Origin of the sequence: Mycobacterium sp. MYCO198283, assembly GCF_021213805.1 — a bacterium.
Taxonomy (GTDB): domain Bacteria; phylum Actinomycetota; class Actinomycetes; order Mycobacteriales; family Mycobacteriaceae; genus Mycobacterium.
This window is the reverse complement of the sequence record NZ_JAJQJI010000007.1, coordinates 57672-172411: the sequence shown is the minus strand read 5'-3', so window position 1 is coordinate 172411 and position 114740 is coordinate 57672. Positions and strand designations below refer to the sequence as shown.

Sequence of the window (114740 nt, the reverse complement as noted above, 5' to 3'; positions counted from 1 at the left end):
CACCCGGAGCTGTTCAAGCAGTACTTCGGCACCGTGATCCCGGCCGGCGACAACAAGTTCTCGGCGCTCAACACCGCGGTGTGGTCGGGCGGGTCGTTCATCTACGTGCCCAAGGGCGTGCACGTCGACATCCCGCTGCAGGCCTACTTCCGCATCAACACCGAGAACATGGGCCAGTTCGAGCGGACGCTGATCATCGTCGACGAGGACGCCTACGTGCACTACGTCGAGGGCTGCACCGCGCCGATCTACCAGAGCGACTCGCTGCACTCGGCGGTGGTCGAGATCATCGTCAAGCCGGGTGGCCGCTGCCGCTACACGACCATCCAGAACTGGTCGAACAACGTCTACAACCTGGTGACCAAGCGGGCGCGCGCCGAAGCCGGCGCCACCATGGAGTGGGTCGACGGCAACATCGGGTCCAAGGTCACCATGAAGTACCCGGCCGTGTGGATGACCGGTGAGCACGCCAAGGGCGAAGTGCTGTCGGTGGCGTTCGCCGGCGAGGGCCAGCACCAGGACACCGGCGCCAAGATGTTGCACCTGGCGCCCCACACGTCGAGCAACATCGTGTCGAAGTCGGTGGCGCGCGGTGGCGGCCGGGCGTCGTACCGCGGGCTGGTGCAGGTCAACAAGGGCGCCCACGGGTCGCGCGCCAGCGTGAAGTGCGATGCGCTGCTGGTCGACACCATCAGCCGCTCCGACACCTACCCGTACGTCGACATCCGCGAGGACGACGTGACCATGGGCCACGAGGCCACCGTGTCCAAGGTCAGCGAGGACCAGCTGTTCTACCTGATGAGCCGCGGTCTCACCGAGGACGAGGCCATGGCGATGGTGGTGCGCGGCTTCGTCGAGCCCATCGCCAAGGAGCTCCCAATGGAGTACGCGCTGGAACTCAACCGGCTGATCGAGCTGCAGATGGAAGGCGCGGTCGGCTAGTGACCCAGCATCTGACCGAGGCCGCCGAGGGGATCGTCAAAAACAAGGGCGAGCTGTTCACGTCGTTCGACGTCAACGCGTTCGAGGTGCCGGGCGGCCGCGACGAGCTGTGGCGGTTCACGCCGCTGCGACGGCTGCGCGGCCTGCACGACGGGTCGGCCACCGCCAGCGGCCACGCGACCGTCGAGGTCACCGAGCGTCCCGGCGTCACCGTCGAGACCGTGGCGCGCGGCGACGAGCGGCTCGGCGAGGCCGGTGCGCCCGCTGATCGCGTTGCCGCGCAGGCGTTCTCGTCGTTCACCGAGGCGACCGTCGTCACGGTGGCGCGCGACACCGTGGTGGCCGAGCCCATCGAGATCATCGTCACCGGACCTGGTGAGGGCGCCGTCGGGTACGGGCATCTGCAGATCCGGGTGGAGGAGCTGGCCCGCGCCATCGTCGTGGTCGACCTGCGCGGCAGCGGCACCTACGCCGACAACGTCGAGATCATCGTCGGCGACGCGGCCGGCCTCGGGGTCATCTGGATCGCCGACTGGGCCGACGACACGGTGCACGTCAGCGCACACCACGCGCGGCTCGGCAAGGACGCGGTGCTCGGGCATGTCAACGTCACCCTCGGCGGCGACGTCGTGCGCACCACGGCGACGGTGCGCTTCGACGCGCCCGGCGGCGACGTGAAGCTGCTCGGCACCTACTTCGCCGACGACGGCCAGCACTTCGAGTCGCGGCTGCTCGTGGACCACTCGCAGCCGAACTGCAAGTCCGACGTGCTGTACAAGGGTGCGCTGCAGGGCGACCCGGGGTCGGACAAGCCGGACGCCCACACCGTGTGGATCGGTGACGTGCTGATCCGCGCCGCGGCCACCGGCACCGACACCTTCGAGGTGAACCGCAACCTGGTGCTCACCGACGGCGCCCGCGCCGACTCGGTGCCGAACCTCGAGATCGAGACCGGCGAGATCGTCGGCGCCGGGCACGCCAGCGCCACCGGGCGGTTCGACGACGAGCAGTTGTTCTACCTGCGGGCGCGCGGCATCCCCGAGGAGCAGGCCCGCCGCCTGGTGGTGCGCGGTTTCTTCAACGAGATCATCGCCAAGATCGCCGTGCCCGCGGTGCGCGAACGACTCACCGAAGCCATCGAACGAGAACTAGCGATAACCGAATCGAGAAGTAACTGACATGACCACCCTGGAAGTCAAAGACCTGCACGTCAGCGTCGTCTCCGCGGAGGACGGCGCCGACATCCCGATCCTCAAGGGCGTCAACCTCACGGTGCGCTCCGGCGAGACGCACGCCGTCATGGGACCCAACGGGTCCGGCAAGTCGACGCTGTCCTACGCCATCGCCGGGCACCCGAAGTACACCGTCACGTCGGGTTCGATCACGCTCGACGGCCAGGACGTGCTCGAGATGAGCATCGACGAGCGCGCCCGCGCGGGGCTGTTCCTGGCCATGCAGTACCCCGTCGAGGTGCCCGGCGTCTCCATGTCGAACTTCCTGCGCACGGCCGCGACCGCGGTGCGCGGCGAGGCGCCCAAGCTGCGGCACTGGGTCAAGGAGGTCAAGACCGCCATGGCCGACCTCGACATCGACCCCGCGTTCTCGGAACGCAGCGTCAACGAGGGGTTCTCCGGCGGTGAGAAGAAGCGCCACGAGATCCTGCAGCTCGGTCTGCTCAAGCCGAAGATCGCCATCCTCGATGAAACGGACTCCGGGCTGGACGTCGATGCGCTGCGGATCGTCAGCGAAGGCGTCAACCGCTACGCCGAGGCCGAAAACGGCGGGCTCCTGCTCATCACGCACTACACCCGGATCCTGCGCTACATCCGGCCGCAGTTCGTCCACGTGTTCTTCGACGGCCGCATCATCGAGTCCGGGGGACCGGAGCTCGCCGACGAGCTGGAAGAGAACGGGTACGAACGCTTCACGCACTCGGCCAGCGCCGGAGCCTGACGTGACCGTCTCGGTGCAGCGTTCACTCGACGTGGCGGCCGTCCGCACGGACTTCCCGATCCTGAACCGGGTGATGCGCGGCGGTAGCCGGTTGGCGTACCTGGATTCCGGTGCGACATCGCAGAAGCCGCTGCAGGTGCTCGACGCCGAGCGGAACTTCCTGCTCACTTCGAACGGCGCGGTGCACCGCGGCGCGCACCAGCTGATGGAGGAGTCGACCGACGCCTACGAGCAGGGCCGCGCGGACATCGCGACGTTCGTGGGTGCGGCCGACGACGAGCTGGTGTTCACGAAGAACGCCACCGAGGCGTTGAACCTGGTGTCGTATGCGGTGGGGGACAGGCGGTTCGAGCGCGCGATCGGCCCGGGCGACGTCATCGTCACCACCGAGCTGGAGCACCACGCCAACCTGGTGCCCTGGCAGGAGCTCGCCCGGCGCACCGGCGCGGAGCTGCGCTGGTACGGCGTCACCGAGGACGGCCGCATCGACCTCGACTCGCTGCAGCTCGACGAACGCGTGAAACTCGTGGCGTTCAGCCACCATTCCAACGTCACCGGGGCCATCGCGCCCGTCGCCGAGCTGGTGGCGCGCGCCAAGGCGGTCGGTGCGATCACCGTGCTCGACGCCTGCCAGTCCGTGCCGCACCAGCCGGTCGACTTCCCGGCGCTCGGCGTCGACTTCGCGGCGTTCTCTGGGCACAAGATGTTGGGGCCCACCGGGATCGGCGTGCTCTACGGACGCCGCGAGCTGCTCGGCGCGCTGCCCCCGTTCCTGACGGGCGGCTCGATGATCGAGACCGTGACGATGGCGGCGACCACCTACGCGCCGGCGCCGCAGCGGTTCGAGGCCGGTACGCCGATGACTTCGCAGGTCGTCGGATTGGCCGCGGCCGCACGCTATCTCGGCGCCATCGGCATGGACGTGGTCGAAGCGCACGAGCAGCAGCTGGTGGCCGCCGCGCTCGACGGGCTGAGCGCCATCCCCGGTGTCCGGATCATCGGACCCACGGGTACCGACGGCCGCGGCTCGCCGGTGTCGTTCGTCGTCGACGGTGTGCACGCCCACGACGTCGGGCAGGTGCTCGACGACGACGGCGTGGCCGTGCGGGTCGGACACCACTGCACCTGGCCGCTGCACCGCCGCTTCGGCATTGCTGCGACCGCGCGGGCGTCGTTCGCCGTGTACAACACGCTCGACGAGGTGGACCGGCTGGTTGCGGGCGTGCGGCGGGCCATCGAGTTCTTCGGCGGGGACTAGGCGTGCGGCTGCAGCAGATGTACCAGGAAGTGATCCTGGACCACTACAAGCACCCGCACCACCGCGGCCTGCGCGAGCCGTTCGGCGCCGAGGTGCACCACGTCAACCCGACCTGCGGCGACGAGGTGACGCTGCGGGTCGCGTTGAGCGACGACGGCGAGCAGGTCCGTGACGTCTCCTACGACGGGCAGGGCTGCTCGATCAGCCAGGCCGCGACGTCGGTGCTCGCCGACCAGGTCATCGGCCAGAGCGTCGGGGATGCGCTGAAGACGGTCGCGGCGTTCACCGAGATGGTGTCGTCGCGGGGCACCGTGGCCGGCGACGAGGACGTGATCGGCGACGGCGTCGCGTTCGCCGGCGTGGCGAAGTACCCGGCCCGGGTGAAGTGTGCGCTGCTGGGCTGGATGGCATTCAAGGACGCCCTCGCGCAGGCGTCACAGCGACAGCACTCCGAAGGAAGCAACCATGGGTGAGACCCTCTCCGACGACCAGTTGCTGGCCGAGCTCGACGAGGCGATGCACGACGTCGTCGACCCCGAGCTCGGCATCAACGTCGTCGACCTCGGGCTCGTCTACGGCATGAACGTCGAGGCCGGTGAGAGCGGCGGCAAGGTCGCACTGATCGACATGACGCTGACGTCGGCCGCCTGCCCCCTCACCGACGTCATCGAGGACCAATCGCGCACGGCGCTCGTCGGGGCCGGGCTCGTCGACGAAATCCGCATCAACTGGGTGTGGAACCCGCCGTGGGGTCCGGACAAGATCACCGAGGACGGCCGCGACCAGTTGCGGGCGCTCGGCTTCACGGTCTAGGCACCGCGGCGGCCGACGATCCGGCTGGCCACGGCACGCTAGCGGTGTTGGCCGCGTGGCGGGCGGCGCAGCCGGAAGCCGACGTTGTGGCCGCTATCGCCGGCTGCGCGCAAGGCGGCGATGCGGCGATGCGGCATCAAAGCTGGCTGGCGAACCGGCGGTAGGAGACCGTCAGTACTCGTCGACGACGGCGTCGATCACCAGCCGAATGCGATCCGTGTCGGACGTCGAGTCATCGACGGTCACGACGGGGACCAGCGCGTTGCCGTCCAGCTGGAACTGCGGCCCGACGACGACGTCGAACGACCCGCGGCTGGCATCGCCGGCCACCTGATGGCCGTCGACGTCGAAGCGATCCGTCGAGTACTGCAGCAGCGACGGATCCTGATAGGACAATGACGTCGTCAGCGTCGGGCTGCCGTCGACGGTGAAGGCGCACGTGTCGATCGTCGATCCGGACGCATCGACCTCCACCCGGTGGCCTGCGCGCAATCGCTCGAGCGCGGCACACGGATCCGCTCCGGTCAGGACGGTGGTGGGGAAGCGGTTCGGCGTTCTCGCGGGCCGGCTCGCATATGCCCGTATGGCGGTCCGCACCGCGGCGTCCGCGACAGCGCAGGTGTCCTCCTCCGAGGACGACCTCGCCATGACCATCAGCACCACCTCGTTCGGCAGGGCCGCCACGTACTGGCAACTACCCTGCTCGATCCGCTCGCCGGACGACGCCTCGGGCGCATCCCACGCCGACACCGACCTCACGTCGACGCCGTCGATGATGTGGTGCTTGACCCGGTCCTCGTGCTGCTGCACGCCCGAGCTCCCGACGTTCAGCGCGACCGTCACCTTGACGTCACCCGCCGGCGCCGCGACATGGCCGTCACACGAGTGGACGGAGGTGGGGCCGACGACGGTCAGGCGGTGGCCGGCAATCGTGTCAGCGCCGCCGTACAGCGCGCACACGTCGATCGCGCGGAGATCTGCGAGCACACTCGTTCGGTCCCGCGGTGCCTCGGGTGCCGCACGGACGTCTGAACTCGCGGGCACAGCAGTGCCGTCGACGGTGCACCCCGCCAGCGCCGCGAGGACAACCAGTGCTCCTCCGAAGGCGGCCGATCTCATGCGGAAAGCGTAGGGACAGTGCAACGGTGCCGTCAGCAGCAATTCTGGCGAGAACCGTTTGGCCTCGTTCGTCACTTCCGTCCCTCGGTTGGGCGATTTGTCGGACCTTCGAACTAGTGTTCGAGTTATGTCGGTGGATGAGGTGTTCGCCCGGATCGCGGCGATGCAAGCCGAGCAGGACAAACTGCTCGACACCTCCCTGCACGCGTTGACCCACGCCGAGCTGCTCGAGGTGCTGGAGCGGTGGGAACGGCTGCGCCGCCAAACGCCGGCCCTCGACCATGCGGCGCTGGCCCGGCTCGCCGCCGAAGCGGAACCCGCCGAGCTCGGCGCGAAAACGCTCGGGCACGCGTTGGCGGCGCGGCTGCGGATCGACCTTCCCGACGCGCGGCGCCGGCTCGCCGACGCCGCCGACCTGGGCCCCCGCACCTCGTTCACCGGCGAACCGTTACCACCGGTGCTGGCCGCCACGGCGGCCGGGCAGCGCCGCGGCGACCTGGGCGCCGCCCACGTGAAGGTGATCCGCGACTTCTTGCGCGACCTGCCCGGCTGGATCGACGCGACGACCCGCGAACAGGCTCAAGAAACGCTGGCCGACGTCGGGACCCGGCTCTGCCCCGCTCAGCTCAAGCGGGCCGCCGGCACGCTCGCGCTGCTGCTCAACGAAGACGGCACCTTCACCGACACCGACCGCGCGCGTCGCCGCGGCATCAGCATCGGCCGACAACAAACCGACGGGATGAGCGAGATCCGCGGCTGGCTCGATCCCCAGGCCCGCGCGGTGCTCGACGCGGTGCTGGCGAAGTTGGCCGCACCCGGCATGTGTAACCCCGACCAACCCGACCCCTGCGTCGACGGCGACCCCACGCCCGACCAGCTCGACCGGGACACCCGCACCCAAGCCCAACGCAACCACGATGCGCTCACCGCGATGGGCCGCGCCGTGCTCGCCGCCGGCACACTCGGCGACCACCACGGCTTGCCCGTCACCGTCGTCGTCACCACCACCCTGCAGGACCTCGAGTCCGGGGTGGGGTTGGCCCGCACCGCCACCGGCACCCACCTGCCGATGGCCGATGTGATCCGCATGGCCGCCCGGGCCCACCACTATCTCGCGGTGTTCGACGAACACCTGCAGGTGCCGCTGTACCTGGGGCGGGCGAAACGGTTCGCCACTCCCGGTCAGCGACTGGTGCTCTACGCCCACGACGGCGGCTGCACCTTCCCCGGCTGCACCACCCCCGCCGCCTGGTGCCAAGTCCACCACGCCAACGGCGACTGGGCCGATGGCGGCCGCACCGACATCACCGACCTCACCCTGGCCTGCGGCGGCGACCACGGCCTCGCCAACCCCACCGGCTACACCACCCGAAAGAGCAACGGCCGCACCGAATGGATCCCCCCACCCGAACTTGACCACGGCCAACCCCGCACCAACGACTACCACCACCCACGGCGCTACCTGGTCCGAGAGAACCGGGAAGACGATGAGGAGCCCGGCTGACCGGGTACCCGACGGGGAACATCAACCTGGAAAGGGGTGTTGACACCACCATGGCCACCCGTGACATCACCGCCTCCGAGTTCAACGACCTGATCAACGAGAACGAGATCGTGCTGGTCGACTTCTGGGCGTCGTGGTGCGGCCCGTGCAAACAGTTCGCACCGACCTACGAGGCGTCCTCGGAGAAGCACGGCGACATCGTCTACGCGAAGGTCGACACCGAAGCCGAGCAGGAGCTGGCCGGCGCGGCCGGGATCCGCTCGATCCCGACGCTGATGGCGTTCAAGAAGGGCACGTTGGTGTTCAACCAGGCGGGCGCGCTGCCGGCGCCGATGCTCGAAGACCTGGTGCAACAGGTCAAGGACCTCGACGTCGACGCCGCGATCGCCGAGGCGCAGGCTCAGCAGGACGGCCGCCAGGCCTGACCGCTCCCGCGCGCTAGCGTGCAGGACGTGTCGGACACTGATTTCGTCCTCGTCAGCCGCCCTCGCCCGGCCGTCGCGCTGGTCACCCTCAACCGCCCGGAGCGGATGAACTCCATGGCGTTCGACGTCATGGTCCCGCTGAAGCGGGCGCTTGACGAGTTGACCTACGACAACGACGTTCGGGCGGTGGTGCTGACCGGCGCGGGCCGGGGATTCTCGTCGGGGGCCGATCACAAGTCAGCCGGCTCGGTGCCGAACGTCGAGGGGCTCACCCGACCCACGTATGCGCTGCGCTCGATGGAACTGCTCGACGACGTCATTCTCGCGCTGCGGCGACTGCACCAACCGGTCATCGCCGCGGTCAACGGCGCCGCAATCGGCGGCGGACTCTGTCTGGCGCTGGCCTGCGACATCCGGGTGGCGGCGGACACCGCCTACTTCCGGGCGGCGGGCATCAACAACGGCCTGACCGCCAGCGAACTCGGCCTGAGCTACCTGCTGCCGCGCGCCATCGGCACATCGCGGGCCTTCGAGGTCATGTTGACGGGCCGCGACATCGACTCCGCAGAGGCGGAGCGCATCGGCCTGGTGTCGCGCAGTGTCAGCCCGGACGAGCTGCTCGACACCTCCTTCGACATGGCCGCGCGCATCGCCGGCTTCAGCCGCCCGGGAATCGAGCTGACCAAGCGCACGCTGTGGAGCGGCCTGGACGCCGCCAGCCTCGAGGGGCACATGCAGGCCGAGGGCCTCGGTCAGCTCTACGTGCGCCTGCTCACCGCCAACTTCGAGGAAGCGGTCGCCGCGCGGGCCGAGAAACGACCCGCGCAGTTCACGGACGACAGATAGCCGGGCGTCAGCCGGCGGGCCGGGGCGACTGCGTCATGAGAGGCGGTCGCTGCACCCAGTCGTCGCGGAGGCTGCCGGGGAAGCACGGAGACACACCGGTCAGCGACGGTGCCTGGCGGGTATCGGCCCGAGCCACGATCTGCAGGCTGTAGCCGTCGGCGGCATAACCGAATCGGTTGGGTTTCGGGAAACCGTCCCGTTCGACGACGTCCCATCCCCATTGCTGCCATATCTCACCGGTTCGCGCGACGATCGTCGGCGTGTCGGTGTCCGGCGGTAGCGTCATGTCGCGCAGATCCTGGACGAGCACCGGCGCGTTCTCGTCGGCCGGGTCGTCCTCGCAGTAGGTGACCTGGACGTTGGTGCCGTAGCGACGTCCGTCGAGACCGGTCCCCGGAGGCAGCGCGTCGATCGTGCGCTGCAGGTACCTCGTGACGGTGTCGGCGGCCTCCTGCTGGCTGGCCGGAACCACGGGCGCGGAAGGCCTGGGCAGTCGTTCCATCGAGCCTCCTGGGATCTCGGTGGCGCCGGTCGGGCCCGCCGGCTCGACAGCGCTTCCGGCGTGGTCCGGCGACGAGCACGCGGCCGCGACGAGCACCAGCACCGCCACGAGGAACCACGTCGACCAGTGACGGGTCATGGCGTGAAGGTCGGAGGCGTGACGTTGGATTGTCCGGCGATGATGCGGCCCATGTTAACGAGCGCCGCATTGCCCGGGGTCCAGTAGCTGCTGTGGGCGTCGGTCGTCGGGGCGCCGAACGGCCCGGCCGGCCCGGGAGCCGCCTCGAACGGGATCCCGCCGAACCCGGCGGCCATCGGATCCGGTCCCAGGCTGGCGTAGGTGGCCACGCCGATGATGTCGTTGTAGGCCCGCGTGGCGTAGACGTGCGCCCCGGGGTCGAGGTTCAGATCGCCGGCGTGCTCAGCCAGTACGCCCGGGCTGCCCACCGCGACGACGTTGTCGGCGTCGAGGTGGTGCCCGTCCAGCGCGGCTGCGCCGACGAGCGTCGAGCCGTAGCTGTGCCCGATCACCGTGTTGATCGACTCGCCGCCCGCGAGTGCGTCGTTGTGCGACGCCCGCAGCCCGGCTTGGAAATCGTCGAGCGCTTGCGCGCCGTTGTGCGCATAGCTGGTGGCCGGGGCTTCGGTGACGACGTTCATCGGGCGGTCGTACCCCATCCACGTGGTCACCGAGACGTCGCTCGCCGACAGCGTCGGATCGGCGGTCAACGCAGCCTCCAGCATCCGCTGGGACTTGTCGGTGCTGAACTGCAGGCGCGTGAGGTCCTGGCCGGTTCCCGGCACGAAGGTGGCGTTGCGCTTGGCGGTGTCGGGGTTGTTGATCGACACGGCGGCATGGCCGCGATCGTCGAGTGTGCCGAGGAAGCGGGGCATGCCATTCGGCGACTGCAGCGCCTGTTCCACCTCCTGGTAGCCCTGCTGGGCCGTGATGGCGGAATCCCACTGGCTCTTCCAGGTCCGCCACTCCTGCGAGTCCATGAACGGGTTGTCGCCCGCCGCCCAGTCGGGGTGTTGCGCCCGTAGTCGGGCGAGTTCGTCGGCGGTGGCCTGCTGCAAGTCGTCCAGGTGCAGCCGGTTGTAGGTGTCGCGGTCCTCGAAGGGCATGCCGCCGTGGTTGCCGATGGAGTGGTCCTGGGCGTAAAGCCAGTCCTTTTCCTCGTCCGTCAACTGCTCCCACAGATCCTCGAACTGCTCAGGATCCTGAGGCAGCGGACGCGACAGCGCCTGCTGGATCTCCGGGCGGTTGTCGTGCGGCATGTCGGGGATCTCCGACGCACCGGTCGCCATGTTGATCGCCTGCGCCAACTCCTGGTCGACCGCCGACGCCCTGGTCAGTAGCCCGTCGAGCCGCGACTGCAGGTCGCCCATCTCGGCGATGGCGACGATCATCGGCGCGCTGGGCGGCCGAGGCCCCGGGACGACCCGGCTGGTGGCCGGGTCGATCTGGTAGCCCTTGGTGACCGCTTCCGCCTGCAGTGTGGCGAGGTCGTTCTTGACCTGCTGCATGTCGTCCGCGGCCCGCTGCGCAGCCTTCGCCACCGTCAGCGATTCGTTGCCGTGCGCATCGAGATCTTTCCGCAGGGCCTCGTTGGCGTGCTTCGCCGCCGCGGCGGCGTCACCGCCCCAGGTGCCGAAAGCGGGCAGCGACGCGATGCCGTCGGCGGCTTCGAACGCGGCTTCGGCGCGGTTGCGGGTGGCGTGGAAGACCTCGCGGACGTCGCCGGGTTGCCACCGCTCGATGTCGGCGACGGAAACCGTCACGCCGAGCTACCGCTCGACAGCGGTGTCGCCGGCGCGTCCCGCCACGCGCTGGACAGCACCGGCGTTGGACGTCTCGCGGTGCCCGAAGGTGGTGGCGGCGTCGCCGAGGGCCTGCGCGTGCGCGGCCAGCCGGGTGTCGAGGGCGGTGGTGTCCCGCTGCCACTTGGCGAGGGCCGTGGACAGCGCGGTGGCAGCGATCGTGGGCACACCGGTGTGGGCTTCGGCGATTCGCCCGGTGCTGGCGGCGAGCCGGGCCGCCAACTCCTCGGCGTGATCCGTCACCCGGCGGGCGGAGGCTTGCAACTCCGGTGGGACGACCCGAATCGTGTTCACCGCGTTCCCTTCGGCGAGTGGGGAGTTGATTCGGCCTCGAGCCTAGAACCGCAGCGTGGGTTCGGCGTGCACGACTTCAGCTGCTCACCTCGGGTGGCGGGTTTGACCAAACGCACATCGTGGGATGGACTGAACGCCGCTAGCCTGGGAGGCGGGACAGCACGCCGCGGGCAGCTCGTCGTCGACCACATCCCGCGGGCGCCCACTTTCACCCTTCGACACCCAGCGAGCAGGAGCGTGCGTCGTGATCACCGCAACGGACCTGGAGGTCCGCGCCGGCGCGCGCACATTGCTGTCCGCCGAGGGCTCGGCGCTGCGCGTACAGCCCGGTGACCGCATCGGCCTGGTCGGCCGAAACGGCGCCGGCAAGACCACGACGATGCGCATCCTCGCGGGCGTGGGCGAGCCGTACGCGGGGGAGATCGTCCGCACCGGCGAGGTCGGCTATCTTCCCCAGGACCCCCGCGAGGGCGACCTCGACGTGCTGGCGCGCGATCGGGTGCTGTCGGCACGCGGGCTCGACACCCTGCTGTCCGATCTGGAGAAGCAGCAGGCGCGGATGGCCGAGGTCGCCGACGACGCCGAGCGCGACAAAGCGGTCCGGCGCTACGGGCAGTTGGAGGAGCGATTCGCCGCGCTCGGGGGATACGCCGCCGAGAGCGAGGCCGGCCGGATCTGCGCGAGCCTCGGGTTGCCGGAGCGGGTGCTGACGCAGCAGCTGCGCACGCTGTCAGGAGGTCAGCGGCGCCGGGTCGAGCTGGCGCGCATCCTGTTCGCCGCATCCGACAGCGGCTCGGGTTCGGCGACAACACTGTTACTCGACGAGCCCACCAACCACCTCGACGCCGACTCGATCAGCTGGCTGCGCGACTTCCTCAAATCGCACACCGGTGGCTTGGTGATCATCAGCCACGACGTCGGACTGCTCGCGGACGTGGTCAACCGGGTGTGGTTCCTCGACGCCGTGCGCGGCGAGGTCGACATCTACAACATGACCTGGCAGAAGTACCTCGACGCCCGCGCCACCGACGAGCAGCGCCGCCGCCGCGAGCGGGCCAACGCCGAACGCAAGGCCACCGCCCTGCGCACGCAGGCCGCGAAGATGGGCGCCAAGGCGACGAAGGCGGTCGCGGCGCAGAACATGCTGCGGCGGGCCGACCGGATGATGGCCGGCCTCGACGAAGAGCGGGTTGCCGACAAGGTGGCGCGGATCAAGTTCCCGACGCCGGCGCCGTGCGGGCGCACGCCGCTGGTCGCCAAGGGCCTCACGAAGACCTACGGCTCGCTGGAGGTGTTCACCGGCGTCGACCTGGCGATCGACCGCGGCTCCCGCGTCGTCATCCTCGGCCTCAACGGCGCGGGCAAGACCACGCTGCTGCGCATCCTGGCGGGCGCCGAATCCGCCGACGCCGGGGTCATCGAACCGGGACACGGGCTCAAGCTCGGCTACTTCGCGCAGGAACACGACACGATCGACGGCGGCGCCACCGTGTGGGAGAACATCCGCCACGCCGCGCCCGACACCGGCGAGCAGGACCTGCGCGGACTGCTGGGCGCGTTCATGTTCAGCGGCCCGCAGCTCGACCAGCCCGCCGGCACGCTGTCCGGCGGTGAGAAGACCCGGCTTGCGCTGGCCGGACTGGTGGCGTCAACTGCCAACGTGTTGCTGCTCGACGAGCCGACCAACAACCTCGACCCGGCGTCGCGAGAGCAGGTGCTCGATGCGCTCCGCAGCTACCAGGGTGCCGTGGTGCTGGTGACGCACGACCCCGGCGCGGCCGAGGCGCTCGACCCGCAGCGCGTCGTGCTGCTTCCCGACGGCACCGAGGACTTCTGGTCGCAGGACTACCGCGATCTCATCGAACTCGCCTGACCCGCCGGAATTCTCGGCGAAAGCGGCGTGTCGGCGAGCACCGCTCCCTACCCTGCCAACCACGGGGGAACCGACGATTCGGTAGGGGAGGAACTCGATGCGGAAGACCGATCCGGGGCGTAGGGAACTACTGCAGGAGCTGCGCAGCCGATACGAGAGCGGTGCCAGCATCCGAAGCCTGATGGCGGCGACGGGGTGGTCCTACGGCTCGATCCACAGCATGTTGCGGGAATCGGGCACGCCGATGCGAAGCCGCGGCGGGCCTAACCACCGTCGTCGGCCGATGTCGGCTGTCTGACCGACGCTTCGACGAGGTCGAGGACGGCCGACAACCGGCCCGGGTCGTCGCCGGACGCCAGCCGCGCCACCAGGCCGTCGAGCACCAGATCGAGATAGGTCTGCAGCACCTCGCTCGGCACGTCGTCGCGGAGTCGGCCGGCTTGCTTCTGCCGGTGCAGCCGCGCCGAGGTGGCCGCGGACAGCTCCGCTGAGCGCTCCGACCAGCCGCGGTTGAACTCCGGATCGTTGCGGAGCTTGCGGGCGATCTCCAGCCGGGTCGCGAGCCAGTCGAACTGCTCGGGCGCCGCCAGCATCTCGCGCATCACCTGGATGAGTCCCTCGCGGGCGGCCACGTCGGCCATCCGCTCGGCGTCTTCGCGTGCCAGTTCGAAGAACAGCGTGTCCTTGTCGCGGAAGTGGTGAAAGATCGCGCCCCGGGACAGCCCGACCGACTGCTCGAGCCGGCGCACCGTCGCCTTGTCGTAGCCGAATTCGGCGAAACAGCGACGTGCGCCGTCGAGTATCTGGCGGCGGCGTGCCGCCAGGTGGTCGTCACTGACCCGGGGCATGATCCGTCCGCTAGGTCGAGCGCAGCATGTTGCGCAGCACGTACTGCAGGATGCCGCCGTTGCGGTAGTAGTCGGCCTCGCCCGGCGTGTCGATGCGCACCACGGCGTCGAACTCCACCGGGTCGCCACCCTCCTTGGTGGCCTTCACGTGCACCGTCTTCGGACGCTCCCCCTGGCCGTTCAGCGCCTCGATGCCCGTGATGTCGAACGTCTCGGTGCCGTCCAGGCCGAGGCTCGACGCCGACTCGCCCTCGGGGAACTGCAGCGGGATGACGCCCATGCCGATGAGGTTCGACCGGTGGATGCGCTCGAACGACTCGGCGATCACCGCACGCACCCCCAGCAGCCGCGTGCCCTTGGCCGCCCAGTCGCGCGACGAACCGGAGCCGTACTCCTTGCCGCCGAGCACCACCAGCGGAATGCCCTGCTCGGCGTAGTGCTGCGCGGCGTCGTAGATGAACGCCTGCTCGCCGCCCTTGGTGAAGTCGCGGGTGTAGCCGCCCGACACGTCGTCCAGCAGCTGGTTCCGCAGCCGGATGTTGGCGAACGTGCCGCGGATCATCACCTCGTGGTTGCCGCGACGCGAGCCGTAGGAGTTGAAGTCCTTCTGCTCGACGCCGTGCTCCTCGAGGTACTGCGCGGCCGGCGTGCCGGGCTTGATGCTCCCCGCGGGGGAGATGTGGTCGGTGGTCACCGAATCACCGAGCAGCGCCAGCACGCGCGCCCCGGAGATGTCGGACACCGGCTCCGGATCGCGCGGCATGCCGTCGAAGTACGGCGGCTTGCGCACGTAGGTCGACTCCGGATCCCACTCGAACGTGTCGCCGCTGGGCGTCGGCAGGTTCTGCCACCGCTCGTCGCCCTTGAAGACGTCGGCGTAGTTCTTGGTGAACATCTCCTGGCTGATCGAGTTGGCGATGGTGTCGTTGATGTCCTGCTGCGACGGCCAGATGTCTTTCAGGTAGACGTCGTTGCCGTCGGAGTCGGTGCCCAGCGGGTCGCTGTCGAAGTCGAAGTCCATGGTGCCGGCCAGCGCGTAGGCGATGACCAGCGGCGGCGACGCCAGGTAGTTCATCTTGACGTCCGGGTTGATCCGGCCCTCGAAGTTGCGGTTGCCGCTCAGCACGGCCGTGACGGCCAGGTCGTTGTCGTTGACGGCTTTGCTGATCTCGTCGGGCAACGGACCCGAGTTGCCGATGCAGGTGGTGCAGCCGTAGCCGACCAGGTAGAAGCCGAGCTTCTCCAGATAGGGCCACAGGCCGGCCTGGTGGTAGTAGTCGGTGACCACCTGCGAGCCCGGCGCCATGGTGGTCTTCACCCACGGCTTGGTGTTCAGGCCCTTGTCGACGGCGTTCTTCGCCAGCAGCGCCGCGCCGAGCATCACCTCGGGGTTGGAGGTGTTGGTGCACGAGGTGATCGCCGCGATCACCACCGCCCCGTGGTCGATCTCGAACCTGCCGCGCTCGTCGGAGGTGACGGTGACCGGGTTCGAGGGGCGGCCGTCCGAGCCGCCGGCGCGCGCCGTGGTGCCCTTGTCCGGGTCGTCGCCCGAGCCGTCGTCGGCGAAGGAGATGGTCGCCGGATCGCTCCCGGGGAAGGTCTCGTCGACGGCCTCGTCGACGCGCGACTTGTCCTGCGGCTTCTCGTTCGCCTTCTCCTCCTGCTTTCCGCCGCCCACGTAGTTGAGGATGTCCTTGCGGAACTGGTCCTTCGCCGTGTCGAGCGGGATGCGGTCCTGCGGGCGCTTCGGGCCGGCGATCGACGGCACGACGTCGGACAGGTCGAGTTCGAGGTATTCGGAGAACTTCGGTTCGCGCTGCGGGTCGTGCCACAGCCCCTGTTCCTTGGCGTACGTCTCGACCAGCGCCAGCTGCTCGTCGCTGCGCCCGGTGAAGCGCAGGTAGCTGATGGTCTCGTCGTCGATCGGGAAGATCGCGGCGGTGGAGCCGAACTCGGGGCTCATGTTGCCCAGCGTCGCGCGGTTGGCCAGCGGGACCTCGGCCACGCCGTCGCCGTAGAACTCGACGAACTTCCCGACGACGCCGTGCTCGCGCAGCATCTCGGTCACGGTGAGTACCACGTCGGTGGCCGTGACGCCGGGGCGGCGCTCGCCGGTGAGCTTGAAGCCGACCACCCGGGGGATGAGCATCGACACCGGCTGCCCCAGCATGGCGGCCTCGGCCTCGATGCCGCCGACGCCCCATCCGAGCACGCCCAGGCCGTTCTCCATGGTGGTGTGGGAGTCGGTGCCCACACAGGTGTCCGGGTAGGCGATCCCGTCCCGGTTCATGACCACCGCCGCCAGGTACTCGATGTTCACCTGGTGAACGATGCCGGTGCCCGGCGGGACGACCTTGAAGTCGTCGAATGCGCCCTGCCCCCAGCGCAGAAATTGGTAGCGCTCGCCGTTGCGCTGGTATTCGATCTCGACGTTGCGCTCGAAGGCGTCCTCGCGGCCGAACAGGTCGGCGATCACCGAGTGGTCGATGACGAGGTCGGCCGGCGCCAGCGGGTTCACCTGCTGCGGATCGCCGCCGAGTTCACCGACCGCCTCGCGCATGGTCGCGAGGTCCACGATGCACGGGACGCCGGTGAAGTCCTGCATGATCACGCGCGCCGGGGTGAACTGGATCTCGACGCTCGGTTCGGCGTCGGCGTCCCACTGGGCGATGGCCTCGATGTGCTGCTTGGTGATGTTCGCGCCGTCCTCGTTGCGCAGCAGGTTCTCCGCCAGCACCTTGAGGCTGTAGGGCAGGTTCTCGGTGCCGGGCACCTTGTCCAGCCGGTAGATCTCGTACTCGGTTTCGCCGACCTTGAGCGTGTCGCGCGCATCGAACGAGTTAACAGAGGAATTCGCCGAAGCTTTACTGGCCACAATCAACTCCCGATCTCCACGGTTGCGCCGACGGGCTGTGTCGGCGACACTTCGAGCCTAACAGTACGTCCGTACTGTGAGCGTAGGGGCGGCGCCCGGTAGCGGGGTACCCGCTGGCGGGTCGGGAACACCCGGGGCTCGGGTGCAGCGGTACGGTTTTCGCCGTGACGACCATGCCGGCGCCGATGTTCATCCCCGCCGAACTGTGCACCACCGTCGGCCTCGATCCGGCGAACCCCGACGCGTGTGTCGACGCGGTGGTGGCCGACGTCGCCGACGACGCGGTGGCCGCGCCCGGCGCCGACGTCGGGGCGCTGCGGCAGGTGGTCGCCGACGCGGCCGCCCGGGGCGTGGACCTCAAGATCGTGGTGCTCGCCAGCAACCCGCCGCGTGACGAACCGTTGCGCGACATCGCGACCGAGGTCGGCAGCGCCTATCCGGATGCCACCGTGCTCGTGCTCAGCCCGTCGTATGTGGGCACCTACTCCTCGACGTTCGACCGGTCGACGCTCGAGGCGGGACAGGACGTCGCGAAAACCGGCAACCCGGTGCAGAGCGCGCAGAACTTCGTCGGCGAGATCACCTCTCCGCAGTTCCCGTGGACGGCGTGGACGATCGCGCTGGTGGTGCTGGTGGCGGGCGCCGTGGCGGGCACGCGCTGGCTGCAGCGGCGGGCGCGAGCGGTGGCCGCCGGGCGCCCCGACCCCGCGCCGGCCGACGCGGACTGACTCCTCGATCACCATCCGGTAACAGCTTTCGCAATTACAGATTTGTAGTTTGTTACCTAAGTGCTCTCAGTGAAATAAGTGACGTACGGTGCGATTGGCGCCGCTGGTAGCACCGTGTCTTCTGTGACTGCTGAGGCGTCTTGGCTCACGCCGATTGTCGGCACGGACGTCGTAGGAGACGAAGCCCATGGGGCTCAGCAGTTTCAGCCGCCGCGCGCGGGGTTGCGCGGCGGCGGTCAGCCTCACCCTCGTCCTCGGTACCCCGGGGCTGGCCGCCGCGGAACCGGCGCCGGCCGCGCCGCCCGGTGACGTCGCCTCGCTCATCGCCGCCGTCGCCGACGCCGATCAGCGGCTCGAAGACCTCGGCGCGCAGGTGCAGCAGAAGCAGGAGAGCGTCAATAAGGCGATCGCCGAGGTGCAGACGGCCCGCGACCGCGCGGACGCCGCCCGCGCCGAGGTGGCGGCGAGCCGGCGGGCCGTCGCCGACGCCGACACCGCGATCGCCGACGCCCAGCACCGCCTCGACGCGTTCGCCGGGGCGATGTACCGGGGCGGCCCCACCATGCCGCTGCTGGCCGGGGGCACGCCCGACGAGGTGCTGGCCTCGGCCAGCGCGGGCGAGGCGGCGGCGAGCGCGGGCCGGCAGGTGCTGGCCGACCTCAAGGCGGCCCGCACCGAGCAGGCCGACCGCGAGTCGCGGGCCCGCGCCGCGCAGCAGCAGGCCGACGAGGCCACCGCCGCCGCCCAGCACCGCATGGACGACGCGGTGGCCGCGCTGCGCGACGCTCAGCAGACCTTCGGCGCGCAGCGCACCGAACTCGACAAGCTCAGCGCCGAACGGGCCGACGCCCAGGCGCGCCTCGACGCCGCCCGCGCCAAGCCCGCCACCGTCACCGCGGCTGCGGCGGCCGCGACCACGGCGCCGGCCGCACCGAAAGCCCCGGCGCGCGGAGCCGACTGGGACGCCGCGCCGGCATCGGCAGGACGCGCGCAGAACTGGGACACGGCCTGGGATCCGACGCTGCCGCAGGTCCCGAGCGCGTTCGTCAGCGGCGATCCGATCGCGATCGTCAACGCGGTGCTCGGCATCTCCGCCACGTCCGCCCAGGTCACCTCCGACCTCGGCCGCAACTTCCTGCGCAGCGTGGGGCTCCTCAAGCCGGCCGACACCGGGATCACCAACGGCGGCCGGATCCCGCGCGTCTACGGCCGCCAGGCGGCGGAGTACGTGATCCGCCGCGGCATGTCGCAGATGGGCGTGCCGTACTCGTGGGGCGGTGGCAACGCAGCCGGCCCGAGCCGCGGCATCGACTCGGGCGCCGGCACGGTCGGATTCGACTGCTCCGGCCTGGTGCTGTACGCGTTCGCCGGCGTCGGCATCAAGCTGCCGCACTACTCGGGTTCGCAGTACGAGATGGGCCGCAAGATCCCGTCGTCGCAGATGCGCCGCGGCGACGTCATCTTCTACGGCCCCGGCGGCAGCCAGCACGTGACCATCTACCTCGGCAACGGCCAGATGCTGGAAGCCCCCTACACCGGGTCGACCGTCAAGGTGTCGCCGGTGCGGACCAGCGGCATGACGCCCTACGTCGTGCGCTACATCGAGTACTGACCGAAGGATCCATGACGCGCCGACTGCTCCTCGCCCTGCTCGCCCCCGCGCTGGTCGCGGTGGCGCTGGCCACCCCGGCGGCCGCCGAACCGGACGCCGGCTGGGATCCGACGCTGCCGAAGGTGGTCAGCGCCGGGGCGCCCGGCGATCCGCTGGCGATCGCCAACGCCTCGCTGGCGGCCAGCGCGCAGGCGACCCAGGCGACGATGGACCTCGGCCGCAAGTTCCTGGGCAGCCTCGGCCTCGGCGGCGACGCGGCGGCCCCGGCGAGCGTCGCGCCGGGCCGCGTGCGCGGGCCGCAGGCCATCGAGTACGTGATCCGCCGCGGCGGGACGCAGCTCGGCGTGCCGTACTCGTGGGGTGGCGGCAAACCGACCGGTCCCAGCCGCGGCATCGACTCCGGTGCCGACACCGTCGGGTTCGACTGCTCGGGCCTCACCCAGTTCGCGTTCGCCGGCGTCGGCGTGCTCATCCCCAAGTACTCCGGCGACCAGTACAACACCGGCCGCAAGGTGCCGCAGTCGCAGGCCAAGCGGGGCGACCTGCTGTTCTGGGGTCCCGGCGGCAGCCAGCACGTGGCGATCTACCTCGGCGGCGGCAAGATGCTGGAGGCGTCGGGCAGCGCCGGCAAGGTGACCGTGAGCCCGCTGCGCACGTCGGGCCTGCAGCCGTTCCTCGCGCGCATCATCGAGACCTGAGCGCCCGCGCCCGACGTGGGCGAACGGCAGCGCCGTCGACGGAACCCGGCGGGCCTGGAATAGTTGACGACGGGTGTGCTCCGGCCGCCCAGCGCGAACGCACATCAACGCCGCAAGCCGTGGGAGGACCTTCATGACGTCACCGAGTGGGCCGCCGCAGGGCGCCGGAGGGTATCCGGGTCCGGGCGGAGGCCAGGTGCCCGGCTATCCCGCGGCGGGAGCCGGTAGCCGCCCGGACGGCGAGGGCGGCGGCCTGGGCGGCGAGGTGCAGACGCTGGAACGGGCGATCTTCGAGGTCAAGCGGATCATCGTCGGCCAGGACCAGCTCATCGAGCGCATCCTCGTGGGGTTGCTCGCCAAGGGTCACGTGCTGCTCGAAGGCGTTCCCGGCGTCGCGAAGACACTGGCGGTCGAGACGTTCGCCCGCGTGGTCGGCGGCACGTTCTCCCGCATCCAGTTCACCCCCGACCTGGTGCCCACCGACATCATCGGCACCCGGATCTACCGGCAGGGCAAGGAGGAGTTCGACACCGAGCTCGGCCCGGTGGTGGCCAACTTCCTGCTCGCCGACGAGATCAACCGCGCACCGGCGAAGGTGCAGTCGGCGCTGCTCGAGGTGATGGCCGAGCGCAAGCTCTCCATCGGCGGCAGGACCTACCCGATGCCCAAGCCGTTCCTGGTCATGGCCACGCAGAACCCGATCGAGAACGAGGGCGTGTATCCGCTGCCCGAGGCGCAGCGCGACCGCTTCCTGTTCAAGATCAACGTCGACTACCCGACGCCGGAGGAGGAGCGCGAGATCATCTACCGGATGGGGGTCACCCCGCCGGAGCCCAAGCAGATCCTCGCCACGGGCGACCTGCTGCGACTGCAGGAACTGGCCGCGAACAACTTCGTGCACCACGCGCTCGTCGACTACGTCGTCCGCGTGATCACCGCGACGCGCCGGCCCGAGCAGTTCGGCATGCCCGACGTCAAGAACTGGATCGCCTACGGGGCGTCGCCGCGCGCCTCGCTGGGCACGATCGCGGCAGCGCGCGCGCTGGCGCTGGTGCGCGGCCGCGACTACGTGGTGCCGCAGGACGTGCTGGAGGTCATCCCGGACGTGCTGCGCCACCGGCTGGTGCTCACCTACGACGCGCTCGCCGACGACATCTCGCCGGACACCGTGGTGAACCGGGTGCTGCAGACCGTCGCCCTGCCGCAGGTGAACGCCGTGCCGCAGCAGGGTCAGCCGATGTCCTCGGCGGTGCCCGCCGGTGCCGCACCGGGCGGTCGGTGAGTACGGCGTCGGTGCCCAGTTCGGGAGCCGATCCGGCCGTGCCGAACGCCGGGCTGCCGTCGATGCAGCGCGGCCAGATCGGTGACCCGAAGCTCACGGCCGCGCTGCGGACGCTCGAGCTCACCATCCGCCGCCGGCTGGACGGCGTGCTGCACGGCAACCACCTGGGGCTGATCCCGGGTCCCGGGTCGGAGCCGGGCGAGTCGCGGGTCTACCAGCCCGGCGACGATGTGCGCCGCATGGATTGGTCGGTCACCGCCCGCACCACCACGCCGCACGTCCGCGAGATGATCGCCGACCGCGAACTCGAGACGTGGCTCGTCGTCGACATGTCGGCCAGCCTCGACTTCGGCACCACCAACTGCGAGAAGCGCGACCTCGCGGTGGCCGCCGCGGCGGCCATCACCTTCCTCAACAGCGGTGGTGGCAACCGCATCGGCGCCGTGATCGCCAACGGCGAGAACATCATCCGGGTGCCGGCGCGGTCGGGCCGCATGCACGAGCAGAGCATGCTGCGCGCCATCGCGACCAGCCCGCGGGCGCCGCTGGGCGTGCGCGGCGACCTCGCCGCCGCGATCGACGCGCTGCGCCGCCCGGAACGCCGCCGCGGCATGGCGGTGATCATCAGCGACTTCCTCGGACCCATCACCTGGATGCGACCGCTGCGGGCGGTGGCGGCCCGGCACGAGGTGCTGGGCATCGAGGTGCTCGACCCCCGCGACGTCGAACTGCCCGACGTGGGCGACGTGGTGCTGCAGGACGCCGAGACCGGCGTGACCCGCGAGTTCACCATCGACGCGCAGCTGCGCAACGACTTCGCCAAGGCCGCCGCGGCGCACCGCGACGAGGTGGCCCGCACGCTGCGGCGCTGCGGCGCCCCGCTGATGACGCTACGGACCGACCGGGACTGGATCGCCGACATCGTGCGGTTCGTCGCGTCGCGCCGCCGCGGCGCCCTGGCGGGCCGGTAGCCGTGCCTGCCGACCCCAGCACCCGACGTCCTTGCGAATCGAGCTCCTGATATGAACGTGCCGCTGCTCGGGCCGATGAGCCTGACGGGCTTCGAACACGCGTGGTTCCTGCTGTTCCTCGTCGTCGTCCTCGCGCTCGTCGCGCTCTACGTCGTCATGCAGCTCGCGCGAAAGCGCCGCGTGCTGCGGTTCGCGAACATGGAGCTCCTGGAAAGCGTTGCGCCGCAGCGGCCCAACCGGTGGCGGCACCTGCCGGCCGCGCTGCTGATCACCTCGCTGGTGGTGCTGACCGTCGCGATGGCCGGCCCCACCAACGACATCCGGATCCCGCGCAACCGCGCCGTGGTGATGCTCGTGATCGACGTGTCCCAGTCGATGCGGGCCACCGACGTGGCGCCCAACCGGCTCGACGCGGCGAAGGAGGCCGCCAAGCAGTTCGCCGATCAGCTCACGCCCGGCATCAACCTCGGCCTCATCTCCTACGCCGGCACCGCCACCGTGCTGGTGTCGCCGACCACCAACCGCGAAGCCAGCAAGGCGGCGATCGACCGCCTCGAGCTCGCCGACCGGACCGCCACCGGCGAGGGGATCTTCACGGCGCTGCAGGCCATCTCCACCGTCGGTGCGGTCATCGGCGGCGGCGACGAGCCGCCGCCGGCGCGCATCGTGCTGATGTCCGACGGCAAGGAGACGGTGCCGTCCAACCCGGACAATCCCAAGGGCGCCTACACCGCCGCCCGTACCGCGGCCGAGCAGAACGTGCCGATCTCCACGGTGTCGTTCGGTACGCCCTACGGCTACGTCGAGATCAACGACCAACGCCAGCCGGTGCCCGTCGACGACGAGATGCTCAAGCGGATCGCCGACCTGTCGGGCGGATCCGCGTTCACGGCCTCCAGTCTCGAACAACTCAAAGAGGTGTTCACCACGCTGCAGGAACAGATCGGTTACGAGACCATCCAGGGCGACGCCAGCCAGGGCTGGGTGCGGCTCGGGGCGTTCCTGCTGGCGCTCTCGGCGCTGGCCGCACTCCTGATCAACCGCCGGCTGCCGGGCTGACACCGGCGATTTCGGCCGCGTGGCGGTGACGGGTTAGGTTGCTTCCCATGACCGAAGCAGCGCTGGCCGAGACCATGGCGGCCCAGATCGACGCCGACGCGCAGCCCGGCGGCCGACCCGCCTTCGTGTCCCGGTCCGTGCTGGTGACCGGCGGCAACCGCGGCATCGGCCTGGCCATCGCCCGCCGGCTGGCCGCCGACGGCCACCGGGTGGCCGTCACCCATCGGGGGTCCGGCGCACCCGAGGGCCTCTTCGGCGTGGTCTGCGACGTCACCGACAACGAGTCCGTGCACCGTGCGTTCACCGAGGTCGAGGAGCACCAGGGGCCGGTGGAGGTGCTGGTGTCCAACGCCGGCATCTCCAAGGACGCCTTCCTCATGCGGATGACCGAGGAGCGGTTCACCGAGGTCATCGACGCGAACCTGACCGGCGCGTTCCGCGTCACCCAGCGCGCCTCGCGGAGCATGCAGCGCAAGCGGTTCGGGCGGATCATCTACGTGGGTTCGGTCTCCGGCATGTGGGGGATCGGCAACCAGGCCAACTATGCGGCGTCGAAGGCCGGCCTGATCGGCATGGCCCGGTCCATCTCCCGGGAGCTCTCCAAGGCCGGCGTCACCGCGAACGTGGTGGCGCCCGGCTACATCGACACCGAGATGACCCGCGCGCTCGACGAGCGGATCCAGGCCGGTGCGCTGGACTTCATCCCCGCAAAACGGGTCGGCACCGCCGAGGAGGTCGCGGGGGTGGTCAGCTTCCTGGCGTCGGAGGACGCGAGTTACATCGCCGGCGCGGTCATCCCCGTCGACGGCGGCATGGGCATGGGCCACTGAGGACCGAAGAGACAAGGACCTTCACTGTGACGCTTCTGGCAGGCAAGCGCATCCTCGTCACGGGGATCATCACCGACTCGTCGATCGCGTTCTACATCGCCAAGGTGGCCCAGGAGGCCGGGGCCGAGATCGTCTGTACGGGTTTCAACCGCATGCGGCTGATCGAGCGCATCCTCGACCGGCTGCCCGCCAAGCCGCCGCTGCTCGAGCTCGACGTGCAGAACGACGAGCACCTGGCCACGCTGGCCGACCGGGTCACCGAGGTGATCGGCGACGGCAACCGCCTCGACGGCGTCGTGCACTCCATCGGTTTCATGCCGCAGACCGGCATGGGCATCAACCCGTTCTTCGACGCGCCCTGGGAGGACGTCGCCAAGGGCATCCACATCTCGGCGTACTCTTACGCGTCGCTGGCCAAAGCGGTGCTGCCGATCATGAACCCCGGCGGCAGCATCGTCGGCATGGATTTCGACCCGACGCGCGCGATGCCGGCCTACAACTGGATGACGGTCGCCAAGAGTGCGCTGGAGTCGGTGAACAGGTTCGTCGCGCGGGAGGCCGGTCCGGCCGGAGTGCGGTCCAATCTCGTTGCGGCGGGCCCGATCCGGACGCTCGCAATGAGCGCGATCGTCGGCGGCGCGCTCGGTGACGAGGCCGGTGCGCAGATGCAGCTGCTGGAGCAGGGCTGGGATCAGCGCGCGCCGCTCGGCTGGAACATGAAGGATCCGACGCCGGTCGCGAAGACGGTCTGTGCGTTGCTGTCCGACTGGCTGCCGGCCACCACCGGCACCGTCGTGTACGCCGACGGCGGCGCGAGCACTCAGCTGCTCTAGTGGAGCACTTCGACGGGCTGCTGCTGCTGTCCTTCGGCGGGCCCGAGGGACCCGACGAGGTCATGCCGTTCCTGCAGAACGTCACCCGCGGCCGCGGCATCCCGCCCGAGCGCCTGGCCGCGGTGGCCGAGCACTACTACCACTTCGGCGGTGTGTCGCCGATCAACCGCATCAACCGCGAGCTCATCGCGCAGCTCCAGACCGAGCTCGCTGCCCGCGGCCGCGAGCTGCCGGTGTACTTCGGCAATCGCAACTGGGCGCCCTACGTCGAAGACACCGTCGCCGCCATGCGCGCCGACGGGGTGCGGCGGGCCGCGGTGTTCATTACCTCCGCGTGGGGCGGCTACTCGGGGTGCACGCAGTACGCCGAGGACGTCGCACGGGCGCGGGCCGCGGTCGGCGACGGCGCGCCGGAACTGGTGACGCTGCGGCACTATTTCGACCACCCGCTGCTGGTGGAGATGTTCGCCGACGGCATCCGGGCGGCGGTGCAGGAACTGCCCGCCGCGTTGCGCCCGGCGGCCCGGCTGGTGTTCACCGCGCACTCGGTGCCGGTGGCCGCCGACGACCGGCTGGGCCCGAAGCTCTACAGCCGCCAGGTCGGCTACGCGTCACGGCTGGTGGCGGCGGCCGCGGGCTACGCCGACTACGACCAGGTGTGGCAGTCCCGCTCCGGTCCGCCGCAGGTGCCGTGGCTGGAACCCGATGTCGCCGACCATGTCTCGGCGCTGGCCGCCCGCGGCGTGCCGGCGGTGGTGCTGTGCCCCGTCGGGTTCGTCGCCGACCACATCGAGGTGGTGTGGGACCTCGACAACGAAGCCCGCGAGGTCGCCGACGAGGCCGGCATCGTGCTCGTGCGGGCCACCACCCCCAACGCCGACCCCCGGTTCGCGCGGCTGGCACTCGACCTGGTCGACGAGCTCGAATCCGGGCGCGCGCCGGCGCGGGTGTCCGGTCCGGATCCGGTGCCGGGCTGCGGTGCCGGCGTCAACGGCGCGCGGTGTCAGGGGCCGCACTGCGTGGCGGTCAGCCCCGCCACGCCGAGTGCAGGATCTCGCTGACCGCGGCGAGCCGCGCCGAGCGCACCACCGCCGCGAGCGGCCGCAGCGCATCGCCGGCCAGCGCGGCGTCGAACGACGACGGCAGCCCGATCGGCATCAGCCCCGAACTCACCGTGACGATGGCGTCGACGCGGGCGGCGTTGTCGAGCACCCGCACCGCACGGTCGGGCGCGGTGTCGGGCGCGCGGTGGTGACGGCCTGACTCGAGCACCTGCTCGACCAGCCCGCGCGGATCGGCCACGTCCACCCCGCCCGACGACGCCCGCAGCGCCGCAAGCGTTTCCGCAGCCGAACGCACCGCGGTGCGCAGCCCGTACTCCGCGTCGCCGAGATCGTGGTGCACCGGCGGCGGGGTGACGGGAAGCGAATAGACGGTCCACGACAGCGCCGTCACCTCGGGCGGCTCCCCGGCGTCCTCGCCGTCGAAATCGTCCGGCTCGAAGTCGGAGTACTCGAACTCGGGCACCAGCCCGACGGCCTCACCGGACGCCGGATCGGCGACCAGCAGCGCCTCGCCCGCCGCCATTGCGTCGCGGGCGAACTGCGTGCCCGGCGGCAGCCCGCGCGCGTCGCCGGGCACCGGCAGCACCACGGCCAGCACCGGCGGCGTCGCGCTGCGGGGACCGACCGCGGTGCGGACGGTCTGCAGCAGTGCGATGGCACCGCCGTCGTGCACGTCCGGCCACGGCAGCCCGGTGCGCGCTGCCGCGGCGGCGTCGTAGGCGGTGACCGAATGCGCTGGTGCCCACAGGGATAAGGCATCGAGGACGTCGTCGGGCGCGGCCGTACCCGAGAGCCAGGAATTGGCCCAAACCGCTAGCGTCGCACTGGGGCACCACATCGTCCGCAGTCTAGATGTTCGGCCCGGCGCAGGCCGCCTGCGCGATACGCTTTCGGCTATGGCGCCGCTCGTCTGGCTCGTCGTCGCACTGGCGTTGATCGGTGCGGAGGTGCTGACCGGCGACCTGTTCTTGCTGATGCTCGGCGGCGGCGCGCTCGCGGCGGCCGGCAGCGGTTTCTTCTTCGACGGCCCGGTGTGGGTGGACGGCGTGGTGTTCGCCGTCGTGTCGGTGCTGCTGCTGGTGGGGATCCGGCCGGCGCTGCGGCGCAGGCTGACACCGGCCGGAGGCCACGTCAGCGGAGTCGCCGCGCTCGAGGGGAAGACCGCGCTGGTCCTCGACCGGGTGAGTCGCCACGAGGGCCAGGTGAAACTCGACGGCGAGACCTGGACCGCGCGGCCCTACGACGACAGCGAGGTCTACGAGGCCGGCGACAACGTCACCGTGCTGCACATCGACGGCGCCACGGCCGTCGTCTGGAAAGCTCCCTAGACAGGAGGACCCGCATGGAAGGCGCGCTCGCCGGGCTCATCGTGGTCGCGGTGCTGGTGGTCTTCGCCATCATCGTCGTCGCCAAGTCGGTGGCCCTGATCCCGCAGGCCGAGGCCGCGGTCATCGAACGCCTGGGCCGCTACAGCAAGACAGTGTCCGGACAGCTGACGCTGCTGGTGCCGTTCATCGACCGGATTCGGGCGCGGGTCGACCTGCGCGAGCGCGTGGTGTCGTTCCCGCCGCAGCCGGTGATCACCGAGGACAACCTGACCGTGCAGATCGACACGGTCGTGTACTTCCAGGTGACCAACCCGCAGGCCGCGGTCTACCAGATCAGCAACTACATCGTCGGCGTCGAACAGCTTGCCACCACCACGCTGCGCAACCTCGTCGGCGGGATGACGCTCGAGCAGACCCTCACCTCCCGCGACCAGATCAACACGGCGCTACGCGGGGTGCTCGACGAGGCGACCGGCCGGTGGGGGCTGCGGGTGGCGCGCGTCGAGCTGCGCAGCATCGACCCGCCGCCGTCCATCCAGGACTCGATGGAAAAGCAGATGCGCGCCGACCGCGAGAAGCGCGCGATGATCCTCACCGCCGAGGGCAGCCGGGAGGCCGCGATCAAGCAGGCCGAAGGCCAGAAGCAGGCGCAGATCCTGGCCGCCGAGGGCGCCAAGCAGGCGGCGATCCTGGCCGCGGAGGCCGACCGGCAATCGCGCATGCTGCGGGCTCAGGGCGAGCGGGCCGCGGCCTACCTGCAAGCCCAAGGGCAGGCGAAGGCCATCGAGAAGACGTTCGCCGCGATCAAGGCCGGCCGCCCGACGCCGGAGCTGCTGGCCTACCAGTACCTGCAGACGCTGCCGCAGCTCGCCAACGGCGAGGCGAACAAGGTGTGGCTGGTGCCCAGCGACTTCGGGTCGGCGCTGCAAGGCTTCACCAAGCTGCTCGGCGCGCCGGGGGAGGACGGCGTGTTCCGCTACCAGCCGTCGCCCGTCGAGGACACGCCGCCGGCCAGCGACGACGACGAGGTCGCCGACTGGTTCACCACGCAGACCGATCCGGCGATCGCCGAGGCCGTCGCCAAGGCCGAGGCCGACGCCCGCAAGCCGGTCGACACGCCGATCCACAGCAGCACCCCGCCGCCGTCGCTGGGTCAGTCGGCGGAGCACGCCGGTGAACCCCAGGGACGGCACGGCGGGAGCTGAGATGGCAGCGGTCCCACCGCGGGTGTACGTCGGATTGGCCGTCTTCCAGGCGGTCGATGCGGCGATCTGTGTGCGCCCGATCGCGCCGATCGCCGCGGCGCTGCGCGCCGTCGGTTTCCCGCTGCGGTACCGGTGGATCCTGGTGGCGGCCAAGGCGGCGTCGGCGGTGGGATTGCTGGCGGCGCCCCGATACCCGGCGCTCGGCCGGCTCACCACCGCGATGCTCGCGCTCTACTTCACGCTCGCGGTCGGCTTCCACCTGCGCGCCCGCGACATCAGTCCCGGGCTGGCCGCCGCGTCGTCGTTCCTGGCGCTCTACGGCGCGCTCACGGTCAGGGGGCCGGCCGCGCCCCGGTGACCGCCGGAGCTCCGGTCTGCGCGCGGCGCCGCCGCTGCGCCCGCACCTCGTGGGCAAGGATCGCGACCCCGACGCTGCCGATCGCGATCGAGACCGCGACCAGCAGCGGGTCCACATGCCCGGTGACGGCGTCGCCGAGCAGGACGAACGCCGCCGTTCCGGGGATCAGCCCCGCCACGGTGGCCAGCACGTAGGGCAGCAGGCGCACCGACGACGCGGCGGCCGCGTAGTTGATGACGGCGAACGGCACCGGGGCGATCAGCCGCAGCGACAGCACCGCCGACCAGCCCCGGCGGCTCATCCAACGGTCGAGCGAACCGAGCGACGGATGGTTCGCGACGCGGGAGAACTGCCAGCCGGCGAACCGGATCGCCAGCAGCGCAATGACCGCGCTGACCGTGCTGGCCGCCACGGCGATCGTCACGCCGAGCAGCGGGCCGAACAACAGCCCGCCCGCCAGGGTGAAGGCGGTGCGCGGCACCGGGAAGACGGTCACGGCCACGTGCACCAGGAAAAAGGCGACGGGGAACCACGGCCCCACCGAGGTCGCCCAGTCCCGCAGCTGCAGCGCGGTGGGCAGCGGTACGACGACGGCGACCGCGACGACGGCCACCACCGCGAGGGCGATCGCCGCGAGCCGTCGCGGCGGTGTCCCGCGCGCCACCGTGCGCAGGCCAGAACTGACGGCCCGCACCGCGGAGCTGACACTGCGCTTCACGTCTGCCAAGCCTACGGCGCGCCCGACCGTCGGGACCCCACCCGACACATCGCACTGTGACGCCGGTCATCTAGCCTGATGGGCGTGACCGTGGAGGTTTCCGCCGAGGTGGAGGAAGGTCGCGCGCGGTGGCGCTCGGCCGTGGCCGGTGTCCTGAGCAAGGGCAGGGGAGCGGTCGAGCTCCCGGACGAACCCGAACGCCTGCTCGACTCGCCCACCTACGAGGGCTTTCCGATCCGCCCGCTGTACACCGCCGCCGACGCGCTGCCCGAACCGGCGCTGCCGGGTCACTTCCCCTACGTCCGCGGCGGTGATCCCCACCGCGACCCGGCCGTGGGCTGGAAGGTCGCCGAGACGTTCCCGCTGCCCGGCCAGTCGGCCGCGGACGCGAACCAGACCCTGCTCGCCGCGCTGACCAACGGCGTGAGCGCGCTGATCGTCGAGGCGGGTGCCGACGGCGTCGCACCCGACGCGCTGCCCGTGCTGTTCGACGGCGTCTACCTGGACCTGGTGCCGGTCGTCGTGCGCGCGGACGCACAGTTCGGCGCGGCCGCCGATGCGATGCTGCGCCTGGTCGACGGGCTGGCCGAGGAGGCGCGGCAACGAGTGTCACTCGACCTGGGCGCCGACCCGCTGACCGCCGCCGTCAGCGGGCGTGGCGCGCCGTCACCGGAGGAGGTGACGGCCCGCGCGGTGGCCGTGGCCGGCCGCCCCGGCGTGCGCACCGTGACCGTCGACGCCGCGGCGATCCACGACCTCGGCGGCAACGCCACGCTCGAGCTGGCGGCGGGCCTGGCCGCCGGCGTCGGCTACCTGCGCTCCTTCACCGCGGCCGGGTTACCCGCCGCCGCCGCGCTGCGCCAACTGAGCTTCCGGTTCGCCGCCGACGACGACCAGTTCCTCACCATCGCCAAGCTGCGCGCCGCCCGCCGGCTCTGGGCCCGCGTCGCCGAGGTGGCCGGCGCTCCCGACGCCGGCGGCGCGGTGATCCACGCGGTCACCTCGTGGCCGATGATGACGCAGCGCGACCCGTGGGTGAACATGCTGCGCACCACCGTCGCCGCGTTCGCGGCCGGGGTGGGCGGCGCCGACACCGTCACCGTGCGCCCCTTCGACGCCGCGATCCCGGGTGGCTTCCCCGGCATCGGACCCGGTTTCTCCCGGCGGATCGCCCGCAACACCCAGCTGCTGCTGCTGGAGGAGTCGAACATCGGCCGCGTGCTGGACCCCGCCGGCGGCTCGTGGTTCGTCGAGGACCTGACCGACCAGCTGGCGCGGCAGGCGTGGGCGGTGTTCCAGGAGACCGAACGAGCCGGCTCCGGTTCGGCGCTCGACAGCATCGCCGATCAGGCGGCAGCCGTCCGCGACAAGCGCAGCGACGACATCCGGCACCGGCGCACCGCGGTGACCGGCGTCAACGAATTCCCGAACATCGACGAGCCGCCGCTGGCCGCCACCGCGGCGGAGCTGGCCGGCTACCGCTACGCCGCGGAGTTCGAGGCGTTGCGCGCCCGCTCCGACGCCTTCTTCGAGCGCACCGGCGGCCGGCCGACCGTGCTGCTCCTGCCGCTCGGCCCGCTGGCCGAGCACAACATCCGCACCACGTTCGCGGCGAACCTGCTGGCATCGGGCGGCATCGTCGCCGTCAACCCCGGGCCGGTGGACGCCGCCGGCGTGGCGGCCGCGGTGCGCGACGCGGGTTCCCCCACCGTGGCGGTGATCTGCGGCACCGACGCCCGGTACGCCGTCGAGGCCGCGGCCGTCGTCGAGGCGGCCCGCGCGGCGCTCGTCGAGCAGGTGCTGCTGGCCGGGCCGGAGCGGGCCGTCGGTGAGGCGGTGCACCGGCCGGACGACTATCTCACCGCCAGAATCGATGCACCGGCGACCCTGTCGGCGCTGCTGACGCGATTGGGAGCCTGACCATGACCGCCACCGAGGACCGCACCGCCACCCTCGGCAGCTTCGCCGACGTGCCGTTCGACACCGGGCAGGCGCCCGGGCCGGCAACCGGATCGACTGTCGCCGGGCAGGTTCCGTGGCAGACCCCGGAGGGCATCGGGGTCAAACCGGTGTTCACCGCGGCGGACCGCGACAGCGCTGCGGCGCAAGGCTATCCGCTGCACAGCTTCCCGGGGGAGCCGCCGTTCATCCGCGGGCCCTATCCGACGATGTACGTCAACCAGCCGTGGACCATCCGCCAGTACGCCGGCTTCTCCACCGCGGCCGAATCCAACGCGTTCTACCGACGCAACCTCGCCGCCGGGCAGAAGGGGCTGTCGGTGGCGTTCGACCTGGCCACCCACCGCGGCTACGACTCCGACCATCCGCGGGTGGCGGGCGACGTCGGGATGGCCGGCGTCGCCATCGATTCCATCCTCGACATGCGCCAGCTCTTCGACGGCATCGACCTCGGTGCGGTGAGCGTGTCGATGACGATGAACGGCGCGGTGCTGCCGATCCTGGCGCTGTACGTGGTGGCCGCCGAAGAACAGGGCGTGCCACCGGAGAAGCTCGCGGGGACCATCCAGAACGACATCCTCAAAGAGTTCATGGTCCGCAACACCTACATCTATCCGCCGAAGCCGTCGATGCGGATCATCTCCGACATCTTCGGCTACACCAGCGCGAAGATGCCCCGGTTCAACTCGATCTCGATCTCCGGCTACCACATCCAGGAGGCGGGGGCCTCCGCCGATCTGGAGCTCGCCTACACGCTCGCCGACGGCGTCGAGTACATCAAGGCCGGGCTCGACGCCGGGCTCGACATCGACTCGTTCGCGCCGCGGCTCAGCTTCTTCTGGGGCATCGGGATGAACTTCTTCATGGAAGTCGCGAAACTGCGCGCGGGCCGGCTGCTGTGGAGCGAGCTGGTGGCACAGTTCGGCGCGAAGAACCCGAAGTCGCGGTCGCTGCGCACCCACTCGCAGACATCCGGCTGGTCGCTGACGGCGCAGGACGCGTTCAACAACGTCGCCCGCACGTGCATCGAGGCGATGGCCGCCACCCAGGGGCACACGCAGTCGCTGCACACCAACGCCCTCGACGAGGCGCTGGCGCTGCCCACCGACTTCTCGGCGCGCATCGCGCGCAACACCCAGCTGCTGCTGGCGCAGGAGTCGGGCACCACGCGGCCGATCGACCCGTGGGGCGGCTCGTACTACGTCGAGTGGCTCACCCACCAGCTCGCCGAGCAGGCCCGCGCCCACCTCCGCGAGGTCAGCGAGCACGGCGGCATGGCGCAGGCCATCGACGACGGCATCCCGAAGCTGCGCATCGAGGAGGCGGCGGCGCGCACGCAGGCCCGCATCGACTCCGGGCAGCAGCCGGTGATCGGCGTGAACAAGTACCAGGTCAGCGAGGACCAGGAGATCGAGGTCCTGAAGGTCGAGAACAGCCGGGTGCGCGCCGAGCAGCTCGCTAAGCTGCAGCAGCTGCGGTCCAGCCGCGACGAACGAGCGACGCAGGCCGCGCTGGCGGAGCTGACCCGCGCCGCCGCGGCGACGGGCCGGGCAGGGCACGACGGGCTCGGCAACAACCTCTTGGCGCTGGCGATCGACGCGGCGCGCGCCAACGCCACGGTCGGGGAGATCTCGGACGCGCTGGAGCGGGTCTACGGCCGGCACGTCGCCGAGATCCGCACCATCGCCGGCGTGTACCGGGACGAGGTGGGGGGGAGCGGGAACATCACCCAGATCGAGACGGCCACCCAACTCATCGAGCGGTTCGCCGACGCCGACGGCCGCCGCCCCCGCATCCTGGTCGCCAAGATGGGCCAGGACGGGCACGACCGCGGCCAGAAGGTCATCGCGACGGCGTTCGCCGACATCGGCTTCGACGTCGACGTCGGCTCGCTGTTCTCGACGCCCGACGAGGTGGCCCGCCAGGCCGCCGACAACGACGTCCACGTCGTGGGGGTGTCGTCGCTGGCCGCCGGGCACCTGACCCTGGTGCCCGCGCTGCGCGACGCGCTCGCCGAGGTGGGCCGCCCCGACATCATGATCGTCGTCGGCGGCGTCATCCCGCCCGGCGACTTCGACGAGCTGTACGCCGCCGGTGCGGCGGCCATCTTCCCGCCGGGCACGGTGATCGCCGACGCGGCCATCGGACTGCTGCGCCAGCTGGCCGAACGGCTGGGCTACGACCTCTGAAGCGCCGGCCATCTCCGACATGCCGCCCCGCATCGAGCCCGGTGAGCTGGCCCGTGCCATCCGGGCCGGCGACCGGACCGCGCTGGCGCGGGCGATCACCCTGGTGGAGTCCCGGCGGCCCGACCACCGGGACCGGGCGCAAGAGCTGCTGCTGGAGCTGACGAGCGAGGCCGGCCGCGCCATGCACGTCGGCATCACCGGCGTACCCGGGGTGGGGAAGTCGACCAGCATCGAGGCGCTGGGCATGCTGCTCATCCAGCGCGGCCACCGCGTCGCCGTGTTGGCGGTCGACCCGTCGTCGACCCGGACGGGCGGCTCGATCCTGGGGGACAAGACGCGGATGGCCCGGCTCGCCGTGCACCCCGACGCCTACATCCGGCCGTCGCCCACCGCGGGCACCCTGGGCGGCGTCGCCAAGGCCACCCGCGAGACCATCGTGCTGCTCGAAGCGGCCGGCTACGACGTGATCCTGGTCGAGACGGTCGGCGTCGGGCAGTCCGAGGTGGCCGTCGCCAACATGGTGGACACCTTCGTGTTCCTGACCCTCGCCCGCACCGGCGACCAACTGCAGGGCATCAAGAAAGGCGTGCTGGAGCTCGCCGACATCGTGGTGGTGAACAAGGCCGACGGTGAGCACGCGCTGGAGGCGAAGAAGGCCGCGCGCGAACTCACCGCGGCGCTGCGGCTGATCTACCCGACCGAAACGCTGTGGCGGCCACCGGTTCTCACCATGAGCGCACTGACCGGCGCCGGGCTCGGCGAGCTGTGGGACACCGTCTGCCGCCACCGCCAAGTGCTCACCGACGCCGGGGAGTTCGACGCGAGGCGGCGGGCGCAGCAGGTCGACTGGACCTGGACGATGGTCCGCGACAGCGTGCTCGACCGGGTGCTGACGCATCCGGAGGTCAAGCGGATCCGCGCGGATGTGGAGCGGCAGGTCCGCGACGGCGAGCTCACACCGGCGCTCGCCGCGCAACGGATCATCGACGCGGCCGCCCTGAGCGGATAGTTAGATCTGCTCCGGGGTAAATTTGTGACTGTGACCACAGCAACGACGCGTGAGCGCTCCCGGCGACTGCCGCAGGGTGTGCACGGCGCGGCCGATCCCAACTTCTCCTGCGCCGTGCGCGCTTTCGCCGCGCAGTTCCCCGCCCGCCGCTTCGGCGGCGGTGCCCTGGCGGTCTATCTGGACGGTCAGCCGGTGGTCGACGTCTGGACCGGCTACTCGGATCGCCGCGGGTACACGCCGTGGAGCCCCGACACCGGCGCCATGGTGTTCTCGGCGACCAAGGGCGTCGCGTCGACGGTCATCCACCGCCTCGCCGACCGCGGGCTCATCGACTACGACGCGCCCGTCGCGGAGTACTGGCGCGCCTTCGGCGCCAACGGCAAAGCCGACATCACCGTGCGGGACCTGATGCGTCACCGTGCCGGGCTCTCCCATCTGGGCGGCGTCACCAAGGCCGACCTGTGGGACCACCTGAAGATGGAGGAGCGGATGGCCGCCGCGCCCGCGAGCGCGCTGCGCGGCAAGCCGGCCTACCACGCGATGACCTACGGCTGGTTGGTGTCGGGGCTCGCCCGGGCCGTCACCGGCAAGGGCATGAAGGAGCTGTTCCGCACCGAGGTGGCCGAGCCGCTCGACGACGACGGCATCCACCTGGGCCGCCCGCCCGCCGACGCGCCCACCTATCCGGCGCAGATCATCGGCCCGCAGACCACAATGCAGAACCCGATCTTCAACGCGATCGCCCCGCGGGTCGCGGCGCTGAGCCTGTCGGCGATCTTCGGCGCCATCTACTTCCCCGGCGTCAAAGCCGTGGTGCAGGGCGACATCCCGATGCTCGACGCCGAAATACCGGCCGCCAACGCGGTGGCGACGGCCCGGGCGCTGGCCCGCATGTACGGCGCGATCGCCAACGGCGGGGAGCTCGACGGCCGCCGCTACCTGTCCCGTGAGATCGTGCGTCAGCTGACGGGCCGGCCCAGCCTACGACCGGACCGCTCCGTCGGCATGCCGCTGTCGTTTCACCTGGGGTATCACGCGCTGCCGATCCCCGGCGTGCTGCCGGGCTTCGGGCACGTCGGGCTCGGCGGATCGCTGGGCTGGGCGGATCCGGCCAGCGGGCTGGCGTTCTCGTTCGTGCACAACCGGCTGCTCACGCCGTTCGTCGTGAGCGACCAGGCCGGCTTCCCGGCCATCGCGGCGCTGATCCGGCGCGGGGTTCGGCTGGCCCGCGACAACGGCTATCGCCCCGTGCCGCGCTTCGGGTCGCCCTACACGCCGACCTCGCCGCAGGCCGTCCCCGGTCAGTCCTCGTCCGCCTAGCGGCGCCCGGCGCGCGTCCCCCGGTTACGATGGCCGCAACGGCACCGATCCGGCCATCACCGGGGAGCCTTCGGAAGAACAGCTGCCGAGCAGCTCAGTAGAACCGAACGGGCGGGCCCGTCACAGCCTGCATTCGAGCGGCCACCTCGGTGGCAAGCGGGGTGGTACCGCGGCGCTCGCGCACCGGCGCGTCGTCGTCCCCGTGCCTGACGTTGCCGGCACAGGAGACCCACGTTGACCGCCTACCCGAAGCCGTCCAGCGGCGCGCCGAACTTCCCGGAGCTGGAACTCGAGGTGCTCGACTCCTGGGCCGCCGACGACACCTTCCGCGCCTCGATCGCCCGGCGCGACGGCGCGCCGGAGTACGTGTTCTACGACGGTCCGCCGTTCGCCAACGGCCTGCCGCACTACGGGCACCTGCTCACCGGCTACGTCAAGGACATCGTGCCGCGGTACCGGACGATGCGCGGCTACCGGGTGGAGCGCCGGTTCGGCTGGGACACCCACGGCCTGCCCGCCGAACTGGAAGCCGAACGCCAACTCGGCATCACCGACAAGTCGCAGATCGACGCGATGGGCATCGCCGAGTTCAACGAGGCCTGCCGGGCGTCGGTGCTGCGCTACACCGACGAGTGGCGGGCCTACGTCACCCGCCAGGCCCGCTGGGTGGACTTCGACAACGACTACAAGACGCTCGACCTGTCGTTCATGGAATCGGTGATCTGGGCGTTCAAAGAGCTGTGGGACAAGGGCCTGACCTACGAGGGCTACCGCGTGCTGCCCTACTGCTGGCGCGACGAGACGCCGCTGTCCAACCACGAGCTGCGCATGGACGACGACGTCTACCAGCAGCGTCAGGACCCGGCGGTGACCGTGGGCTTCGCCGTCACCACGCCCGGGGAACTGGCCGGCGCGCACCTGCTCATCTGGACCACCACGCCGTGGACGCTGCCGTCCAACCAGGCCGTCGCGGTCAACCCGGAGGTGACCTACGTCCTGGTCGCCGGCTCCGACGGCCGGCGCTACCTGCTGGCGCGGGACCGGGTGGCGGCCTATGCCCGCGAGCTCGGCGACGAGCCGGAGATCCTCGGCAGCTATGCCGGCGCGGACCTGCTGGGCCTGCGATACCGGCCGCCGTTCCCGTATTTCACGAAAAGCCACAACGCTTTTCAAGTGCTGCGCGCGGACTTCGTCACCACCGACGACGGCACCGGCATCGTGCACATGGCCCCGGCCTACGGCGAGGACGACAAAGCGACCACCGACACCGTCGGCATCGTGCCGGTCACCCCGGTCGACTCCAAGGGCCGCTTCGACGCCACCGTCCCCGATTACCAGGGCCAGCACGTGTTCGACGCCAACCCGAACATCATCCGGGACCTGAAGAACGGCACGGGATCCGCGGCCGCCGGCGGCGCCGTGCTGCTCCGGCACGAGACCTACGACCACTCCTATCCGCACTGCTGGCGCTGCCGCAACCCGCTGATCTACCGGGCGGTGTCGTCGTGGTTCGTCGAGGTGACGGCGTTCAAGGACCGGATGGTCGAACTCAACCGGCAGATCACCTGGTATCCCGAGCACGTCCGCGACGGCCAGTTCGGTCGCTGGCTGGAGAACGCCCGCGACTGGTCGATCTCCCGGAACCGCTACTGGGGCACCCCGATCCCGGTGTGGAAGTCCGATGACCCGGCGTATCCGCGGATCGACGTCTACGGCAGCCTCGACGAGCTGGAACGCGATTTCGGGGTGCGGCCGGACAACCTGCACCGGCCGTTCATCGACCAGCTGACCCGGCCGAACCCCGACGACCCGACCGGCAGGTCGACGATGCGGCGCATCCCCGACATCTTCGACGTGTGGTTCGACTCCGGCTCGATGCCCTACGGGCAGGTGCACTACCCGTTCGAGAATTCCGAGTGGTTCGCGGGTGGGGCGGCGGGAGAACCCGAGCCGCACTTCCCGGGCGACTTCATCGTCGAATACATCGGGCAGACCCGCGGCTGGTTCTACACGCTGCACGTGTTGTCGACGGCGCTGTTCGACCGGCCGGCGTTCAAGACCTGTGTGGCGCACGGGATCGTGCTGGGCAGCGACGGCGCCAAGATGAGCAAGTCGCTGCGCAACTACCCCGACGTCTCGGAGGTGTTCGACCGCGACGGCTCCGACGCGATGCGGTGGTTCCTCATGGCCTCGCCGATCTTGCGCGGCGGCAACCTGGTGGTCACCGAGCAGGGCATCCGCGACGGCGTGCGGCAGGTGCTGCTGCCGCTGTGGAACACCTACTCCTTCTTGGCGCTCTACGCGCCGCAGAAGGGCACCTGGCGGACCGACTCCCCGCACGTGCTCGACCGCTACGTGCTGGCCAAGCTCGCGGTGCTGCGCGACGAGCTGACCGCGTCGCTGGACGGGTGCGACATCTCCGGCGCCTGCGAACAGCTGCGCCACTTCACCGATGCGCTCACGAATTGGTATGTGCGACGGTCGCGTTCGCGGTTCTGGACCGAGGACCGCGACGCGATCGACACCCTGCACACCGTGCTGGAGATCACCACCCGGCTGGCCGCGCCGCTGCTGCCGCTGATCAGTGAGGTGATCTGGCGGGGCGTCACCGACGGCCGATCGGTGCACCTGACCGACTGGCCGGAAGCCGGTGAGCTGCCGCGGGAAGCAGCGCTGGTGGCGGCGATGGACCAGGTCCGGGAGGTGTGCTCGACCGGGTCGTCGCTGCGCAAGGCCAAGAAGCTGCGGGTGCGGCTGCCGCTGCCGAAATTGACGGTGGCCGTGGCGGATTCGCAGCGGCTGGCGCCGTTCGCGGACCTGATCGCCGACGAGCTCAACGTCAAGGCCGTCGAGTTGACCGACGACATCGACCGCTACGGCCGCTTCGAGCTCGCCGTCAACGCCCGGGTCGCCGGCCCGCGGCTGGGCCGCGACGTGCAGGCGGCCATCAAGGCGGTCAAGGCGGGGGAGGGCGTCGTCAACCCCGACGGCACGCTGACCGCCGGCCCGGCCACGCTGCAGCCCGGGGAGTACACGTCGAAACTCGTTGCGGCGGACCCGGAGTGGACGGCGGCCCTGCCCGACGGCGCCGGGCTGGTGGTGCTCGACGGCGCGGTCACCGAGGAGCTGGAGGCGGAGGGCTGGGCGAAGGACCGCATCCGTGAGCTGCAGGACCTGCGCAAGTCCAGCGGCCTGGACGTCTCCGACCGCATCCGCGTCAGGATCGCGGTGCCCGCCGAGCGCGCGGAGTGGGCGCGGCGGCACCGCGACCTGATCGCCGGTGAGATCCTGGCGGTGGCGTTCGACTTCGCCGACGTCGCCGACGGTGCGGAGATCGGCGACGGCGTGCGCGTTTCGCTCGCCAAGGCCTGAGTCAGCGCCGGGCGGCCACCCGCGCGGCCCGGCCGGCCGCCACGCCGGCGGCCCTAGCATCGACAACCGTGGACCGCTGGGTGCTGCACTTCGACATGGACGCGTTCTTCGCGTCGGTCGAGCAGCTCACCCGGCCGACGCTGCGGGGCCGCCCGGTGCTGGTGGGCGGCACCGGCGGGCGCGGGGTGGTCGCGGGCGCCAGCTACCAGGCGCGGGTCTACGGGGCGCGGTCGGCGATGCCGATGCACCAGGCCCGCCGGCTGGTCGGCAACGCGGCGGTGGTGCTGCCGCCGCGCGGCGTCGTCTACGGCGTCGCCAGCCGGCGGGTGTTCGAGACCGTCCGCGCGAGGGTGCCGGTGCTGGAGACGCTGTCGTTCGACGAGGCGTTCGCCGAGCCCGCCGAGCTCGCCGGCGCCACGCCCGCGCAGGTCGAGGCGTTCTGTGAGCGGTTGCGGGCCGACGTGCTGGCGCAGACCGGGCTGGTCACCTCGGTGGGTGCCGGTTCGGGCAAACAGCTGGCCAAGATCGCGTCCGGGCTGGCGAAACCGGACGGGCTGCGGGTGATCCGGCGCGACGAGGAACGCGCGCTGTTGGCCGGCCTGCCGGTGCGCCGGCTGTGGGGCATCGGGCCGGTCGCCGAGGAGAAACTGCACCGCATCGGGGTGACGACCATCGGCGGGCTGGCGGCGCTCACCGAGGCCGAGGCCACCGACGTGCTGGGCGCCGCGGTGGGCACGGCGCTGCACCGGCTCGCGCGCGGCATCGACGACCGGCCGGTGGCCGAACGCGCGGAGGCCAAACAGATCAGCGCCGAATCGACCTTCGCCGCGGACCTGACGACGCTGCGCCAGCTGCAGGACGCGGTGGTGCCGATCGGCGAGCACGCGCACCGGCGGCTGCAGCGCGACGGCCGCGGCGCCCGGACGGTCACCGTGAAGCTGCGCAAAGCCGACATGAGCATCCTGACCCGCTCGACGACGCTGCCCTACGCCACCCTCGACGGGCCGACGCTGCTGGCGGCGGCGCACCGGCTGCTGCTCGACCCGCTGGAGATCGGGCCGATCCGGCTGGTCGGCGTCGGCTTCTCCGGGCTGACCGAGGTGCTGCAGGAACCGCTGTTCGCCGACCTCGACACAGTCGCCGAGGTGTCCGCCGCGGCGCTGCCGCCGACGGTCAGCGAGCAGGCCGAGACGCCGCCGGCCTGGCGGCTCGGCGACGACGTCCGCCACCCGGACTTCGGGCACGGCTGGATCCAGGGCGCCGGTCACGGCGTCATGACCGTGCGGTTCGAGACGCGCAGCAGCGGTCCCGGCCCGGCGCGGACGTTCGCGATCGACGACCCGCAGGTGACGCGCGCCAACCCCGTCGACTCGCTGGACTGGCCGGAATACGTGGCCGCGCTCGACGCGTCAGCCCCAGCGGTCGAAGACGTCGTCGACGGCTGACCCCGCGCTCAGCGCCGCCATCAGCAGCACCCGGGCCTGCGGTGGCCGCAGCCGCGCCGCGACGACGGCGCCGGCGTCCACCAGCGCCCGGCCCGGGCCGTAGGCCGGCGCCACCCGGGCCTGCGGCACCCGGGTCGACACGACGATCGCGACCCCGGCCGCGCAGTGGCGGGCCACCGCCGCGATCACCGCGTCGCCGGCGTTGCCCGAGCCCACCGCCTCGAGCACCAGCCCGCGCGCCCCGGCCGCGACGTAGGCGTCGATGCCGGTGCCGTCGGCGCCCGGATAGACCACCACGGTGTCCACCCGCACCGCCGCGGCCGTAGCCACCGGCAGCGACGGCCGCCGCTTGCCCGCCGTCGGGACGAAGCGGCCGCCGGTGACGCCGCCGACGTCGTCGCCGGCGAACCCGGTGGCGCCGCCGACCTTGTGCAGGCCCAGCGGCGCCAGCACCCGGCCGCCCAGGCACACCAGCACACCGAGCCCGGCGGCGCGCGGATCGGCGGCCACCCGCTGGGCGTCGCGCAGGTTGGCGGGGCCGTCGGCGTCAGGTGCGTCGGCGCTGCGGAAGGCGCCGGTCAACACCACGGGCGCGGCGCCGCGATGGGCGAGCTCCAGCCACAGGGCGGTCTCCTCCAGCGTGTCGGTGCCGTGGGTGACGACGACGCCCGTCGCACCGGCCGTCGCCGCCCGCACCGCCGCGGTGATCGCATCCCAGTCCGCCGGCGTCAGCTGCGAGCTGTCCTTCGCCGGCAGGTCGACCACCCGGCCGCCGCCGTGCAGCAGATCCGCGCCCCGAAGCGCCGGCCGCAGCACGCCCGCCGCGTCCGCCGCGGAGGCGATGGTTCCGCCGGTGGTGATCACCACGGTGCCGGATCTGTCGTCGCTGCTCATCTCGCACTCCTGCCGTGACCGGCTGCCCGACTCCGATGATGGTGGATTTGGAATAGTGGGCACGGTGAGTGACGAACCTATCGACCCGGCGCAGCCCCGGCGCCGGATCCGGCTCCTGCTCACCGTCGCGATCGTCGTGCTCGTCCTCGACATCGTCACCAAGGTGCTTGCGGTGCGGCTTCTCACGCCCGGTCAGCCGGTGCCGATCATCGGGAACACGGTCACCTGGACGCTGGTGCGCAACTCCGGCGCGGCGTTCTCGATGGCTACCGGCTACACCTGGGTGCTGACGCTGGTCGCGACCGGCGTGGTGCTCGGCATCATCTGGATGGGGCGCCGGCTGGTCAACCCGTGGTGGGCGCTGGGGCTGGGCATGATCCTGGGCGGCGCGACCGGCAACCTCGTCGACCGGTTCTTCCGGTCGCCCGGACCGCTGCGCGGCCACGTCGTCGACTTCCTGTCGATCGGCTGGTGGCCGGTGTTCAACGTCGCCGACCCGTCGGTGGTGGGCGGTGCGGCGCTGCTGGTGGCGCTGTCGCTGTTCGGATACGAATTCGACAGCCCGGTGCGCCGCCGGCCGGACCCCGCCGCCGCGAGCGGGGACGGCGACCGCGAGGCCACCGAGGAGCCGTCAGCGCCCGCCGCCGACGACGGCGAGGCCGAAGAGGCCGGCCACCCCGAGACCCGATGACCGCGCGGTCGATGCCCGTTCCCGAGGGCCTGGCCGGCATGCGCGTCGACGCGGGCCTGGCGCGGTTGCTCGGCCTGTCGCGCACCGCCGCCGCCGCGCTGGCCGAGGACGGCGGCGTGGACCTCGACGGCGTGCCGGCCGGCAAGTCCGACCGGCTGACCGCCGGCGCCTGGCTCGAGGTGCGGCTGCCCGAACCGCCCGCCCCGGTCGAGAACCCCGTCGCGGAGGTGGCGGGGATGACGATCCTGTACGCCGACGACGACATCGTCGCGGTCGACAAGCCGCCGGGGGTCGCGGCGCACGCCGGGGTCGGCTGGCGCGGCCCGACCGTGCTGGGCGGGCTCGCGGCCGCGGGCTACCGCATCAGCACGTCCGGGATCCACGAGCGGCAGGGCATCGTGCACCGCCTCGACGTCGGCACGTCCGGCGTCATGGTCGTGGCGCTGTCGGAGCGGGCGTACACGGTGCTCAAGCGGGCGTTCAAGGCCCGCACGGTCGAGAAGCGCTACCACGCCCTGGTGCAGGGGCATCCCGATCCGTCGAGCGGCACCATCGACGCGCCGATCGGCCGGCACCGCGGCGGCGAGTGGAAATTCGCCGTCACCGAGAACGGCCGCCACAGCGTCACCCACTACGACACGATCGAGGCGTTCGTCGCGGCGAGCCTGCTCGACGTCCACCTCGAAACGGGCCGCACCCACCAGATCCGGGTGCACTTCGCCGCGCTGCACCACCCGTGCTGCGGCGACCTCACCTACGGCGCCGACCCCACGCTGGCGGCCCGGCTCGGGTTGGCGCGCCAGTGGCTGCACGCCCGCGCGCTCGCCTTCGCCCATCCGGCCGACGGCCGGTGGTTCGAGGTCACCAGCCCGTACCCGGCGGATCTGCAGCACGCCCTCGACGTGCTGCGCCGTCAGCAATGACGGCGGACAACCGCGCCGGGTGGCTGTTCGGCACCGGCGCCTACGTGTGGTGGGGACTGTGCCCGGGTTTCTTCCCGCTGCTGCTGCCGGCGAGCTCGCCGGAGGTGCTCGCCCACCGCATCGTGTGGAGCGCGGTGTTCCTCGTCGCCGTCCTCGCGGCGGCCCGGCGGTTGGGCGATCTGCGCCGGCTGACGGCGCGCACCTGGTGGCAGCTCGCGGCCGCCTCGGTGCTGATCTCGATCAACTGGGGCACCTACATCTTCGCGGTCACCCACGGCCACGTCGTCGACGCCGCCCTCGGGTACTTCATCAACCCGCTGATCAGCGTCGTCCTGGGGATACTGGTCTTCCGCGAGCGGGTGAGCCGCTGGCAGCTCGGCGCGCTCGGCGTGGCGACCGGCGCGGTGGTGCTGCTCACCGCGGAGGTCGGCGAGCCGCCGTACATCGCGATCGTGCTGGGGCTGTCGTTCGCCGTCTACGGCGTGGTGAAGAAGGTCGTCGACGCCGACCCGCGGGTCAGCGTGGCCGTGGAAACGCTGCTGGCGTTGCCGTTCGCCGGCGGCTTCCTGGTGGCCCTGGAGATCGGCGGCACCGGGCACTTCCTCGGCGAGGGGACCGGCCACACGCTGCTGCTCCTGCTCGCCGGGCCGGTGACCGCGATCCCGCTGCTGCTGTTCGGGGCAGCGGCGCAACGGCTGCCGCTGGTCAGCCTGGGCCTGCTCTTCTACCTCAATCCCGGCCTGCAGCTCGCCTGGGGGGTGTTCGTCGTGCACGAGCCGATGCCGCCGGCGCGCTGGGCCGGGTTCGCGCTGATCTGGCTCTCGCTGGTGGTCCTGGCGGTCGGCGGCCTGCGCGACAGGTCCGCGCGGGCGGGCGTCACGCCGCCGGCGGCGACGGACGGGCCCGCCGATGCCGTGCCGGATTCGCCGACGAGTCGAGGAGCCGGTGGCGGTGGCTGACCGCGAGGTGACCGAACGCCGGCAGCGCCGCAGCAACCGGATGCGCAAGCTGCTCGCCGGCGTCGCGCTGCTCGCCGCGTTCGGGGTGCTCGCGACGATGGTCGGCGCGGTGCTCATGCAGTTCTTCGGCGGCAACACCGCGTCCGCCCCGGCGCCGACGTCGGCCCGGCCCACGCTCACCACGCCGGCCGGACCGCCCATCAAACCGTTGCAGATCCGCCCGGTGCTGTCGCCGCCGCTGCAGGTGACGCCGCAGCATCCGTGCCCGCCGCCGGCGCCGCCACCGCCCCCCACCGCGCCGCTGACCGCGTGCGACCTGGTCAAGGCCGGCGTCTACCAGCTCGGCCCGGAGGGCGCCACGCTCACGCCGACCGCGGTCGACGTGGTGCCCGGCACCGGCGGCTTCTTCGCGATCCGCCTCACCATGGACCAGTCCTCGGCCGACACGCTCGCGGTGTACAGCAGCGCCCACGTCAACGCCCAGCTGGCGTTCGTCCGCGACACCATCGTGGTGTCGGCGCCGATGATCACCCAGCCGATCAGGTCGCGGGCCATCGAGCTGTCCGGCAACCTCACCCGCGCGCAGGCCGACGAGATGGCCGCGATGCTGCGCCAACCCGCCTAGCGCGACACGTCGTCGCGACACGCCCTGCCGTGTCGGGATACGGCTCTAGACTGGCAGGCCTATGGGTATCAGTGGTTCTTCGGCGGGGTCATTCGTCCACCTGCACAACCACACCGAGTACTCGATGCTCGACGGTGCCGCCAAGGTCAAGCCCATGCTCGCCGAGGCGCAGCGCCTCGAGATGCCCGCCATCGGCATGACCGACCACGGCAACATGTTCGGCGCCAGCGAGTTCTACAACGCGGCCACCGAGGCCGGCATCAAGCCCATCATCGGCGTCGAGGCCTACATCGCTCCCGGTTCCCGATTCGATACCAAGCGCGTGCTGTGGGGCGACCCCAGCCAGAAGAGCGACGACGTCTCGGGGTCCGGCTCCTACACGCACATGACGATGGTCGCCGAGAACGCCACCGGGCTGCGGAACCTGTTCACCCTGTCGTCGCTGGCGTCCTTCGAAGGACAACTCGGCAAGTGGTCGCGCATGGACGCCGAGATCATCGCCGAGCACGCCGAAGGGATCATCGCCACCACCGGCTGCCCGTCCGGCGAGGTGCAGACGCGGTTGCGGCTCGGCCACCACCGGGAGGCGCTGGAGGCCGCCGCGAAGTGGCGGGAGATCTTCGGGCCGGACAACTTCTTCCTCGAGGTGATGGATCACGGCCTGGAGATCGAGCGCCGCGTGCGCGACGGGCTGCTGGAGATCGGCCGGGTGCTGGGCATCCCGCCGCTGGCCACCAACGACTGCCACTACGTCACCCGCGACGCCGCCCGCAACCACGAGGCGCTGCTGTGCGTGCAGACCGGCAAGACGCTGTCGGACCCGACGCGCTTCAAGTTCGACGGGGACGGCTACTACCTGAAGTCCGCCGCCGAGATGCGCGCGCTGTGGGACGACGCCCTGCCGGGCGCCTGCGACTCCACGCTGCTGATCGCCGAGCGCGTGCAGTCCTACGCCGACGTGTGGACCCCGCGCGACCGCATGCCCGTCTTCCCGGTGCCCGCGGGCCACACGCAGGAGACCTGGCTGCGCCACGAGGTGAGCGCCGGGCTGGCGCGCCGCTTCCCGGCCGGCGTGCCGCAGGAGTACGTCGACCGCGCCGACTACGAGATCACCGTCATCTGCGACAAGGGCTACCCGTCGTACTTCCTCATCGTCGCCGACCTCATCAACTACGCCCGCAGCGTCGACATCCGCGTCGGGCCGGGCCGCGGCTCGGCCGCCGGGTCGCTGGTGGCGTACGCGCTGGGCATCACCAACATCGACCCCATCCCGTACGGGCTGCTGTTCGAGCGGTTCCTCAACCCCGAGCGGGTGTCGATGCCCGACATCGACATCGACTTCGACGACCGCCGCCGCGGCGAGATGCTGCGCTACGCCGCGAACAAGTGGGGCAGCGACCGCGTCGCGCAGGTCATCACGTTCGGCACCATCAAGACCAAGGCGGCGCTGAAGGATTCGGCGCGGGTCAACTACGGCCAGCCCGGCTTCGCGATCGCCGACCGCATCACCAAGGCGCTGCCGCCGCCGGTGATGGCCAAGGACATCCCGCTGTCGGGCATCACCGACCCGGAGCACCCGCGGTACAAGGAGGCCGCGGAGATCCGCGGACTGATCGACACCGACCCCGACGTGCGCACCATCTACGAGACGGCCCGCGGCTTGGAGGGCCTGGTCCGCAACGCCGGCGTCCACGCCTGCGCGGTCATCATGAGTTCCGAGCCGCTGATCGAGGCCATCCCGCTGTGGCGGCGCCCGCAGGACGGCGCGGTGATCACCGGCTGGGACTATCCGTCGTGCGAGGCCATCGGCCTGCTGAAGATGGACTTCCTCGGGCTGCGGAACCTGACGATCATCGGCGACGCGATCGCCAACATCAAGGCCAACCGCGGGATCGACCTCGACCTCGACACCGTGCCGCTCGACGACCCGGCGACCTACGACTTGCTCGGCCGCGGCGACACGCTCGGGGTGTTCCAGCTCGACGGCGGCCCGATGCGGGACCTGCTGCGGCGCATGCAGCCCACCGAGTTCGAGGACGTCGTCGCCGTCATCGCGCTGTACCGACCCGGCCCGATGGGCGTCAACGCGCACAACGACTACGCCGACCGCAAGAACAACCGGCAGGCGATCAAACCGATCCACCCCGAGCTCGAGGAGCCGCTCAAGGAGATCCTGTCGGAGACCTACGGCCTGATCGTCTACCAGGAACAGATCATGCGCATCGCGCAGAAGGTCGCCGGCTACTCGCTCGCCCGAGCCGACATCCTGCGCAAGGCGATGGGCAAGAAGAAGCGCGAGGTGCTCGACAAGGAGTACGCGGGCTTCTCCGAGGGCATGAAGGCCAACGGCTTCTCGGCCGCGGCGATCAAGGCGCTGTGGGACACCGTGCTGCCGTTCGCGGACTACGCGTTCAACAAGTCGCACGCCGCGGGCTACGGGCTGGTGTCCTACTGGACGGCGTACCTGAAGGCCAATTACCCGGCCGAGTACATGGCGGGGCTGCTCACCTCGGTCGGCGACGACAAGGACAAGGCGGCCGTCTACCTGTCGGACTGCCGCCGCCTCGGCATCACCGTGCTGCCGCCCGACGTCAACGAGTCCGAGCAGAACTTCGCCTCGGTGGGCACCGACATCCGCTTCGGCCTGGGTGCGGTGCGCAACGTCGGCGCCAACGTCGTCAGCTCGATCATCCGCGCGCGCACCGAGAAGGGCCGGTTCACCGACTTCTCCGACTACCTCAACAAGATCGACGTCGTGGCCTGCAACAAGAAGGTCACCGAGTCGCTGATCAAGGCCGGGGCGTTCGATTCGCTCAAGCACGCCCGCAAGGGCCTGTTCCTGGTGCACACCGACGCCGTCGACAGCGTGCTGGGCACCAAGAAGGCCGCGGCGATGGGCCAGTTCGACCTGTTCGGCGGCAGTGACGGCGGCGACTCCGATGGCATCGACTCGGTCTTCACGATCAAGGTGCCCGACGAGGAGTGGGACGACAAGCACAAGCTGGCGCTCGAGCGGGAGATGTTGGGCCTCTACGTGTCGGGGCATCCGCTCAACGGTGTCGCGCACATGCTCGCCGCCATGATCGACACGCCGATCCCGAACATCCTCGACGGCGAGGTCCCGAACGACACCCAGGTGAAGGTCGGCGGGATCCTCGCCGGGGTCAACCGCCGGGTGAACAAGAACGGCCTGCCGTGGGCGTCGGCGCAGCTGGAGGACCTGACCGGCGGCATCGAGGTGATGTTCTTCCCGCAGACCTACTCGACGTTCGGGGCCGACATCGCCGACGACGCGGTGGTGCTGGTCGGGGCGAAGGTGCGGGTGCAGGACGACCGGATCGCCCTGATCGCCAACGAGCTGGTGGTGCCGGACTTCAGCACCGCGGTGGTCAACCGGCCGCTGGCGGTCAGTCTCCCCACCCGGCAGTGCACGGTCGACAAGGTCGGCGAGCTCAAGCGGGTGCTGGCGCGGCATCCGGGTCCGTCGCAGGTGCAGCTGCGGCTCATCAGCGGCGACCGCATCACCACCCTGGAGCTGGACCAGTCGCTGCGGGTCACCGCGTCGTCGGCGCTGATGGGCGATCTCAAGGCGCTGCTGGGGCCGGGCTGCCTCGGGGGCTGAGCCCGCGGGCGACTAGCGGCGCGACGCGCAGTACAGGTGCAGGCCCGCCCCGGTGACGACGGCCGCCGCCGTACCGGTGAGCACCGCTGTGGCAGCGGTGCCGGCGACCACGCCGACAATCGCCGCCACCACGAATCCGACCACCAGCGCCATCACCTTGTAGGCGGGCCACGGGACGCCCGCAACGGTCACATCGCACGTCAACCGGGTGACATGCGAGCGGAGTTGCTCGACGGTGGTCATAGCTTTGAGGGTACTCCTCACGACAAATTTCGGGTAGCCGAAACACGGGTTGCGATGCCACTGGCATACCCCCGCAGGGACGCTTCAACCCCGGTTTTCGGTCCGTGCACGTGCTCACCCCGCCCAGCGCACCGGCCGGCCGACGGTTTGAGATCATGGACCGGTGTCCGCTGAACTGAGCCAGGTGCCGTCGGAGCTGTCGCCGCTGTCGGCGACGGACATCGACGCCGCCGCTCAGCGCATCGACGACGTGGTGATCCGCACCCCGCTGCAGTACTGCGAACGGCTCTCGGAGGCGACCGGCGCGACGGTCTACCTCAAGCGCGAGGACCTGCAGCCCGTGCGCTCCTACAAGATCCGCGGGGCCTACAACCTGCTGGTGCAGCTGACCGACGCCGAGCTGGCGGCCGGTGTGGTGTGCTCGTCGGCCGGCAACCACGCCCAGGGGTTCGCGCTCGCCTGCCGGTCGCTGGGCGTCCAGGGCCGGGTGTACGTGCCGTCGAAGACCCCGAAGCAGAAGCGGGACCGCATCCGCTACCACGGCCGCGAGTTCATCGAGCTCATCGCCGTCGGCGCCACCTACGACCAGGCCGCCGCCGCCGCGCTCGACGACGTCGCCCGCACCGGCGCGACGCTCGTGCCGCCCTACGACGACCTGCGCACCATGGCCGGTCAGGGCACCATCGCCGCCGAGATCCTCGAGCAGCTCGACGAAGAACCGGACCTGGTCGTCGTGCCCGTCGGTGGTGGCGGCTGCATCTCGGGGATCACCACCTATCTCGCGCAGCGCACCACCGGCACCGCGGTCCTCGGGGTGGAACCGGCCGGCGCGGCCGCGATGATCGCCGCGCTGGCCGCGGGCGCGCCGGTGACGCTCGACCACGTCGACCAGTTCGTGGACGGCGCGGCGGTCGCCCGCGCGGGTGCGCTGCCGTTCGCGGCGTTGAGCGCCGCCGGGGACATGGTGTCGCTCACCACGGTCGACGAGGGCGCGGTGTGCACCGCCATGCTCGACCTGTACCAGCACGAGGGCATCATCGCCGAGCCCGCCGGGGCGCTGTCGGTGGCCGGTCTGCTGGAGACGGCGGTGGAGCCGGGGTCGACGGTGGTGTGCCTGATCTCCGGCGGTAACAACGACGTGTCGCGCTACGGCGAGATCCTCGAGCGTTCGCTGGTCCACCTGGGCCTCAAGCACTACTTCCTGGTCGACTTTCCGCAGGAGCCGGGCGCGCTGCGCCGCTTCCTCGACCAGGTCCTCGGCCCCAACGACGACGTCACGCTGTTCGAATACGTCAAGCGCAACAACCGGGAGACCGGTGAGGCGCTGGTGGGCATCGAGCTGAGCTCGGCGGCCGACTACGACGGGCTGCTCGCCCGGATGCGGAACTCCGACGTCCACGTGGAGTCGCTGGAGCCGGGGTCGCCGGCGTACCGCTACCTGCTGTAGCGCGCCGGCCTCAGGCGCTGCGCAGCACCGCGAACGACTGCCCCGGCAGCACCGTCGCGTCGGCGCCGACCTCGGGATCACCCCAGGCGAGGACGACGTCGCCGGTGACCGGAACACTCACCGCGTCGGTGCCGATGGTGCACGCGATCGCCAGCGCGCCGCGGTGCAGCACGATCCAGCGCTGGTCTTCGTCGAAGTCGACGCGCAGGTGCGACAGCCATGGGTCGGCGAGGTCGGGCTCGTTTCGCCGCAGGGCGATCAGCGACCGGTAGAGCTCCAGCATGTGGGCGTGGTCGCCGTCGGCGAGTTCGTCCCAGTCGAGTTTGGAGCGCTCAAACGTCGCCGGGTCCTGGGGATCGGGGATCTCGTCGGCGTCCCAGCCGTGCTCGGCGAACTCCCGCTTGCGGCCCTCGGCCGTCGCCCGGGCCAGCTCCGGCTCCGGGTGGCTGCTGAAGAACTGGAACGGCGACGACGACGCCCACTCCTCACCCATGAACAGCATGGCGGTGAAGGGCGACAGCAGCGCCAGCGCGGCCTTCACCGCCAGCTGGCCGGCGGTCAGGTTCTGCGACGGCCGGTCACCGACCGCGCGATTGCCCACCTGGTCGTGGGTGGTGGTGTAGGCCAGGAGGCGGGTGCCGGGGATCAGCGACGTGTCGAGCGGCCGGCCGTGCCGGCGGTCCCGGAAGGTCGAGAACGTGCCGGCGTGGTAGTAGCCACCGGTCAGGGTCTTCGCCAGCGTCTCCAGCGAGCCGAAGTCGCGGTAGTAGCCCTGTCGCTCTCCGGAGACGGCCGCATGGATGGCGTGATGGATGTCGTCGTCCCACTGCGCCGTCATCCCGAGGCCGCCCAGCTCGCGCGGCGTGATCAGCCGCGGGTCGTTCATGTCGCTCTCGGCGATCAGCGACAGCGGCCGGCCCAGCTCGTCGGCCAGGGCGTCGGTCGCGGCGGACAGCTCCTCCAGGATGTGGATGGCGGTGGTGTCCACCAGCGCGTGCACCGCGTCGAGCCGCAGGCCGTCGGCGTGGAAGTCGCGCATCCAGCGCAGCGCGCAGTCGATGATGTACCGGCGCACCTCGTCGGCGCCGGCGTCGGCGATGTTGATGCCCTCACCCCACGGATTGCTGCCCGACGACAGGTAGGGACCGAACCTGGGCAAGTAGTTGCCGGACGGTCCGAGGTGGTTGAACACCGCGTCGATCAGGACGCCGAGCCCGCGGGCGTGGCAGGCGTCGACCAGCCGGATCAGGGCGTCGGGGCCGCCGTACGGCTCGTGCACGGCGTACCACAGCACGCCGTCGTAGCCCCAGCCGTGGGTGCCGCCAAAGGCGTTGACCGGCATGAGCTCGACGAAGTCGACGCCGAGCTCCACCAGGTGGTCGAGCTTCTCGATCACCGCGTCGAGGGTGCCGGCGGGGGTGAAGGTGCCGACGTGAAGCTCGTAGATCACCCGACCGCGCTCGGCGCCCTCGATGGAGCGGCCGGCCCAGCCGTGGTCGGTCCACGCGTCGGGTGCCGGCTGCCAGAGCTGCGAGCGCTCGTGCACGCCGTCGGGCTGGCGCGGCGACCGCGGGTCCGGCAGCACCGTCGGGTCGTCGTCGAGGACGAAGCCGTACCGCGCGTCGGGGGAGACGTCCACGGTGGCGCGCCACCACGCGTCGTCCCCGCGGGTCATCGGGTGCAGTGCGCCGTCGACGTCGAGCTGCACCCGCTTCGGACGCGGCGCCCAGACGGCGAACTCGTGCTCAGGCATCCTGGCTCCGTTCCAGCAGCGCCACCGGCAGCGCGCCGAACAGCTCGGCGATCGGCACGGTACCGCCCCACTGTGCGCCGCTGATCCGGTCGGTCCAGGTGCCCGCGGGAAGTGTCAGCGACGTGTCGCCCCAGCCGGTTTCGGTGAGGCGGGTGGTCCAGCGGCCCGCCGCCACCACCACGTCGCCGCCGCGCCCGAACGCCACCACATGGGCGGCGGCGGCGCCGTCGGCGAGCATCGGCGTGTAGTCCCCGGCGAGGAAGGTGTCCGGCCGGTCGCGCCGCAGCCGCAGCGCGGCGGCGCTCACCCGCAGCTTCGGGTGGTCCAGGGCGGCCAGCGCCGCGCGCCGGGCGTCGTAGTCGACCGGGCGGCGGTTGTCGGGATCGACGAGGCTGTCCTCCCACAGCTCGGTGCCCTGGTAGACGTCCGGGATACCGGGCGCCGTCAGCGCGATCAGCTTCTGGCCCAGCGCGTCGTTGCGGGCGTGCGGATCCAGCTGCGCCACCAGGCGGGTGAGCTCGGCGCCCACCGGCCCGTCCATCACGGTGTCGAGCCAGCCATGGACGGCGTCCTCGAACCCCGCGGCCGGCTCGTTCCACGTGGTGTGCAGCGCCGCCTCACGGATCGCCTTCTCGGCGTAGGCGTGCACCCGCGACCGCAGCTCCTCGGTGACGACGCCGTCGGCCGGCCACACCCCGAACAGGTTCTGCAGCAGGAACATCGCGGTGCCCGCGTCGGGGGCGGGCGCCCGCTGCAGCCACGCGCCGACGTACTCCGCCCACAGCGACGGCACCTGCGACAGCACCCCGATGCGGGCGCGGACGTCCTCGCCGCGCTTGGTGTCGTGCGTGGTCAGCGTGGTCATCGCGTGCGGCCACAGCCGCGCCCGCACCGCGGCGCGCTGGTGGAACTCCGCGAGGCCGACCCCGAACCGGTCCGGCTCGCCGCCGACCTCGTTCAGCGACACCAGCCGCGGGTCGCGGTAGAACAGGCAGTCCTCCATCGACTTCGCGGTCGCCGCGCCACACAACTGCTGCAGCCGCACGGCGGCCTCGGCGTCGTGCGACAGCGCACTGGACACCACGGCCAGCGCGTCGGCCAGGTCCGGTGACTCGCCGACCGTCGCGGCGAGCGCGCTGGGCAGCACCGACGACAGCGTCCGGTAGTCGGACCGGTAGACCCCGATGTGGCTGATCAGCGCGGCGATCGCCGCGGGCAGCCGCGGATGGTCCCGGCCCGTGGTGCCGACCACGGTGCGATGCAGCCGCGCCAGCTCGCTGGCCAGTGTGTGGGTGACGGCCGCGGCCTTGAGGTCGCGGGCGGACGCGGTGAGCGCGTCGTAGTCGACGCCGGCGGAGCCGACCAGGTCGGTCAGCGCCCGCTCGCCCGTCGGGTCGACGAACACCCCGCCGGCCTCCCGCAGCGCGTCGTAACCGGTGGTGCCGGCGACCGGCAGCGTCGGATCGAGGGGTTCGTCGACCGCGAGGATCTTCTCGATGACGATCCAGGTGTCGTCACCCACCGTCTCGCGCAGCCACTGCAGATATCCCGCGGGCCGCGACAGGCCGTCGGGGTGGTCGATGCGCAAACCGTCGACCAGGCCCTCGGCGCACCAGCGGGCCACCTCGGTGTGGGTGGCGTCGAACACCGCCCGGTCCTCCTGCCGCAGCCCCGCCAGCGAGGTGATCGAGAAGAACCGGCGGTAGCCGCACACGCCGGACAACTCTTCCGTCGCCTCGGATCCCTTCCAGCCGATCAGCCGGTAGTGCTGTCGCTCGTGCACCTCGCGGCCGGTGCCCTCACCGGTGCCGGGCGCGATCGGGTACTCCAGGTCGCCCAGGCGCAGCACGTCACCGTGCACTTCGAGCGCGTCGACGTCGTCACCGGAACCCAGCACCGGGATGAGGATCTTGCCGTCCGGGTCGACGTCCCAGTCGATGTCGAAGAAGGCGGCGTAGCGGGACGCCTTGCCGTGCGTCAGCACGTCCCACCACCAGGCGTTCTGCCGGGGCGTCTCGACGCCCAGGTGGTTGGGCACGATGTCGACGACGAGGCCGAGCCCGCGGGCGTGGGCGGCGTCGGCCAGCCGCGCCAGCCCGTCGGCACCGCCCAGCGCGGCGGACACGGTCGTCGGATCGGTGACGTCGTAGCCGTGGGTCGATCCCTCGGCGGCGGTGAGGATCGGCGAGAGATACAGGTGGGACACCCCGAGCTCGGCGAGATAGTCCACCAGGCGTTCGGCGTCGGCGAACCGGAAGCAGTCGCCGCGCAGCTGCAGCCGATAGGTGGAGATCACGGGCAGTGCCATGTCAGGCCGACTTCCGCAGCACCAGCACCGAGCGGGGCGCCAGCGTCACCTTGTCGCCCGCGGCGACCACCAGGTCGGTGGCGCCCGTGGGTGTGGCGGTATCCAGTTCGGCCGTCCACTGGTGGCCGTAGAACGTTTCGGGCGTCACGAAATCCACCTCGTCGTCGTGGGCGTTGAAGCACAGCAGGAACGAGTCGTCGACGACCCGCTCACCGCGCGCGTCCGGGGCGGGGATCGCCTCGCCGTTGAGGAACACGGCCACACATCGGCCGAACCCGCTACCCCAGTCCTGCGGCGTCATCTCCTGGCCGGCCGGCGTCAGCCAGGCGATGTCGCGGACCTGGCCACCGGTGCGGATCGGCTTGCCCGCGAAGAACCGCCGCCGCCGGAACACCGGGTGCCGGCGGCGCAGCCCGGTCACGGCGCGGGTGAAGGCCAACAGGTCGGCGTGGTCGGCCGCCAGCGACCAGTCCATCCAGCTGAGCTCGGAGTCCTGGCAGTACACGTTGTTGTTGCCGCGCTGGGTGCGGCCGATCTCGTCGCCGTGGGCGATCATCGGCGTGCCCTGGCTGACCATCAGCGTCGCGAGGATGTTGCGCATCTGCTGGGCGCGCAGCGCCAAGATCTCCGGGTCGTCGCTTGCGCCTTCGACACCGCAGTTCCACGACCGGTTGTGGCTCTCGCCGTCGCGGTTGTCCTCGCCGTTGGCCTCGTTGTGTTTGTCGTTGTAGGACACGAGGTCTGCCAGCGTGAACCCGTCATGGCAGGTGACGAAGTTGATGCTGGCGCTCGGGCGGCGGCCGGTGGCTTCGTAGAGATCGGAGGAGCCGGTGAGGCGGGAGGCGAATTCACCCAGGGTCGCGGGTTCGCCCCGCCAGTAGTCGCGCACAGTGTCGCGGTACTTCCCATTCCATTCCGTCCACAAACCTGGGAAGTTGCCCACCTGGTAGCCGCCCTCGCCGACGTCCCACGGCTCGGCGATCAGCTTCACCTGGCTGACCACCGGGTCCTGCTGCACCAGGTCGAAGAACGCCGAGAGCCGGTCGACGTCGTAGAACTCGCGCGCCAGCGTCGACGCGAGGTCGAACCGGAACCCGTCGACGTGCATCTCGGTCACCCAGTACCGCAGCGAGTCCATGATCAGCTGCAGGGTGTGCGGGTGGCGGGCGTTGAGGCTGTTGCCGGTGCCCGTGAAGTCCTTGTAGTAGCGGCGGTCGCCGTCGAGCAGCCGGTAGTAGGCGGCGTTGTCGATGCCGCGGAAGTTGATCGTGGGCCCGAGGTGGTTGCCCTCGGCGGTGTGGTTGTAGACCACGTCGAGGATCACCTCGATGCCCGCCTCGTGGAACGCCCGCACCATCGACTTGAACTCCGCGACCGCGCCGCCGGCATGCCGGTTCGCCGCGTACTGATAGTGCGGGGCGAAGAAGCCGACGGTGTTGTAGCCCCAGTAGTTGCGCAGCCCCAGCTGCACGAGCCGGTGGTCGTGCATGAACTGGTGCACCGGCATCAGCTCGATGGCGGTGATGTTCAGCGAGCGCAGGTGGTCGATCACCGCCGGATGGCACAGCCCGGCGTAGGTGCCCCGCAGCGCTTCCGGAACGGCCGGGTGGCGCTGCGTCATGCCCTTGACGTGCGCCTCGTAGATGATCGTCTCGTGGTAGGGGGTGCGCGGCGCGTGGTCTGCCGCCCACTGGAAGTAGGGGCTGATCACGACGCTGGTCATGGTGTGGCCCAGGGAATCGACCCGCGGCGGGACGCCGCCGGCGGCCGGGTCCTCGGCGTCGAGGTCGTAGGAGTACAGCGCCTGGGAGAAGTCGAAGTCGCCGTGGAAGGACTTGCCGTAGGGGTCGAGCAGCAGCTTGCTGGCGTCACAGCGCTGACCGGCGGCCGGGTTCCACGGGCCGTGCACCCGGAACCCGTAGCGCTGGCCGGCCGTCACGGTCGGCAGGTAGGCGTGCCATACGAAGCCGTCGACCTCGTCGAGGTCAATGCGCTCCTCGCGGCCGTCCTTGCCGATGAGGCACAGTTCGACGCGCTCGGCGACCTCGGAGAACAGCGAGAAATTGGTGCCCGCACCGTCGTAGGTCGCCCCGAGCGGATAGGGCGTTCCCGGCCACACGGTCGGGACAGCGGGGGTCGGGGCCATCGGACGACCCTATCGAGGAGGTGGCCGCGGCGCGCCCCCGGCGACGTCACCACCAACCGGTGGCGGGCCCCATCTGGCGTCCGAGCTCGGCGGTGAGGGTGCGCACGTACGTCGCCGAGAGATGGTGAGAGTCGTGGTACACCAACACATTTCCCTCGATGGCGCGACAGTAGTCCGGGCGGCAGATCGCGTCGGACAGGTCGAGCGGGTGCAGCACCGGATACCGGGAGAGGTAGTCGAGCGTCGGGTTGCGGTCGGACAGCACGTCGGACCGCTTCATGCCGCAGGTCGTGGCGTCCCCGCCGTCGGCGAGACAGTCCGCAGGCTCGAACGGCTCGCCGTTGCGGTAGTTCCACGGCGTGTCGCGAATGCCGAGGATGCCGATCCCGTTGCGCTGCAGAATGTCCCAAATACCGGTGTAGCTGGCGGGAATGGTGTCGCCGTCGGCGTTGAACTTCGGCCGCGTCGTGTTGGTGAAGACGAAATCCGGGTGGTCGGCGACGAGGGCGTCCATCACGTGCTCGACCCAGTCGTGGCAGGCGGGGTAGGGGATGTTGTCGCCGACGATTCGCGGGAGCACCTCGGTGGACAGCGGGCAGCCCATCTTCAGGTAGGTGACCACCTTGAAGTGGTGCGCTTTGCCGAGCGTGTCGAGCGCGGTGATCCAGTGCTCGGCGTGCGAGCCCCCCGCGAGCGCGACGGTGCGGCCGGCCGTCGGGTCGCCGTACACACAGTTCTTGATGTCGCCGTTGTTGAAGTCGCTGATACAGCCGGCGTCGGTGGACTCCGGCAGATCCTTTTTCGCCTCGAGCACCGACGGCCGCATCGGCAGCTTCGGTACCCGCGCCCCCTCGGTCAGCGCCCGCGCGCCGGGGTAGTCGCGCGGCGAGAGCCCGGACAGCTCCTTGCCCTTGGCGCGCTCGATGGTGACGTGCTCCCGCCAGGTGAACGACGTGGCCGTCAGCGCTACCCCGAGCAGCACCACGATCGAGCCGAGCACGATCGTGGGACGCCGGAAGCGCACCCGCAGCGGAACCGTGGCCCGCGTCGGCGCGGAACTCTGGCGGCGGTAACGCAGCGGGGTCTCGACGTACCGGGTGGTCGCCCACGCGATCACCACCGACACCGCCAGCACGCCCGCGCCGGCGACGAAGCCGACCGAACTCTCGCCGGTGTGGGCGAGCCAGAAGATCAGCAGCGGCCAGTGCCACAGGTACAGCGAATAGGCGATGCCGCCGAGCCACACCAGCGGCGCGCTCGCCAGCATCCGGTTGATCAGCGGCGGCTTGCCGCGGGTGCGCGAGCTGCCCGCCAGGTTGGCCCCGGCGAGGATCAGCAGCAGCGCCGAGCCCACCGGGTACAGCGCCCACGGACCGGGGAACTCGTTGACGCCGTCGAGCACCATGCCGCAGCTGAGCACACCGGCCAGTCCGACCAGCGCCATCGCGTTGCGCAGCCAGTTCGGGAACCGGACGTACGGCACGGCCGCGCCGACGAGCGCGCCGATCAACAGCTCCCAGGCGCGCGCGAAGCTGTCGTAGTAGGCGTGGGTCTGGTTCTCCTGGTGGACGACGATCGCGTAGCCGAACGACGCGACGGTGAGCGCGGCGATCAGCACCACGAAGGCCGGGCGCAGGAGCCGGCCGAGGCGGCGGCGGGCGAGGAACGCGAACCCGAACACCACGACCAGCAGCGCGACGTAGAACTGCCCCTGCACCGACATCGACCAGATGTGCTGCAGCGGGCTGACCGCCTCGCCCGCGCGCAGATAGTCGTTGGTGTCGTGCGCGAGCTCCCAGTTCTGGAAGTAGCCCAGGCTTGCCAGGCTCTGGTCGGCGAAGGTCTCCCAGCGCGTCTCGGGCTGGATCAGGATCGTCAGCACCGCGGCCGCCGCGAGCACCACCACCAGCGCGGGCAGCAGCCGCCGCACCAGCCGCGTCAGTTCGGGCAGCGGGGACAGCGAGGACCCCGGCGCCAGCGCCGTGCGCAACAGCGAGCCGCCGAAGAAGAAGCCCGACAGCGTGAGGAAGACGTCGACGCCGCCGGACACCTTGCCGAACCACACGTGGAACACCGCCACGAGCCCGATCGCGATGCCCCGCAGCCCGTCGAGGTCGTGACGGTAGAACGGCCGGTTCCTGCCCCGGTTCGCCGGTGCCGCGGACGTGCGGGCGGCGGCCTTGGGGGGCGAGGTCAGGGTCGTCATGATCGCCAACAATCTACTTCAGGTTCACCGAATGGCCGCCCGCTCGGCGGGACGGTTTCCCAGCAGCGCAAAGGAGTCGCGGGTGCTGCGTTAGGCTCGCTTTCCGTGCCAGCGCTGACCCCGGAGGAGATCCGTGCGGTCGACGCGGCGCACATCTGGCATCCCTACAGCACCGTCGGCGCCGACGCGGTCGTCGCGGTCGGCGCCGCCGGTCCGTACCTCACGGTGGTGCACGACGGCAGGCGTGTCGAGGTGCTCGACGCGATGGCGTCGTGGTGGACGGCGGTGCACGGCCACGGCCACCCCGTCCTGGACGCGGCGATCACACGACAGCTCGGCGTGCTCAACCACGTGATGTTCGGTGGGCTCACCCACGAGCCGGCCGCCCGGCTGGCGCAGCTGCTCGTGGAGATCACCCCCGCCGGCCTCGACAGCGTGTTCTTCAGCGACTCCGGGTCGGTGTCGGTGGAGGTGGCGGTCAAGATGGCGCTGCAGTACCAGCGCAGCCGCGGGCGGCCCGGGCGGCACCGGCTGCTGACGTGGCGCGGCGGGTACCACGGCGACACCTTCACCCCGATGAGCGTGTGCGACCCCGACGGCGGCATGCACGCGCTGTGGACCGACGTGCTGGCCCGGCAGCTGTTCGCGCCGGCGGTCCCCGCCGCGTACGACGCCGCCTACGTCGCCGAATTCGAGCGGCTGCTCGCCGCGCACGCCGACGAGGTGGCGGCGGTGATCGTCGAGCCGGTGGTGCAGGGCGCGGGCGGCATGCGCTTCCACGACCCGCGATACCTCACCGACCTGCGCGCCCTGTGCGACCGGTACGGCGCGCTGCTGATCTTCGACGAGATCGCCACCGGCTTCGGCCGCACCGGTGAGCTCTTCGCCGCCGACCACGCCGGTGTGACGCCCGACATCATGTGCGTCGGCAAGGCGCTCACCGGCGGCTACCTGACGCTGGCGGCGACGCTGTGCACCGCCGAGGTCGCCGCGGTCATCAGCGCCGGCGAGCCGGGCGCGCTGATGCACGGGCCGACCTTCATGGCCAATGCGCTGGCGTGCGCGGTGTCGGTGGCATCGGTCGAGTTGCTGCTCAGCCAGGACTGGCGCGCGGCGGTGAGCGGGATCGAGGCGCAGCTGCGCTCGGGGCTGGCGGCGGCGCGCGCGCTGCCCGGCGTCGCCGACGTGCGGGTGCTCGGCGCGATCGGGGTCATCGAGCTGACGCGACCGGTCGACCTGGCGGTGGCGACCCCGGCGGCGCTCGACCACGGGGTGTGGCTGCGCCCCTTCCGCAACCTGATCTACGTCATGCCGCCGTATGTCTGCACGGCCGAGCAGGTCGACACCATCACCTCGGCCATGGTCGAGGTGGCGCGGCTCGTAGGCTGACGACGATGTCCGACACCGATACCGTCCGCGCCGCCGACGCGCTGGCGTGGCTCGACGACGTCGAAGCCCGCCGCCGCGCCGCGGGCCTGCGCCGCGCGCTGCGGGTGCGGCCGCCGGTGGCCGTCGAGCTCGACCTGGCGAGCAACGACTACCTCGGGCTCTCGGCGCACTCCGACGTCATCGACGGCGGCGTGGCGGCGCTGCGTACCTGGGGTGCGGGTGCGACGGGCTCCCGGCTGGTGACCGGTAACACCGAGCTGCACGAGGCGTTCGAGGCCGAGCTCGCCGACTTCATGGGCGCCGAGTCGGCGTTGGTGTTCTCGTCGGGCTACACCGCGAACCTCGGGGCGGTGGCCGCGCTGTCGGGACCCGGATCGCTGCTGGTGTCCGACGCCTACACGCACGCCTCGATCGTCGACGGCTGCCGGCTGTCGCGCGCGCGTGTGGCGGTGACACCGCACAACGACGTGGCGGCCGTCGCGGCCGTGCTGGCTGCCCGCAGCGAGGAGCGCGCCGTCGTCGTCACCGACTCGGTGTTCTCCACCGACGGGGCGCTCGCGCCGCTGCGCGCGCTGCACGACGTCTGCCGCCGCCACCGCGCCCTGCTGGTCGTCGACGAGGCGCACGGCCTCGGGGTGCGCGGCGACGGCGGCCGCGGGCTGGTGCACGAGACCGGCCTGGCCGGCGAGCCGGACGTGGTGGTGACGGCGACGCTGTCGAAGTCGCTCGGCAGCCAGGGCGGGGTGGTGCTGGGTCCGACCGCGGTGCGCGACCACCTGATCGACGCCGCCCGGTCCTTCATCTTCGACACCGGGCTGGCGCCCGCGGCGCTCGGTGCGGCGCAGGCGGGGCTGCGGGTGCTGCGCGCCGAGCCGTGGCGGGCCGCCGCGGTGCTCGACCACGCCGCCCGGCTCGCCGGCGCCTGCGGGGTGACCGCACGGCCGGAGTCGGCGGTCGTGTCGGTGATCCTCGGTGAGCCCGAGGTGGCGCTGGCGGCGGCGACGGCCTGCCTCGACCGCGGGCTGCGGGTCGGCTGCTTCCGGCCACCCACCGTGCCGCCCGGCACGTCGCGGCTGCGGCTCACGGCCCGCGCCTCCCTCACCGGCGAGGAGCTCACCCTGGCCGCGCAGGTGCTGGGCGACGTGCTGGCGACCGCCCCGCGATGACGGTCCTGGTGGTCACCGGCACCGGCACCGGCGTCGGGAAGACGGTCGCGACCGCCGCGCTGGCCTGCCGGGCCGCGCGCGCCGGGCTCGACGTCGCCGTGTGCAAGCCGCTGCAGACCGGGACCGCCGACGGCGACGACGATCTCGCCGAGGTCGGCAGGCTGGCCGGGATCACGGCGCTGCACGGGCTGGCGCGCTACCCCGAGCCGCTCGCGCCGAAGGCCGCCGCACAGCGCGTGGGTGCCCGACTGCCCACCGACGCCGAGCTCGTCGACTTCGTCGCCGCGGTCGACCGGCCGGGCCGGCTGACGCTCGTCGAGGGTGCGGGCGGGCTGCTCGTCACGCTGAGCGCGGGCGGCGGCACGCTGCGGGACCTGGCCGCAGCCACCGGGGCGGCCGTGCTGGTGGTGGCGGCGGCCGGCCTGGGCACGCTCAACCACACGACGCTGACGCTCGAGGCGCTCGACGGCGCCGGGCTCGCCTGCGCCGGGTTGGTCATCGGCTCGTGGCCCGCCGTTCCCGGCCCCGCCGAGCTGACCAACCGCGACGAGCTGGCCGCGCTGGCGCCGGTGCGGGCGGTGCTGCCCGCCGGCGCCGGAGCATCAGACGCCGGGTCCTTCGCGGCGCTGTGCGACGACGTGGTCGACGGTGATTGGCTCGGCACGCTGGTGCGTTGATGGTGCACTCGATCGAGCTGATCCCCGACGCGGACATCGAGGCGCAGCTGTGGCGGGACTGGCGGCTGCTCGCCGAGGCCGGGCTGCCCAGCCAGCTGAGCGTGCGCTCGGAGAGCAACCGGCCGCACGTCACCGTGACGGTCGCGAGCTCGTTCGGCGCGGGCGTCGACGCGGCGCTGAGCGAGGTGTTCGACCTGCTGCCGCTGCCGTGTGTCGTCGGCGCGCCGCTGCTGTTCGGGACGTCCCGGTTCACCGTCGCGAACCTGGTGGTCCCGTCGCCGCAGCTGCTGGCCTTCCACGCCGCGGTGAACCGGTGCTGCCGGCCGCACGCGCCCGACGGGCTGCTCGACCACGCCGAGCCGGGGCGGTGGACGCCGCATCTCACGCTGGCCCGCCGCGTGGAGCCGGCGCAGCTGGCGCAGGTCGCGCCGCTGATCGCGCGCCGGACCGAGCTGGCCGGTCAGTTCACGGGGCTGCGGCACTGGAACGGGAACCAGCGGGTGGAGCACTGGCTCGTTGCGCCCTGATCCCGTCGACGAGGATCCGCAGGCCGAACCCGAACGCCGCGTCGGCCGTCCCGACGGCCACCCCGGCCGCCGGCTCGAGGGCCGCGCCGGCCGCGTCCCACTGCAGCCGGGACTGCTCGTCGCCGGTGAACCCGAGCACGTAGTGGGTGACGGTGCGGGCCGCCCGCGCCGCGTGGGGTGCGGCGAGGCCGGCCTCGGTGATGTCGTCGACCAGCCCGGCGACGATCGTCCGCATCGCCGCGCAGTGGCCCGCGGCGAAGGTCGCGGACACCAGTTCGGCGCCGTCGGTGTGCGACAGCAGCGCGTCGCGCAGCCGTGCGCAGCGGCTGCGCAGCCGGTCGCTCCAGTCGGCCGGCTCCGGTGCGGCGAGCGCGGCAGCGAGCACCCGGTCCGACACCGCGCCGAGCAGCTGCTGTTTGTTCGCGAAGTGCCAGTACAGCGCGCCGGGGGTGACGTCGAGGTCGCGCGCGAGGCGGCGCATCGTGAGGTCGGCGATGCCGTGGGCGTCCAGGATGCGGGTGGCGGCGTCGACCACGTCGCGGCGGTGCAACTGCACCCGGCTACCCTAGCGGCGGACTTGAACGCCGTTCAGGTCGGTATCGCCGAGGAGGATCACCTATGACGCAGGCTGCGACGGACGTCTTGGGCCTAGCCCGCGAGCAGGTGCTGGAGCGCGGCGAGGGCCTGACCGCCGAGCAGGTGCTGGCCGTGCTGCAGCTGCCCGACGACCGGCTGGCGGACCTGCTCGCGCTCGCCCACGAGGTGCGGATGCGCTGGTGCGGCCCGGAGGTCGAGGTCGAAGGCATCATCAGCCTGAAGACCGGCGGCTGCCCCGAGGACTGCCATTTCTGCAGCCAGTCCGGCCTGTTCGCCTCGCCGGTGCGCAGCGCGTGGCTCGACATCCCCAGCCTGGTCGAGGCGGCCAAGCAGACCGCGAAGTCCGGCGCCACCGAGTTCTGCATCGTCGCCGCGGTGCGCGGCCCCGACGAGCGGCTGCTCGCCCAGGTGGCGGCCGGCATCGAGGCCATCCGCAACGAGGTCGACATCCAGATCGCCTGCTCGCTGGGCATGCTCAGCCAGGAGCAGGTCGACCGGCTCGCCGCCATGGGCGTGCACCGCTACAACCACAACCTGGAGACGGCGCGGTCGTTCTTCCCCCACGTCGTGACCACCCACACCTGGGAGGAGCGCTGGGGCACGCTGCAGATGGTGCGCGAGGCCGGCATGGAGGTGTGCTGCGGCGGCATCCTCGGCATGGGGGAGACCCTCGAGCAGCGCGCGGAGTTCGCCGCCGACCTGGCCGCGCTCGACCCGCACGAGGTGCCGCTGAACTTCCTCAATCCGCGCCCGGGCACGCCGTTCGGCGACCTCGACGTGCTGCCGGCCGCCGACGCGCTGCGGGCGGTCGCCGCGTTCCGGCTGGCGCTGCCGCGCACGATGCTGCGGTTCGCCGGCGGGCGCGAGATCACCCTCGGCGACCTCGGCGCCAAGCAGGGCATCCTCGGCGGCATCAACGCCGTCATCGTCGGCAACTACCTCACCACGCTGGGCCGCCCGGCCGAGGCGGACCTGGAGCTGCTCGACGACCTCCAGATGCCGATCAAGGCGCTCAACGCCAGCCTGTAGAAACGGGTGATGGCCGAACACCTGCCGGCGCCCGTCGGGGCCGGTGTCTACAACGTCTACACCGGCGCGGCGGTCGACTCCGCGGGCGGCCGCGTCGTCCCGACGACCGCGCAGCTGGGTTTGGAACCGCCGCGGTTCTGCGGCGAGTGCGGCCGCCGGATGGTCGTGCAGGTGCGGCCCGACGGCTGGTGGGCGAAGTGCTCACGCCACGGCCTGGTCGACTCGCGCGACCTGGACCTGCGGCGGTGAGCGGCGCGGACACCCGGCGGCTGGCGGACCGGGCGCCGTGGCCGCTGATCGTGGGCGGCATGGCCGTCGCCGGCGTGCTGCTGGGCGCGCTGTGGGCGCTGCTGGCGCCGCCGCTGCGCCGGGCCTACGGCCTGACCACCCGCGGGGACCGCGTCATGGTGTTCCTCGGCGAGGAGTCCGAGCACTACTTCGACTCGGCGGCCCTGCTGGTGTGCCTGCTGACCGGCCTCGCGGTGGTCGCGACCGTCGCTATCTGGCAGTGGCGGCGCCACCGCGGACCGCGCATGGTCGCGTTCGTCACCGTCGGCGCCGCGGTGGCCAGCGGCGCGGCGGCCGCGGTCGGCGCCGGACTGGTCCGGCTGCGGTACGGCGCACCGGATCTCGCGTCGGCGCCGCTGTCCCCGGACGACCGGATCGTCGAGTTCACCCAGGCGCCGGCGGTGTTCTTCGGCACCGCACCACTGCAGGCGCTGGTGACGGCGGCCCTGCCGGTGCTGGCCGCGGCACTCACGCTCGCGGTGTGCGTCGCGCTCACCGCCCGCGACGACCTCGGGGTCGCCGGCGGCCAACCCGCGCCGGAGCCCCCGGCGCCGCCGATGCCCGTCCTAGAGGGGCCGGCGCTCGACCCGACGCCCGGTGGCGACCTTCGCGGCGATCCGCACTAGCCGCGCCATGCCCCGGTAGGTCACGGGGTTGAGCAGGGTGGGCCACTTGGTGCGGATGAGGTGGTCGGTCAGCGGCCGGTCGGCGAACCGGTCGGTGAGCCAGCGCAGCGCCATCGGCGCCGACATCGGATGCAGCAGCATGTGCTCGCTGAACATGTCGCGGTGGTAGGTGACGTTCGAGCCGCCGGCGCTGTAGACGTCGGCGAGGGTGTCGATGTCGTCGACGCCGACGATCTTGTCGTGCACGGCCTGCACCAGCAGCACCGGCACCGACGGCGCCGCGGTGCCCAGCCGGATCTTGTCGAACACCTGCCGGATCGCGGGGAGCTCGAGGATCTCGTCGAGTGGCAGGTTGACGTAGCTGTCCATGTCGCGGTTGACCATCCGCACGACGGCGGGCACGGTCGTCATCCGCTTGAGCGAATCGAGCAGCGCCCGGCCGTCCTCGGTCGCGTACTCCTTGATGACCTTGTCGAGCTCGGGGTAGACGGTGGTCAGCGCGGACACCACCATCGCCGGGAGTCCGGAGAAGATCGAGCCGTTGAGTCGGGTGAAGGCGTGCCCGAGGTCGCCCACCGGCGACCCGAGCACCGCGCCGACGATGTTGAGCTCCGGCGCGTACTCGTCGTACACCTCGGCCGCCCAGGCGCTGGCGAGCCCGCCGCCGCTGTAACCCCACAGCCCGATCGGCGCCTCGCGGGAGAGGTTCAGCCGATCGCAGTTCAGTGCCGCTCGCAGCCCGTCGAGGATCCGGTAGCCCGGTTCGGCGGGCGTGCCCCACAGGCCGCGCAGCCCCTCGTGGTCGGGCACCGACACCGCCCAGCCCTCGGCCAGCGCCGCGGCGATGAGCAGGAACTCGAATTGCGCCAGGGCGCCCAGCGCGTGCGCGCCGCGCTGCAGGGCATAGGACGGGAAACAGCGGGAGCTGACGGCGTCGATGGCGCACTGGTAGGACAGCACCGGGCACGGCCGCTGCGGGCTGCGCTGCGCCGGCACCAGCACGGTCGTGACGTTCGCCTCCGGCTCGCCGTTCAGATCGGTCGTCCGGTACAGCAGCTGCGTGGCGCGAAACCGCTGCGGGATGAGCCCGAGGAAGGCCAGGTCGACGCTGCGGGACCGGAGCACGGTGCCGGGGCGGGCGTGCTCGAACCCGACGGGCGGGGCGTAGAACGGGTCTTTCTCCGGCAGGATCGGCCGGCGACGGCGCACGTCCTCGTGAGGGACGGCGCCGATCCACTCGGGTTCGTTCGCTTCCGCCAGCACTGCTGCGTCCATCCCACTCCTTCACATGGCCTCCGGCATTCTTACTTAAGAAGCCGTTAAGAAGCCAGTCGACATGCCTCAGCCGGGCGGTCGCAGCGCCGCGAACTCGTCGGTCACGATCAGCCGGGCGGCCGTGAACCGGTAGAGCGACGCGGGCCGCCCGCCGCTGCGGCCGGATTGCGCGGTGGTGCCGGTCCGGGTGATCACCCCGCGGCGGGCGAGTACCCGCTGCAGGTTGGTGGCGTCCACCTGGTAGCCCAGGGCGGCGCTGTAGACGTCGCGCAGCGTCGACAGCGCGAACTGCGTGGGCGCGAGCGCGAAGGCGATGTTGGTGTAGGAGAGCTTGGCGGCCAGGCGCGCGCGGGCGTGGTCCACCATCGGGCCGTGGTCGAACGCCATCGGCGGCAGGTCGGCCACCGGGTGCCAGCGGGTATCGGGCGGCAGCTCGGGGGCGGCGGGGGAGGGCACCAGGCCGAGGAACGTGGAGGCGATGGTGCGGGGACCGGGCACCCGCGCGGGGTCGGAGAACACCGCGAGCTGCTCCAGGTGGGCGACCTCCCGCAGGTCCACCTTCTCGGCGAGTTGCCGCCGCACCGAGCTCGTCATGTCCTCGTCGGCGCGCAGCCGCCCACCCGGCAGCGCCCACGCGCCGCGTTGCGGGTCCTGACCGCGTTGCCAGAGCAGCACGCAGAGCTGCGGGCGGGTGTCGAGTTCGCGCACCTGGAACACGACGGCGAGCACCTCGTGCTCAGTGCTACGATGGGACACGTTTTCGATTATAAGTCGAAAACTCGGCACGACGACAGGAGCCCGGCGATGACGATTCTCGACCAGGTCCACACGCCCACCCAACCGACCGCCATCACCGACGGGCCCGACGGCTACGGCGGCGTCGTCGCCGACGAGGCGTGGGCCGCGGAGGTGCGGCGGCTCGCGACGCTGCGCGGCGCCACGCTGCTCGCGCACAACTACCAGGTGCCGGCGATCCAGGACGTCGCCGACCACGTGGGGGACTCACTGGCGCTGTCGCGGATCGCCGCCGACGCGCCGGAGGACACCATCGTGTTCTGCGGGGTCCACTTCATGGCCGAGACGGCGAAGATCCTCAGCCCGGACAAGACCGTGCTGATCCCCGACCAGCGGGCCGGCTGCTCGCTGGCCGACTCGATCACCGCCGACGAGCTGCGCGCCTGGAAGGCCGAGTACCCGGACGCGGTCGTGGTGTCCTATGTGAACACCACCGCGGCGGTCAAGGCCGAGACCGACATCTGCTGCACCTCGTCCAACGCCGTCGACGTCGTGGCGTCCATCCCCGCCGACCGCGACGTGCTGTTCTGCCCCGACCAGTTCCTCGGCGCCCACGTCCGCCGCGTCACCGGCCGCGAGAACCTGCACATCTGGGCCGGCGAGTGCCACGTCCACGCCGGGATCAACGGCGACGAGCTGGCACAGCAGGCCCGCAACCATCCCGACGCCGAGCTGTTCGTCCACCCCGAGTGCGGTTGCGCCACCTCGGCGCTCTACCTCGCCGGCGAGGGCGCGGTCCCGGCCGACCGGGTCAAGATCCTGTCGACCGGCGGCATGCTCGACGCGGCCCGGCGAAGCAGCGCCCGCGAGGTGCTGGTCGCCACGGAGATCGGGATGCTGCACCAGCTGCGCCGCGCCGCGCCGGACATCGACTTCCGGGCGGTCAACGACCGCGCGTCGTGCCGGTACATGAAGATGATCACGCCCGCGGCGCTGCTGCGGTGCCTGGTCGAAGGCGCCGACGAGGTGCACGTCGACCCCGAGACCGCCACGCGGGCCCGCCGCAGCGTCACCGCGATGATCGAGATCGGGCAACCCGGCGGCGGCGAATGACCACCCGCCCGGTGTGGCGGCACGCCTGCGACGTGGTCGTCGTCGGCACCGGGGTCGCCGGGCTGGCCGCGGCGCTGGCCGCCCACCGGTCCGGCCGGTCGGTGGTGGTCCTCGACAAGGCCGATCGCCGGGGTGAGACCGCCACCCGGTACGCCCAGGGCGGCATCGCGGTGGTGCTGCCGGACGGCGACGACTCCGTTGAGGCGCACGTCCGCGACACCGTCGCCGCGGGCGGCGGCCTGTGCGACGTCGACGCCGTCCGGTCGATCGTGGCCGACGGCTACCGCGCGGTCGCCGACCTGATCGCCGCCGGCGCCCGCTTCGACACCACCGCCGGCCGCTGGTCGGTGACGCGCGAGGGCGGGCACTCGACGCGCCGGGTCATCCACGCGGGCGGCGATGCGACGGGCGCCGAGGTGCAGCGCGCGCTGGACGCGGCCGCGGCGCTGCTGGACATCCGCACCGGGCACGTCGCGCTGGAGGTGCTGCGCGACGACGACGGCGTCACCGGCCTGGTGGTCGCGGGCCCCGACGGCATCGGCGTGTTCGAGGCGCCGGCCGTGGTGCTCGCGACCGGCGGTCTGGGCCACCTGTACCAGGCGACGACCAACCCCGACGGCGCCACCGGCGACGGGATCGCGCTGGCGCTGGCGGCCGGGGTCAGCGTCAGCGACGTCGAGTTCGTCCAGTTCCACCCGACGATGCTCTACACCGGGACCGCGGGTGGGCGCCGGCCGCTGGTCACCGAGGCGCTGCGGGGGGAGGGGGCGGTGCTCGTCGATCGCCGGGGCCGGTCGGTGACCGCCGGGGTGCACCCGTCCGGTGACCTCGCGCCGCGCGACGTGGTCGCGGCCGCGATCGACGCCCGGCTGCGGGAGACCGGCGACCGCTGCGTCTACCTCGACGCCCGCGCGGTCCCCGACCTGGTGCTCCGATTCCCGACGGTGACCGCCGCCTGCCGCGGCGCGGGCATCGACCCGGTGCGCCGGCCGATCCCCGTCGCGCCCGGCGCGCACTACAGCTGCGGCGGCGTCGACACCGACGTCTCCGGGCGCACCGCGCTCCCCGGGTTGTTCGCGGCGGGGGAGGTGGCCCGGACCGGCATGCACGGCGCGAACCGGCTGGCGTCCAACAGCCTGCTCGAGGGCCTCGTCGTCGGGTCGCGCGCCGGCCGCGCCGCCGCAGCGCACGCGCTGGCCGCGCCGCGGGTGCGCCCCGGTGTCGCCGGACCGGTGGTGCGGGACACGTTGTCACGCAGCATGATCCAGCACGCCATGTCGGGCTGCGCCGGCGTGGTCCGCACCGGCGACGGCCTGCGGGCGTTGCAGGACGCGCTCGCGACCGCAACCCCGCGCGTCCTCCGCACCCGCGTCGGCGCGGAGGACGCTGCGCTCACCGTCACCGCCCGGGCCGTCGCCGCCGCGGCGCTGGCGCGCACCGAGAGCCGCGGCTGCCACCAGCGCGCCGATCATCCGGACACCGATCCGGCCGCCGCCCGGCCGATTCGGGTGCGGCTCGCCGACGGCCGCGCGGTCGCCGACGCTCCGGTGGCCTGCTGATGGCGCTCTCCGACGCCGAGCGGGCCGTGGCCCGCGCCGTCGTCCGCCGTGGCCTCGACGAGGACCTGCGGTACGGGCCCGACGTGACGACGGCGGCGACGGTGCCGGCGGGCACGGTCGTGACCGCAGCGATGGTCACCCGTGAACCGGGGGTGGCCGCCGGGGTCGACGTCGCGCTGCTGGTGCTCGACGAGGTGCTCGGGGCCGGCGGCTACGAGGTGCTCGACCGGGTCGCCGACGGCGCCGCCCTCGACGCCGGGGCCGCCCTGCTGCGGGTGCGCGGCGACACCCGGGGCCTGCTCACCGCCGAACGCACGATGCTCAACCTGGTGTGCCATCTGTCGGGCATCGCCACGGCCACCGCGCAGTGGGTGGCCGCCGTGCAGGGCACGAAGGCGCGCATCCGCGACACCCGCAAGACGCTGCCCGGCCTGCGGGCACTGCAGAAGTACGCGGTGCGCGTCGGCGGCGGTGTCAACCACCGGCTCGGCCTGGGCGATGCCGCGCTGATCAAGGACAACCACGTCGCGGCGGCCGGTTCGGTGGTGGCGGCGCTGCGGGCGGTGCGCGCGGCGGCCCCGGAGCTGCCGTGCGAGGTCGAGGTCGATGCGCTCGAGCAGCTCGACGAGGTGCTCGCCGAGGGCCTGGCGGACGGCGCGCTCATCCTGCTCGACAACTTCCCGGTATGGCAGACCCAGATCGCGGTGCAGCGCCGCGACGCGCGGGCGCCGGGCGTACTGCTCGAGTCGTCGGGCGGGCTGACGCTCGACTCGGCCGCGGAGTATGCCGGAACCGGGGTCGACTACCTCGCGATCGGGGCGCTGACCCACTCGGTGCGCGCGCTCGACGTCGGCCTGGACCTCTGAGCGCGCAAAATCGTTTCGGTGTCAACCACCATTGATTGCGGGCGCAAATTCACCGCTGCAGCAAATCGCTGAAACGGTTCGAATCCGCCGCTGCGCTCGATAAACTCCCCGCACGCCTGTGCACCAGCCAGGCACATCTTTTCCTAGTTCGGAAAAACTCGTGGGTAAACACAGCAGGAATCGCAAAGCGCTCGCGCCCGTGGTGACGACCGGGCTGGCCCTGGAGGTGGCGGCGCTGTTCGCGTTCGCCTACGCCACGGACACCCACGTCTCGCCTCCCGGGCTGACGGCCACCACGACGGTCTTCGTCGATGGGACGAAATCGCTCACCGGGAACGAATCGGGCGGCCCGCAGCGCATGGCGGACAGCTTCCGCAGCGCGTTCGATCAGGGCGACCACAACGTGTTCATCAGCTATCCCCGCAGCCTCGGGCCCGCGACGGGACCCGGTGACCCGACCTACGACGAATCCGAGGCGATCGCCACCGCCCGGACCGTCCAGGCGGTCAAGGACGCCCAGGCGACCCGTCAACCGGGGGAGACCATCTACGTCGTCGGCTACTCCCAGGGGGCCGGCGGGGCGTCGCGGGCCATCGATCAGCTCGAGCGCGACAGCGCGGCCGACGGGGTCGACTACACCGACGGCGTGCAGTTCGTGCTCGGCTCCGACCCGCGCCGCAACGACGGCGGCATCCTCGCCCGGCTGCCCGCCGGGGTGTACCTGCCGATCTTCGGCGTCACCTTCGGCGACGGCACCAGTTCGCAGCACACCAAGGTGCTGCAGGTCACCAAGCAGTACGACGGCGTGGCGGACGCGCCGAACTACATCTTCAACGTGGTCTCCGACGCGAACGCCGTCATGGGCTACTACTACCTGCATCCCGGCTACTACGAGACGGTCGACCCGAGCGCCGACCCGAACGACCCGACGCGAATCGTGACCTACAGTACCGACCGCAACGTCACCGACGTCCTCGTCAAGGCGCCGGTCGGCGAGCTGCCGCTGACCATGCCGCTGCGCCAGCTCGGTGTCCCCCCGAACGTGGTGGCGGCGCTCGACCCGTTCCTGCGCGCGGTCATCGAGACCGGATACGCCCGCCCCGGCGTGGCGCCCAGCCAGCCGGTGCCGTTTGCGCTCGTCCCGCCGCCCTCGGCGTGGGCGCAGGACGCCGTGAACGTCACCTCGGGTGCGGTGAGAACCGGTCAGGCGCTCGGCGGCGTGGCCACCACCGGCCTGCCCGCCGGAGGTGCCGCCACCCCACCGGCCTCTCCCGCGACGGCGCCCGCGGCCCAGCGCAGCGAGCCTTCGATCGACGAGCCCGCGGCCACCGCCCACTCCGACGACGCGCCCGCGGCCCGGCAGGTCACCACACCGCGTCCCGCGCGGGCCCAGTGGCAGCTGCCGAAGGTGATGCGCTCGCTGTTGAACCCGACCGAGCAACGCACCGACCGGGCGTCCCCGGACGCCGACGCGCCCACCGAACACGCGGCGGACCGCCCCACCGCGGGAACCACCGGCGCCACCGGGTCCGGCGAGCGCACCGACCACCCGGGGTCCGACGGCGCATCGTCGAGCACCGGTCCATCCTGAGCCGACACCTGCGCCGCTGAACGATTTCGCTTCCACCGGGCGGATCGGGGACAATCGAGGGGATGACCCCGATCGACCTCACCCGCATCGACCTGCGGAACGCGACGCTCACCACCGCCGAGCTGCGTGCGACGCTGCCGCGCGGCGGTGTCGACGTCGACGCCGTGGTCCCCCGGGTGCGGCCGGTCGTCGACGCCGTCGCCGCCCGCGGCGCCGAAGCCGCCCTGGAATACGGCGAATCGTTCGACGGCGTCCGGCCCGCCACCGTGCGCGTGCCGGCGGCCGAGCTGACGCGCGCGCTCGCCGAACTCGACGCCGACGTCCGCGCCGCGCTGCAGGTGGCCGTCGAGCGGGCCCGCGCGGTCCACGCCGACCAGCGCCGCACCAACACCACCACCAGGCTCGCGCCGGGCGCCACGGTCACCGAGCGGTGGGTGCCCGTCGAGCGGGTCGGCCTCTACGTGCCGGGCGGCAACGCGGTCTATCCGTCGAGCGTGGTGATGAACGTCGTGCCCGCCCAGACCGCCGGCGTCGAATCGCTGGTGATCGCCAGCCCGCCGCAGGCCGCCTTCGACGGCTTGCCGCACCCGACGATCCTGGCCGCGGCTGCGCTGCTCGGCGTCGGCGAGGTGTGGGCGGTGGGCGGCGCCCAGGCCGTCGCGCTGCTGGCCTACGGCGGCAGGGACACCGACGGGACCCCGCTCGAGCCGGTCGACATGATCACCGGCCCGGGCAACATCTACGTCACCGCCGCGAAGCGGATCTGCCGCTCGCAGGTCGGCATCGACGCCGAGGCCGGCCCCACCGAGATCGCAATCCTCGCCGACCACACCGCCGATCCCGTGCACCTCGCCGCCGACCTCATCAGCCAGGCCGAGCACGACGATATGGCCGCCGGCGTGCTCGTCACGCCCAGCGAGGAACTCGCCGCGGCCACCGTCGCGGAGGTCAACGCGCAGCTGGCCACCACCAAGCACCGCGCGCGGGTGACGGCCGCGCTCACCGGGCCGCAGTCGGCGGTCGTGTTCGTCGACGACGTGGCGGCCGGCGTGCGGGTCGTCAACGCCTACGCCGCCGAGCACCTGGAGATCCAGACCGCCGACGCGGCGGGTGTCGCGGCGCAGATCCGGTCGGCCGGGGCGGTCTTCGTCGGCCCGTGGGCGCCGGTCAGCCTGGGCGACTACTGCGCCGGCTCCAACCACGTGCTGCCCACGGCCGGTTGCGCCCGCCACTCCAGCGGGCTGTCGGTGCAGACGTTCCTCAAGGGCATCCACGTGGTCGACTACAGCGAGGCAGCGCTGAAAGACGTTGCCGGCAACGTCATCACGCTGGCGAACGCCGAGGACCTGCCGGCCCACGGCGAGGCGGTGCGGCGGAGGTTCGAGCGATGACCGTGACGCTCGCCGACCTTCCGCTGCGCGACGACCTGCGCGGCCAGTCCCCTTACGGCGCACCGCAACTCGACGTTGCGGTGCGGTTGAACACCAACGAGAACCCGCATCCGCCGACACCGGGGCTGGTCGCCGACGTCGCCCGCGCGGTGGCCGACGCCGCGACCGCCCTGCACCGGTACCCCGACCGCGACGCGGTGGCGCTGCGCACCGACCTGGCGGCCTATCTCACCCGGCAGACCGGGGTGGCCGTCGGCGCCGACAACGTCTGGGCCGCCAACGGTTCCAACGAAATCCTGCAGCAGCTGCTGCAGGCGTTCGGCGGGCCCGGGCGGTCGGCGATCGGCTTCGTGCCGTCGTACTCGATGCACCCGATCATCGCCCACGGCACCCAGACCCGCTGGCTGCAGGCGACCCGCGCGGCCGACTTCGCACTCGACGTCGAGGTCGCCACCGCCGCGATCGCCGCGCAGCGCCCCGACGTCGTGTTCGTCGCGAGCCCCAACAATCCCACCGGACAGCACATCCCGCTGGCGGACCTGCGGCGGCTGCTCGACGCCCTGGCTTCGGGCCCGGGCGGCATCCTGATCGTCGACGAGGCGTACGCCGAGTTCTCCGCGGCCCCCAGCGCCGTGTCACTGTTGGCCGAGTACCCGGCGCAGCTCGTGGTGTCGCGCACCATGAGCAAGGCGTTCGCGTTCGCCGGCGGCCGGCTCGGCTACCTGGTCTCGACGCCCGCGGTGATCGACGCGATGCTGTTGGTGCGGCTGCCGTACCACCTGTCGGCGCTCACGCAGGCGGCGGCGCGGGCCGCGCTGCGCCACGCCGACGAAACGCTGGGCAGCGTGGCCGCGCTGGTCGCCGAGCGCGAGCGGGTGAGCGCCGGGCTGACCGAGCTGGGCTTCCGGGTGATCCCCAGCGACGCGAACTTCGTGCTGTTCGGCCAGTTCGCGGACGCGCCGGCCACCTGGCGGCGGTACCTGGACGCCGGTGTGCTGATCCGCGACGTCGGCGTCCCCGGCTACCTGCGGGCCACCACCGGGCTTGCGGACGAGAACGACGCGCTGCTGGCCGTCAGCGCCCAGCTCGCCGCCACCGAACTGATCCCCGGGATGGGAGCGCCATGACCGACATCGCGACCGCGCGGCGTGCGAGCGTGCACCGCGCCACGAAGGAATCCGACATCACCGTCGACATCGACCTCGACGGCACCGGCGTGGTGCACGTCGACACCGGCGTGCCGTTCTTCGACCACATGCTCACCGCGCTGGGCAGCCACGCCAGCTTCGACCTCACCGTGCGGGCGGTCGGCGACGTGCAGATCGAGGCGCACCACACCGTCGAGGACACCGCGATCGTGCTCGGGCAGGCGCTCGGGCAGGCGCTCGGCGACAAGTTGGGCATCCGGCGCTTCGGGGACGCGTTCATCCCGATGGACGAGTCGCTGGCGCACGCGGCCGTCGACGTGTCGGGGCGGCCCTACTTCGTCCACACCGGCGAGCCGGAGTACCTGGTGGACTTCACCATCGCCGGGTCGAGCGCGCCGTACCACACCGTGATCAACCGGCACGTCTTCGAGTCGCTGGCGTTCAACGCCCGGATCGCGCTGCACGTCCGCACGCTCTACGGCCGCGACCCGCACCACATCACCGAGGCGCAGTACAAGGCCGTCGCCCGGGCGCTGCGCCAGGCCGTCGAGCCCGACCCGCGGGTGACCGGCGTGCCGTCGACGAAGGGCGCCCTGTGACCCGACGCCGGGTGGTGGTGCTCGACTACGGCTCGGGCAACCTGCGGTCGGCGCAGCGTGCGCTGGAGCGCACGGGCGCCCAGGTCGAGGTGACCGCCGACGCCGACGCGGCGGCCGCCGCCGACGGGCTCGTCGTGCCGGGCGTCGGTGCGTTCGAGGCGTGCATGACGGGGCTGCGGGCCATCGACGGCGAGCGGATCATCGCCGACCGCGTCGCGGCGGGCCGCCCGGTGCTCGGCGTGTGCGTGGGCATGCAGATCCTGTTCACCTCCGGCGTCGAGTTCGGCGTGGAGTCCGCCGGCTGCGGGCAGTGGCCCGGCGCGGTCACCAAGCTCGACGCGCCGGTGATCCCGCACATGGGCTGGAACACCGTCCAGGCGCCCGACGCCTCCACCCTGTTCGACGGCATGGACGCGTCCACCCGCTTCTACTTCGTGCACTCCTACGCCGCGCAGCGCTGGCAGGGCGCGGCGGATGCGCGGCTCACCTGGGCGACGCACCACGTGCCGTTCCTCGCCGCCGTCGAGGACGGTGCGCTCTCGGCGACCCAGTTCCATCCCGAGAAGAGCGGCGACGCCGGGGCCGCGCTGCTCGCCAACTGGGTGAACAGCCTCGGATAGGTTGAGCTGTGCCCGAAACCGTGCCGTTGATCCTCCTGCCCGCCGTCGACGTGGTCGACGGCCGAGCCGTGCGGCTCATGCAGGGCCGGGCCGGCAGCGAAACCGAGTACGGCTCCGCGCTGGACGCCGCGCTGACCTGGCAGCGTGACGGCGCCGAATGGATCCACCTCGTCGACCTCGACGCCGCCTTCGGCCGCGGCTCCAACCGCGAGCTGCTCGCCGAGGTCGTCGGCACGCTCGACGTGCAGGTGGAGCTGTCGGGCGGCATCCGCGACGACGAATCGCTGCGGGCGGCGCTGGCGACCGGCTGCGCGCGGGTGAACCTCGGCACCGCCGCGCTGGAGCACCCGACGTGGTGCGCGCGCGCCATCGCCGAGCACGGCGAGCGGGTGGCCGTCGGGCTCGACGTCCAGATCTCCGGCGACGACCACCGGCTGCGGGGCCGCGGCTGGGAGACCGACGGCGGCGACCTGTGGGAGGTGCTCGACCGGCTCGACCGCGAAGGCTGCTCCCGCTACGTCGTCACCGACGTGACGAAGGACGGCACGCTGACGGGCCCGAACGTCGACCTGCTCACCGCCGTCGCCGATCGCACCGACGCCCCGATCATCGCCTCCGGTGGGGTGTCGAGCCTCGACGACCTGCGGGCGATCGCGACACTGACCGGCGCCGGCGTCGAGGGCGCCATCGTCGGGAAGGCGTTGTACGCCGGGCGGTTCACGCTGCCCGAGGCGCTCGCCGCGGTCCGGACGTAGCGATGGCGCTCTCGGACACGGACCTGCAGGGTCTGGTCGGCGAGGCTGCCAGGATCCTCGACGCCGCCGCCGAGCCGTTCGTCGCCGGCCACCGCGCCGACTCGGCGGTGCAGAAGAAGGGCAACGACTTCGCCACCGAGGTCGATCTGCACATCGAACGCACCGTGGTCGAGGCGTTGCGCGAGGCCACCGCGATCGACGTGCACGGCGAGGAGTACGGCGGCGCCGACCTCGACTCGCCGCTGGTGTGGGTGCTCGACCCCATCGACGGCACCTTCAACTACGCGGCGGGGCTGCCGACCGCCGGAATCCTGCTGGGCCTGCTGCGCGACGGCGAGCCGGTCGCCGGGCTGACCTGGCTGCCGTTCACCGAACAGCGCTACACCGCGGTCGTCGGGGGGCCGTTGTACGCCAACGGGGTGGCGCAGCAGCCGCTGCGCACCGGCCCGCTGTCGGAGTGCGTCATCGGCACCGGCACCTTCAACATCGACTCGCGTGGCCGGTTCCCGGGCCGCTGGCGCGTCGCGCTCTTGGAGAACCTGAGCCGGCGCTGCAACCGCATGCGCATGCACGGCGCCACCGGCGTCGACTTCGCCTACGCGGCGGCCGGAATCCTCGGCGGCGCCATCAGTTTCGGCCACCACGTGTGGGATCACGCGGCCGGTGTGGCGCTGGTGCGCGCGGCGGGCGGCATCGTCACCGACCTGGCCGGCGAACACTGGACCCCCCAGTCGAAGTCCGCGCTGGCGGCATCGCCGCAGGTGCACGACGAGCTGCTCGACATCGTCCGCTCGGCCGGGGACCCGGGCCGCTACCAGACATGAACGTCGCGGTCCGTGTCATCCCGTGCTTGGACGTCGACGCCGGGCGCGTCGTCAAGGGCGTCAACTTCGAGAACCTGCGCGACGCCGGCGATCCCGTCGAGCTGGCGGCCGTCTACGACACCGAGGGCGCCGACGAGTTGACGTTCCTCGACGTCACCGCGTCGTCGTCGGGGCGCGCCACCATGCTCGACGTGGTGCGGCGCACCGCCGAGCAGGTGTTCATCCCGCTGACGGTCGGGGGCGGGGTGCGCTCGGTCGAGGACGTCGACACGCTGCTGCGCGCCGGCGCGGACAAGGTGTCGGTCAACACCGCGGCCATCGCGCGGCCGGAGCTGCTCGCCGAGATGTCGCGGCGGTTCGGTTCGCAGTGCATCGTGTTGTCGGTCGACGCCCGCACTGCGCCCCTCGGGCCGGACGGGGAGCCGCCGACGCGATCGGGCTGGGAGGTCACCACCCACGGCGGCCGCCGCGGCACCGGCATCGACGCGGTCGAGTGGGCGGCTCGCGGCGCCGAACTCGGCGTGGGGGAGATCTTGCTGAACTCGATGGACCGCGACGGCACGAAGGCCGGCTTCGACCTGCCGATGCTGCGCGCGGTGCGGGCCGCCGTCGGCGTGCCGGTGATCGCCAGCGGCGGCGCGGGGGCCGTCGAGCACTTCGCGCCCGCGGTCACCGCCGGTGCGGACGCGGTGCTCGCCGCGAGCGTCTTCCACTTCCGCGAACTGACGATCGGCGACGTCAAGGCGGCCATGGCGGCCGAGGGGATCGAGGTGCGGAGATGACGGGTCTGGACCCCGCGATCGCGGGGCGGCTCAAGCGCAACGCCGACGGGCTCGTCGCGGCGGTGGTGCAGGAGCGCGGCAGCCGCGACGTGCTGATGGTCGCGTGGATGGACGACGACGCGCTGGCCCGCACGCTGGCGACCCGCGAGGCCACCTACTTCTCGCGGTCGCGCGGCGCGCAGTGGATCAAGGGCGCCACCAGCGGTCACACCCAGTACGTGCACTCGGTGCGGCTCGACTGCGACGGCGACACCGTCCTGCTGGAGGTCGACCAGGTCGGTGGCGCCTGCCACACCGGCGACCACAGCTGCTTCGACGCCGACCAGCTGCTGGCGCCGCCGTCGTCCTAGCTGCGCCCCCGCAGCAGTTCCAGCGCTTTGTCGGCGTGGGCGTTCATGTTGACCTCGCTGGAGATCACGCCGAGCACGCGCCGGTCGGTGTCGATGACGAAGGTCGCCCGCTTGACCGGCAGCAGCTTGCCGAGCAGCCCGCGCTTCACCCCGAACCGGTCGGCGATTGCACCGTCTTCGTCGGACAGCACCGGATAGTCGAACTCCTGCGCGGTGGCGAACTGCGCCTGCTTGTCGACCGAGTCGGTGCTGATGCCCACCCGGGACGCGCCGACGGCGGCGAACTCCGCGGCGAGATCGCGGAAGTGGCACGCCTCGCGGGTGCAGCCGTAGGTACCGGCGGCCGGGTAGAAGAACAGCACCACCGGGCCGTCGGCGAGCAGCCCGGTGAGGCGGCGCGGGGTGCCGTGCTGGTCGGGCAGTTCGAAGTCCTCGACGATGTCCCCGGTTTTCATCGGGCTCACGCTACGCGGGACAATGGCGGGGTGCCGACGACCGCGGATCTGACCGTTACCACGACGCGCGCCGAGTTCCGGGCGCTCGCGGCCGAGCACCGCGTCGTCCCCGTCACCCGCAAAGTGCTCGCCGACAGTGAGACACCGTTGTCGGCGTACCGCAAGCTCGCGGCGAACCGGCCGGGGACGTTCCTGCTCGAGTCAGCCGAGAACGGCCGGTCCTGGTCGCGGTGGTCCTTCATCGGCGCGGGCGCGCCGTCGGCGCTGTCGGTGCGCGACGGCGAGGCGGTGTGGCTCGGCGTGACGCCCCAAGGCGCGCCGTCGGGCGGTGATCCGCTGCAAGCGCTGCACACCACCATGGAGTTGCTGTCCTCGGCGGCGCTGTCCGGTCTGCCGCCGCTGTCGGGCGGCATGGTCGGCTTCTTCGCCTACGACCTCGTGCGCCGACTGGAGCGCTTACCAGAGCTCGCGGTCGACGACCTGCGGCTGCCGGACATGCTCCTCCTGCTGGCCACCGACCTCGCGGCGGTCGACCACCACGAGGGCACCATCACGCTGATCGCCAACGCGGTCAACTGGAACGGCAGCGACGAGCGGGTCGACTGGGCCTACGACGACGCGGTCCGGCGGCTCGACGTGATGACCGCGGCGCTGGAACAGCCGCTGCCGTCGAGCGTGGCGGTGTTCTCCCGGCCGGCGCCGCTGTACCGCCGGCAACGCACAGTCGAGGAGTACACCGAGATCGTCGAGCGGCTGGTCGGCGACATCGAGGCGGGTGAGGCGTTCCAGGTGGTGCCGTCGCAGCGCTTCGAGATGGACACCGACGTCGACCCCGTCGACGTGTACCGCATGCTGCGGGTTTCGAACCCGAGCCCCTACATGTACCTGATGCACGTGCCGGACGCCGCGGGCCGGACCGACTTCTCCATCGTCGGGTCCAGCCCCGAAGCGCTGGTCACCGTGCACGACGGCTGGGCCACCACCCATCCCATCGCCGGCACCCGCTGGCGCGGCGATACCGAGGAAGAGGACATCCTGCTCGAAAAGGAGCTGCTGGCCGACGAGAAGGAGCGCGCCGAGCACCTGATGCTCGTCGACCTCGGCCGCAACGACCTCGGCCGGGTGTGCGTGCCCGGCACGGTGCGCGTCGACGACTACAGCCACATCGAGCGCTACAGCCACGTCATGCACCTGGTGTCGACGGTGACGGGGCAGCTGGCGCCGGGCAGGACGGCGCTCGACGCGGTCACCGCCTGTTTCCCGGCCGGCACGCTGTCCGGCGCGCCGAAGGTGCGGGCGATGCAGCTGATCGAGGAGGTCGAGAAGACCCGCCGCGGCCTCTACGGCGGCGTCGTCGGCTACCTCGACTTCGCCGGCAACGCCGACTTCGCGATCGCCATCCGCACGGCGCTGTTGCGCGACGGCACCGCCTACGTGCAGGCCGGCGGCGGGGTGGTCGCCGACTCGAACGGCCCCTACGAGTACACCGAGGCGGCGAACAAGGCGCGGGCGGTTCTGGGCGCCATCGCGGCCGCCGAGACGCTGAGATCGCCGCTGGGCCATGACTGACCGCTCGCGCTCGATCCGCGTCGCCCAGCTGCTGCTGGTCGTCGCGGCGCTCGGCGTGTGGGCCGCGTCCCGGCTGGCGTGGGTGCGGCTGCGGTCGGCCGACGGGCTCGGGCAGCCGCGGGACGTCACGCTGAACGGGTCCACGTGGTCGACGGCGCTGCTGCCGCTGGCCATCTTGCTGATCGCGGCGGCGCTCGCCGCACTCGCCGTGCGGCGCTGGCCGCTGCGGCTGCTCGCGGTGCTGGTGGCCGCGGCCAGCGCAGCGATCGCCTACCTGGGCATCAGCCTGTGGGTGGTCGCCGACGTGTCGGTGCGGGCCGCCGAGCTGGTCGAGCTGCCGGTGTGGTCGCTGACCGGCGCGGACCGGCAGTACACCGGTGCGGTGATCGCGGTCGGGAGCGCGGTGGCGGCGCTGCTGGCCGCGACGTTGCTGATGCGCGGGGCGAATGCCGCCGATGCGGCGAAGTACGAGCCGGTCGCGGGGCGTCGAGCAGCCGTCGTCGACGCGCCGACCGATGCCGCCGCGGACGACGTTTCGGAGCGCGACATGTGGGACGCGCTGGACGACGGGCGCGATCCGACGAAGCCCACCGAGACCGAGGGGCGGTGATCGTTGGTGGGCGCACGGCGACTACTCTCTGAAGAGGTCCCACGGCGGACGGCGGGGGGGCTCGGGGAAGGATATGACTGCCATGACTTCGGCGACGGTGCTCGACTCCATCATCGAAGGAGTTCGCGCCGACGTCGCCGCCCGGGAGGCCGTCGTCAGCTTCGAGGACGTCAAGGCCGCCGCCCGCCGGGCGCCGGCGCCGCTGGACGTCTTGGCCGCGCTGCGCGAGCCGGGGATCGGTGTCATCGCCGAGGTGAAGCGGGCCAGCCCGTCACGCGGTGCACTCGCCGACATCGCCGATCCGGCCGACCTTGCGCGCGCCTACGAGCGCGGCGGCGCCCGCATCATCAGCGTGCTCACCGAGGAGCGCCGCTTCCACGGCTCGCTCGCCGACCTCGACGCGGTGCGCGCCGCGGTGTCGATCCCCGTGCTGCGCAAGGACTTCATCGTCGGGCCGTACCAGATCCACGAGGCCCGCGCGCACGGCGCCGACATGGTGCTGTTGATCGTGGCGGCGCTGTCACAGCCCGCGCTGGTGTCGATGCTCGACCGCACCGAGTCGCTCGGCATGACGGCGCTGGTCGAAGTGCACACCGAGGACGAGGCCGACCGCGCGCTGGCCGCGGGCGCCAAGGTCATCGGTGTCAACGCCCGCGACCTCAAAACGCTTGAGGTGGACCGCGATTGCTTCTCCCGCATCGCGCCCGGCCTGCCCACCGGTGTGCTACGGATCGCCGAGTCCGGCGTGCGCGGCACCGCTGACCTGCTGGCCTACGCCGGTGCGGGAGCGGATGCGGTGCTGGTCGGCGAGGGGCTGGTGACGAGCGGCGATCCGCGCAGCGCGGTGGCGGATCTGGTGACGGCGGGCCGGCATCCGTCCTGCCCGAAGACCGCGCGCTGAGCGCGTCCGCCGATGGCTGATCTCACCGGGGTGGAGCTGCCGCGATCCAGCGCGGCCGTCGCCGAACCGACCCCGCACGACCCGGATTCCCGCGGCCACTTCGGCGCCTACGGCGGCCGGCTGGTCCCCGAAGCGCTGATGGCGGTGATCGAGGAGGTCACCTCCGCCTACGAAAAGGTGCGCGCCGATCAGGAGTTCCTCGACACGCTCGATCGGCTGCAGCAGCACTACAGCGGGCGGCCGTCACCGCTGTACGAGGCGGCGCGACTGAGCGAGCACGCCGGGGGAGCGCGGCTCTTCCTCAAGCGGGAAGACCTGAACCACACCGGATCCCACAAGATCAACAACGTGCTCGGGCAGGCGCTGCTGGCCCGCCAGATGGGGAAGACGCGCGTCATCGCCGAAACCGGTGCCGGTCAGCACGGCGTCGCCACCGCCACCGCGTGCGCGCTGCTCGGCTTGCAGTGCGTCATCTACATGGGCGCGGTCGACACGGCGCGGCAAGCCCTCAACGTTGCGCGGATGCGGCTCTTGGGTGCCGAGGTGGTGTCGGTGACATCGGGCTCGCAGACGCTGAAGGACGCGATCAACGAGGCGTTCCGCGACTGGGTGACCAACGCCGACGACACCTACTACTGCTTCGGCACCGCCGCCGGGCCGCACCCGTTTCCGTTGATGGTGCGCGACTTTCAGCGTGTGATCGGCATGGAGGCCCGCGTGCAGATCCGCGAGCAGGCCGGGCGCCTGCCCGACGCGGTCACCGCCTGCGTCGGCGGCGGCTCCAACGCCATCGGCATCTTCCACGCGTTCATCGACGATCCCAGCGTCCGGCTCGTCGGCTTCGAAGCGGCCGGCGACGGCGTCGAAACCGGAAGGCACGCCGCCACGTTCACCGGCGGCTCACCCGGTGCGTTCCAAGGCTCGTTCTCCTACCTGCTGCAGGACGAGGACGGGCAGACCGTCGAATCACACTCCATCTCAGCAGGTCTCGACTATCCGGGCGTCGGGCCCGAGCACGCATTGCTCAAGGACCTCGGGCGCGCGGAGTATCGGCCCATCACCGACACCGAGGCGATGGACGCCTTCCGGCTGCTCTGCCGCACCGAGGGCATCATCCCGGCGATCGAGTCCGCGCACGCTGTCGCCGGCGCCCTGAAGTTGGGCACCGAGCTGGGTTCCGGCGCCGTCGTGCTGGTCAACCTCTCCGGCCGCGGCGACAAGGACGTCGCGACGGCCGCGGCGTGGTTCGGGCTGCTCGACGACGAGGTCGCCGAACGTGGCTGACGGGTCCCGGCTCGGGGAGCTGTTCGACACCTGCCGCCGCGACGACCGCTCCGCGCTGATCGGATATCTCCCCACCGGCTATCCCGACGTGCCGGGCTCCCTCGAAGCGATGGTGGCGCTCGTCGAATCGGGTTGTGATCTGGTCGAAGTCGGCATTCCCTACTCCGACCCCGGCATGGACGGCCCGGTGATCGCCGCCGCGACGGATGCCGCCCTACGTGGCGGTGTACGGGTGCGCGACACGTTCGCCGCCGTCTCCGCCATCACCGACGCCGGTGGCCGCGCCGTGGTGATGACCTACTGGAACCTGGTGCTGCGCTACGGCATCGACGCCTTCGCGCGCGACCTGGCGTCGGCCGGCGGGCTGGGCCTCATCACCCCGGACCTCATCCCCGAGGAAGCCGGGGAATGGATCTCCGTCTCCGACGAGCGCCGGCTCGACCGCATCTTCCTCGTCGCGCCGTCGTCGACGCCGCAGCGCCTGGCGGCAACCGTCGAAGCGTCACGTGGGTTCGTCTATGCCGCCTCCACGATGGGCGTCACCGGGGCGCGTGACGCCGTTTCCAGCGCGGCACCGGCGTTGGTGGGCCGGGTGAGGGAGATCTCCGACATCCCGGTCGGCGTCGGATTGGGCGTGCGGTCCCGGGAGCAGGCCGCCGAGATCGCAAGTTTCGCGGACGGCGTCATCGTCGGGTCGGCGCTGGTATCGGCGCTCGGTGAGGGGCTTTCGGCGGTGCGTTCGTTGACCGAGGAGCTCGCCGCGGGGGTGCGCCAGAAGGTGTCCGCGCGATGATCCTGGCGTCGTTTCCCAGCCCGCCGCAGGGCGTCTGGCACCTCGGGCCCTTCCCGCTGCGGGCGTATGCGCTCTGCATCATCGTCGGCATCATCGCCGCCCTGGTCATCGGCGACCGGCGGTGGGCCGCCCGCGGTGGCGAGCGCGGCGTCATCTACGACATCGCCCTGCTCGCGGTGCCTTTCGGGCTCGTCGGCGGCCGGCTCTATCACGTCATCACCGACTGGCCGAAATACTTCGGCGACGACGGGCTCGGTTTCGTTGCGGCGCTGCGCATCTGGGACGGCGGGCTCGGCATCTGGGGAGCCGTGGCACTCGGTGGGGTCGGTGCCTGGATCGCGTGCCGATCCCGCGGAATCCCGCTGCCGGCGTTCGGTGACGCCGTCGCGCCGGGCATCGTCCTGGCCCAGGCCATCGGCCGGCTGGGTAACTACTTCAACCAGGAGCTCTACGGCCGCGACACCACGTTGCCCTGGGGTCTGGAGATCTACCAGCGGGTGCCCGACGATCTGAACGGCACCTCGACGGGCGCGCTCGTCGGCGTCGTGCATCCCACGTTCCTCTACGAATTGCTGTGGAACCTGGTGGTGTTCGGGCTGCTGCTGTGGGCCGACAAGCGATTCACCCTGGGCCACGGCCGGCTCTTCGCGCTGTACGTCGCCGCCTACTGCGTCGGCCGCTTCGGCATCGAGCTCCTGCGCGACGACGCCGCGACCACCATTGCCGGCATCCGGATCAACTCCTTCACCTCCACCTTCGTGTTCATCGGCGCCGTCGTCTACATCATGCTGGCGACGAAGGGCCGCGAAGACCCGAAGACCCTCGGTGGCGCTGGCGACGCCGACTCGACGCTCGAGCACCTCGCCAAGGACGTCACCGCTGTCGCTGCGGGCACCGGTGTCGTCGCGGCCGCCACCGTGGCGGCGAAGGACGAAGCCGCCGGCGCTGCCGACGCCGAAGCGGACGGCGCAGCCGACGCGCAGGCGCAACCAGCGGACGGCGGAGTCGACGTCGCTGAGCCGGAGGCTGCGGTAACTGCGGGCATGGACGAGCCGGCGGAGGCCGTGCGGGACGAAGCCGTCGAGGACGGGGTTGCGGAGGAGCCTGCTGCGCTGTCGTCGGAGGTGGCGGTCGAGGCGCAGGAGTTGGCGGAGGCGCTTGATGCCGGTGAGCCGGGTGATATCGCGGCGGTGATCGCTGAGCCGGCGGCCGATGAGGTGGTGGTGCCGGCGGGCGCGGACGAGCCGGCGGAGGCCGCGCGGGACGAAGAATTCGCCGCGGATGGGGCCGCGGTCGAGGACGGGGTTGCGGAGGAGCCTGCTGCGCTGTCGTCGGAGGTGGCGGTCGAGGCGCAGGAGTTGGCGGAGGCGCTTGATGCCGGTGAGCCGGGTGATATCGCGGCGGTGATCGCTGAGCCGGCGCCGGATGAGGTGGTGGTGCCTCCGGGCGCGGACGAGCCGGCGGAACCTGCGGATCAGACGGCCGATGTCGAGGCCTCGGCTGTGGCGGCCGCCGAGATCGAGGATGTGGAGACCGAGGATGTGGAGACCAGTGACGCGGCGGAGGTCGACGATGCGACACCCGAGGCCGAGGTCGAGACCGAGCCGTCGGCCGAGGGCGTGCAGTCCGAACAGGTCGTCGAGTCGCCGGTAGTTGCGGATGCCGGTGCTGACGATGTGGCCGAGGCTCTGGAGGCCAGCGACGCGGCGGTGGCCGACGATGCGACAGCCGAGGTCGAGGCCAAGCCCGAGCCGTCAGCCGAGGGCGTGCAGTCCGAAGGGGTCGTCGAGTCGCCGGTAGTTGCGGATGCCGGTGCTGACGATGTGGCCGAGGCTCTGCAGGCCAGCGACGCGGCGGTGGCCAACGATGCGACAGCCGAGGCCAAGGCCGAGGTCGAGACCGAGCCCGAGCCGTCGGCCGAGGGCGTGCAGTCCGAAGAGGCCGTCGAGTCGCCGGTAGTTGCGGATGCCGGTGCTGACGATCTGGCCGAGGCTCTGCAGGCCAGCGAGGCGGCGGAGGCCAACGATGCGACAGCCGAGGCGGGCACCCGCGACGGCACCGCAGCGCCCGAGGCAGCCGAAGTTTCGTCCACAGCGGGCGATGTCGCCCAGCCCGCCCCGACAGACAGCGTCGCCGCCGACGCCACAGAGTCTCCGGGCGAGGTGGCCCCGACGGCAACCGGCGACGAGTCGAAAGCGGGCATCGTGTCGGCGAAATCAGGTTCGGCACTTGCGGGCATTCGCGGCCGATTGAGGCGCTGGCGCAACCGTTCTTGACGCCGGAATGTCGGCCGAAGAGGGTACAATCGAACACATGTTCGAGATATCGCTTCCGTCGCTCGCGGAGCTGAACGAGTGGGCGGAGCCCGAGCTCATCGACGCAATGTCGCAGGCCATCCGGTATGAGCGTGCGGCCATGGCGTCGAAGCTCATCGCGGCGGGCCAAGTATGCGAGCGGCGCACCGCCGGCTTCGATGACGCCGACCGGGCGAACTGGGTCATCGACGATTGGGAGCGCACGGCAGCGGAAGTCGGTGCTGCGCTGAACATTCCGGGTAAGCGGGCGTCGGTGTACATGCGCTACGGCATGACGCTGGTCCGCGAACTCCCGCGGTTCGGCGCGGTCTGTGCGGCCGGACTCGTCGATCTCGCGGTCATCGCCTCGGTGCACCTGCGGACGGGTCTCGTGCTCGACGACCAGATCCGCGCCGCGATCGACGAGGAGCTGGCCAGACGAGCCCCGAAGTGGAACAAGATGCCGCGCGAGAAGATCGACGAGCGCGTCGATTGGATCGTCATCCAGCACGATCCGGCGGCGCAGCGCGTCGTGAAGGCCGCTGACCGCGACCGGCATGTGACGATCGGCAGCGCCTTCAATGGCATGGTCGAGTTGTGGGGCAAGCTGCGGCCGCTCGACGCCGCGGCGCTCGATCGGCGCCTGAGCGAGCTCGCCCGAACCGTCTGCCGCAACGATCCGCGCACTGCGGTGCAACGGCGGGCCGATTCGGTCGCTGCCCTGGTGGCGGGACAAACGTCCATCGCCTGTACCTGCGGGGCCGAGCACTGCGCCGCGGCGAACAAGGGCGCATCGCCTTACAACGTCGTCGTCAACGTGGTGACGGACAACGGCGCCACCTCGGGCGGCGACGGGAACTTCGCTCTGGTGCCCGGTTATGGCCCGATCGCCCCGGACGTCGTAGCCGAGCTGCAGAAGACGGCCAAGCAGCGCACGGTGGAGATACCGCGCGACGCATCGCCCGAGCCGAACTACCGGCCGTCGGCGGCGCTGGCGAACTTCGTCCGGTGCCGCGACCTTACCTGCCGGTTCCCCGGATGCGCTGTGCCCGCGGAATTTGCGGACATCGACCACACCGTCCCGCATCCGCTCGGCCCGACACATGCTGCCAACCTCAAGCTGCTCTGCCGCACGCACCATCTGCTGAAGACGTTCTTCGCAGGTCCGAACGGCTGGCTCGACCGACAACTGGCTGACGGCACGGTGGTGTGGACGTCGCCGGCAGGAAAGACCTACGTCACCGAGCCGGGCGGGGCGGAGTTCTTCCCGCAACTCGCCGCACCCACGGACGGTGCGCCGCAGGTTCAGACCGACCGGTCCGTTACCAAGACGCGGGCAACGATGCCGCTGCGACGGCGCACCCGAGCGCAGGACCGCGCATACCGAATCAGGTGTGAGCGCAACGCGAACGAAGCACGGATCGCCGCAAACCCGCCGCCCTTCTAAGACGGGACGAGCCAGCCTGCTGGCATGCTCGACACATGAAGGAACAGGCCCCCGCGGCTCGGATGCATCGCGCGCCGAATCGCCGCTGGCCGCTGTTCGCGTCAAGCGGTCTCGGTGCCGCGCTGCTCGGTGCCGCGCTGACCTACATCGGGTCGAATGACCCGCATCGGATCGGGTCCGCATATCCGCCGTGCCCGTTCAAGATCTTGACGGGCTGGGACTGCCCCGGCTGCGGCGGACTGCGCATGACCCACGACCTGCTCCACGGGCACATCCACCTGGCGGTGCTGGACAACGCCTTCGTCCTGATGGCGGCGCCGGCGCTGGTGGCCTGGCTGGTGTGGCGACGCCGGACTCGCGCCACCGTCCGGGTGATCCCGGTCGTCGTGGTCGCGATCGGGGCAATGGCTGCGTGGACCGTCGTCCGCAACCTCCCCGGTTTCCCCCTGGTCCCCGTCGTCTACGGCGGCGGGTGACGACCGCCCGTTGATACACTGAGAGCGTCGCGCGCACTCTCGTTCACGCGTCGCTCACGGGCCGCTGCAGTCCCGATGTTCATTCCCTCAGACTGCGGCCGTGCATCGACGAAGCATCCCCGGCCGCAGTCCGGCTGCGGAGGTACCGACGTGCTGTTCTCAGCAACCCCGGAAGCTCAGGGGTTCTACGACCCTGCGCAGGAAACCGACTCCTGCGGGGTCGCCATGGTGGTCGACATCAAGGGACGCCGCTCGCACGGCATCGTCGCCGACGGGCTGACGGCGCTGGAGAACCTCGACCACCGCGGTGCCGCGGGCGCAGAGACCAACAGCGGCGACGGCGCCGGCATCCTGCTGCAGCTCCCCGTCGGCCTGCTGCGCGACGTCGTCGACTTCGACCTGCCCGACTCCACCGACGACGGCCGCCACGCCTTTGCGGCGGGCCTGTGCTTCCTGCCGCAAGACCCGGTGGCGCGCCGCGCGGCGATGCGGCGCGTCGAGGACATCGCCAAGGACGAAGAGCTGCTCCCGCTGGGCTGGCGCACCGTGCCCGTCGATCCCGATGGTGCCGACCTCGGCGAGACGGCGCTGGGGTGCATGCCGCACATGGCGCAGTTCTTCGTCACGTCGTACGACGGGTTGACCGGCGTCGACCTCGACCGGCGGGTCTACCCGCTGCGCAAACGCGCCGGGCACGTCACGGCCGACGTGGAAGAGGCGGGCACCGGCGTCTACTTCACCGGCTTGAGCAGCCGCACCATGACCTACAAGGGCATGCTGACCACTCAGCAGCTACCGAGGTTTTTCGCCGATCTGCGCGACGAGCGGTGCACCAGCGCCATCGCGATCGTCCACAGCCGGTTCTCGACGAACACCTTTCCGTCCTGGCCGCTGGCGCATCCGTTCCGGTTCGTCGCCCACAACGGCGAGATCAACACGGTGCGCGGCAACCGGAACCGCATGCACGCCCGCGAGGCGATGCTGGCCAGCCCGCTGATCGGCGGCGACCTGAGCCGGCTCTCGCCAATCTGTACGCCGGACGCGTCCGACTCGGCGTCGTTCGACCAGGTGCTCGAGCTGCTGCACATGGGCGGCCGCAGCCTGCCGCACGCGGTGATGATGATGATCCCCGAGGCGTGGGAGAACAACACCTCGATGGATCCGGCGCGGCGGGACTTCTGCAGGTACAACGCCTCGATCATGGAGCCGTGGGACGGCCCGGCGTGTGTGGCGTTCACCGACGGCACGGTGGTCGGCGCGGTACTCGACCGCAACGGGCTGCGGCCGGGGCGGTGGTGGCGCACCGTTGACGACCGCGTGGTGCTCGCCAGCGAAAGCGGTGTGCTGCCCATCGCGCCGGCTGACGTCGTCGCGAAGGGCCGGCTGGAGCCGGGGAAGATGTTCCTGATCGACACCGCCGAGGGGCGCATCGTCAGCGACCACGAGATCAAGTCCCAGCTCGCCGACGAACACGCCTACGGCGAATGGTTGCACGCCGGGCTGCTGGACCTGCAGACCCTGCCGAGCCGCGGGCGCGTGCTGCCCAACCATGACTCGGTGGTGCGCCGGCAGATCGCGTTCGGGTACAGCGAGGAGGATCTGCGGATCCTGTTGACGCCGATGGCAGCGTCGGGCGGGGAGCCGTTGGGCTCGATGGGCACCGACACCCCCGCGGCCGTGCTGTCGAGTCGCTCGCGGCTGCTCTACGACTACTTCATGCAGATGTTCGCGCAGGTGACGAATCCGCCGCTCGACGCCATCCGCGAAGAGATCGTCACCTCGATGGCCCGCGTCATGGGCCCGGAGCAGAACCTGCTCGAGCCGACGCCGGCGTCGTGTCGGCAGATCCTGCTGCGCTGGCCGGTGCTCGACAACGACGAGCTGAACAAGATCGTCCACATCAACGACGACGGCGAGCATCCCGGACTGCGCACGGCCGTGCTCCGCGGGCTCTACGAGGTCGAGCGCGGCGGCGAGGGTCTGGCAGACGCGCTCGACGAGCTGCGGCACCGCGCTTCCGAGGCCATCGCGAACGGCGCTCGGACGCTGGTGATCTCGGACCGCGACTCCGACCACACCCGGGCGCCCATACCGTCGCTGCTCGCGGTGTCCGCGGTGCATCACCACCTGGTGCGGACGAAGGAACGCACGCTGGTGGCGCTCGTGGTCGAGAGCGGCGACGCGCGCGAGGTGCACCACATCGCGCTGCTGATCGGGTTCGGCGCCGCGGCGGTCAATCCCTACCTGGCGTTCGAATCCATCGAGGACCTGATCCGCGAGGGCGAGCTCACCGGTATCGAAGCCGGTGCGGCCGTTCGCAATTACCTCAAGGCGCTCGGCAAGGGCGTCATGAAGGTGATGAGCAAGATGGGCATCTCCACCGTCGCGTCCTACACCGGCGCGCAGGCGTTCGAGGCGGTGGGCCTCGAACGCGCGATCATCGAGGACTACTTCACCGGCACCCCGAACCGGCTCGGCGGCGTGGGCCTCGACGTCCTCGCCGAGGAGGTCAAGCAGCGGCACCGCCGGGCGTACCCGGAGAACCCCACCGAACGGGTGCACCGGCGGCTGGAGGTCGGCGGCGAGTACGCCTTCCGCCGCGAAGGCGAGCTACACCTGTTCACCCCGGAAACGGTGTTCCTGCTGCAGCATTCGACCCGCACCGGCCGGTACGAGGTCTTCCAGCGCTACACCGACGAGGTCGACCGGCTGTCGCGGGAGGGCGGCACGCTGCGCGGGCTGTTCGAGCTGAAGACGGGCGAGCGCCCCCCGGTGCCGCTCGACGAGGTCGAGTCGGCGGACGCGATCGTCACCCGCTTCAACACCGGCGCGATGAGCTACGGTTCGATCTCCGCCGAAGCGCACGAGACCATGGCCGTCGCCATGAACAACCTCGGCGGCCGGTCGAACTCCGGCGAGGGCGGCGAGGAGGCCGACCGGCTCCACGATCCGCGCCGCCGCAGCGCCGTCAAGCAGGTTGCCTCCGGGCGGTTCGGCGTCACCAGCGACTACCTCGTCAACGCCACCGACATCCAGATCAAGATGGCTCAGGGCGCCAAACCCGGTGAGGGCGGCCAACTTCCGGGTTACAAGGTGTATCCGAACATCGCCAAGACGCGGCATTCGACGCCGGGTGTCGGGCTGATCTCGCCGCCGCCGCACCACGACATCTATTCGATCGAGGACCTGGCGCAGCTGATCCACGACCTCAAGAACGCCAACCCGCAGGCCCGCGTCCACGTCAAGCTCGTGAGCTCGGTGGGTGTCGGCACGGTCGCGACGGGTGTGTCGAAGGCGCACGCCGACGTGGTGCTGATCTCCGGCTGGGACGGCGGAACGGGCGCGGCGCCGCTGACGTCGCTCAAGCACGCCGGCACGCCGTGGGAGATCGGGCTGGCTGACGCACAGCAGACGCTGGTGCTCAACGGGTTGCGCGACCGCATCACCGTGCAGGCCGACGGCGGCATGCGCACCGCCCGCGACGTGATCGTCGCGGCGCTGCTGGGCGCCGAGGAGTTCGGCTTCTCGACCGCGCCGCTTATCGTCGCCGGCTGCATCATGATGCGGGTCTGCCATCTCGACACCTGCCCGGTCGGGGTGGCCACGCAGAACCCCGAGCTGCGGGCGCGCTTCAACGGCAAGCCGGAGTTCCTCGAGAACTTCTTCCGGTTCATCGCCGAGGACGTGCGACGCTATCTGGCGGAGCTGGGGTTCCGCAGCCTCGACGAGGCCGTCGGCCGGGCCGACCTGCTCGACACCGCGGCCGGCGTCGCGCACTGGAAGAGCCAGGGACTCGACCTGCGCCCGCTGTTCGCGATGCCGACCAACGCCCACGGCGAGCAGCTGACGCAGCGCCGCCGGCTCCGCGAGCAGGATCACGCGCTGGACCGCGCGCTCGACCAGACCATCATCGCGCTGGCCGAAGGCGCACTGGAGGACGCGCACCCGGTGCGGCTGGAACTGCCGGTGCGCAACGTCAACCGCACCGTCGGCACCCTGCTCGGTCACGAGGTCACCCGCCGCTACGGCGCGGCCGGCCTGCCCGACGACGCCATCTCCGTCGCGCTGACCGGATCGGCCGGCCAGTCCCTGGGTGCGTTCCTGCCGGCGGGCGTCACGCTCGACCTCACCGGCGACGCCAACGACTACGTCGGCAAGGGCCTGTCGGGAGGCCGGATCATCGTGCGGCCCTCCGACGACGTGCTGTTCCTGCCCGAGGACCACGTCATCGCCGGCAACACGCTGCTCTACGGCGCCACGTCCGGCGAGGTTTTCCTGCGCGGGCGGGTCGGCGAGCGGTTCTGCGCCCGCAACTCCGGCGCGCTCGCCGTCGCGGAGGGCGTCGGCGACCACGCCTGCGAGTACATGACCGGCGGCCGGGTCGTCGTCCTCGGCAACACCGGGCGCAACTTCGCGGCCGGCATGTCCGGCGGCATCGCCTACGTGTTGCGCCTCGACCCGGCCGACGTCAACCCGGCGATGGTGGAGCTGCAGGACCTCGAGGACGAGGACCTGTGCTTCCTGCGGGATGTGGTGACCCGCCACCTGCGTTACACCGGCAGCACGGTCGCCGAGTCGGTGCTGTCCGACTGGCCGCGGCGCAGTGCCCAATTCATCAAGATCATGCCCACCGACTACCAGCGCGTGCTGGAGGCCACCCGGATGGCCAAGGCGGAGGGCCGTGACGTCGACGCGGCGATCATGGAGGCGAGTCGTGGCTGACCCCACCGGTTTTCTGAAGGTACCGAAGGTCGAGGCGGCCAAGCGGCCCGTCGACGAGCGCGTCGGCGACTGGCGCGAGGTCTACGAGCAGGTTCCGCCGCCGCAACGGGCCAAGGAGGTCTCCGAGCAGGCCCGCCGCTGCATGGACTGCGGCATCCCGTTCTGTCACAGCGGCACCGCGGGCTGCCCGCTCGGCAACCTGATCCCGGAGTGGAACGACCTGGTTCGGCGCGGCCGCTGGGACGCCGCCAGCGAGCGGTTGCACGCAACCAACAACTTCCCCGAGTTCACCGGCCGGCTCTGTCCGGCGCCGTGCGAGGCGGCCTGCGTGTTGTCGATCTCCGAGGAGCGCACCGGCGGCAGCGTCACCATCAAGCGCATCGAGAACACCATCGCCGACCAAGCGTGGACCCTCGGCATCGTCGAACCGCAGCCCGCGGCGATCGGCACCGGCAAGAGTGTGGCCGTCGTCGGCTCGGGTCCGGCGGGGCTGGCTGCGGCCCAGCAGCTCACCCGGGCCGGCCACAGCGTCACCGTCTACGAGCGCGACGACCGGCTGGGCGGGTTGCTGCGGTACGGCATCCCCGAGTACAAGCTGGAGAAGGCGACCCTGAATCAGCGGTTGGCGCAGCTGCGCGCCGAGGGCACCCGGTTCATCACCGAGTGCGAGGTCGGTGTGGACCTGTCGGTCGAGCGGCTGCGTGAGCACCACGACGCCGTGGTGCTGGCGGTCGGTGCGCTGCGCGGCCGTGACAACGACGCGCCGGGGCGTGAGCGCAACGGCGTGCACCTGGCGATGGACTACCTGGTGCCGGCGAACAAGGAGTGCGAGGGCGACGGCCCGAGCCCGATCTCGGCGGCCGGCAAGCACGTGGTCATCATCGGCGGTGGCGACACCGGCGCGGACTGCCTGGGCACCGCGCACCGCCAGGGTGCCGCGTCGGTCACCCAGCTCGACTACAACCCGCCGCCGCCCGAGCAGCGGGACGAGAACCGGTCGCCGTGGCCCACGTGGCCGCTGGTGCTGCGCACCTCGCCGGCGCACGACGAAGGCGGCCGCCGCCACTACCAGGTGGCCGTGCAGCGCTACCTCGGCGACGCCGACGGCAACCTGCGCGCCATCGAGATCGCCGAGGTGCGGGTGAGCCGCGACGAGGCCGGCCGGCGCACGATCGTCCCGGTCGGCGAGCCGATGGAGCTGCCGTGCGACCTCGCGCTGCTCGCGATCGGCTTCGAGGGCGTCGAGCACATGGCGCTGCTCGACGGCCTCGGGCTGGAGCTCAACGGCCGCGGCGCCATCGGCTGCGGGTCCGACTGGCAGACCGCCGCCCCCGGGGTGTTCGTCTGCGGTGACGCCCACCGGGGCGCGTCGCTGATCGTGTGGGCGATCGCGGAGGGCCGCAGCGCGGCGCACGCCGTCGACGCCTATCTGATGGGCGAATCGGACCTGCCCGAACCGGTGCGGCCGAGCGCGCTGCCGCTCGCCGTGCTGTGAAGCGCCCCGACTGCCACTAAGCTCGAATGTCGTGACGAGACGCGGCAAGATCGTCTGTACGCTCGGGCCCGCTACCAGCACCGACGAGTCGGTGCGGGCGTTGGTCGAAGCGGGCATGGATGTCGCCCGGCTCAACTTCAGCCACGGCGAACACGGCGATCACAAGGCGTCCTACGACCGCGTGCGGGTGGCGTCGGACGCCACCGGGCACGCCGTCGGCATCCTCGCGGACCTGCAGGGGCCGAAGATCCGGCTGGGCCGGTTCGCCGACGGCCCGACGACGTGGCGCACCGGCGAGACCATCCGCATCACCGTCGACGACGTCGAAGGCACCCACGATCGCGTGTCCACCACCTACAAGCGGCTCGCGCAGGACGCCGCCCCCGGTGACCGGGTGCTCGTCGACGACGGCAACGTGGGGCTGATCGTCGACCGCATCGACGGCAACGACGTCGTCTGCCGCGTCACCGAGGGCGGCAAGGTCAGCAACAACAAGGGCATGTCGCTGCCCGGCATGAACGTCTCGGCGCCCGCGCTGTCGGACAAGGACATCGAGGACCTCGAGTTCGCGCTGCGGCTCGGGGTCGACTTCGTCGCGCTGTCGTTCGTCCGTTCCCCGGGCGACATCGAACTGGTGCACGACGTGATGGACCGCGTCGGGCGCCGGGTGCCGGTGATCGCCAAGCTGGAGAAGCCCGAAGCGATCGACAACCTCGAGGCCGTGGTGCTGGCGTTCGACGCGGTGATGGTGGCGCGCGGCGACCTCGGGGTCGAGCTGCCGCTGGAAGAGGTGCCGCTGGTGCAGAAGCGGGCCATCCAGATGGCCCGCGAGAACGCCAAGCCGGTGATCGTCGCGACCCAGATGCTGGAGTCGATGATCGAGAACTCCCGCCCCACCCGGGCCGAGGCGTCCGACGTGGCGAACGCGGTGCTCGACGGCGCCGACGCGGTGATGCTGTCGGGGGAGACGTCGGTGGGGCACTATCCCATCGAGGCGGTCAAGACCATGGCGCGCATCGTGTCGGCCGTGGAGCAGATCTCGGTCACCGCGCCGCCGCTGACCCACGTGCCGCGCACCAAGCGCGGCGTGATCTCGTATGCCGCCCGCGACATCGGTGAGCGGCTCGACGCCAAGGCGCTCGTGGCGTTCACGCAGTCCGGCGACACCGTGCGACGGCTCGCGCGGCTGCACACGCCGCTGCCGCTGCTGGCGTTCACGAACCTGCCGGAGATCCGCAGCCAGCTGGCGCTGACGTGGGGCACCGAGACGTTCATCGTGCCGCACATGCAGAGCACCGACGGCATGATCCGCCAGGTCGACAAGTCGTTGCTGGACCTCGGCCGCTACAAGCGCGGTGACCTCGTGGTCATCGTCGCAGGGGCGCCGCCGGGAACAGTAGGCTCGACCAACCTGATCCACGTTCACCGGATCGGGGAGGACGACCACTAGCCCCGAGGAAGGGACCGGCATGGCCGCTAGCGACCTCGCCGAGTTGCTGGCCGTGCTGGAGCTGACGCGCTGCGGCGACGACGTGTTCGTCGGCCGGCATCCGCGTAAGAACCCGGTCCGCACCTTCGGCGGGCAGCTCGTGGCGCAGTCCTTCGTCGCGGCCAGCCGGTCGCTGCGCCACCCCACGCCGCCCGCCGCGCTGAACGTGCACTTCATCGCCGGCGGCGACCCGGCGCGCAACATCGAGTTCCGCGTGACGCGGCTGCGCGACGAGCGGCGGTTCGCGAACCGGCGGGTCGACGCCGTCCAGGACGGTGAGCTGCTGGCGACGGCGATGGCGTCGTTCCTGACGGGGGGCCGCGGCCTCGAGCACCACGTCCCGATGCCGGCGGTGCCGCCGCCGACCGAGCTGCCGCCGATCGACGAGCTGCTGCGCGGCTACGAGGACGTGGTGCCGCACTTCGTCAGCGCGCTGCGCCCCATCGAATGGCGCTACACCAACGACCCGGCCTGGGTGATGCGCGACCGCGGCGGCCGGTTGGACCACAACCGGGTGTGGCTGACGGCCGACGGCCCGATGCCCGACGACCCGGTGCTGCACACCGCGGCGATGGTCTACTCGTCGGACACCACGGTGCTCGACCCGATCATCACCACCCACGGCCTGTCGTGGGGCTACGACCGCATCTTCGCCGTCACCGTCAACCACTCGGTGTGGTTCCACCGGCAGGTCGACTTCAGCGACTGGGTGCTCTACGCGACCACCTCACCCGTGGCCGCCGACTCGCGCGGCCTGGGCACCGGCCACTTCTTCGACCGCGCCGGTCAGGTGGTGGCCACCGTGGTCCAGGAGGGCATCGTCAAGCACTTCCCGGCCCGCGGCGGCGACACCCCTACGGCGTGAGCGTGGTGCTCAGCCGGTCCTCGACCTGGCTGGAGAAGCTGGACTCGCAGGCCTGGCGGGCCGTTGCGTCGTTTCCGGCGTCGTTGACGCAGTCCACGAAGTCCTGGCCGCCGAGCTCGTTCCAGAACCAGGTGCCCGCGGTGATCCAGATGATGGCGAACACGATGCCCAACACGATGGCCAGCACGCTCAGGACGATGCCGGCGAGCGCAAGGCCGCCGTTGTCCGCCTCGCCCCGGCTGACGCGCTTGCGGCCCAGGATCCCGAGCACCAGGCCGACGATGCCGAGCACCAGGCCGATGATCACCGGGCTGCTCAGGATCCCGATGATGCTCAGCACCAGGGACGTGACGCCCAGGCCGTTGCGGGGCGCCGCCGGTGTGGGCGCGCCGTAGTCCGCATACGGCTGCGGCGGCGGGGGCGGATATCCGCCGGAGGACGGTGGCGGCGGTGGGGGATATGAGGCGCCTGACGGCGGCGGGGGCGGCGGATAGCCGGGTTGCGGTGTGCCCGATGACGATTCCGGCGAGTCGGGGGAGTCGGTCATGGGCCGCACCTTACCGGCGGGTGAGCCGTGGCGGCGTCACTTCCGCGGGCTCGTCGCGGGAACGGGCACGCCTGCGGTGGCGGGTCGTTAATGTTCGGTTACCGGCCGTGCGCGCCGGCGGGCCGGTCATCTACCGTCGGCACGGCTGCGACCCGTTGAAGGAAGAGGCAAGCGTTGAACATGCGGAATCGGCGGGGAAACGGGAGCCGGCGCGCGATGGCCGCCGCGGTGGCGGCCGGGCTGGTGCTGGTCGGCTGCTCGGGCGGTGGTGACGAAGGCTCCGGCGGGCGCAGCATCAACAAAGCGGGCGCGCAACCGGCCAAGGTCGAGGAGATCGCCAACTCGCTGCCCTCGGACGTCAAGGACGCCGGAAAACTCGTCATCGGCACGAACGCGTCCTACCCCCCGAACGAGTCCAAGGAGGGCGACTCCTTCGTCGGTTTCGACGTCGACCTCATCGACGCGGCCGCCGCGGTCCTCGGGCTCACGACGGAATACCGCGACTCGTCCTTCGACAACATCATCCCCTCGGTGCAGGCCGGCACCTACGACGTCGGCGTCTCGTCGTTCACCGACACCAAGGAGCGCGAGGACCAGGTCGACTTCGTCACCTACTTCCGGGCCGGCACGCTGTGGGCGCAGCGCCCGGGCCGCCCCGTCGACCCGAACAACGCCTGCGGGCTCAAGGTGGCGGTGCAAAGCGGCACAACGCAACTGGAGGAACTCGACGCCAAGAGCAAGGCGTGCGTCGCGCAGGGCAAGCCGGCCATCACCATCCTCAAGTTCGACGACCAGCCGCAGGCCACCAACGCGGTGGTCGTCGAACAGGCCGACGCGGTGTCCGCCGACAGCCCGGTGGTCGCGTGGGCCATCCAGCAGGCCAAGGGGAAGCTCGAGGGCGCCGGCGAGATCTACGAGTCCGCGCCCTACGGCTGGGCGGTGTCGAAGGACAACCGGCCGCTGACCGAGGCGCTGCTCGCCGCACTCGAAGAGCTGATCAAGACCGGTGACTACGACAAGATCGTCACCTACTGGGGCGTCGGGGAACAGGGCAAGGTCGACAAGCCCGTCATCAACGGAGCCGTCAGCTAGCGCATGACTTCCGCCGAACCGGCGACCGAGGCGGCCCCGCCCATCGATGCGGTTCCCCTGCCGCATCCGTGGCGGTGGGTGACCGCCGTCGTCCTCCTGGTCCTGCTCGGGCTCTTCCTCTACGGCGCCGCCACCAACGAGCTGTACGGCTGGGGCACCTTCGCCGAGTACGTCTTCGATCCCGAGCTGATCGAAGGTGCTTGGTACACCATCCAACTCACCGTCTACTCGATGGTGATCGCGGTGGTCCTCGGTGTGCTGCTCGCGGTGATGCGGCTCTCACCCAATCCGGTGCTGCGGGCGGTGTCGTGGTTGTACCTGTGGATCTTCCGCGGCACCCCGGTGTACGTGCAGCTGGTCATCTGGGGCCTGCTGCCGTCGATCTACCGGAACATCCAACTCGGGATCCCGTTCGGCCCCACGTTCTTCGAGTTCAGCCTGCAGGACGTGCAGCTCGCCTTTGTGCTCGCGGTGCTGGGGCTGGCACTCAACGAGTCGGCCTACATGGCCGAGATCGTCCGCGCCGGAATAGCTTCCGTGCCCGAGGGTCAGATCGAGGCCTCCACCGCGCTGGGCATGTCGTGGTCGCTGACCATGCGGCGCACCGTCTTACCGCAGGCGATGCGGGTGATCATCCCGCCGACCGGCAACGAGGTGATCTCCATGCTGAAGACGACCAGCCTGGTGTCCGCGGTGCCCTTCAGCCTCGAGCTGTACGGCCGCAGCGACGAGATCGGCGCCCGGCTCTACGAGCCGATCCCGCTGTTCCTCGCCGCCGCCGCCTGGTACCTCGCGATCACCAGCGTGCTGATGGTGGGGCAGTACTACCTGGAGAAGTACTTCTCGCGCGGCGCGTCCCGCAAGCTCACCACCCGTCAGCTCGAAGCGCTGGCCAAGGCGCAGCTGGGCGAACAGCCATGACCGGCACCGCCGCCGGCCCGATGGTCGTCGCCGACCGGGTGCACAAGAGCTTCGGCGCACTGCAGGTGCTGCGCGGCGTGAGCGTGACCGTCGACCGGGGCAGCGTGCTGTGCATCGTCGGGCCGTCCGGCTCCGGCAAGTCGACGTTCCTGCGTTGCGTGAACCACCTCGAGCAGATCAACGCCGGCCGCATCTACGTCGACGGAGAACTGGTCGGCTACCGGGAACGCCGCGGCAAACTGCACGAGCTGCCGCCCAAGGAGGCCGCCCAGCAGCGCCGCGACGTCGGGATGGTGTTCCAGCACTTCAACCTCTTCCCCCATCGCACCGCGCTGCAGAACGTCATCGAAGCGCCGATCAAGGTCAAGGGCATCCGCCGGGACGAGGCCGTGGCGCGCGGACGGGACCTGCTCGCACAGGTGGGGCTGGCGGCCAAGGCCGACGCCTATCCGGCGCAGCTGTCCGGTGGGCAGCAGCAGCGGGTGGCCATCGCCAGGGCGCTGGCGATGGACCCGAAGCTGATGCTCTTCGACGAACCCACGTCGGCGCTCGACCCGGAGTTGGTCGGTGAGGTGCTCGGGGTGATGCGGACGCTTGCCGGCGAGGGCATGACGATGATCGTGGTGACCCACGAGATGGGCTTCGCGCGGGAGGTCGCCGACCAGCTGGTCTTCATGGACGGCGGGCTGGTCGTGGAGCGCGGCGCGCCGCGGGAGGTGCTGGCCAATCCGCAGCAGGAGCGCACCCAGGCGTTCCTGTCGAAATTGCTGTGACACAGCCGAAAAGATCCGCGAACCGGCCCCCGGCGTTGCTGCCACGATAGGGACATGGTCGAACCGCCCCAGGACGTCGTCGCCAAATTGTCGACGGAGATCACCGACATCTCGGGCCGGCTGGCCCGTGCCGCCGCCGAGCTGCGTGCGCTGCAGCGGCAGCTCGCGGCGCCGCAGTCGGCTCCGGTACCGCAACCGGCTCCGGTCCCGACGCCCCAGCCGGTGCCGTACTGGCAGCCCGACCAGGCGGCCGCCTACTGGCAGCAGTACTACGCGACGGAAGCTGCGAGCAACCCTGCCGCGCCACCCGCCGCAACACCTGCAGGTGCACCGGCCCAGCCGGTGGTACCGCAGCCAACCGGCCGTTCGAACGAGGGACTGATCGGGAAGGTGCTGGCGACCGCGGGCGTGGCCGTCACGCTGATCGGCGTCGTGCTGCTGCTGGTGCTGGCGGCGCAGGCCGGGCTACTGCGGCCGGAACTGCGCGTCGCCGGCGGCGCGGTGTTCGCGGCGGCGCTGGTCGGCGCCGGGATGTGGTTCTACCGCCGGCCCGGCGGCCGCGTCGGGGCGGTCGCGCTGGCCGCCACCGGCGTGGCCGCCGCCTACATCGACGTGATCGCCGCGACCACCGGCTACGGCTGGTTGCCGCCGGGAGTGGGGCTGGTGCTGGCCGCCGTGGTGGCGGCCGCCGGGCTGGCGCTGACGCGGCGCTGGAACAGCCAGGCGCTCGGCCTACTCGTGATCGGCCCGCTGCTGGTGCTCGCGCCGATCGTCACCGACGGCGTCACGATGCTGCTGATCGGCTTCATGCTGGCCCTGGCCGCGGTGTCGCTGCCCGTCCAGCTCGGCCGCAACTGGCTCGGGCTGCACGCCGCGCGGATCGCCGCCCCGACGCTGCCGCTGCTGTTGGCGATCGCCGACGCCCAGTTCGACGCGGATACCGACGGGTGGGCGCTCGGTGCGGCCTGTGCGGTTGCGGCGTTCCTCGCAGTCGTCGCAACGGTGCTGCTGCTGCGGTGGACCACCCCACCGGCCACCGTGGCGCTGCTGGGCATGGCCGGGGTGGTGCCACTGCTGGCCTGCGGTGCGGCGGTGCCGCGCGTCCTCGCCGCGCCGCTGCTGGGGGTGCTGGCCGTTGCCCTGGTGGCGACGGGCATCCTCGGCGCCCGGTTGCCCGGTGTCGCGGGGCCGGCGGCCGACGTCTTCAAGGCCACCGGCGGGATCGCCGCGGTGCTGACCGTCATGACAGCGCTGACCGCCGACGTCACCGCCCCGGTGTTGCTCGCGATGGCCGCCATCACCGCGGTCGCCGCCGGTGGCGACCGCACGCTGCGGTGGGTGGCGCTGGGCGTCGCGGCCGTCGGCGCCGTCTTCTTCCTCGCCTACGCCGGCCCGGGGGTGCTCGCGCGGCCGACGGAAACCACGGCGACCGAAGCGGTTTCGACGCTGGCCGCCGCCGTGCTGCTCGTCGTCTGTGCCGTCGTGCTGGTGCGGTCCTGGTCGCGCGATCCCGCCGTGTCGGCCGACACCGCAAAGGTCATGCTCTCGATCGGCGTGGTCGTCATCGCCTACGCGGTCACCGCGTTCACCGTCACCGCCGGGGTGCTCGCCGCCGGGGTGGACGGCTTCCTTGCCGGCCACACGGCCGCCACCATCTGCTGGATCGCGATGGCAGCCGCCCTCTTCGGGTACGCGGCGCGCCGGACCCGGGCCGATCGTCCGTTGCCGCTCGCCGGCGGCCTGGCGCTGACGGCCGCGGCCATGGCCAAGCTCTTCCTGTTCGACCTCGGGACCCTCGACGGCATCTTCCGCGTAGCGGTCTTCATCGTCGTCGGCCTCGTGCTGCTCGGCATGGGCGCCGGCTACGCGAAGCTGCTGAGCCAGCAGGACCGGCCGGAGCCGCCGACCTCCGACCAGCAAAGGGTTGGCTGACCTTCCGTGAGCCACCTGACACCGGTCAACGAATAAATCCGGTGCCGATCTGGTTAACACCAGGCAAGCGGACATCTGCGTGAGGAGAGACGACCGATGAGCACCGCCACCACCCACCGCCGCACCGAGGCCGAGATCCAGCATGCCCAGGCGTCCGAGGCGCTGACCCGCAGCCTGCAGCGCGTCCTCGTCGACCTGATCGAGCTGCACATCCAAGGCAAGCAGGCGCACTGGAACGTCGTCGGCACCAACTTCCGCGACCTTCACCTGCAGCTCGACGAGCTGGTCGACTTCGCCCGCGTGGGCAGCGACACGATCGCCGAGCGGATGCGCGCACTCGACGCGGTGCCCGACGGCCGCACCGACACCGTCGCGGCCACCACCAGCGTGCCGCAGCTCCCGGCCTACGAGCTCAGCACCGCCGAGACCGTCGACCTGATCGTCGCGCGCGTCTACGCCGTCGTCGACACCATGCGCGACGTCCACGACGCGGTCGACGCGGAGGATCCGACCAGCGCGGACATCCTGCACCAGCTGATCGAAGGGCTCGAGAAGCAGGCCTGGCTGATCAAGTCGGAGAACCGCAAGGTCTGACCCACCCATTCGGCACACCCGCCCGCACCTCTCGTGTGCGGGCGGGTGTTGTTTTGGGGCGGACGGCCCGGGTACCGCCTGACAGGTACGCCTGAGGAGGACCCGTGAACATCGTCACCAGCATCGGAAAACGCGTCACCGACGCGGTCGGCCAGGTCGTCGACCGCGCGAGCAGCAGTGGCGGTTCCCAGACCGTCACCATCGGCCGGCCGCCCGAGGCCGTGGCACAGCTGTGGCGCGACCCGCAGCAGCTGTCGCGGCTCCTCGGCGAGATCGGCGAGGTGACGCAGGACGGGGACACCTACCGGTGGACGCTCGGCGACGACGCGACGAGCTGGGAGACCCGCCTGCAGGTGGAGGGCGACCGGTTGCGGTTCGTGGGTGACAACGCCACCGAGCTGACGGTGACGCTGCGGCCGGCCCCCAACCAGCTCGGCACCGAGGTCACCCTGACGCCCAAGACGCCGCTGCCGGACCTGGTCACCGGTGCGGTGGCGTTCACGATGCTGTACCGCGCCCGGGCGCTGCTGCAGACCGGCGAAATCCCGACCATCCGGCAGAACCCGAGCGGGCGCGCGTCGGCGCGCTGAGAGGACGACATGAAAGCCCTGGTGTGGAACGGCGTCAACGAGCTGGCGGTCGAGACCGTCGACGACCCGACCCTTCTCAACCCGCACGACGTCATCCTGCGCGTCCGGCTGACCACCATCTGCGGATCCGACCTGCACTTCATCGACGGCTACCTGCCCGGCATGCGGGAAGGCGACGTCTTCGGTCACGAGTTCATGGGCGAGGTCGTCGAGGTCGGCCCCGAGGTGCGCGACGTCGCGGTCGGCGATCGCGTCGTGGTGCCGTCTTTCATCGCCTGCAACCAGTGTTGGTACTGCGACCACGAGCTGTACTCCTGCTGCGACACCACCAACCCGAACGCCGCGCTGCAGCAGCCGCTGCTGGGCTACCCGTCCGGCGGCATCTACGGCTACACCCACCCGTTCGGCGGGTACGCCGGCTCCCACGCGGAGTACATCCGCGTACCGTTCGGCGACGCCAACTGCTTCCCGATCCCCGGTGACGTCACCGACGAGCAGGCGCTGTTCCTGTCCGACGCCGTGCCCACGGGCTTCATGGGCGCCGACTTCTGCGACATCAGCGGCGGCGACACCGTCGCCGTGTGGGGGGCGGGCGGCGTGGGCGTCATGGCAGCCAAGAGCGCGCTGCTGCTCGGCGCCGACCGCGCCATCGTCATCGACCGCTACCCGGAACGGCTCGAGTTGGCGCGGCGGCTCGGCCTGGAGACCATCGACTACGGCGCGGTCGACAGCGTGCAGGAGTCGCTGCGGGAGATGACCGGCGGTCGCGGACCCGACGCCTGCATCGACGCCGTCGGCATGGAAGGACACAGCACCGGTGTGCAGGAACTGTACGACCGTGCCAAACAAGCGTTGCGGTTGTCGACCGACCGCGCGAGCGCGTTGCGGCAGGCGATCCTGGCGTGTCGCAAGGGCGGCGTGGTGTCGGTGCTGGGCGTCTACGGCCTCACCGACAAGTTCCCGATGGGCGTCGTGACGAACAAGGGCCTGACCGTGAAGTCGGCGCAGCAGCACGGCCAGCGGTACATGCAGCGGCTGTTCGACTACGTGCAGCAGGGCGACCTGGACCCGGCGGCGCTCATCACCCACGACCTGCCGCTGACGGAGGGGGTGCGGGCCTACCAGCTGTTCAAGGAGAAGCAGGAGGGCTGTATTCGAGTTGCGATGCGGCCCTGACCTCGTCGTCGGGCGACGCCGACCGCCGGCGACCGGTCAGGAACCAGGTGTGCATGACGCCTTTGCCCTTGACGGCGACGTCGCCGCGCTCCTCGAACGTGAAGTCGTCGCGCAACCGCCGGTACACCTCGTCGGGCACCTGGATGCGGCCGACGGCGTCGGTGGACTCCATCCGCGAGGCCACATTCACGGCGTCGCCCCAGACGTCGTAGAAGAACCGGCGGGAGCCGACCACCCCGGCGACCACCGGTCCCACCCCGATGCCGATGCGCAGCGGCACCGGCTCGGCGGTCGGTCCGCCGAGCGCCTGCACCGCGGCCACCATGTCCAGCGCCAGGTCCGCGATGGCGTGCAGATGGTCGGGGCGGGGATCCGGCACCCCGCTGACCACCATGTACGAGTCGCCGCTGGTCTTGATCTTCTCCAGCCCGCGCTGGTCGACGAGCCGGTCGAACTGGCCGTAGAGCTGGTCGAGGAACCGCACCAGCTCGGTAGGTGAGGTCTCGCTGGCGCGTGCGGTGAAGCCGGCGATGTCGGTGAACAGGACCGAGGCGTCGTCGTACTTATCGGCGATCACCTCGTGGTCGGGGTCCTTGAGCCGAGCGGCGATGCTCGCGGGCAGCATGTTGGCGATCAGCGCCTCGGAGCGGGCGTATTCGAGCTCCATCGCCGTCTCCGCGCGGTCCGTCTCGCGCATCGCGTACCACACGGCGGCGAACAGCATCACGCACGACGTCGCCGCCGACGAGATGAATCCGACGGTCAGCGTCCAGGGCGGTTGCAGTCCCCGATCGCCGGGCACCAGGACCTCCAGCACGACCGTCAGCACGACGCCGGTGGCGGCGACCAGCGACGCCAGCTTCACCCGTTCGGTGCCGAGCACCAGCACCCCGATCGACGCCGACACCAGGAAGTAGAACTGCAGACCGCTGTCGGTGCCGATGTGCCAGCACGACGCGAACACCGACGCGTAGGCAAAGACGATGAAGGTGAGCGGCGCGACGAGTTCGCCGAACCCGTGCAGCAGCGGGATCAGCAGGAATACCACGGCGCTCGCGACGTTGATCAACGCCAGCTGCCACAGCGGGTGGACGGTCAGCAGCTGGAAGGCCCCGAAGCCGCCACTGACCACGGCGGCGATCCACGCGGTGATGTCGAGCACGCGCTGCCGCCGCGCCACGCTCTCGACGTAGTGCTGGGTGCGGCCGGAGACGCCGGGCCGAAACCGCGTGGACGACGCGCAGTCCGTCCAACGCTGCCCCGGATGTGCCATCGCGACAGCCTAGGTCGCCGCGGCGGTCGCCGGGCCCGCATCGCTCACCCGCCGTAGGGCCCGGGCGATCTTGCCGAGCTCGGCGACCAGGATGCGGCCGGCGGCGTTGCCCGGCGGCAGCTCTCGGGCCCGATCCTGCAGCCGCTGGTAGCTCGCCGCCAGGTCGGCGATATCCAGCCGCCACGGCTCGACCGGGCTCAACGGGTCGGTGCTCAACGTCTCCAGGTAGTCGTCGACCGCGGCGACGAACTCGTCGCCCAGCACGGTGGGGTCGACGGGAGGTTGGCGTTCGATGGCCGCGCACGCTTCGGTCATGGTGTTCAGCGTGACCCGCAGCGACCGCAGCCAGGACCGCTGCGCGGCCGTCTTGTTCCGCATCGCGCCGTCGGCCGCTTCGAACGCCGAGCGCGCCCGCGCGGCCCGCTGGGACGCGGTGCGCAGGCACGCCGCCGCGTCGCCGTGGCGGTGCAGGTGGCTGTCGACCGTGGCGACGGCGTATTCGACCTCGGCCCGCAGCAGCTCGTCGGCGCGCTGAGCGAGCCGGGTGAGCGGCGTGTCCGGGAAGACGACGTGGGCGCTGACGGCCAACGCTCCGCCGATCACGGCGGCCAGAAGTGCCCGGTACGGCGCCGCGTCCGTCGGGTGGCTCGTGGCGGCCAGCAGGGTCAGCGCCGCCGACAGTGCCGCGATCACCGCGAAGTAGCCGGTTCCGGTGGCCGCGTAGGCCAACCCGAGCAGCGCGACCGCCAGGACGACCGCGACCAGGCCGCCGGGTTGCCACACCAGCATGGGCACCGTGACGGCCGCGATGCCGGTGAGCGCCCCGGCCATCCGCACGGCGCACCGGGTGTAGGTGTGCGCCGTCTCCGGGCGCAGCAGCAGAACCGCCGCGAGGGCGATCCAGTAGCCGTACGCCACGTGACCGAAGCGGGCCAGCGCGGCGGCGAGCCCGGCGGCCGCGGCGAGCCGCACGCCGTGCCGCAGCACCGGTGACCGCCAGGTGCACTGCGCGACGATGGCGTCGAGGCCCGACCCGATGAGGTGGGTGACGCCGCGGCGGCGCAGCTGTTCGAGGCTGCCCGACACCGGGCGCCAGCCGTGGAATTGCAGCGCCGCGGCCTCGTGCAGCTGATCCGACAGCCGGCCGATCGCCGGCTGATCGTGGTCTCCCGAGTCCCGGCGGAGCGCGTCGACCCGCTGCAGTGCGCGTTCGGCGTCCGCGATCGCGCCGTGGCCGCCGTCGGCGATCGCCCGCAGCGCAGCGGCGGCCGCGGTGAGCACCTCGGGGTGGCCGCGCACCGCGGCGAGCGTCACGCCGATGCGTTCGGGCTGGCCGTACCAGCGCCGGAACTCGACGGGTCGGCGCCCGGCCTGCCGGCCGGTGTGGGCGAAGGCCTCGCGCAACGCGATGAGCGGCGTGCGGGCCACCGCGGCGTCGGGGTCGGCGACCAGGCGGGTGGCGCTGTCGGCGAGCGACTCGTAGGCCGCGGTCAGGGCGGCGCGCTGGGCTCGCCAGCGCCGGCGCGGCCACACCGCGAGCAGGACGGCCTGCAGGCCGCCACCGGCGACGGCGGCCACCGCGGTGGCGGCAGCGTCCGCCGGCGGAATCGGCAGCGGGGGAGCGACGACCACCAGCGCCGAGGCGGCGGTGGCGATCAGGCCGGCATGGTTGCCCAGCGCCCAGTGCAGTCCGGCGACCAGGCACCACAGCGGCACCGCCACGACGAAGACGGCGTCGTGGGCCGTGGCGAGCAGCGCGAGAAGGACGGCCAGCCCCAATTGCAGCGATACCCCCAGCACCAGTCCCAGCCGCCCGCGGGGACTGTCCTGCAGCGCGGTGGCACCGGCGACGGCGGCCGCGCCCATCGACAGCATCGCGGCGGCGGGGCCGATCCAGCCGTAGGTCGCAGCGCCGACGGCGAGCACCCCGAGGAGGCTCCGCGCAACCGCGGGGCCGTCCACCGCCGGCCAGCGTCGCGTCGCCGCGACCGTGATCGCCATCACCCGATTCTAACGATGACGACCGTCACGCCGCGGGGTTGTCCGGCAGCTGCAGGCGAGTGCAAACAGCCGCAGCGGCGACAGCACCCGCACCATCGGGTACTCGGCCTCCGCCGCCGCCATCCTGACCGACGTCACCATCGACGAGGACGGCGTCACCTACGGCGCCAGCGCCTGGAAGTCGAACGGCCGCGACCGCCGCTACTACCTGCAAGGAGGACCCGATGAGTGACGATCTTGAGGCGAAGCTGGCCGCGGTGGCTGCCGATGCGGCGGCCGGCGAAGACGACCAGACCGACCGGCCGCTGCCGGAGCATGTGACGGTGAGCCGGCCGAACCGGGCGCGCAGCAAGGTGCTGCAGGTGCGGCTGAACCCGGAGGAGCTGGAGGCGCTGGAGCGCGTCGCCGAGCGCCGGGGCCTACCGGTATCGACGGTGGCCCGCGAGCAGCTGCTTCGCCTGGTGGCTGAGGAGCGTGTGCCGTCGGCCGCCGATGACCTAACCGGGCTGGTGACGACCCTGACATCGGTGGCGGCCCTGATTCAGGAGGCGGTAGAAGCGCGGAACCGCGCTGAGATGCGGAGTCACATCACCCAGAAGTGACACCCTTCGCGGCATGGCGAAGGGCAGGCGGGCCGCGGCCACCCTTTGCGCCGCTACGGACCTTGCACGCGTGGATGGAGTTCGACGACACCCATACCTCGTGGTAACAGCGATTGTGTGGGGCTTGTTCTTTGTTGGCCAAATGATGCCAGCGCGGGATGGTTACTACCAGTGGCCCTGAGGGGCGATTACCTTGCTAAGTTTCTACGCCGTTGCAATGTGGCCGTTCATCCTCGGGGCGGTGTCGCTGAGTCGATACCGGGCGCGACAGCGAGCCCGCCGAGAGCTTATTGCTCGCGCCGAGTGGCAGCACCGGCTCTATATGCAGGACGATCCCCGCGGCACGTTCGGCTGCTTCTATCCGTCTTACTACCAGTGGTGACCACCGCCGGACTCGTCCTCCATATTTCAGAGGCGCGATGTCTCGGCGGTGGCCACCCGGTGTTTCAGGCGTGAGCCTGAAGTCTCACGAGTGAACTAGTCACTCAAGCGCTAACTCAGAAAGTCGGCCGGCGCAGGAAGTGCGGTGCCGCCGATCTCACAGATGCTCTTCGGGATACGGCCGGCAGTGAACGCCAGGTAGCCGTAGACCTGCAGCAGGACCGTCAGGGTCGTGGTCCGAGTCTCCTGCAGGGCACGAGTGCGGACACTCGACTCGAACAGCAGCAGGTCACTGGCGCGCAGAACGTGGACGACGTCCTCGTTATTGCCCGCGCCCAGATTGGTCGGCAGGTTCGGGTCGGTCACGACCGGAAGGCCGTGCATCTGACCAACGACCTGCTGCGACACAACGCCGCCGAACTCGCCGAGCTGATTCCCCGATGGGCCACTCGGCACGACGAGGGGGCGACCATTGCTGTCAAGCTCGGAGGACGGCGAAGTCAAGCAGCGTGGCAGTGGCGCCTTTTCGGCGTCTCGGGTGATCCAGTCCTATCAAGCGGTCGCAAGTGTTGAAGTATGCTGTGCGGACTAAGAACATTCAAGATAACGTCACTGAGGGCGTCGTTGTGCCGAGCAGGAAAAATGACGGCAGCCGTGAGGGACTATCGCACAGGCAATTGCAGGCGCTCGTGGCCGAGACAGGCCATTTCGAGGCGCTGACGTTGACGCTGGGTTACTGCGGGCTTCGGTTCGGTGAAGCGGTTGCTCTGCGGTGGCGTGACATCGACATGGACAAGCGGGTTTTAACGTTACGGCGTCGGTAACGAATGTGACGGGTCGGGGGGTCGTTGAGTCGACCACGAAAACGGATAAGCCGCGGCGGGTCGCCATTCCTAATATCGTGTGGGAGAAGCTGGTCGCAATCTCGGTGTGTACCAGCTGACGAGCGTGTCTTTCCGGGTAAGCGCGGGCTGCCCACGAATGGTGAGTACCGCTGGGTGTTCGATGCGGCGGCGGAGCGGGCATGACTGTATGCGGTCGTTGGTGGTTGAGGTTGATGTACTGTGCATACGATCTGCATACGGTCGGCTAGTTCTGACCGGAGCCCATCAGCCCCTTATAGGGTCTGACCTGGCCTTTCTCGGTGCCCTCGGTGAGATTCGAACTCACACTGTACGGGTTTTGAATCCGTTTCCTCTGCCAGTTGGGATACGAGGGCGACGGCAGTCACGATAGTGGATGAGGGCCGGTTGACCGACGTCACAGCCCCGCGCTCGCCGCCGGGGCCGCCGGACGACACAATGACCGGATGACCGCAAGCGACAGCACTGCGCCTGCCCCCCGTCGCGTCCTCATCGCCGAGGACGAAGCGCTCATCCGGCTGGACCTGGCAGAGATGCTGCGTGAAGAGGGCTACGACGTGGTCGGCGAGGCCGGCGATGGGCAGGAGGCCGTCGACCTGGCCGAAGCGCTGTCACCCGACCTGGTGATCATGGATGTGAAGATGCCGCGCCGGGATGGCATCGACGCCGCCGCCGAGATCGCCGGCAAGCGCATCGCGCCCATCGTGGTGTTGACCGCCTTCAGCCAGCGCGACCTCGTCGAACGTGCTCGCGACGCCGGCGCCATGGCCTATCTGGTGAAGCCGTTCTCCGTCTCGGACCTGGTGCCCGCGATCGAGCTGGCGGTCAGCAGGTTCGGCGAGATCTCGGCGCTGGAGAAGGAGGTCGGCGAGCTGTCCGACCGGCTGGAAACTCGCAAGCTGATCGAGCGCGCCAAGGGCCTGCTGCAGGCCACGCAGGGGCTGAGCGAACCCGAGGCGTTCAAGTGGATCCAGCGCGCCGCCATGGACCGCCGCACCACCATGAAGCGGGTCGCCGAGGTGGTCCTGGAGACCCTGGACACGCCCAAGGACTCCGCCCCGTCGACCTGAGCCGCCCGAATACCGGACCGCCGATGCGGGCGCCGCGCGTGTCAACACCGCGCGGTCGCGCCGCGGGTTGGTTATGTTCATCGCGAGAAAACCCCTTCGACCGGGAGGTATGAGGTGCGCCGTCGCGCCACACGGAGCGCATTCGCGCTGACCACTGCAGGACTTCTGACGCTGACACTGGCGGGGTGTCAGCAGTCGACGCCGCAGGAGAACCAGCCGAACCTGAAGATCGTGGAGCAGGTCCAGATCGACCAGAACGGCGCCGAGATCCAGTCGGCCCAGGGCGCTGCGCCCGCCAACCCGGCAGGGGACGGTAAAGCCACCTGCCCGCCGCTCTCGATCGCGATGGCCGGTGCGCTCAACGGTCCCGACGCGGCGTTGGGCATCAACATCAAGAACGGCGTGCAGCTGGCGATCGACGAGCACAACGCCGCCAACCCGGGCTGCCAGGTGTCGCTCAAGACCTTCGACACCGAAGGAGATCCGCAGAAGGCCAGCAACATCGCCCCGCAGATCGTCGACGACCAGTCGATCGTCGGCCTCGTCGGCCCGGCGTTCTCCGGCGAGACCAAGGCCACCGGTGAGGTCTTCAACCAGGCCGGCCTGGTGGCGACCACGGCCTCGGCCACCAACCCGACGCTCAGCCAGAGCGGTTGGCGAACCTTCTTCCGCGGCCTCGCCAACGACGCGGTGCAGGGCCCGTCGGTGGCCAACTACCTGAAGAACACCCTCGGCTACCAGAAGATCTGCGTCGTCGACGACAGCTCGGACTACGGCCTCGGGCTGGCGACGGCGGTCCGCGACACCCTCGGACCGGTCGCTGACCCGGGCTGCAACATCTCGGTCAAGAAGGGCGACAAGGACTTCTCGGCGGCGGTGACCCAGGTCAAGAACGCCGCGCCGAACGCGGTGTTCTACGGCGGCTACTACTCCGAGGCGGCGCTGTTCGTCCAGCAACTCAAAGACGGCGGCTTCACCGGCACCTTCGTCTCGGCCGACGGCACCAAGGATCCCGAGTTCGTCAAGCAGGCCGGCGAAGCGGCGAAGGACGCCATCCTGTCCTGCCCCTGCGGCCCGGCCACCGGCAGCTTCGCCGAGACCTACACCAAGAAGTTCAGCATGGATCCCGGCACCTACAGCACCGAGGGCTACGACCTGGGCACCATTCTGCTCAAGGGCATCGACTCCGGCGCCGTCACCCGGCCCGCGCTGTTGGACTTCGTCCGCACGTACAACGGCCAGGGCGTGGCACGGCAATATCAGTGGACGCCCAACGGTGAGCTCACCACCAACCTGATCTGGATCTTCAAGGTCCAGTAGCCGAATCGCCGCGAAGCGTCCGGGCCTTGCCGGCTCGGGCGCTTCGCGCTGATCGCCCCCGACAACGAGGAGCCGCCGCGGATGATCGAGATGGCGCAGCAGTGCACCGACACCTGCCTGGCCGCCAACATCAACTTCAACCTCGAGAACCTGCGGGGTGGCTTCTGGCAGCTCACGATCGACGGACTGTCGTGGGGCGCGATCTACGCGCTGGTCGCGGTGGGCTACACGCTGGTCTTCGGCGTGCTGCGGCTGATCAACTTCGCCCACTCCGAGATCTTCATGCTCGGCATGTTCGGTGCCTACTTCGCGCTCGACATCATCCTGGGCTTCACCCCGAGCGGTAACGCCTACAACCCGGGCGTGGCGCTGGCGGTGCTCTACCTCGCCGTGGCGATGCTGGGTGCGATGGTCGTGTCGGGCGGGGCGGCCGTCGGCCTGGAAGCCGTCGCCTACCGGCCGCTGCGACGACGGAACGCCCGGCCGCTGACCTTCCTCATCACCGCGATCGGCATGTCCTTCGTGCTGCAGGAGTTCGTGCACTTCGTGTTGCCGAAGCTCCTCCCGGGCTACGGCGGCAGCAACGCGCAGCAGCCGATCATCCTGGTACAGCCGAAGACGCAGTTCACCGTCTTCGGAGCCGCGGTCTCCAACGTGACGCTGGTGATCGTCGTCGCCGCGTTGATCTTCGCCGTGATCACCGACATCGCGATCAACCGCACCAAGTTCGGCCGGGGCATCCGGGCTGTAGCGCAGGACCCGGCGACGGCCACTCTGATGGGGGTGTCGCGGGAGCGGATCATCATGACGACTTTCCTCATCGGCGGCCTGCTCGCGGGCGCCGCGGCGCTGCTGTACACGCTCAAGGTGCCGCAGGGAATCATCTACTCGGGCGGGTTCCTGCTGGGCATCAAGGCGTTCTCGGCGGCGGTGCTCGGCGGCATCGGCAACCTTCGCGGTGCGCTCCTGGGCGGGCTGCTCCTCGGGATCTTCGAGAACTACGGTCAGGCGGTGTTCGGCACGCAGTGGCGTGACGTCGTCGCGTTCGTCCTGCTGGTGCTCGTCCTGCTGGTCCGGCCGACCGGCATCCTGGGGGAGAGCCTCGGAAAGGCGAGAGTATGAGCCGTACCGATACGCTGCTGGCCCCCGGCGACCGGCTGCGCGGCTGGTGGTCGGAGCGCAGCCGACCACAGAAGTGGGCGCTCGGCGTGGCGATGTTCGCGCTCCTGGCGCTGCTGCCGCTGTTCCCGCCGCCGTTCCTCAACACGCCGGGCATCAGCTTCGGCGGCACCATGGCGCAGTTCGCCATGGTCGCGATCATCGCGATCGGCCTGAACGTCGTCGTCGGGCAGGCCGGCCTGCTCGACCTCGGCTACGTCGGCTTCTACGCGGTCGGTGCCTACACCGTCGCCCTGTTGACCAGCCCCGACAGCCCGTGGAACCGGTTGGGGACCGGCATGTTCGACGAGCGCTGGGCCTGGCTGTCCTGCGTCCCGCTGGCCATGGCGATGACCGCGCTGGCGGGGCTGGTGCTCGGATTCCCGACGCTGCGGCTCCGCGGCGACTACCTCGCGATCGTCACCCTCGGGTTCGGCGAGATCATCCGGCTGATGGCCGACAACCTGTCCGACGTCACCAACGGCCCCCGCGGCCTCAACCAGGTCGCCTATCCGCGGCTGGCAGAACGGGAGACCCTGCCCGAGGGCGTGTTCTCCAGCGGCAACTCGTCGGGCACCGCCAACTACGGCACCTGGTGGTTCTGGCTCGGGCTGCTGCTCATCGTCGCCATCCTGCTGCTGGTCGGGAACCTCGAACGCAGCCGGGTCGGACGCGCCTGGGTGGCCATCCGTGAGGACGAGGACGCCGCCGAGGTGATGGGCGTCAACACCTTCCGGTTCAAGCTCTGGGCGTTCGTGATCGGCGCCGCCATCGGCGGTCTCTCCGGGGCGCTGTACGCGGGCCAGGTGCAATACGTCGCGCCACCGACCTTCAACATCATCAACTCGATGCTGTTCTTGTGCGCGGTGGTGCTCGGCGGGCAGGGCAACAAACTGGGCGTCATCTTCGGGGCCTTCGTCATCGTGTACCTGCCCAACCGGCTGCTCGGCGTCGAAGTGCTCGGCATCAACCTCGGCGACCTCAAATACCTGTTCTTCGGGCTGGCGCTGGTGGTGCTGATGATCTTCCGGCCGGAGGGACTGTTCCCGGTGCGTCAGCAGCTGCTCAGCTACGGCCGATCCGCCCGGGACCTGCTGCGCGGCAGCCGGGACGCCGACGCGAAGGAGGCGGCCTCATGACCGAGGCGCTGCCCGAGGACACCGGTGTCATCGACGAGGAACTCGCCGCGCTGCACCGCGACGTCAACGTCGACGAGGGCGAGGCGCTCTTGGAAGTCGTCGACTTGACGGTGCGCTTCGGCGGCCTCGTCG

Annotated in this window: 100 protein-coding genes, 1 tRNA gene and 1 pseudogene (2 of these 102 cut by a window edge); 79 read left to right on the top strand and 23 right to left on the bottom strand. The window is 71.2% G+C overall.

What is annotated here, in order from left to right; genetic code table 11:
- The 6 genes in view from sufB to LV457_RS14900 are tightly spaced (at most 17 nt apart) and all read left to right on the top strand, a layout consistent with a single transcriptional unit that may run on beyond the window.
- On the top strand, positions 1-942 hold the 3' portion of the coding sequence (gene sufB / locus LV457_RS14925; protein ID WP_232171982.1) for a Fe-S cluster assembly protein SufB. The gene continues 504 nt to the left of window position 1, outside the view; 942 of the gene's 1446 nt are visible here — the last part of the coding sequence; the start codon falls outside the window, past its left edge; the stop codon is at positions 940-942.
- Entirely contained in the window at positions 942-2120 is a 1179-nt protein-coding gene (gene sufD / locus LV457_RS14920) for a Fe-S cluster assembly protein SufD (RefSeq protein ID WP_232171981.1), read from the top strand. Before sufB ends, sufD begins: the two co-directional genes overlap by 1 nt.
- Position 2121: 1 nt before the next feature.
- Positions 2122-2895 carry a Fe-S cluster assembly ATPase SufC gene (gene sufC / locus LV457_RS14915; protein ID WP_232171980.1) on the top strand — a complete coding sequence of 258 codons (774 nt, stop codon included), beginning with the start codon at positions 2122-2124 and terminating at the stop codon, positions 2893-2895.
- A 1-nt stretch (position 2896) separates the two neighbouring features.
- Complete coding sequence (locus LV457_RS14910) at positions 2897-4153, top strand: cysteine desulfurase (protein WP_232171979.1); 1257 nt, start codon at positions 2897-2899, stop codon at positions 4151-4153.
- A gap of 17 nt (positions 4154-4170) precedes the next feature.
- A complete protein-coding gene (gene sufU / locus LV457_RS14905; RefSeq protein ID WP_232172138.1) occupies positions 4171-4626 on the top strand; it encodes a Fe-S cluster assembly sulfur transfer protein SufU in 456 nt (151 codons plus the stop codon).
- Positions 4619-4966 (top strand): metal-sulfur cluster assembly factor, encoded by a 348-nt coding sequence (locus tag LV457_RS14900; RefSeq protein WP_232171978.1) that lies wholly within the window; start codon positions 4619-4621, stop codon positions 4964-4966. Before sufU ends, LV457_RS14900 begins: the two co-directional genes overlap by 8 nt.
- 171 nt (positions 4967-5137) lie before the next feature.
- On the opposite strand, the gene LV457_RS14895 is transcribed toward LV457_RS14900, so the two are convergent.
- On the bottom strand, positions 5138-5953 hold the full coding sequence (locus LV457_RS14895) for a hypothetical protein (protein WP_232171977.1): 816 nt from the start codon (positions 5951-5953) through the stop codon (positions 5138-5140).
- Between the two features lie 259 nt (positions 5954-6212).
- Between LV457_RS14895 and LV457_RS14890 the strand changes: the two genes are divergently transcribed.
- The 3 genes from LV457_RS14890 to LV457_RS14880 are packed head-to-tail and all read left to right on the top strand — an operon-like array spanning position 6213 to position 8860.
- Positions 6213-7589 carry an HNH endonuclease signature motif containing protein gene (locus LV457_RS14890; protein ID WP_305071248.1) on the top strand — a complete coding sequence of 459 codons (1377 nt, stop codon included), beginning with the start codon at positions 6213-6215 and terminating at the stop codon, positions 7587-7589.
- Between the two features lie 50 nt (positions 7590-7639).
- Positions 7640-8014, top strand: coding sequence for a thioredoxin (gene trxA, locus LV457_RS14885; protein ID WP_232171976.1), 375 nt, complete (start codon positions 7640-7642; stop codon positions 8012-8014).
- Positions 8015-8032: 18 nt separating this feature from the next.
- Positions 8033-8860 carry an enoyl-CoA hydratase gene (locus LV457_RS14880; RefSeq protein WP_232171975.1) on the top strand — a complete coding sequence of 276 codons (828 nt, stop codon included), beginning with the start codon at positions 8033-8035 and terminating at the stop codon, positions 8858-8860.
- A gap of 7 nt (positions 8861-8867) precedes the next feature.
- Here LV457_RS14880 and LV457_RS14875 read toward each other — a convergent pair whose 3' ends face one another.
- Genes LV457_RS14875 through LV457_RS14865 form a run of 3 tightly spaced genes read right to left on the bottom strand, consistent with a single transcriptional unit; the run spans position 8868 to position 11476 of the window.
- Positions 8868-9500, bottom strand: coding sequence for a hypothetical protein (locus LV457_RS14875; RefSeq protein WP_232171974.1), 633 nt, complete (start codon positions 9498-9500; stop codon positions 8868-8870).
- Positions 9497-11143, bottom strand: coding sequence for an alpha/beta hydrolase (locus tag LV457_RS20205; protein WP_232171973.1), 1647 nt, complete (start codon positions 11141-11143; stop codon positions 9497-9499). Before LV457_RS20205 ends, LV457_RS14875 begins: the two co-directional genes overlap by 4 nt.
- Before the next feature lie 6 nt (positions 11144-11149).
- Positions 11150-11476, bottom strand: coding sequence for a WXG100 family type VII secretion target (locus LV457_RS14865; RefSeq protein WP_232171972.1), 327 nt, complete (start codon positions 11474-11476; stop codon positions 11150-11152).
- Between the two features lie 244 nt (positions 11477-11720).
- Between LV457_RS14865 and LV457_RS14860 the strand changes: the two genes are divergently transcribed.
- Positions 11721-13349, top strand: a complete 1629-nt coding sequence (locus LV457_RS14860; protein WP_232171971.1) for an ABC-F family ATP-binding cassette domain-containing protein — start codon at positions 11721-11723, stop codon at positions 13347-13349.
- A 97-nt stretch (positions 13350-13446) separates the two neighbouring features.
- Positions 13447-13647: a helix-turn-helix domain-containing protein gene (locus tag LV457_RS14855; RefSeq protein ID WP_232171970.1), complete on the top strand. Its 201-nt coding sequence runs from the start codon at positions 13447-13449 to the stop codon at positions 13645-13647.
- Here LV457_RS14855 and LV457_RS14850 read toward each other — a convergent pair.
- Entirely contained in the window at positions 13613-14197 is a 585-nt protein-coding gene (locus LV457_RS14850) for a TetR/AcrR family transcriptional regulator (RefSeq protein WP_232171969.1), read from the bottom strand. The genes LV457_RS14855 and LV457_RS14850 overlap by 35 nt on opposite strands.
- A gap of 10 nt (positions 14198-14207) precedes the next feature.
- Positions 14208-17072, bottom strand: coding sequence for an aconitate hydratase (locus LV457_RS14845; protein ID WP_232171968.1), 2865 nt, complete (start codon positions 17070-17072; stop codon positions 14208-14210).
- A gap of 173 nt (positions 17073-17245) precedes the next feature.
- On the opposite strand from LV457_RS14845, the gene LV457_RS14840 reads away from it, so the two are divergent.
- The 9 genes from LV457_RS14840 (at position 17246) to LV457_RS14800 (ending at position 26146) form a co-directional block, all read left to right on the top strand.
- Positions 17246-17800, top strand: a complete 555-nt coding sequence (locus LV457_RS14840) for a DUF6676 family protein (RefSeq protein ID WP_232172136.1) — start codon at positions 17246-17248, stop codon at positions 17798-17800.
- Positions 17801-17987: 187 nt separating this feature from the next.
- Positions 17988-19412: an NlpC/P60 family peptidoglycan endopeptidase RipA gene (gene ripA, locus LV457_RS14835; RefSeq protein ID WP_232171967.1), complete on the top strand. Its 1425-nt coding sequence runs from the start codon at positions 17988-17990 to the stop codon at positions 19410-19412.
- Between the two features lie 11 nt (positions 19413-19423).
- Positions 19424-20110 (top strand): NlpC/P60 family peptidoglycan endopeptidase RipB, encoded by a 687-nt coding sequence (gene ripB / locus LV457_RS14830; RefSeq protein ID WP_232171966.1) that lies wholly within the window; start codon positions 19424-19426, stop codon positions 20108-20110.
- A 133-nt stretch (positions 20111-20243) separates the two neighbouring features.
- Positions 20244-21392 carry a MoxR family ATPase gene (locus LV457_RS14825; protein ID WP_232171965.1) on the top strand — a complete coding sequence of 383 codons (1149 nt, stop codon included), beginning with the start codon at positions 20244-20246 and terminating at the stop codon, positions 21390-21392.
- 62 nt (positions 21393-21454) lie between these two features.
- Complete coding sequence (locus LV457_RS14820; RefSeq protein WP_232172134.1) at positions 21455-22363, top strand: DUF58 domain-containing protein; 909 nt, start codon at positions 21455-21457, stop codon at positions 22361-22363.
- 51 nt (positions 22364-22414) lie between these two features.
- Complete coding sequence (locus LV457_RS14815; RefSeq protein ID WP_232171964.1) at positions 22415-23422, top strand: VWA domain-containing protein; 1008 nt, start codon at positions 22415-22417, stop codon at positions 23420-23422.
- Between the two features lie 74 nt (positions 23423-23496).
- A complete protein-coding gene (gene fabG1, locus LV457_RS14810) occupies positions 23497-24252 on the top strand; it encodes a 3-oxoacyl-ACP reductase FabG1 (RefSeq protein ID WP_232172132.1) in 756 nt (251 codons plus the stop codon).
- A gap of 26 nt (positions 24253-24278) precedes the next feature.
- A complete protein-coding gene (inhA, locus tag LV457_RS14805; RefSeq protein ID WP_232171963.1) occupies positions 24279-25085 on the top strand; it encodes an NADH-dependent enoyl-ACP reductase InhA in 807 nt (268 codons plus the stop codon).
- Positions 25085-26146, top strand: a complete 1062-nt coding sequence (locus LV457_RS14800) for a ferrochelatase (RefSeq protein WP_308192204.1) — start codon at positions 25085-25087, stop codon at positions 26144-26146. Before inhA ends, LV457_RS14800 begins: the two co-directional genes overlap by 1 nt.
- Here the strand turns inward: LV457_RS14800 and LV457_RS14795 are convergent.
- Positions 26112-26987 carry a hypothetical protein gene (locus LV457_RS14795; protein ID WP_232171962.1) on the bottom strand — a complete coding sequence of 292 codons (876 nt, stop codon included), beginning with the start codon at positions 26985-26987 and terminating at the stop codon, positions 26112-26114. The genes LV457_RS14800 and LV457_RS14795 overlap by 35 nt on opposite strands.
- Before the next feature lie 58 nt (positions 26988-27045).
- Here LV457_RS14795 and LV457_RS14790 point away from each other — a divergent pair, with 58 nt between their 5' ends.
- From LV457_RS14790 to LV457_RS14780, 3 genes are read left to right on the top strand one after another with little or no spacing between them, the layout of a single operon-like run.
- Entirely contained in the window at positions 27046-27477 is a 432-nt protein-coding gene (locus tag LV457_RS14790; protein ID WP_232171961.1) for an NfeD family protein, read from the top strand.
- Between the two features lie 14 nt (positions 27478-27491).
- Positions 27492-28682 carry an SPFH domain-containing protein gene (locus LV457_RS14785; RefSeq protein WP_232171960.1) on the top strand — a complete coding sequence of 397 codons (1191 nt, stop codon included), beginning with the start codon at positions 27492-27494 and terminating at the stop codon, positions 28680-28682.
- A 1-nt stretch (position 28683) separates the two neighbouring features.
- Positions 28684-29040 (top strand): DoxX family protein, encoded by a 357-nt coding sequence (locus LV457_RS14780; RefSeq protein WP_232171959.1) that lies wholly within the window; start codon positions 28684-28686, stop codon positions 29038-29040.
- On the opposite strand, the gene LV457_RS14775 is transcribed toward LV457_RS14780, so the two are convergent.
- A complete protein-coding gene (locus LV457_RS14775) occupies positions 29015-29758 on the bottom strand; it encodes a TVP38/TMEM64 family protein (protein WP_232171958.1) in 744 nt (247 codons plus the stop codon). The two genes, LV457_RS14780 and LV457_RS14775, sit on opposite strands and share 26 nt — an antisense overlap.
- Before the next feature lie 78 nt (positions 29759-29836).
- Here LV457_RS14775 and mutA point away from each other — a divergent pair, with 78 nt between their 5' ends.
- The 6 genes from mutA to LV457_RS14745 all read left to right on the top strand — a co-directional run bounded on the left by mutA (position 29837) and on the right by LV457_RS14745 (position 41052).
- Positions 29837-31678, top strand: a complete 1842-nt coding sequence (gene mutA / locus LV457_RS14770) for a methylmalonyl-CoA mutase small subunit (RefSeq protein ID WP_232171957.1) — start codon at positions 29837-29839, stop codon at positions 31676-31678.
- A 2-nt stretch (positions 31679-31680) separates the two neighbouring features.
- Complete coding sequence (scpA, locus tag LV457_RS14765; protein ID WP_232171956.1) at positions 31681-33906, top strand: methylmalonyl-CoA mutase; 2226 nt, start codon at positions 31681-31683, stop codon at positions 33904-33906.
- Between the two features lie 19 nt (positions 33907-33925).
- A complete protein-coding gene (gene meaB, locus LV457_RS14760; RefSeq protein WP_232171955.1) occupies positions 33926-34915 on the top strand; it encodes a methylmalonyl Co-A mutase-associated GTPase MeaB in 990 nt (329 codons plus the stop codon).
- 30 nt (positions 34916-34945) lie between these two features.
- Complete coding sequence (locus tag LV457_RS14755) at positions 34946-36235, top strand: serine hydrolase domain-containing protein (RefSeq protein WP_232171954.1); 1290 nt, start codon at positions 34946-34948, stop codon at positions 36233-36235.
- Between the two features lie 234 nt (positions 36236-36469).
- A complete protein-coding gene (ileS, locus tag LV457_RS14750) occupies positions 36470-39607 on the top strand; it encodes an isoleucine--tRNA ligase (protein WP_232171953.1) in 3138 nt (1045 codons plus the stop codon).
- An 80-nt stretch (positions 39608-39687) separates the two neighbouring features.
- Positions 39688-41052 (top strand): DNA polymerase IV, encoded by a 1365-nt coding sequence (locus LV457_RS14745; protein ID WP_374198866.1) that lies wholly within the window; start codon positions 39688-39690, stop codon positions 41050-41052.
- On the opposite strand, the gene LV457_RS14740 is transcribed toward LV457_RS14745, so the two are convergent.
- A complete protein-coding gene (locus LV457_RS14740) occupies positions 41017-41946 on the bottom strand; it encodes an asparaginase (RefSeq protein ID WP_232171952.1) in 930 nt (309 codons plus the stop codon). The two genes, LV457_RS14745 and LV457_RS14740, sit on opposite strands and share 36 nt — an antisense overlap.
- A gap of 22 nt (positions 41947-41968) precedes the next feature.
- Here LV457_RS14740 and lspA point away from each other — a divergent pair, with 22 nt between their 5' ends.
- The 5 genes from lspA to dnaE all read left to right on the top strand — a co-directional run bounded on the left by lspA (position 41969) and on the right by dnaE (position 48766).
- A complete protein-coding gene (gene lspA, locus LV457_RS14735) occupies positions 41969-42637 on the top strand; it encodes a signal peptidase II (protein ID WP_239030838.1) in 669 nt (222 codons plus the stop codon).
- Positions 42634-43560: an RluA family pseudouridine synthase gene (locus tag LV457_RS14730; protein WP_232171950.1), complete on the top strand. Its 927-nt coding sequence runs from the start codon at positions 42634-42636 to the stop codon at positions 43558-43560. The genes lspA and LV457_RS14730 overlap by 4 nt, the downstream gene beginning before the upstream one ends.
- Positions 43557-44519, top strand: a complete 963-nt coding sequence (rarD, locus tag LV457_RS14725) for an EamA family transporter RarD (RefSeq protein WP_232171949.1) — start codon at positions 43557-43559, stop codon at positions 44517-44519. Before LV457_RS14730 ends, rarD begins: the two co-directional genes overlap by 4 nt.
- The gene (locus LV457_RS14720) at positions 44512-45144 is read left to right on the top strand and encodes a hypothetical protein (RefSeq protein ID WP_232171948.1); all 633 of its coding nucleotides are present in this window, start codon (positions 44512-44514) and stop codon (positions 45142-45144) included. Before rarD ends, LV457_RS14720 begins: the two co-directional genes overlap by 8 nt.
- Positions 45145-45211: 67 nt before the next feature.
- The gene (gene dnaE / locus LV457_RS14715) at positions 45212-48766 is read left to right on the top strand and encodes a DNA polymerase III subunit alpha (protein WP_232172126.1); all 3555 of its coding nucleotides are present in this window, start codon (positions 45212-45214) and stop codon (positions 48764-48766) included.
- A 12-nt stretch (positions 48767-48778) separates the two neighbouring features.
- On the opposite strand, the gene LV457_RS14710 is transcribed toward dnaE, so the two are convergent.
- Positions 48779-49009: a hypothetical protein gene (locus tag LV457_RS14710; RefSeq protein ID WP_232171947.1), complete on the bottom strand. Its 231-nt coding sequence runs from the start codon at positions 49007-49009 to the stop codon at positions 48779-48781.
- A gap of 163 nt (positions 49010-49172) precedes the next feature.
- Between LV457_RS14710 and ilvA the strand changes: the two genes are divergently transcribed.
- Entirely contained in the window at positions 49173-50456 is a 1284-nt protein-coding gene (gene ilvA, locus LV457_RS14705; RefSeq protein WP_232171946.1) for a threonine ammonia-lyase IlvA, read from the top strand.
- 10 nt (positions 50457-50466) lie between these two features.
- On the opposite strand, the gene treZ is transcribed toward ilvA, so the two are convergent.
- From treZ to LV457_RS14685, 4 genes and pseudogenes are all read right to left on the bottom strand, one after another.
- On the bottom strand, positions 50467-52209 hold the full coding sequence (treZ, locus tag LV457_RS14700) for a malto-oligosyltrehalose trehalohydrolase (protein ID WP_232171945.1): 1743 nt from the start codon (positions 52207-52209) through the stop codon (positions 50467-50469).
- Positions 52202-54517: a malto-oligosyltrehalose synthase gene (gene treY / locus LV457_RS14695; protein WP_232171944.1), complete on the bottom strand. Its 2316-nt coding sequence runs from the start codon at positions 54515-54517 to the stop codon at positions 52202-52204. Before treY ends, treZ begins: the two co-directional genes overlap by 8 nt.
- Before the next feature lies 1 nt (position 54518).
- A pseudogene (gene glgX, locus LV457_RS14690) lies at positions 54519-56676 on the bottom strand (glycogen debranching protein GlgX).
- A 33-nt stretch (positions 56677-56709) separates the two neighbouring features.
- Positions 56710-58869: an acyltransferase family protein gene (locus LV457_RS14685; protein ID WP_232171943.1), complete on the bottom strand. Its 2160-nt coding sequence runs from the start codon at positions 58867-58869 to the stop codon at positions 56710-56712.
- A 105-nt stretch (positions 58870-58974) separates the two neighbouring features.
- On the opposite strand from LV457_RS14685, the gene LV457_RS14680 reads away from it, so the two are divergent.
- Genes LV457_RS14680 through LV457_RS14665 form a run of 4 tightly spaced genes read left to right on the top strand, consistent with a single transcriptional unit; the run spans position 58975 to position 62628 of the window.
- A complete protein-coding gene (locus LV457_RS14680) occupies positions 58975-60258 on the top strand; it encodes an adenosylmethionine--8-amino-7-oxononanoate transaminase (RefSeq protein WP_232171942.1) in 1284 nt (427 codons plus the stop codon).
- A gap of 5 nt (positions 60259-60263) precedes the next feature.
- Positions 60264-61424 (top strand): 8-amino-7-oxononanoate synthase, encoded by a 1161-nt coding sequence (locus LV457_RS14675; RefSeq protein WP_232171941.1) that lies wholly within the window; start codon positions 60264-60266, stop codon positions 61422-61424.
- Positions 61421-62101 carry a dethiobiotin synthase gene (gene bioD, locus LV457_RS14670; protein ID WP_232171940.1) on the top strand — a complete coding sequence of 227 codons (681 nt, stop codon included), beginning with the start codon at positions 61421-61423 and terminating at the stop codon, positions 62099-62101. The genes LV457_RS14675 and bioD overlap by 4 nt, the downstream gene beginning before the upstream one ends.
- Complete coding sequence (locus tag LV457_RS14665) at positions 62101-62628, top strand: 2'-5' RNA ligase family protein (protein WP_232171939.1); 528 nt, start codon at positions 62101-62103, stop codon at positions 62626-62628. The genes bioD and LV457_RS14665 overlap by 1 nt, the downstream gene beginning before the upstream one ends.
- On the opposite strand, the gene LV457_RS14660 is transcribed toward LV457_RS14665, so the two are convergent.
- Positions 62567-63184 (bottom strand): TetR/AcrR family transcriptional regulator C-terminal domain-containing protein, encoded by a 618-nt coding sequence (locus LV457_RS14660; RefSeq protein WP_232171938.1) that lies wholly within the window; start codon positions 63182-63184, stop codon positions 62567-62569. The genes LV457_RS14665 and LV457_RS14660 overlap by 62 nt on opposite strands.
- A 62-nt stretch (positions 63185-63246) precedes the next feature.
- Between LV457_RS14660 and bioB the strand changes: the two genes are divergently transcribed.
- From bioB to LV457_RS14645, 3 genes are read left to right on the top strand one after another with little or no spacing between them, the layout of a single operon-like run.
- A complete protein-coding gene (gene bioB / locus LV457_RS14655; protein ID WP_232171937.1) occupies positions 63247-64254 on the top strand; it encodes a biotin synthase BioB in 1008 nt (335 codons plus the stop codon).
- Between the two features lie 9 nt (positions 64255-64263).
- A complete protein-coding gene (locus LV457_RS14650; protein ID WP_232171936.1) occupies positions 64264-64503 on the top strand; it encodes a hypothetical protein in 240 nt (79 codons plus the stop codon).
- A complete protein-coding gene (locus LV457_RS14645; RefSeq protein ID WP_232171935.1) occupies positions 64500-65168 on the top strand; it encodes a DUF2567 domain-containing protein in 669 nt (222 codons plus the stop codon). Before LV457_RS14650 ends, LV457_RS14645 begins: the two co-directional genes overlap by 4 nt.
- Here the strand turns inward: LV457_RS14645 and LV457_RS14640 are convergent.
- Together LV457_RS14640 and LV457_RS14635 are read right to left on the bottom strand one after the other, a co-directional pair.
- The gene (locus LV457_RS14640; protein WP_232171934.1) at positions 65109-66443 is read right to left on the bottom strand and encodes a lipase family protein; all 1335 of its coding nucleotides are present in this window, start codon (positions 66441-66443) and stop codon (positions 65109-65111) included. The genes LV457_RS14645 and LV457_RS14640 overlap by 60 nt on opposite strands.
- A gap of 66 nt (positions 66444-66509) precedes the next feature.
- Positions 66510-67199, bottom strand: coding sequence for an NUDIX domain-containing protein (locus tag LV457_RS14635; RefSeq protein ID WP_232171933.1), 690 nt, complete (start codon positions 67197-67199; stop codon positions 66510-66512).
- Positions 67200-67247: 48 nt separating this feature from the next.
- On the opposite strand from LV457_RS14635, the gene nadA reads away from it, so the two are divergent.
- From nadA to hisI, 12 genes are all read left to right on the top strand, one after another.
- Positions 67248-68291: a quinolinate synthase NadA gene (gene nadA / locus LV457_RS14630; RefSeq protein ID WP_232171932.1), complete on the top strand. Its 1044-nt coding sequence runs from the start codon at positions 67248-67250 to the stop codon at positions 68289-68291.
- Positions 68288-69850: an L-aspartate oxidase gene (locus tag LV457_RS14625; protein ID WP_232171931.1), complete on the top strand. Its 1563-nt coding sequence runs from the start codon at positions 68288-68290 to the stop codon at positions 69848-69850. The genes nadA and LV457_RS14625 overlap by 4 nt, the downstream gene beginning before the upstream one ends.
- The gene (gene nadC, locus LV457_RS14620; protein WP_232171930.1) at positions 69850-70716 is read left to right on the top strand and encodes a carboxylating nicotinate-nucleotide diphosphorylase; all 867 of its coding nucleotides are present in this window, start codon (positions 69850-69852) and stop codon (positions 70714-70716) included. Before LV457_RS14625 ends, nadC begins: the two co-directional genes overlap by 1 nt.
- Before the next feature lie 199 nt (positions 70717-70915).
- Positions 70916-72307, top strand: coding sequence for a PE-PPE domain-containing protein (locus LV457_RS14615; protein ID WP_232171929.1), 1392 nt, complete (start codon positions 70916-70918; stop codon positions 72305-72307).
- A gap of 62 nt (positions 72308-72369) precedes the next feature.
- Positions 72370-73698, top strand: coding sequence for a histidinol dehydrogenase (hisD, locus tag LV457_RS14610; RefSeq protein ID WP_232171928.1), 1329 nt, complete (start codon positions 72370-72372; stop codon positions 73696-73698).
- A complete protein-coding gene (locus LV457_RS14605) occupies positions 73695-74825 on the top strand; it encodes a histidinol-phosphate transaminase (RefSeq protein WP_232171927.1) in 1131 nt (376 codons plus the stop codon). Before hisD ends, LV457_RS14605 begins: the two co-directional genes overlap by 4 nt.
- Complete coding sequence (gene hisB, locus LV457_RS14600; RefSeq protein ID WP_232171926.1) at positions 74822-75445, top strand: imidazoleglycerol-phosphate dehydratase HisB; 624 nt, start codon at positions 74822-74824, stop codon at positions 75443-75445. Before LV457_RS14605 ends, hisB begins: the two co-directional genes overlap by 4 nt.
- Positions 75442-76065 (top strand): imidazole glycerol phosphate synthase subunit HisH, encoded by a 624-nt coding sequence (hisH, locus tag LV457_RS14595; protein WP_232171925.1) that lies wholly within the window; start codon positions 75442-75444, stop codon positions 76063-76065. Before hisB ends, hisH begins: the two co-directional genes overlap by 4 nt.
- 8 nt (positions 76066-76073) lie before the next feature.
- The gene (gene priA / locus LV457_RS14590) at positions 76074-76820 is read left to right on the top strand and encodes a bifunctional 1-(5-phosphoribosyl)-5-((5-phosphoribosylamino)methylideneamino)imidazole-4-carboxamide isomerase/phosphoribosylanthranilate isomerase PriA (protein WP_308192202.1); all 747 of its coding nucleotides are present in this window, start codon (positions 76074-76076) and stop codon (positions 76818-76820) included.
- A 2-nt stretch (positions 76821-76822) separates the two neighbouring features.
- Positions 76823-77644 (top strand): inositol monophosphatase, encoded by an 822-nt coding sequence (locus LV457_RS14585; protein WP_232171924.1) that lies wholly within the window; start codon positions 76823-76825, stop codon positions 77642-77644.
- Positions 77641-78426 carry an imidazole glycerol phosphate synthase subunit HisF gene (hisF, locus tag LV457_RS14580; RefSeq protein ID WP_232171923.1) on the top strand — a complete coding sequence of 262 codons (786 nt, stop codon included), beginning with the start codon at positions 77641-77643 and terminating at the stop codon, positions 78424-78426. The genes LV457_RS14585 and hisF overlap by 4 nt, the downstream gene beginning before the upstream one ends.
- Positions 78423-78776 carry a phosphoribosyl-AMP cyclohydrolase gene (gene hisI, locus LV457_RS14575; RefSeq protein WP_232171922.1) on the top strand — a complete coding sequence of 118 codons (354 nt, stop codon included), beginning with the start codon at positions 78423-78425 and terminating at the stop codon, positions 78774-78776. Before hisF ends, hisI begins: the two co-directional genes overlap by 4 nt.
- On the opposite strand, the gene LV457_RS14570 is transcribed toward hisI, so the two are convergent.
- Positions 78773-79231 (bottom strand): peroxiredoxin, encoded by a 459-nt coding sequence (locus LV457_RS14570; protein WP_232171921.1) that lies wholly within the window; start codon positions 79229-79231, stop codon positions 78773-78775. The genes hisI and LV457_RS14570 overlap by 4 nt on opposite strands.
- A 30-nt stretch (positions 79232-79261) precedes the next feature.
- Here LV457_RS14570 and LV457_RS14565 point away from each other — a divergent pair, with 30 nt between their 5' ends.
- From LV457_RS14565 to LV457_RS14510, 12 genes are all read left to right on the top strand, one after another.
- On the top strand, positions 79262-80800 hold the full coding sequence (locus LV457_RS14565) for an anthranilate synthase component I (protein ID WP_232171920.1): 1539 nt from the start codon (positions 79262-79264) through the stop codon (positions 80798-80800).
- Complete coding sequence (locus LV457_RS14560; RefSeq protein ID WP_232171919.1) at positions 80793-81410, top strand: TIGR02234 family membrane protein; 618 nt, start codon at positions 80793-80795, stop codon at positions 81408-81410. The genes LV457_RS14565 and LV457_RS14560 overlap by 8 nt, the downstream gene beginning before the upstream one ends.
- Before the next feature lie 82 nt (positions 81411-81492).
- Positions 81493-82311, top strand: a complete 819-nt coding sequence (gene trpC / locus LV457_RS14555; RefSeq protein ID WP_232171918.1) for an indole-3-glycerol phosphate synthase TrpC — start codon at positions 81493-81495, stop codon at positions 82309-82311.
- 12 nt (positions 82312-82323) lie between these two features.
- Positions 82324-83595, top strand: coding sequence for a tryptophan synthase subunit beta (gene trpB / locus LV457_RS14550; RefSeq protein WP_232171917.1), 1272 nt, complete (start codon positions 82324-82326; stop codon positions 83593-83595).
- Positions 83588-84388, top strand: a complete 801-nt coding sequence (trpA, locus tag LV457_RS14545; RefSeq protein ID WP_232171916.1) for a tryptophan synthase subunit alpha — start codon at positions 83588-83590, stop codon at positions 84386-84388. Before trpB ends, trpA begins: the two co-directional genes overlap by 8 nt.
- Positions 84385-86664 (top strand): prolipoprotein diacylglyceryl transferase, encoded by a 2280-nt coding sequence (gene lgt, locus LV457_RS14540; RefSeq protein ID WP_232171915.1) that lies wholly within the window; start codon positions 84385-84387, stop codon positions 86662-86664. The genes trpA and lgt overlap by 4 nt, the downstream gene beginning before the upstream one ends.
- A 7-nt stretch (positions 86665-86671) precedes the next feature.
- Positions 86672-88129 carry an HNH endonuclease signature motif containing protein gene (locus LV457_RS14535; RefSeq protein WP_232171914.1) on the top strand — a complete coding sequence of 486 codons (1458 nt, stop codon included), beginning with the start codon at positions 86672-86674 and terminating at the stop codon, positions 88127-88129.
- Positions 88130-88164: 35 nt separating this feature from the next.
- Positions 88165-88605, top strand: coding sequence for a DUF2752 domain-containing protein (locus LV457_RS14530; RefSeq protein WP_374198856.1), 441 nt, complete (start codon positions 88165-88167; stop codon positions 88603-88605).
- A 150-nt stretch (positions 88606-88755) separates the two neighbouring features.
- Entirely contained in the window at positions 88756-93327 is a 4572-nt protein-coding gene (gltB, locus tag LV457_RS14525) for a glutamate synthase large subunit (protein ID WP_232171913.1), read from the top strand.
- Positions 93320-94822, top strand: coding sequence for a glutamate synthase subunit beta (locus LV457_RS14520; protein WP_232171912.1), 1503 nt, complete (start codon positions 93320-93322; stop codon positions 94820-94822). The genes gltB and LV457_RS14520 overlap by 8 nt, the downstream gene beginning before the upstream one ends.
- Positions 94823-94853: 31 nt before the next feature.
- Positions 94854-96272 (top strand): pyruvate kinase, encoded by a 1419-nt coding sequence (gene pyk / locus LV457_RS14515; RefSeq protein WP_232171911.1) that lies wholly within the window; start codon positions 94854-94856, stop codon positions 96270-96272.
- Positions 96273-96291: 19 nt separating this feature from the next.
- On the top strand, positions 96292-97176 hold the full coding sequence (locus LV457_RS14510) for an acyl-CoA thioesterase II (RefSeq protein ID WP_232171910.1): 885 nt from the start codon (positions 96292-96294) through the stop codon (positions 97174-97176).
- On the opposite strand, the gene LV457_RS14505 is transcribed toward LV457_RS14510, so the two are convergent.
- Positions 97166-97723, bottom strand: a complete 558-nt coding sequence (locus LV457_RS14505) for a DUF4190 domain-containing protein (RefSeq protein WP_232171909.1) — start codon at positions 97721-97723, stop codon at positions 97166-97168. The two genes, LV457_RS14510 and LV457_RS14505, sit on opposite strands and share 11 nt — an antisense overlap.
- 216 nt (positions 97724-97939) lie before the next feature.
- On the opposite strand from LV457_RS14505, the gene LV457_RS14500 reads away from it, so the two are divergent.
- The 7 genes from LV457_RS14500 to LV457_RS14470 all read left to right on the top strand — a co-directional run bounded on the left by LV457_RS14500 (position 97940) and on the right by LV457_RS14470 (position 104801).
- Entirely contained in the window at positions 97940-98815 is an 876-nt protein-coding gene (locus LV457_RS14500) for an ABC transporter substrate-binding protein (protein ID WP_232171908.1), read from the top strand.
- Positions 98816-98818: 3 nt separating this feature from the next.
- The gene (locus LV457_RS14495) at positions 98819-99736 is read left to right on the top strand and encodes an amino acid ABC transporter permease (protein WP_232171907.1); all 918 of its coding nucleotides are present in this window, start codon (positions 98819-98821) and stop codon (positions 99734-99736) included.
- A gap of 20 nt (positions 99737-99756) precedes the next feature.
- On the top strand, positions 99757-100509 hold the full coding sequence (locus tag LV457_RS14490; RefSeq protein WP_232172120.1) for an amino acid ABC transporter ATP-binding protein: 753 nt from the start codon (positions 99757-99759) through the stop codon (positions 100507-100509).
- 54 nt (positions 100510-100563) lie between these two features.
- Complete coding sequence (locus LV457_RS14485) at positions 100564-102441, top strand: DUF2339 domain-containing protein (protein WP_232171906.1); 1878 nt, start codon at positions 100564-100566, stop codon at positions 102439-102441.
- A 96-nt stretch (positions 102442-102537) separates the two neighbouring features.
- Complete coding sequence (locus LV457_RS14480; protein ID WP_232171905.1) at positions 102538-103035, top strand: Dps family protein; 498 nt, start codon at positions 102538-102540, stop codon at positions 103033-103035.
- Between the two features lie 104 nt (positions 103036-103139).
- Positions 103140-103625 carry a hypothetical protein gene (locus LV457_RS14475; RefSeq protein WP_232171904.1) on the top strand — a complete coding sequence of 162 codons (486 nt, stop codon included), beginning with the start codon at positions 103140-103142 and terminating at the stop codon, positions 103623-103625.
- Positions 103626-103634: 9 nt separating this feature from the next.
- The gene (locus LV457_RS14470; protein WP_232171903.1) at positions 103635-104801 is read left to right on the top strand and encodes a zinc-dependent alcohol dehydrogenase; all 1167 of its coding nucleotides are present in this window, start codon (positions 103635-103637) and stop codon (positions 104799-104801) included.
- Here the strand turns inward: LV457_RS14470 and LV457_RS14465 are convergent.
- Positions 104755-106074 (bottom strand): adenylate/guanylate cyclase domain-containing protein, encoded by a 1320-nt coding sequence (locus LV457_RS14465; protein ID WP_305071247.1) that lies wholly within the window; start codon positions 106072-106074, stop codon positions 104755-104757. The genes LV457_RS14470 and LV457_RS14465 overlap by 47 nt on opposite strands.
- Before the next feature lie 9 nt (positions 106075-106083).
- Positions 106084-108075, bottom strand: coding sequence for an FUSC family protein (locus tag LV457_RS14460; RefSeq protein WP_232171902.1), 1992 nt, complete (start codon positions 108073-108075; stop codon positions 106084-106086).
- A gap of 224 nt (positions 108076-108299) precedes the next feature.
- On the opposite strand from LV457_RS14460, the gene LV457_RS14455 reads away from it, so the two are divergent.
- Positions 108300-108677 carry a hypothetical protein gene (locus tag LV457_RS14455; RefSeq protein WP_232171901.1) on the top strand — a complete coding sequence of 126 codons (378 nt, stop codon included), beginning with the start codon at positions 108300-108302 and terminating at the stop codon, positions 108675-108677.
- A gap of 492 nt (positions 108678-109169) precedes the next feature.
- Here LV457_RS14455 and LV457_RS14450 read toward each other — a convergent pair whose 3' ends face one another.
- Together LV457_RS14450 and LV457_RS14445 are read right to left on the bottom strand one after the other, a co-directional pair.
- Positions 109170-109424, bottom strand: a complete 255-nt coding sequence (locus LV457_RS14450) for a DNA primase (RefSeq protein ID WP_232171900.1) — start codon at positions 109422-109424, stop codon at positions 109170-109172.
- 779 nt (positions 109425-110203) lie between these two features.
- A tRNA-Leu gene (locus LV457_RS14445) sits at positions 110204-110277 on the bottom strand.
- Between the two features lie 90 nt (positions 110278-110367).
- Between LV457_RS14445 and LV457_RS14440 the strand changes: the two genes are divergently transcribed.
- The 5 genes from LV457_RS14440 to LV457_RS14420 all read left to right on the top strand — a co-directional run.
- Positions 110368-110991: an ANTAR domain-containing response regulator gene (locus LV457_RS14440; RefSeq protein ID WP_232171899.1), complete on the top strand. Its 624-nt coding sequence runs from the start codon at positions 110368-110370 to the stop codon at positions 110989-110991.
- Positions 110992-111105: 114 nt separating this feature from the next.
- On the top strand, positions 111106-112311 hold the full coding sequence (locus LV457_RS14435; RefSeq protein ID WP_232171898.1) for a branched-chain amino acid ABC transporter substrate-binding protein: 1206 nt from the start codon (positions 111106-111108) through the stop codon (positions 112309-112311).
- 90 nt (positions 112312-112401) lie between these two features.
- The gene (locus LV457_RS14430) at positions 112402-113433 is read left to right on the top strand and encodes a branched-chain amino acid ABC transporter permease (RefSeq protein ID WP_232172118.1); all 1032 of its coding nucleotides are present in this window, start codon (positions 112402-112404) and stop codon (positions 113431-113433) included.
- Positions 113430-114608 (top strand): branched-chain amino acid ABC transporter permease, encoded by a 1179-nt coding sequence (locus LV457_RS14425; protein WP_232171897.1) that lies wholly within the window; start codon positions 113430-113432, stop codon positions 114606-114608. The genes LV457_RS14430 and LV457_RS14425 overlap by 4 nt, the downstream gene beginning before the upstream one ends.
- Positions 114605-114740, top strand: the start of a protein-coding gene (locus LV457_RS14420; RefSeq protein ID WP_232171896.1) for an ABC transporter ATP-binding protein. 722 nt of this gene lie beyond the right edge of the window; only the first 136 of its 858 coding nucleotides appear in the window; it begins with the start codon at positions 114605-114607; its stop codon lies off the right edge, out of view. The genes LV457_RS14425 and LV457_RS14420 overlap by 4 nt, the downstream gene beginning before the upstream one ends.

What these genes read in the sequence shown, in the direction of transcription:
- sufC (WP_232171980.1), top strand. Translation starts at nt 2,122, where the DNA reads ATGACCACCCTGGAAGTCAAAGACCTGCACGTCAGCGTCGTCTCCGCG.
- sufU (WP_232172138.1), top strand. Translation starts at nt 4,171, where the DNA reads ATGTACCAGGAAGTGATCCTGGACCACTACAAGCACCCGCACCACCGC.
- LV457_RS14900 (WP_232171978.1), top strand. Translation starts at nt 4,619, where the DNA reads ATGGGTGAGACCCTCTCCGACGACCAGTTGCTGGCCGAGCTCGACGAG.
- LV457_RS14890 (WP_305071248.1), top strand. Translation starts at nt 6,213, where the DNA reads ATGTCGGTGGATGAGGTGTTCGCCCGGATCGCGGCGATGCAAGCCGAG.
- trxA (WP_232171976.1), top strand. Translation starts at nt 7,640, where the DNA reads ATGGCCACCCGTGACATCACCGCCTCCGAGTTCAACGACCTGATCAAC.
- LV457_RS14875 (WP_232171974.1), bottom strand. Translation starts at nt 9,500, where the DNA reads ATGACCCGTCACTGGTCGACGTGGTTCCTCGTGGCGGTGCTGGTGCTC.
- LV457_RS14855 (WP_232171970.1), top strand. Translation starts at nt 13,447, where the DNA reads ATGCGGAAGACCGATCCGGGGCGTAGGGAACTACTGCAGGAGCTGCGC.
- LV457_RS14850 (WP_232171969.1), bottom strand. Translation starts at nt 14,197, where the DNA reads ATGCCCCGGGTCAGTGACGACCACCTGGCGGCACGCCGCCGCCAGATA.
- LV457_RS14840 (WP_232172136.1), top strand. Translation starts at nt 17,246, where the DNA reads ATGCCGGCGCCGATGTTCATCCCCGCCGAACTGTGCACCACCGTCGGC.
- ripA (WP_232171967.1), top strand. Translation starts at nt 17,988, where the DNA reads ATGGGGCTCAGCAGTTTCAGCCGCCGCGCGCGGGGTTGCGCGGCGGCG.
- ripB (WP_232171966.1), top strand. Translation starts at nt 19,424, where the DNA reads ATGACGCGCCGACTGCTCCTCGCCCTGCTCGCCCCCGCGCTGGTCGCG.
- LV457_RS14825 (WP_232171965.1), top strand. Translation starts at nt 20,244, where the DNA reads ATGACGTCACCGAGTGGGCCGCCGCAGGGCGCCGGAGGGTATCCGGGT.
- LV457_RS14820 (WP_232172134.1), top strand. Translation starts at nt 21,455, where the DNA reads ATGCAGCGCGGCCAGATCGGTGACCCGAAGCTCACGGCCGCGCTGCGG.
- LV457_RS14815 (WP_232171964.1), top strand. Translation starts at nt 22,415, where the DNA reads ATGAACGTGCCGCTGCTCGGGCCGATGAGCCTGACGGGCTTCGAACAC.
- fabG1 (WP_232172132.1), top strand. Translation starts at nt 23,497, where the DNA reads ATGGCGGCCCAGATCGACGCCGACGCGCAGCCCGGCGGCCGACCCGCC.
- LV457_RS14795 (WP_232171962.1), bottom strand. Translation starts at nt 26,987, where the DNA reads ATGTGGTGCCCCAGTGCGACGCTAGCGGTTTGGGCCAATTCCTGGCTC.
- LV457_RS14790 (WP_232171961.1), top strand. Translation starts at nt 27,046, where the DNA reads ATGGCGCCGCTCGTCTGGCTCGTCGTCGCACTGGCGTTGATCGGTGCG.
- LV457_RS14785 (WP_232171960.1), top strand. Translation starts at nt 27,492, where the DNA reads ATGGAAGGCGCGCTCGCCGGGCTCATCGTGGTCGCGGTGCTGGTGGTC.
- LV457_RS14780 (WP_232171959.1), top strand. Translation starts at nt 28,684, where the DNA reads ATGGCAGCGGTCCCACCGCGGGTGTACGTCGGATTGGCCGTCTTCCAG.
- mutA (WP_232171957.1), top strand. Translation starts at nt 29,837, where the DNA reads ATGGGCGTGACCGTGGAGGTTTCCGCCGAGGTGGAGGAAGGTCGCGCG.
- scpA (WP_232171956.1), top strand. Translation starts at nt 31,681, where the DNA reads ATGACCGCCACCGAGGACCGCACCGCCACCCTCGGCAGCTTCGCCGAC.
- meaB (WP_232171955.1), top strand. Translation starts at nt 33,926, where the DNA reads ATGCCGCCCCGCATCGAGCCCGGTGAGCTGGCCCGTGCCATCCGGGCC.
- LV457_RS14740 (WP_232171952.1), bottom strand. Translation starts at nt 41,946, where the DNA reads ATGAGCAGCGACGACAGATCCGGCACCGTGGTGATCACCACCGGCGGA.
- LV457_RS14730 (WP_232171950.1), top strand. Translation starts at nt 42,634, where the DNA reads ATGACCGCGCGGTCGATGCCCGTTCCCGAGGGCCTGGCCGGCATGCGC.
- rarD (WP_232171949.1), top strand. Translation starts at nt 43,557, where the DNA reads ATGACGGCGGACAACCGCGCCGGGTGGCTGTTCGGCACCGGCGCCTAC.
- LV457_RS14710 (WP_232171947.1), bottom strand. Translation starts at nt 49,009, where the DNA reads ATGACCACCGTCGAGCAACTCCGCTCGCATGTCACCCGGTTGACGTGC.
- treZ (WP_232171945.1), bottom strand. Translation starts at nt 52,209, where the DNA reads ATGCCTGAGCACGAGTTCGCCGTCTGGGCGCCGCGTCCGAAGCGGGTG.
- treY (WP_232171944.1), bottom strand. Translation starts at nt 54,517, where the DNA reads ATGGCACTGCCCGTGATCTCCACCTATCGGCTGCAGCTGCGCGGCGAC.
- LV457_RS14685 (WP_232171943.1), bottom strand. Translation starts at nt 58,869, where the DNA reads ATGACGACCCTGACCTCGCCCCCCAAGGCCGCCGCCCGCACGTCCGCG.
- LV457_RS14675 (WP_232171941.1), top strand. Translation starts at nt 60,264, where the DNA reads ATGTCCGACACCGATACCGTCCGCGCCGCCGACGCGCTGGCGTGGCTC.
- bioD (WP_232171940.1), top strand. Translation starts at nt 61,421, where the DNA reads ATGACGGTCCTGGTGGTCACCGGCACCGGCACCGGCGTCGGGAAGACG.
- LV457_RS14665 (WP_232171939.1), top strand. Translation starts at nt 62,101, where the DNA reads ATGGTGCACTCGATCGAGCTGATCCCCGACGCGGACATCGAGGCGCAG.
- bioB (WP_232171937.1), top strand. Translation starts at nt 63,247, where the DNA reads ATGACGCAGGCTGCGACGGACGTCTTGGGCCTAGCCCGCGAGCAGGTG.
- LV457_RS14650 (WP_232171936.1), top strand. Translation starts at nt 64,264, where the DNA reads ATGGCCGAACACCTGCCGGCGCCCGTCGGGGCCGGTGTCTACAACGTC.
- LV457_RS14640 (WP_232171934.1), bottom strand. Translation starts at nt 66,443, where the DNA reads ATGGACGCAGCAGTGCTGGCGGAAGCGAACGAACCCGAGTGGATCGGC.
- nadA (WP_232171932.1), top strand. Translation starts at nt 67,248, where the DNA reads ATGACGATTCTCGACCAGGTCCACACGCCCACCCAACCGACCGCCATC.
- LV457_RS14625 (WP_232171931.1), top strand. Translation starts at nt 68,288, where the DNA reads ATGACCACCCGCCCGGTGTGGCGGCACGCCTGCGACGTGGTCGTCGTC.
- nadC (WP_232171930.1), top strand. Translation starts at nt 69,850, where the DNA reads ATGGCGCTCTCCGACGCCGAGCGGGCCGTGGCCCGCGCCGTCGTCCGC.
- hisD (WP_232171928.1), top strand. Translation starts at nt 72,370, where the DNA reads ATGACCCCGATCGACCTCACCCGCATCGACCTGCGGAACGCGACGCTC.
- LV457_RS14605 (WP_232171927.1), top strand. Translation starts at nt 73,695, where the DNA reads ATGACCGTGACGCTCGCCGACCTTCCGCTGCGCGACGACCTGCGCGGC.
- hisB (WP_232171926.1), top strand. Translation starts at nt 74,822, where the DNA reads ATGACCGACATCGCGACCGCGCGGCGTGCGAGCGTGCACCGCGCCACG.
- LV457_RS14585 (WP_232171924.1), top strand. Translation starts at nt 76,823, where the DNA reads ATGGCGCTCTCGGACACGGACCTGCAGGGTCTGGTCGGCGAGGCTGCC.
- hisF (WP_232171923.1), top strand. Translation starts at nt 77,641, where the DNA reads ATGAACGTCGCGGTCCGTGTCATCCCGTGCTTGGACGTCGACGCCGGG.
- hisI (WP_232171922.1), top strand. Translation starts at nt 78,423, where the DNA reads ATGACGGGTCTGGACCCCGCGATCGCGGGGCGGCTCAAGCGCAACGCC.
- LV457_RS14570 (WP_232171921.1), bottom strand. Translation starts at nt 79,231, where the DNA reads ATGAAAACCGGGGACATCGTCGAGGACTTCGAACTGCCCGACCAGCAC.
- LV457_RS14560 (WP_232171919.1), top strand. Translation starts at nt 80,793, where the DNA reads ATGACTGACCGCTCGCGCTCGATCCGCGTCGCCCAGCTGCTGCTGGTC.
- trpC (WP_232171918.1), top strand. Translation starts at nt 81,493, where the DNA reads ATGACTTCGGCGACGGTGCTCGACTCCATCATCGAAGGAGTTCGCGCC.
- trpB (WP_232171917.1), top strand. Translation starts at nt 82,324, where the DNA reads ATGGCTGATCTCACCGGGGTGGAGCTGCCGCGATCCAGCGCGGCCGTC.
- lgt (WP_232171915.1), top strand. Translation starts at nt 84,385, where the DNA reads ATGATCCTGGCGTCGTTTCCCAGCCCGCCGCAGGGCGTCTGGCACCTC.
- LV457_RS14535 (WP_232171914.1), top strand. Translation starts at nt 86,672, where the DNA reads ATGTCGGCCGAAGAGGGTACAATCGAACACATGTTCGAGATATCGCTT.
- LV457_RS14530 (WP_374198856.1), top strand. Translation starts at nt 88,165, where the DNA reads ATGAAGGAACAGGCCCCCGCGGCTCGGATGCATCGCGCGCCGAATCGC.
- LV457_RS14510 (WP_232171910.1), top strand. Translation starts at nt 96,292, where the DNA reads ATGGCCGCTAGCGACCTCGCCGAGTTGCTGGCCGTGCTGGAGCTGACG.
- LV457_RS14505 (WP_232171909.1), bottom strand. Translation starts at nt 97,723, where the DNA reads ATGACCGACTCCCCCGACTCGCCGGAATCGTCATCGGGCACACCGCAA.
- LV457_RS14500 (WP_232171908.1), top strand. Translation starts at nt 97,940, where the DNA reads ATGGCCGCCGCGGTGGCGGCCGGGCTGGTGCTGGTCGGCTGCTCGGGC.
- LV457_RS14495 (WP_232171907.1), top strand. Translation starts at nt 98,819, where the DNA reads ATGACTTCCGCCGAACCGGCGACCGAGGCGGCCCCGCCCATCGATGCG.
- LV457_RS14490 (WP_232172120.1), top strand. Translation starts at nt 99,757, where the DNA reads ATGGTCGTCGCCGACCGGGTGCACAAGAGCTTCGGCGCACTGCAGGTG.
- LV457_RS14485 (WP_232171906.1), top strand. Translation starts at nt 100,564, where the DNA reads ATGGTCGAACCGCCCCAGGACGTCGTCGCCAAATTGTCGACGGAGATC.
- LV457_RS14480 (WP_232171905.1), top strand. Translation starts at nt 102,538, where the DNA reads ATGAGCACCGCCACCACCCACCGCCGCACCGAGGCCGAGATCCAGCAT.
- LV457_RS14470 (WP_232171903.1), top strand. Translation starts at nt 103,635, where the DNA reads ATGAAAGCCCTGGTGTGGAACGGCGTCAACGAGCTGGCGGTCGAGACC.
- LV457_RS14465 (WP_305071247.1), bottom strand. Translation starts at nt 106,074, where the DNA reads ATGGCACATCCGGGGCAGCGTTGGACGGACTGCGCGTCGTCCACGCGG.
- LV457_RS14460 (WP_232171902.1), bottom strand. Translation starts at nt 108,075, where the DNA reads ATGGCGATCACGGTCGCGGCGACGCGACGCTGGCCGGCGGTGGACGGC.
- LV457_RS14455 (WP_232171901.1), top strand. Translation starts at nt 108,300, where the DNA reads ATGAGTGACGATCTTGAGGCGAAGCTGGCCGCGGTGGCTGCCGATGCG.
- LV457_RS14440 (WP_232171899.1), top strand. Translation starts at nt 110,368, where the DNA reads ATGACCGCAAGCGACAGCACTGCGCCTGCCCCCCGTCGCGTCCTCATC.
- LV457_RS14430 (WP_232172118.1), top strand. Translation starts at nt 112,402, where the DNA reads ATGGCGCAGCAGTGCACCGACACCTGCCTGGCCGCCAACATCAACTTC.
- LV457_RS14425 (WP_232171897.1), top strand. Translation starts at nt 113,430, where the DNA reads ATGAGCCGTACCGATACGCTGCTGGCCCCCGGCGACCGGCTGCGCGGC.